We start from the raw sequence: 115,343 nt of genomic DNA on the forward strand, positions 1-115,343 counted from the left end.
CATGAACGATTTGAAACCTTGGCGACGGTAATACTAGGTACCGTTCTTATTGCCGTGGGTCTAGGGATCGCTTGGGAGGCGGTAGAGCGACTCCAGAGCGAAACCGGTCCCTCTCCCGGAGTCATGGCTATAGTGATAGCCTCCCTCTCGGTACTCTCTAAAGAGTGGCTGTTCCACTACACCATGCGCCTAGCTAATAAGATTCACTCCCCCATGTTAAAGGCCAACGCTTGGCACGCCCGCAGCGACGCTATCTCCTCCATCGTGGTCATTATTGGCGTCGCAGGAACGATGCTCGGCTATGGCGTGCTCGATGCCATCGCTGCGATTATCGTCGCCCTAATGATTGTAAAAATTGGCTTTGAGCTAGGCAAAGAGAGCATCAATGAGCTGGTTGACCGAGCGCTAGAGAAGGGGGAGGTTAAAAAGATTATCGCCACGGTTCGCGCTGTTCCCGGAGTGGTCAAAGTCCATGAGTTGCGCTCCCGCATGATGGGTGGTAAGGCGTTAATCGATCTCCATGTCCAAGTCGGCTCCCACATCAGTGTCTCCGAAGGCCACTTTATCGGCCTGCAGGTTCGCCAGCAGGTGCTGGAACAGTTCGATGAGGTTAGCGATGTGCTGGTTCATATCGATCCAGAAGATGATGACAGTATCAAAGTCAACTACGATGAGAGCCCACAACGGCCACAAATCGAACACCAACTAAGAGAAGAGCTCAATGATCCCCAGCTGTGGCAGCTACTACACCGCTTTCAGTTCCACTATATTAATGGACAGCTCGAACTAGAGTGCTGCTTTATCGAGCCCCTCACCGAGGAGCAGCTACAACGGCTCACCAAAGCGGCGCTAACACTAGAGTCGGTCTGCCACATAGAGGTAGTGGTGCTACAGCATCCTCTCCCCGCCCCTACCTCAACTAAAACCAGAGTCAAAGCCACCTGATGTCGATGCGGCAGCTACAGGCCCGCTTTCGGAGTCTGCGCGGTGAGAATTTGAGCTGGAGGCTTCTCGCGGCCGAAAACGGTCCGCTACTGCTCGCCTTTATTGCAGATCTGTTTGATGGCCAGAGCGAACTCCCCTATGCACAAGCTCGAACGGCCCTAGAGAGTGAACTGCTGCTGTGGCGTCAAGAGGGGTTATCGCTACAAGAGAGCGCCTCGGCCTATCTCAGACAGTGGATTCAGCACGGCTGGTTAAGGGAGCACAATGACCACCTAGTGTTAACCGATAGTGCTGAAGTGGCGCTCCGTTTTGTGCAGAGCCTAGAGCAGCGCCAGAGCCGTACCACCGCCTCCCGCCTTCGACTACTACAAGATAGAGTCAGCGAACTAGCCTTTGCCACCGGTGCGAGTCCCGAACAGCGGCTGCAGCGACTCCAGCAGCGGCAGCAGCAGCTACAGCACGATATTGACCGAGTTAGAGAGGGCGAAATTGAGCCGATGCCCGACGCGGAACAGTTTGAACGGCTACAGGAGATCTACCAGCTAGCACTAGAATTAAGCGGCGATTTTCGCCGCGTAGAGGAGGAGATTCGGCAACTTAACCACCAACTTCGCATCGAAATGGTCTCAGCCGGTCGGGGAGAGATTGTCGATACCCTGCTACAAAAAGAGCAGCAACTCCACCAGAGCAGCGCTGGGCGAGCCTTTAACGCCTTCTTTCAACTACTGTGCGATATACCACGCACCACCGAACTACGAGAGGAGCTACGCCAGCTACTTAATATCTCGGCCGCCGACCACCTACGCTCCGATCAGCGCCGCTTTTTAGGGCGTCTAGTACGCGAACTTAACCGCGAAAGTGAACGGGTGTTTCAAATTCGCCGTAAAACAGAGGAGGGGTTGCGCCAATTTATTGAACGCGGCAGCTATCTCGAAAACCGCCAGATTGATCGACTGCTAGGAGAACTAGAACGCAAAGCACTACAGCTACAACAGCACAAACTCTCCCCAAGCCAACTCACTACCCTCTCACTCCCCACCGGTTCGGTGGAGTGCCGCTCAGCTAACTCACTGCAACTTAAACAGCCACAGCCGCGCTTTAACAGTGAGAGCTGGGAACTCACCCCCCCGTTAGAGCAGGCCAGTGAGGCGATGCTGCGCCACCTTCACCCCATACGCATGGATCAGATTGCCCACCGCCTACAGCAGCAGCTACAGCAGCACGGCTCCCAATCGCTAGCGACACTAGCTAGCGCTCTTCCCATCGAAGCGGGGCTAGAGGAGCTGGTAATCTGGCTACGCTTAGCCCAGATGGCAGCCGCTGCCCCGCTCGAACAGCGAGAGCAGCTACAGATTCGCGATCCACAAGGAGATGAGCTACGGGCAACCATTCCCGTTTACCGCCTCTCAGCCTCCGATTTAGAGCAGCTTAAACCGCTACTTTAACCGTTGGCAAGTAGGCTCCGTTTGAAACCATTGCATTTCCGACAACAGAACTATATGCTTCCCCGCTCTACTCGGCCAACTCTCTACGCTTTAGTGATCTATATAATTCATGCCAGAACTTAGTCAACAAGAACAGCAGCTGCTCTCACTGGCCACCAAGCTGCAACTGCTCTCACCAGAGCAACAGCAGCAGATCGCGGCTGCTTATCCCCAACAGAGTGAGTTCTCCACCCTCATCCACTATCTCGAACAGCAGCAACTCCTCAATAACCACCAACTGACCCAGCTACAGAAGCGGTTTAAACTCTATCAGGTCGAACAGGAGGATCGTCACTTCGCTACCTTAGCGCTCCGCTCCGGCTTGATCTCTCGCCAGCAGCTACAGCAGCTACTACAGCAACAAAAAGAGCTACGCAGCCAAGGGCGACTACAGCGCTTAAATCACTTAATGGTCACCGAAAAACTCCTCACCGAGGCGCAGAGAAAGATACTACTACAAAAGCAGCGCAGCGGTGCCGGTGTCACAACCGCTCAGACCACGCAGAGAGACAGCAGCAACGAAAATCGCCCCGCCTTTGATGTCAAAGTCAGCAAAGATCACGCTTACGCCCTACTCGAACTCTACCGCCCCGATAATAGTGATGAGGCCCTACAGCAGCTAGAGGCACTGCTAACAAAAGAGGGGGTGGTACACGGTCTTATCAGCCAAGAGCAACTTAAAAACTACCTCAGTGGTGAGTCGGGCAGTAGCGGTAGCTGGACCATCGCCACCCAGAGCGAACCGACTCCCGGCTCAGCCGGCACCATTGAGTACCACTTCGATACCGATCCTGTCCGTGTCGGCACACTGAAAGAGGGGGGAGCTATCGATTTTCGGGATCGAGGCGATATCCCCGAAGTCAAAAAGGGCGATCTGCTCGCCCGACGCCTACCGGCCACCCCTGGCCGCCCGGGTCGAACCGTCAGAGGCGAACCTATCCCCCCCCCCAAAGCCGAAGAGGCCTACCTCATCACCGCCATGGGGGTCGAACTCAGCCGCGACAACAACGAGGCCTACGCCCAACATAGCGGCATTCCCATGATCACCAGCACCGGCTCACTCTATGTACTGGCCGAACAGAAATATAACGGTAATATCGGCTACCAGACTGGCCATGTCGATTTTTCTGGCGCCATTATTGTCGGTGGCATTATTGAGGACGACTTTCAGGTCATCGGTGGCCGACTCTCCGCCGGCGAGATTCGCAAAGCCTATGTCGAAATCACCGGAGATATTGTCATCTTAGGCGGTATCATCGGTGCCCGCATCAAGTGTGGCGGCAGTCTCCGTGCCCGCTACATTCACAACGCCACCCTCGAAGTCGATGGCAATGTGGTTATTGAGCGCGAACTATTTCGTTCGAAACTAAAGTGTGGTGGCGATCTACTAGCCAAAAAAGCGACCATTTTTGAGTCCACCATCTCCAGCTGTGGCGACACCCAACTCGGCCAGCTAGGAGGAGAAAAGGGGGCCTCCCCCTCCACCATCAATATCGGCACCTGCGAGCGGCTAACGGAGGAGCTAGAACATAAAGAGGGGGAGATAAAAAAAATAAAGCCCAAACTAACGCAGCTACACCAAGATATAACCGAAGCCCTCGCCTCTCAGCAGATAGGGAGTGAAAATTTAGGCAAACTAGCACTCAATATTGAGCTACAACGGCAAGAGATCACCGAGATTGAGCAAAAACTGTCACAGCTCCCCCAAGCCGACATGGAGGCTGAACGGTTACAACAGCGACTTAATGTCCTCAAACGACAAGATGAACGGAACGAGGGCGAGCTAAAACGGCTAAACCGCGAACAGAAAAAGCTCGACGACTGGGTCGAGACGCTACAACAGCGCATTGATAACGAGCAAAAACAGCTCGAAACGAAACAGTATGAACTCAAAGTGATTCGCCAACGGATTCATGCCGTAGGTGACGACGCCCGCCTAGTGGTCTATGGCAAACTACAGCCACAAAACAAAATTGTCGGTAACCGCACCCAGCTCATTATCAAAGAGCTACGAGAAGGGGTATCGATTCGGCAGAAGATTAGAACCGATCCCGAAACCGGCTCCCGTCGCTGGGCAATGGCTGCCGCTAAAATACGCCGCCGCTAACCACCACCACACCGCTGCGGATGGTACTGAGACTGCCCTAGCTGCTCTCCCTGTCGCAGCGCCTGCCAAGTAAAACGCTGTGCCTCATCGATTGCATCGTTTAGGCTATCACCTAGCACTAGCCGAGCCGCAATCGCTGAAGCAAAGGTACAACCAGAGCCGTGATAGACCCCCGGCAGACGACGGCAAGACCACTGCCGCTCTGCGCCATTGGCCCGAAAGAGGCGATGAACAACACTCTCACCCGTAGAGCTATCGGTTCCGGTGACCAATACCGCCGTCGCCCCCCTATCGATCAGACTCTTCGCGGCGAGGGGCACATCGGATGAACCACCTAAACGGCAACACTCACTCACATTAGGCGTTAATAGGGTGACATACGGCAGCAGCGTTAATAGCGCTTCAGCGAGCTCTTCTCCAGCTAACTCCCCCCCTCCACCGGCACGCAGCACCGGATCGAGTACCACAGGAGAACCTCGCACACGCTCCAACCAAAATCGCACCACCGCAACATTAGCGACCGAACCGAGTAGCCCTAGCTTCACTCCGGCAATCGCCATATCGTGATAGATCGCCTCAATCTGCTGCTGCAGCAGATCAGGTGCCACCGGCTCAACCCGAGCCACATTGACCGTATTCTGTACCGTCAGGGCACTAACGACCGGCAGCGGCTGCAGTCGGTAGTGGCTAATAGTTTCGATATCAGCAGCAATACCCGCCGCGCCACTTGGATCATTCCCGCCAACCACCAATAGGCTCTGTTTCATCCCTCTTACTCATCTTGTTGGATATGGGTGTAGCATACGGCTGCAAGAGTGGTGTAATATTCCCCTCGCGCTAACCTTCTGCGCATCCCAAAACTTGTTTTAATGAGGATTTAACCATGCATCACTATAGAACACAACGACACTTCGCTCTACTAGCGGCCATAGTACCCCTAACCACGCTTAATGCTCAAACAGTTATCAGCCACTGTAGCGGCAGCTACTGCCAACCGGTTCGGGTGGTTAGTAACTGCACCACGACCCCCTGTGGCTCCAGTGTCACCTATGTCGCCCCAGTAAGCTATGGTTGTAGCGGCTATAGCTGCGGCACCACGACCTACTCTACGGTGACTCCGGCCTATTATCAGGTACTCCCCACCACCACGACCTATACCTACGCCGCTCCACGCTGCGCCACGACCCTCCTCTACCGTTAATTACTCCACCTCGCAGCAGCAGACCATGTGCAGACTCTTCCCGCTTCACTGGCTCTGCTGCGCCATACTAATCGCGCCGGCGCTGTTACACGCCTCACACCCTGAATTCAGCCTGCACCGACTTCATAGCGCTAAGCCAGGCCCGACCGTACTGATTATCGGTGGCATACAGGGCGATGAGCCGGGCGGCTTTCACGCCGCCACGCTACTCGTTACCCACGCTAAATTGCAAAACGGCGAGCTATGGGTAGTCCCCAACCTCAACTTTGCCAGCATTCTCCACAGCGCTCGCGGCCTACATGGTGACTTAAATCGTAAATTTTACGCCGTCTCCCCCCACGATCCCGACTACCACGCCGTTAAACAGATTCAGGAGCTAATCACCTCACCCGCGGTCGATATTGTCATCAATATGCACGATGGTAGCGGCTTCTACCGTCCCAACTACCAAGATAGTCAGCACAACCCCCACCGCTGGGGCCAGGCGATGATTATCGATCAACAGCAGTTAGCCAATAGCCGCTGGGGAGCGTTAGAAGAGCTAGCAACGCGCACCCTCGCCCAAGTCAATCAGCAGCTACTCCACCCTAACCACCGTCTCCACCTCAAAAATACCCGCACCCGCGATGGCGATATTGAGATGGAGAAGAGCCTAACCTACTTCGCCATTCGCCACCACAAACCGGCACTAGCGCTGGAGGCGAGCAAAACACTCTCTACCGCAGAGCGGGTCTATTACCATCTACAGATGCTAAGCCACTATTTGAGAGAGATCGGAATGGATCTACACCTGCCGTTTAGTCTCACCACGACGGCTATCGAGCAGGCTCTCAACCCACCGCTGCAACTCACCCTGCCCGATCGACTACAGCTACCGTTAGAGAATATCCGCTCCCAGCTCAACTACTTCCCACTCCCGACCCACACCCTACCCACTTGGCAGAGCAACAACCCGCTACTTGCGGTAGTTAATCGCGGCGATAGCTGGCAGATTAACTACGGCAATCGGAGACTCACCCAACTGAAGCCACAATTTTTCGACTACAGCCAGCGCCCAGTCACGCTACAGCTCGAAATTGATGGCAGGCCAACCTCTGCCTTGACGGGGACTGAAGTGGTGGTCGAACAGCAGCTTAAGATCAGCGCCCCCTCCCCCTATCGCATCAACTTTATCGGCTGGCAACAGCCCGGAATCGATAACGAAGTTGAGATCCCTATCCTCTACGAGCAGATCGATCACCGCTTCTCACTCGACAGAGATGGCAAACTTTTTCGACTAGAGGTCTATCACCAAGAGGCATTCAGCGGTATGGTAACGGTACGCTTCGACCCAACATTGACGCTAAGCCAGCGAACCGAGGAGAATCCCGAATGACATTATCCCTAAAAGCCCTGCTTCTACTGTCTATCCCTACCCTGCTCATTAGCTGTGGGGGATCAGAGGAGGAGAGCCCGCCCCCTAACAATCTAGTTGATGGCGGCACGCAGACGGCAACGACTCTAACCCAGCTTTGGGATAGCTATAACCTAGCAGACTGTGCCTTTTGTCATGGCCCCCAAGGTACAGAGCTTAATGGCCCCGACTTAAGCGACAAAGATAAGTTTTATAACAGCTTAGTGGATAAAACCGCTCTCAATGACTATCCAACATGGTTAATCACCGCAAACTGCTCCGCGACTCTCCCCTTCATTAGACCGAACTCAACGACCGAATCGACTCTCCTTGCGGCTTTAAGCGAAAATGACAGTACCCTTATGACAGAGACTATCGGTTGTGCTACCGCCTACAATCTTCACTCCCAAAACAATGTCTCCCAAGCCAATAACCCGCAATTTATCTCCGATCTAACACAGTGGATTAACTCAGGCGCCCAAAACAACTAACCCCCCACACTAAGCTAGCCGTTTAAACCGATGCTTACCCTGCTCCGTTGGAGTCTGCGCCTGCTACTGCTACTGCTACTGCTGGCCTCACTCCTCATCGCCGGACTCTACTGGGGGCTACGCTCCTCCCTGCTGGAGGAGCGGCTAGTGCCCACGCTGCAACCGCTCATTAAAGAGCAGAGCGGTATTGACCTCACAGTCGAGCGACTGCGACTTAACCTCTATGGCGAACTAGAGCTAGCGGGAGTTCGCGCCATACGCCAAGATCACCCCCAAGGAGAGATTAATTTCACCTTAGAGCGACTGCTGCTTCGTTATGATCTCATACAACTACTGCAACAAAAACGGCTATTTATCGAGACTCTACAGCTCACCGGCCTCACTCTACAGGGGCGACTGCCACTGCCAACACCAGCTGAGATACCCGAGGAGGAGCCGCCCCCCTCAGAGCCACTATCGCTAGCGCAACTAGGAGTGCTACTCGCCGAACCACCGGTCGATATCACGCTACGAGAGCTTACACTGACCCCGATTGATCTCGATCTGGTGCTATTTAACCCCGAACAGGAGATGACAATTCAGGGGCGTCTCGACGCGACGGCAGCCGCCGAGTGGGTTAAAGGGCTATTCAGTGGCGAGATGGCGCTGTCGCTAACCGGCATCGCCTCACCAGAGGCGGCGTTTACGCTGACCCAGACGGGAGTGTCACTCCAGAGCCACCCCCACCTCGCCACTCAACTTAGCTGGCAACTACAACAAGATCAAAACGCCCAGTGGCAGCTACAACTTAATCCGTTCACCCTCACCGTCGGTAGTGGAGAAACCGCACTCACTCAGCAGCTTTCGGAGCGGAGAGTTAACCTCGATTTCGATAACTGGCAGCTCACCTTAGCACTGCTACTGCAATCAGAGCCCTTTTCGCCACAACAGCCGCTAACCCTCAGCCCACAACTACAGCTAACCCACCGACTGCAACAGCTTCAATTGGCACTTGAGAGCAGAGATAGCCTAACTCTAAACGCGACACTTAGCCAACAGCTCTCCCTCCAGCTCGATAGCCAGATCAAAATCGCGCTAAATGAGCACGGTGCGCTACAACCGCAGGCACCCCTACCGCTGCAACTACAGCTCCAGGCCGAGCATCAGCTCACACTCGATACCCTGCAACTGCTGCAGTCCGACAACCACCTTAAACTCACTACCGCCCTAGAGCATCAGTTAAGCAGCACCATTAGCGGTGACATTGCCGATCTACACCACCCCGCCTCTGCCTCGCTCGGGTTCGGCCTAGAGCAGCAGCTAACTCTGCCACACATAGTGTTACAGGCAGAGGAGAACCAACTGACCCTCACCGCGCCTAAGCTCGATCTCACCCTCTCCTCCCGCAGCACGGCTGCCACCACAGCGACAGCGCTCTGGCCCGATATCAACGCCCAACTAGAGGGCGAACTGACTTTAGAGCAGCTAGCGCTGCACCAAGCCGGACAGCTTCACCTAACTACCGAACCGGCACTACAACTCCAACTAGCGGCCAGCCTCCCTGCCGCAGCGACCTTTGATCACCAACAACTACAACTACAGCTATCGCAACAGCTCACTAATCGACAGCTAGAGTTCGACTACGCCGCTGCGCCACAACCGCTACAAGTAAGCATCGCCGAGCAGCAGTGGCAACTCGACGCCACCCTAACAGAGGATAACGCCACCCTCACGACCACCCTACAACTGCAACAGCTCGCCTCCCCCTACACCCCCGATCCTATCGACATCACCCACACTATCGCGCTCAAAAGCCACCCTAATCGCTACTTTAATCAACTCAATACCCACTTGCAGCTAAACCAGAACGAACTGCTCCAGCTAGATCTGAACCTAACCGATGAGCCCCAAACCAGCCGCATCGAACCGCAGCTAACACTACAGCTACCGCAATCGCTGGCCAACCTCCTTCCCCAGGCTGAGATTATTCGCACTTTAGGCACTACCGAGCTACAACTCGCTGGCATCGTGCAGCTACACCATCGGCAGCCCTCACTACAACAGGCCGATTTCGCAACTCTCTCAGAGTGGCCGTTAGAGAGCGATATCGGCTTCACTCTCACCCAGAGCGCCCCCCCCGAACGGCAAGGACTGACCCTCACCCACCCCCTGCAAGGGGCGCTTATCTTTGCCCGCTTAGAGGGGCGAGACAATATCGATCTGAGACTCAGCAGCGCAGGAGTACACCACACCCCGCTGCGACAACCGCTCCCCTTTTCGTTACAACTCAGTGGTGATCTCGACCCTGAACTGAGGCTTATTAACAGTCGCGGCCAGTTTCAGCTTAATCAGCAGCCACTACTCGACTATCAGCTACAACTCACCAACCGGCCCCAACTGGCCATCTTCACCTCAAGCTGGCAGCTACACGCCGATCCCGCCTGGCAGCGCTATCTGGCCGAACTCGCCCCCCTACAGCAGCTCGGCGGCATCAACTTAGAGACCCAACTCTCCATGGTCGCCACCCATCCGGCCGATAGCGTGGTGGCGCTAACCCCCGAACTCGATCTCTCTGAGCTAGCTGCCGAGCTCTCTTTCAAAGGCTCACTTAGCCAATGGCAACTCACCCCTAAGGCACTAGTAGCACTCCCACGGCCACTGCAATTTGAGCACAATCTTAGCTGGAGCGAACAGCAAGCGACACTGAAAGGGCGCTTGACTCTCGGTGCCCTGACACTGCCAAAACAGCTCATACTGGAGTCGCTGCAACTACCGCTGGAGCTGACGACCAATCACGGCCTGACCCCAACCGGCGCGACAATCACCTTAGGTCTCGATGGCGAGCTCATCGCCCTCTATCGACCCGATCAAGCCCCCCTCGATCTGACCCCACTCATCGCCCCACTCACCCTCTCACTCGTCGCAGAGCTAGATGACTCGCAGCAGAGCGCAACTCTCGACTCGCTACAGCTCTCCCTAGGTAATCACTGGTTCACCCAGCGGCTAGAGGGTAGCGCTAAACTCGATGGCAGTCGTGCCGTCGTCAATGGCGAGACCAGCGTACGGCTGCGCCCAGAGTTGATTAAAGATCCGCTAACACTCTCTGGTAACGGTTCATTGAGCCTGCCGTGGCAGGTGACGCTGGCCGATAACCAGCTCTCGCTAGAGGGCACACTCCACTTTAACCGCCTGTCGCTACAGAGCAGCGCGCTAGCCCTAGAGAATCTAAATGGCGCCATTGCCATTACCGAGGAGCTGCGCTTAAGTGACGATGGTGGGGTTCAGTTTGGCTATCTACTCAACCCCGATCCCTTCCAGCGGGTCGATTTTGAGCGCATAGAGCCCTACCTCGATAGCGGAGAGGCGGTGCAACTCGATACACTATCGCTCGGTGAGCTAACCCTCGGGCCGCTACAGACAACGATGACAGTAGAGCAGAATCTGCTTCGACTACAGCAGTTTAACCTCAAACTGCTCGGTGGCCATGTCGCCGGACAGCTCTATCTCGACGCCGCACCGGGGAGCTGGTCCATCGGACTCCTGAGCCGAATTACCCAAGTCGATCTACGCCAACTCTTAAAGACGGGCGAGCGCGAGGCGGCCCCGATTAGCGCCCGCACCGCACTGGAGTTTAATCTGGCTCAACGGCTACTAGAGGGTAGAGTCGATATTAGTGATATCACCCGTACTCAACTACTGCAGCTACTGGATGTGATCGATCCTAACCACGAAGATAGCCAGATAGGCCAGATTCGTAGCGCTCTTGGCCTAGCCCACCCCCAGTGGGTCGCGATTGAGATGGAGCGCGGCCTACTGAATCTCACCGTCGCTATCTCACTGCTCTCTAAACCCTTAACTGTTCGTGGCCTACCGCTATCGCCGATTATTCAGCGCTTTGGCGGCGAAGCCCTGAACCAACTCGATAAACTGCCTCTGGAGTAACTGCCATGATCTATTCGCCCCGTTCCCCGCTTCTATTTAGCTCGCTACTGCTTATCACCCTACTCTCTGGCGGCTGTAGTATCGCCCCCACAGTCGAGGTGGTTTTAGTCGATCGCCATACAGTGATGGAGTCGGAGGCGGCCGGCGAGTGGCCTCAAATTGAGCAGCGGCTGCGTCACGATCTCCACACCGGCCCCGTCCCCCTCAGCCAGATCGATACCAGTGGACGCCAGCAACGCGCCTTTCGGGTACTGAACGGCGAGTACCCAGCGACCGCCGCCTCTGATAGCCCAAGCGCAGGAGAGTAGCCGATGAGACTCTCCCCCGCGCTGCTACTCACCACGCTGCTACTACCGCTCACAGCCGCCCACACAGCCACCGACTGGCGCAATAACCGCCTCGCCCCTCCTGAAAAGGTGACGGTCGGCCCCTCCGATAACTATCAGGCGACGCTCGATAGTCAAAATGGCCAGCTATTTTTTACCCGTAACGAGAACCAAATCTCCCAAATCTATCGCCAACAGCTCAATAGCGGCCAAGCCGAACGGCTGTTAGAGGCCGATCACGACGCCAAAGACCCCGCACTATCGCCCGATGGCCGCTGGCTAGCGCTGACCAGCTTTCGCCGCGATGCCCAAGGTGATATCTGCCTCTATCCGCTCCATGAGGGCGGTCAGTTTCACTGTCTCACCGAGGTTAACAGTCGCGATGAGACCCCGTTTTGGCTCAATCACAACCACATTGGCTACCTTAGCCGGACGATGATGACCACGGGTGTCGAACTCATCGTCCAAGCGATCGATGGCAGCCAAAAAGAGGTGGTGCGCCGCGGCTCGATAGCGGCACCAACCGCTAGTAGTGATGGCCGCTATCTGGTGTACCATGTAGGAGGCGAAGCGAGCGGCCTCTACCTGCTAGATCGCCAAACCGGTACCGAAACCGGCCCGCTGTCGCTCGATCTACCCGGTTTAAGCAGCTACGCCCGCTTTAGCGCCGATAATCGCTACCTCTACTTCGGTCACTATCTAAACGACACCAGCGCGGATCAATATATTGATGGCAACGACAATAGCGTCGTCTTTCGGCTACCGCTAGCGCAGCTCGTCGCCGCTAACGACGCTAAACTCCTCCCCGAACAGCTCATCTCCGTCGGCCAGAGCTGCAACTTTCCCGCACCGACCGAGACGCGACTCTATGTCACCTGCGCCTATGAGGGCTCGCTCGATATCTATACCCTCCCCCTCAGTGGCCAAGTCCCAGCTAGCTGGAGTCGAGAGCAGCTATGGGAGTCGCACCAAAACGCCCGCAGCCACGAAGATCGACTGCTACTGCTCAACACCCTGCGCTACCGCCTAACCGATGAGCGCACCGCCACCATGCTAGAGCGGCTACTGAGCCACCACCTAGAGATTGGCGAATTTAGCGCCGCCGACTACTATGTCGCCCAACTACACCACCACTATCAGATCTCTCAACAACCGCGACTCGCCGAGTTCTACACCAACCTACAGCGACTACTACAGGCCCGAGCCGCCAAAGAGCAGCAGCCCCCTGCGGTGATTACCCCCCGCTTTCGACGCCAAATTGCCACCTGGCAGCAGCAGCTACAGGGGCCACGACTGACGCAGGAGATTTTTTCCGCCTGGTTTGCCCACCTCTTAGGCGATAACCGCATCGCCGCAGAGAATCTAGCCAACATAGCAGGAGCTGAGGCCAAACTACTGCCACTAGAGTTCTATCTGGCCACCGAACTCAATCGAGCGATCTTAGCCGATAAGCCGCAACAGCTACTCCCGATTTTGCTCAATGCTAGCTTCAACCGCCATATTGAGTTAGAGTCACGCCTCTTCTACGCCTTTCACTACCTACGGCTTCTTAGCCGCACTGAACCCGACCCGCTGCTGCGTGAGCAGCAGTTACAAGCCTCGCTCTCGCAGCTACAAGAGCCGGTACTACTGGACCTATTTTTAAACGAAATCGATCTGCTGGCAATGGTACAAGCAGAGGAGCTATCGACCCAACGACTCCTCTTTGCCGAACTCTCCAAACGGCTCAAAAAGTATAAAGCGGAGCAGTCGATTCGCCGCATCGCCCATATTCGAGCGATTCAGATCCTCGGTGAAGCGGAACAGTTTCAGCTCATGGAGCTGATGTCGCGCCACTGGCTCACCATCGCCCATGTGAGCGAAATGGCCTTTGTCGATATCGCCGAACAGTATTCGATCATTACCGTCAACAAAGGGTACGGCCTCCTATCCGAAGGCGATGCCCTCCAAGCCGCCAATACCTTCTATAGCGCGATTCGCCAAACCAACGATCTCGAAGCCCACTACCAATATATTGTGTTAGGACTCAGTGGCGAGCCGCTGCTACAACAGCGGCTACAACAGGCGTATGAGATCCTCAATCGCGAAGCCCTATTAGGGGTCAATCAGCGCTATGTTGAAGCGCTACAGCGACTACTCAACGACCCACAACAGCGCCCAGAGACGCTACAGCAGGCGCTCACGCTATTAGAGGGGCTACGCCCCGTCGGCCTCAATCCATCGCTACGAGATCTACTGCTCGGCTACCTCTATCAACGCCAGCTACAACAAAAGATGGCTGGCTATCGCTACGATAAAGAGCTCTATCAAAAGGCCCACTACCACTATATGCTGGCACTAGATCAGGCCTATGACAATGTTCGCATCGAAGCGGCCATACTCACCAACCTAGGACAACTCCACTTTAGTGTCGGTAACTACGGACTAGCTAGCGACTTCTATAGCCGCCGAGCCGCACTACCATTTAGCGATAGCACCAGCGAAGCGTGGTTACTATGGCAGCAGTCGCGAGCACTCTTCTACTACAACGCCCTGCCACAAGCGACAGCCACGGCCGATCGCGCTTGGCAACTCGCACAACAGGCCAACCTCCCCGAACTGACCGCCTTTGCCGAACGGGCCGCTTTTTACGCCCTACAGGCGGGCCACTACCCCCAAGCCGCCGAGCGCTACCAGCAACTCCTAGCACAGCATGAGCTAGAGGCGACCAATCGCACCAAAGCGCTGCTAGGCTTAGGTTACGCCCACTACCACCTTAACCAGCCCGATAGAGCGATAGCCTCACTAGAGCAGCTATTGACAGCGGCCCAACAACTACAACCGCTCGCGGCCTCTACCACTCGCCTCGTGCGTTTTGAACCACAGCGACTGCAACTCTTAGCCCTAGGACTGCTCGCCAACCTCAGTCCCGATCCCAAACAGCAGATCGACTATCAACAGCAGCGGCTAGCGCTACTACAGCAGCTAGACGGGCGTAGCAGTGACTTTGCCTGGAACGAGCAGGGGCGACTAGAGTTTATGCTCAAGTCGCAACAACAACTCGCCCTAGCCTACGAGAGCGCCAAGATGTTGCCACAAATGGCGACCACAATGGCCCATTCGCTACCACTGCTCACCCAGTGGCTAGAGGCGGGAGGGGGCTATAACAGCCCAGCAGTGATTCGCACCCTAACCAACTACCTCTCGCTCTCACTTCTCTATCCAGAGCAGTTTCAGAGCCAACCCACCGCGCCCCTTGCGGCACTATTACCACAGACGGTGACAGCGCTTACCCTTCAGCCCTACACCCCCCCAATGACCGCCATGCAGCGGCTACAGCTTCAACTTTTAGATAGCGGCTACCGCTATTTAGTGCGCAATACCCTTGACAAAAAGGGGCTAACCGCCGAAATTGAGGCGCTACAACAGCACCCTGACTGGCAGCAGCTACCGTCACAACGGCCCGAACTGGCGGCAGAGCTAATGAGTCGGCTAGGGTGGCTACTCAACCGATAGCAGAAGATTAGACCGAAACCAGCTCTACCCTATCACCTATTTACCTAACAGGAGTTTTATCACCATGCGAGCCTCCCAACTGCTTTTAGCAACCGTTAAGGAGACCCCTGCTGACGCTGAAGTTATTAGCCATCAGCTCATGCTACGAGCCGGCATGATTCGTAAACTAGCCCTCGGACTCTATAGCTGGCTACCCTTAGGGCTGCGCGTGATGCGTAATGTCGAACGGGTCGTGCGGGAAGAGATGGATCGAGCGGGCGCTCAAGAGGTGCTGATGCCGGCCGTTCAACCGGCGGAGTTGTGGCAGGAGTCGGGGCGCTGGGATCAGTTTGGTCCGGAACTACTGCGCTTTCAAGATCGCCACTTACGCGATTTTGCCTTTGGTCCGACCCATGAAGAGATTATTACCGACATAGTGCGGCGCGAGGTTCGCAGCTATAAACAGCTACCGGCCAACTTCTACCAAATTCAGACCAAATTTCGTGATGAGGTTCGCCCCCGCTTCGGTGTCATGCGTGCTCGTGAATTTATTATGAAAGATGCCTACTCGTTCCATATCGATGAGGAGTCGCTAAAAGAGGGCTACAGCGATATGTACCACGCCTATAGCGCCATCTTTGACCGCTTAGGGTTAGAGTATCGCGCCGTCCTAGCCGATACCGGTGCGATTGGCGGCAGTGGCTCGCATGAGTTTCATGTGCTCGCCGACTCAGGCGAAGATGCGATCGCCTTCTCTAGCCACAGCGACTATGCTGCCAATATCGAAAAGGCCGAAGCGCTACGACCCGAACAGTCGCCCGAACCCCCCCACACCCCAATGCATACGGTAGAGACCCCGAATGTCAAAACAGTCGCCGATATCTGCCACTTTCTCGACACTAGCGCCGATAAAATGGTCAAAACCCTCATTGTTCACGGTGCCAATGAGAGTGGCGCGGCAGAGGGGCTAGTCGCCCTAGTGCTACGGGGAGATCATGAGCTGAACGAGGTTAAAGCGACCAAACTAGCCGGGGTTTATAGCCCGCTAACGCTAGCGAGTGATGAGGAGGTCGTTAACGCCATCGGCTGCCATCTCGGCTCCATCGGCCCCGTAGCTCTCCCCCTGCCGCTCTATATCGATCACGCCGCCGCGACGATAAACCACTTCATCTGCGGCGCGAATAGCGACGGGAAGCACCACGGCAATGTCTGCTGGGAGCGCGATCTGCCACTGCCCGAAACGGTCGATCTCCGCAATGTCGTCGAAGGCGATAGAAGCCCCGATGGCATGGGAACATTAACCATTAAACACGGCATTGAAGTAGGCCACATCTTCCAGCTCGGAGAGAAGTATAGCCGCGCTATGGGGGCCACCGTCCTCGATCAACACGGCAAGGCCACCTTTATGAGCATGGGCTGCTACGGTATCGGCGTTACCCGTATTGTCGCCGCAGCGATTGAACAGAACCACGATGAGCGCGGCATCATCTGGACCGACACCCTCGCCCCCTTCAATATCGCTATTGTGCCGATGAATATGGCCAAGTCGGAGCGAGTCAAAGAGGTCGCCGAGCAGCTCTATCAACAGCTCAGCGACAGCGGCCTACAGGTACTCCTCGATGATCGCAATGAGCGAGCTGGCGTCTCGTTTGCCGATATGGAGCTTATCGGCATCCCCTATCAACTCATCATCGGTGAGCGGGGGCTCAAACATGGTCGCGTAGAGATTAAAGTGCGCCGTAGTGGTGTGACAGAAGAGGTACCGCTCAATGAAGTGGTGGCAGAGCTGCAACAGCGAATCCAGTAGCCCCCCTCCGCTGCTAACACTGCTGTGGTGGCTAGCGCTGCTGATCTCATCTGCGGCGCTGCCATCAGAGACCAATAGCCCCAGCCTCGATCCGGCCCTAAAAAGCGCCCTCTCCAGAGCACTATCACAACAGGCGGCGGGGGTCGATGAGTACGATCTACAGGTGTGGTTAACCGACTACGATCACCGCCTACGACACTATGTTAAAGATCCAAAAGAGCGCAGCGAAATTTTACGCTATGTCTGGCAAGAGGCCCACCTAGCTAAGTTGGAGCCGGAGCTAGTCTTAGCAGTCATTCATACCGAAAGTCTGTTTGATCGCTTCGCCATCTCCCGCGTCGGTGCCCGCGGGCTGATGCAGATTATGCCGTTTTGGCTGGAGGAGCTCAATCGCCCCTACGATAACCTATTTCAAATAGAAACCAACCTACGCTTCGGCTGTACCATTCTGCGCCACTATCTCGATATTGAGCAGGGCCAACTAACGCCAGCGTTAGCCCGCTACAACGGTAGCTACGGCAGCAACCGCTACCCAAATAAGGTCTATGAGCGGCTACGGCGCTACTGGTACAAGTCGTAGCACCTACCGCTCCTCCTCCCGACCGGTTATCATCGCCTTTAGATGACCTAACGGTCTCTCTCCCATCGCCAGCGCTAGATAGAGGTGGGCGATAAGAAAGGTCAAGATCAGAAACGCTCCAGCCGTATGCGCTAGCGCAATCCACTCTAAAGGGATGCCGGTGTGGGCGTAGATATCCCAGCGGCTATAGAAGAGATAGAACCAGCCACTCAACCAGATAAGCGGTGCCATAAACAGATGCAGCGAGAGATAGGCCAGTCGCTGCAGTGGATTAAATTTGTGTTGCCGCGTCTTATGGAACGGATGCCCGCCACCGACAAAAATATCGAAGGTATAGTATTTCACCATCGCTAGCACTGAGTTAGAACTAGAGGGGAGATATTGACGCCACTCCCCTGTCGTCAGATGCCAGAAGATAGCAAACACCCAGACCCCAATTAACGCCCAAGCAAAGTAGGTGTGCAGTGCCGTCGCCCGCTCAAAGCCGAACAGGCTCCAACTACCATGGATCTCAACCCATCTTTCGATTTGCTAGATCGAATAGTGCAAAAAATCAAATAGTTGAGACGAATTCAATGGGTAGTATGGCACTACATCTATGATTTTTCACGATGCAGAATGCAGAACGCGTGTTGACTGAGCCGAATTTAGATCAGCGTCATCTTTGTCGGATGGACCGAATAGTCGAGTCCCAGCGCATCCAGAACTGGACGTTGATGGGGTTCGATGCGGGTGGTTTTGCGCAGATGAATGGTGCGATTATCTTCACGCTTGACGGTGACACTCACCCGCTGACGATTGGCAAACAGCTGTCGCAGGGATGTCCAGCTCGCATGAATGTCGTGTGCTTTGAGTTGATGTCGCAGCGTATGCACGAGATGGTAACCGAGCAGGGTGATGAAGAGGTGGCCCTCGAGGCGATCGGCTGTATGGTGATAGACGGGGCGCATCCCCAGTTCGCTTTTCAGGCTGCGAAAGACCGCTTCGAGGTCGGTGAGCAGGATATAGGTCTGCCACAGCTTGGCAGCATCCCAATCGAGTAAATCGGTGCGCAGACAGTAGACGCCGGGATGGCTGGCCGCTGAGTCGGCGGCATCGTTGAGAGACCAGGTGATGGCCGTGGCTTTGCCCTCTTGTTCGCTGACGCTAATGGTATAGCGGGCGGCTGCACGGGAATACTTCTGTTTGAGCCGACCAATCCGCTCATGGATTTTCTCGCTGCTTTTGGTGCAACGGGGTTTAGATAGTCCCTCATTAAGGGCGGTTAACCCCGCTTCAAAGCGTTGCGCAATGCTATCCAGAATCGCCTGCTCTTTCAGTTCTCGCGCTTCGGAGTGGCAGTAGAGTTTGACTTCCCCCCGCTCGCCATCCTCAACCCGCTGCGCGCGTACGCAATTGCCGGGGCTCTCTTTGATCAGCGTGGCCTGGGTCTCATCAAACTCTCGATGGGGTTGACGGCTCACGACAATATAGTGGTAACCGGCACCTTTCAGCCACTGTAGATTCTTCTCACTGGCAATGCCGGCATCCATAATAACAGTACTGTGTGGCGAGGCTTCCAGCTCAGTGAGCAGACCCTCCAGGGTGGAGGGTTCGCTGACATTACCGGCAAAGTGGCGTGAACAGCGCGGAAAGCCACTGCTATCGAGTACCAGACCGAGGGTAACGAGCGGGCAGTCACTGCGCCGCTCCTTGGAGCGCCCACGCTGTGCCAGTTCGGAGTCGGGCGCTCCTTCAAAGAAGGTATTGGTCAAGTCATAGAGGGCGATAGTCTCCTTCAGATCGAAAAGCGTCTGCTCCCGCTGCCAGAGATGGGCCTCCAGTGCCGCTTTGTGTTTCCAGAGCAGGTCGCTGGCTTGATAGAGGCGATCATGCCCCATGGCGTCAAAGTCATAACCGATGAGCTCGCCCAGTCCACTCTGCTGCTGGAGCCAGTGATAGGTGGCCCACTCGCTGGCAGGAGAAGCCATGCGCCCAACGATATTGCCAATGGCTGCGGCCAGTTCATGACGGTTAAAGCCAAGCTCTTGCAGTTTATCAATCAGTTTCAGCTGTTGCAGCGCATGCAGAGCCAACTGTTCAATGCCAACCTGACGAGGCCGGCTTAGCTCCAGAGAGTCCATATCGACCGATTGCCAGGTGTGCGGCGGTAACGGTTCGCCGTAACCGGTTTGCTGTAGTTTGTTGCTCAACTGCTGGGCGGTCTGCTCCAGGGCGGTTGGCAGTGCCAGGGTGAGAAAATCGCCCTGTGCGTTCAACAGTTGCTCAATGCGGGCGGTCAGAAGCGGCCATTGCGCCGACTCTACACTAAAGTGGCGACCCAAATTGAGCAGGGTCTGTTGCTTGACCTTGCCGGCCACACGGGTGGATTCCACCAGTCGATAGGTGAAGTAGGGCTCACCGGAGCCGTGGCTTTTAATCGTAGTGCGACGAATATACATACTGACAGTGTAGCTGCAAAATGGGGGATTGCAAGCCTATCCGTCACATTATGGCACTACGATTTATTTTCAAAACTCAAGTAATTGATTTAATTAAAATCGCATATCGGGTTCCCGATATATTTTGGGGATTTTGGTCGGATTTGACGAAAGATGGGTCAAACCCCGTCACCAGTAGCGAGAGAATTAAAAACGCCTGCGTCCAGTGCCAAACGCGCTCAAAACGCTTATACATCACCACTTCAGCCATCCTATCTACCCCCTCTTCGTCTAGCCACCAGACGGCCGATACCGTGCAGCGTGACACCACCGAGCGTTCCGAAAACCATAAGCCAACCGATAAAATCGAGCGTCTCATTACGATCTCTTCCCGGCAGATAGAAGCCACCGACACTCTGTAATCGCCCATTTTGGCGATGACAACTGTCGCAACTTAACGCCTCCTCTTTCGTCGCGACCATGTGGGTCACCGGCCAGAAATATTCAGTTTCGACAAAACCATACTCACCGCTATACACCTGCCCCCGAGCCAGCAACCCCGCCTGTAACGCCCTATCCCAATCGAAATTTTTCCAATAGGCGCTCTCATCTTTACCAAACAGGTGCGGAATCGCCAAAATATTCTGCTTCGCATCGTAGGGCTGCTTACCGCGCATCACCTTAAAGGGCCAGATACGGGAGTTTGGATCACGATAGCTCCCCTGAATGCGGTTAATCGGCACCACCCCCTCAGGATCGATTGTCTCACCGAGTAGCGTATAGCGAATGTCACCATCAAACCAGTAGTATTCGGGAGTCACATTCTCCTCCCACACAAACTCCCCCTTCTTAAAATCGTAAGTGGCATACCCCTCACTATCTTTAATCATTAACGGCTTACCATCCTCGCCCTTTCTACCGGCACTAGACCAGTCCCACCACATTTTGGTCTTTTTCCCCCCTCGGGCATAGCGGGGGATATGGCAGGTTACACAGGCGACTCTATCGGTATGTTGATTGAGCTGCTCGGCACTCGCCGCCTCATGCGGCTCGCTACTATGGCACGACTCGCAGCTAGCGAGCACCTGATCCTCATCACCTGGCCTCACCTGACCGCGACTATCTGCCGCTTTAGTGACATAACGGCTACCGGCGATCTCATGGCCGCCAGTGGTGTGACAGGTTTGACACTTAAAATTTAGCCCCGCCTCATCCATGTGGATATCGGTCTGTCGATTGGGATGGTGTAGCGAAGAGTCGAGGTGGCCATGTTTCACCCCATCACCGCCACCGCCATAAAAGTGGCAACTACCGCAGTTGCTTCGGTTCGGTTGACCGACGCGCTGGGCGATCTTTGCCAGATCGGGTGGTTGTCTAATCTTGCCCGATTTAGGGGGCCACTCCATGGGAGTATAGTTAGGGTGACCGGCACCGGTGGGGAATTTCTTATACTCACCGGTAGTATCGTGGCAGACTAAACAGTCAACCCGCTGTTCTGAGCTAAGATCAAAACTCTCATCCTTCCAGCCATAGCCGATATGGCAGCTAGTACAGCGGGGCCAGTTAGTCGCTGTGGCGACACAAAAGTTGTTAATGACATTTTTCTTGCCCAGCGCCTGACCTGTCACGGGGTTATCAAAGGCCCATGTCCAGTGCGATGTCTGGTGCAGTTGCGTGGCCGCTTCAGTGTGGCACTGCAGACAGGCAGCCGTCACCTCCGGGCCGGTTTGAAAGGGGCGTTGCAGCTCCTCAAATTTGCTGTGATCGGCTGTGGTTCGCGCCAGTAGCGGCAGAGCCGCACCAAATAGTAAGGCAATGATGACTATGCGGGGTAACATCTTGTTATACCTCCTAACGCCGGCAGAGCCCCCCCTGCCGGCGGCGCGTTGAGAGCTAAATTAAAGTTGCAGCTCGGAGCTAGCAATTAGCTTCGGATCGGTCAGCTCCTTATCCAGATGAGTAAACTTCTTCACCAGCCCCGGCCAGAGCAGGCTGTAGTAGAGTTCGCCCCGTACTAACGCGACCCCCGCAGCCGGAATAGTGTAGTTGAGTTTGCGCTCCTCAAACGGCTTTAAGCGGTTATCGCTGCCCACCTTAGTCGCGACCGTAGGGCTAGCCGGCTTGCCCTCATCATCGACTAAACTGTAGAGCAGATAGGCTTTAGGATCGCTCTTTGCCGGGTGGCCTTCAGCGTTTTGCCACACCACGCTCCCCTGATCATCATAGGCAGTCAGTTTTAGGTGGATATTGCGAAACGGGGCTCCGGTTGGCAGATTGTGCGGCTGTTGGTTGGTCAGGGTCACTGTCGTGGCAATCGTATCCCCCTCACGCTTACCCTCAACGGTAAAGAGCACTGAGCGGCGCAGCATAGCGCTATCGTGACCGCCGCCCATGGAGTGATCGGCAACCCCGTTATTAATGGGCATGTGGCAGGCGATACAGTCAACTTGAGAGCCGCTAGCGATATACTCATCCCCAGTTTGGCACAGAGGGACGCCGTTAGCGTTGGGGCGCATATCGTGACACCCCATACAGGCATCATTCGATTTCAGTTGGGTCGGATTGGCCATCATCGGCAGGGCAGGCACCTGCACGCCATCCATCTCTACCGGCTCCCCTAGATGGGGATTGGGCTTGGCGCTATCGCCTAAACCGCTCCCCCCAAACGGATCGGCGGCAGCGATTAACCGCTCTAACCCCCGATTAGAGTGGACACCTGGTCCCTGTAGCTGGCTAGTAGAGATATCGTAGGCATGAATCCCTAGCTGGAGCTTGCCATCCGGTTTTTTAATACCGTTATAGCTCTGCAGCGTATGGCAGGCGATACAGTTTACCCCCTCGGCGTAGGCGGGATTGGCATCGAGACTCGCCATGTGCTCATGGCGCTTATGGTTGGTGGTGTTGCCGGCGTGATCTTTATGGTCGTTTTGCTTGAGTTTGATCACTACACTAGCAGTGTCGAATTCTGCACCACCTGTCACTCAATGGAGTTAGTTGCCGAACCCTACTACCAGTCATCGCACTACAATCCCGCCTCAGGTGTGCGAGCCGAGTGTGGCGACTGTCATGTCTCGGAGGGGGTCTTCGCCGCCACGTGGGATCACCTTGTCGGTTCTAAGGATCTCTATAAACAGCTCTTTGGTCCCGATTACGATGATCCCGTCGTTAACAAACTCCACCTACCCGATGCCGCCTTTGCCGCTCGGGAGTGGTTTCGAAAGCGCGACTCGGCCACCTGCAGCCGCTGCCATACGATAGATGCGATTGTCGGCACCCGTCCTGCCACCCAACTCATCCATCAACAGGAGACCGAAGGGAAGAGCTGCATCGACTGCCACTACAATTTAGTCCATACTCCAGTCCCGCATCGCAAGGTCTTTGATCGTGAAGCGTGGAATCGTCAAATAGAGGAGGAGTTTGGGCTAGAAGCGGGCAGTAGCGATACCATACTAGAACAGGGCAAACGGCTCTAACAGCGAACAGGAGGGTACCCCATGAAGAAACTACTACTACTCGGTTGTGAGACGATGCGGGAAGGCGTCATCGTCTCCTTTGTCTTTTTTATCTTAGGCATATTGATGGTGCTAGCAGGTGCCCACCTCGTGCCCGATTGGCTCTATATGAACTTCGTAGTCCTACTACTAGGCTTTCTGCTAGTCCTGTTTGCACCGGTGATTTTAGTCTCCACCTACCTGCTATCGGTACTACCAGGCATTCGGGAGCGGCTAAAAGAGGAGTGTGAGCACTAACAAATCGGCGATAGCAGCTCGACACTCTGACGCAATCATGAAAATGAGTATGCTGGTTGAGCGAGGAGCCGAATCGGTGGATGAACGCCACCACGCCGGTTCGCGCCTTCGGACCTGCCCCATGGCTCTGTTCGCGCAGGTGTTGCTCGGACGGCATTGAGGAAGATGCGCAGAGCGCTGTTGAGGGCTACGCGGTCGTGCTGGAGGTGGTAGCGCAGCCGCTTTGGGCAGGGAGAGCACCCATTGGCGTACCGGCAGCCGGGGCAGGACATGATCGGTGAGGTGAGCAGCGGTCTCCGCCATAGAACAACCTGAAGGGGGTGGATCTGGATCTGTCCCTGGGGAAGTTGTGATCGTGGTCACCGGGGTGAGCCACAACGATAGGACACCCACCCGTGGGCAGAAATACCCTGTTGCGCGACGCCATGGGCCACGAGACCTAGTACCAATAGGACGCCAACGGTAACCGCATTGCTGTTATTGACGCCTTGGGCCGCAAAACCGACCAAAGCGACGAAAGCGGTCGCACCACCCACTACGAAGACGATCCCAAGGGCCGCCTCGCGCCTCCACCTCAACCGCCGCATCAATGCCGATGGCGGCATTGCCTAGCTAAATGCGTGATGTCAAGACTTGACCCCATGGTGTTATTGCCCCCTACTCAGTTTTATTAGCATAACGCCAGCGCTCAGCCGCGCGAGGTAAGAGCGTCGGCTGGAGCGCTTTGTTGGGCCTCAACAGCGCTGACCGTGGGTTTGCGTGGTGGGAAAGCGACAACGCGCTCAGGGTGTAAGGCTTGCTTTGCCATCAAGTCTTTGAAAATATTATTAATGTCGTAATTGAGCTGGCGTGCGTACTCATCTCTGAGTGCTCGTGTTTCCGCGATAATTGGATCTTGCCACATAGTTAAGGCTCCATAAGTTCAAGAGGCGTGCAGATGACTGGCGGTTCATAGCCAAATGCCCTGCAGGTGTTTTCAATTTTAGGTCGAGTGTGAGCGTTTGCGATATGCGTACAGTTCCAGGTAAGCAGATACGCGACGCCGTTCACCGCTGCTATCGCTATGTGATACGCGTCCGCTTCAGCCTTCTCTGGAAGCGCATGGCTCTCAATTAGGGTCAGCGCCAGTTCCCTGACATTTTCGGAGATTTGAAGCAATGGAAGCTCAGCGATGGCAGCCAAACGACGCTGCGAAGCCTCTGGATGACCCTTGCTTGCTTCCGATATGACAAGATCAGATACGAAGACGCCGTAGTTCGGCTTCCGTGTTTCCCACCATTCGGTCGTCGTATTTTGATTTGCCATCGCGCGCAAGTCGTTGCTCGGTCGAGCTGTCAAATAGCTTATCACCGACGTTTCTACGTAAACGGTTTCCTTCACCGGGGCCCCCTATTTCTTTGATGCCCAATGTTCGAGTTAACCAGGAGGCGCGTTTTTTGCGCCGATCTGGTTTAACGATTTGTGTACGCCCAGCATGGGCATGAACTTATGAGGTGAAAGTCCTCTGTAGGAAGATCACCGTCCGTCACTGAGGAGTGATTAGACGATAACTATTAGCGAAAGGCAAGGGCCAATCCGCGAGGAGCGGTCTGAAGGAAGCCGGACGCAAAACTGCGAGCTGATGAACAAGAACATCATCTGAGGCGTAGGCTGGAGGCGAGATGGCACAAGACATCGAAGCCAAGTGATCTAACGGCCACCGTAAATGATGCAGCAGTGCAGTGATAGTGCATGCTCTTATTCTTAGGAGATCTGCTTAACGAGCGATCGGAAAATACCTGTGAGGCTCAGGTTTATCAGTCTTGGCACCTTCGACTCCATCGACGAAGGCAGAGCGAACAGATGGAAACCGATAGAGCCAAATGGGGTAACTCATGTGGTTATTAAGCAGAAGTCAGCAGAAGCCATATGCCTACATGGATGTAGGTAGTAGAGCAACGCAGGAGCAGTTGCCGAGTAGTCAAACACTCACCGTAATGGGTGAGACAAGGCGAAGGGCCGAACATTTAGATAAAGGAGGAGCCTTGTCAGACTTGAAAACACAAACGCCGACCGGCGATGATGTGAGTCAGCGTAGTGACATGAAGCCAGCCTTTAGCGACCATCTATTCGATCAGGTGTTCCAGCGCGAAAACATTCGCACAGCATGGGAGCGGGTTCGAGCCAACAAGGGGGCAGCTGGCATCGATGAGATAAGCATCGATGAATTCCCCGACTGGGTCAAAGCGGGAAACTGGAAACGGATTATAGCCGAGCTGAAAGCAGAGCAATATTACCCGTCACCGGTCAGGCGAGTCGAGATCGAAAAACCGAATGGCGGTAAACGTCCACTGGGGATTCTTGACGGCATTCCGCTGGCGATGGCACCTTCGCCGGGATTTCAACATCAGCGCGTGGCGATGAATATGGCGTTTCAGCTACGGCAACTGTTGGATAGTTGCCCACACTGTCAGGTGCTCTATGAGATCGATGTCGAGTTTAGTGAGGATACCGTGGTGCGCCCCGATCTGATTGTGATCTGCCATACGCCAGAGGGAGAGCGCATTACCCGCCCCATCACCGCCTGAGTGTGGTTGATTACTACCAGATGGCCGCAGCCGGAATCTTGCGCCGAGAGGATCGGGTCGAACTGATTGATGGAGAGATTTTTGATATGGCACCGATTGGTAGCTCTCACGCTGGCGTGGTGAATCGCTTGGCGCGCCATTTTTTTCAGTCTGTTGTGCTACAAGGTGTCGTCACGGTACAAAATCCCTTGTCTTTGGGTGCCCACTCGGAGCCGGAACCCGATCTGCTGCTGCTGCGCTATCGGGACGATTTTTATAGCCACGCCCACCCAACGGCTGCCGATGTTCTATTATTAATCGAGGTTGCCGACTCAACCCTGCGTTATGACCGCGAAGTGAAACTGCCGCTCTATGCCCAACATGGCGTGAGTGAGGTGTGGATTGTCAATCTGGAGGCGGCGCAGTTAGCGTGTTATCGTGAAGTCGATAGCGCGCTGAAAAGTTACCGGCAGATAGAACGATATGCTGCGGGTCTGATTGCGCCGGTTGCGCTGCCGGAGTCTGCTATTGAGGTTGGGGGTTTGTGGTGAGTGATAAACCAATAAGCGCACCATTTTTATCACAAGGTCTTTTCCATGTTGTTAGCCTATAGCCATACTAACCATGCCACCTATGGCGACTATTGCCAGTGGCCGGATGATCAGCGTTATGAGTTGATAGATACCGTTGTCCAGCCCGATGTAGTTGTGGTCTGTGATGCCGATAAAATCGATCAGCGAGGGGTAAGGGGGGCGCCGGATTGGGTGATTGAAGTGCTTTCAGCATCGACTGCCTTTTATGGGCAGACCCTTAAACATCCCCATCATGCGTGGTTGTTTTGGCGGTTGTACGTTTTGTTCCATCACTGAGCATGAAGGCCGCATCATCCAGAACCGTTCCAAAGATTCTATCTTGCATGAGATTGAACAGATTCGTGACAAGGTGCCTGGATTGTCGTGAGCGTTGAAGGAAAAGCTCATCCAAGAGGTGAGTCGAGGTAAGGATCGGGAAGACGAGTACAAACGAACCATCGTAAAAGTGTCGAAATGAATAGACGATATCAAAGTAAGCGGCGAGAGAACTCCCTCTATCACTCAAGTCGACTCTATGTTACGGGAATCAATCCTGCTGCGAATCCAGTGCGCAAGGTTACGCACGGCGGGGGAGGGCGGGACGCGCGAATACTGTCTATATTTACAGTATCCGCATTTCACCCTGGACTCGCCAATGGCCGCCCAAACGCTGGGATGCATCCCAGCCCTCTACCAACCCCGTCGCCCCGCCGACACACCGCTCTACCGGGTGCTGCAAAATCACCTAGAGACCTTCCTTGCCCTGTGCCATGACGACTGGGAGCAGGAGCGAGTCTCCCCTCACGCCGAACGGGAACTACGCTGATTTCTGGAGTGCGGTATCCTCGCCTATGGGTTCGCCCGCGCCCGCTGTGACGAATGCGGCCATGATTTCCTGATTGCCTTCTCCTGCAAAGGGCGGGGCGTCTGCCCTTCGTGCAACACCCGGCGGATGGCGGAGACCGCTGCTCACCTCACCGATCATGTCCTGCCCCGGCTGCCGGTACGCCAATGGGTGCTCTCCCTGCCCAAGCGGCTGCGCTACCACCTCCAGCACGACCGCAAGGCGCTCAGCAGCGCTTTGCGCATCTTCCTCGATGCCGTCGAGCAACACTTGCGCGAACAGAGCCCTGGGGCAGGTCCGAAGGCGCGAACCGGCACGGTGGCGTTCATCCACCGATTCGGCTCTTCACTCAACGAACACACGCATTTCCATGTCGTCTTCATCGACGGCATTTTCGAACCCGACCCGGAGCAGGGCGCACACTTCATCGAAGTGGAGGAACTCGATGCGGACGACGCCGAGGCGGTGCAGACCCAAATCCGCCGCCGCATCTTGCGGGCGTTCGTGCGGCGGGGATTGCTGGAAAAGGCAGATCGCCAGGAGATGGAGCAGTGGGATCACGGCGGCGGGTTCTCCCTCGACGCCAGCGTGCGGATCGATGCACACGACCGGCGAGGCCTGGAGCGACTGCTGCGCTACTGCGCCCGCCCGCCATTCGCCGCCGACCGACTGGAGGAGATCGATGCCCAGCGGTTGATCTACCACCTGCCCAAGCCCGGCCCGGACGGGCAAACCCAGATCATCCTCTCGCCGCTCGAACTGATCGGGCGCATCGCCGCCCTGGTTCCGCCGCCCAGGCAACACCGGCATCGCTACTACGGCGTGCTCGCCCCCAACTCACCACTGCGGCCGGCGGTAACCGCCCTCGCGCCCCAGCCCGTGGCGGCGGAGCCTGAAACGAAACCGGCGGTAGAGACGGCAGCGGACGACCCTCCGGTGGCTATCGGGCGATCCCCCGCCCGCTACCTCTGGGCCATGCTGCTGGCTCGCATTTACGAAGCGTTCCCTTTGACCTGCCCCCAGTGCGGGGCCGAGATGCAGATCATCGCCTTCATCACCGAGGCCGTGGAGGTGCGGGCCATCCTAGAGCACATCGGCGAACCCGCCGTCCCGCCACGAATCGCCTCCGCCAGGGGACCGCCAGAGTGGTACGAAGAGTCCGTGGCGGACGCCATCGACGCCGAGGATTACCTTCAGGGCGACCCTCTCGCCCAGCCCGAGCCGGAGTACGAATACGATCAACGAGTCTCCTGGTAGCAGCCCGCCGAGGGGCTGCCGGACCGACCGTTGCCGCTCGCGCGAAACCCGCTTCTTTCCGTCTCTCTCCCTGCCGCGACAACCGCCTCAAACACCTCCCGACAGGCCAATTTCTGTTTCATCCTCGCCTTCCGGTGGTCAGAAGGGGCTCTGACCGAATCTTGACGGCGCTCCGGATCTGGGGGATACTTTGGCGTAGGCGGTTGGATTTCCTATCCGTCAGCGTTAGCCCGCTACAACGGTAGCTACGGCAGCAACCGCTACCCAAATAAGGTCTATGAGCGGCTACGGCGCTACTGGTACAAGTCGTAGCACCTACCGCTCCTCCTCCCGACCGGTTATCATCGCCTTTAGATGACCTAACGGTCTCTCTCCCATCGCCAGCGCTAGATAGAGGTGGGCGATAAGAAAGGTCAAGATCAGAAACGCTCCAGCCGTATGCGCTAGCGCAATCCACTCTAAAGGGATGCCGGTGTGGGCGTAGATATCCCAGCGGCTATAGAAGAGATAGAACCAGCCACTCAACCAGATAAGCGGTGCCATAAACAGATGCAGCGAGAGATAGGCCAGTCGCTGCAGTGGATTAAATTTGTGTTGCCGCGTCTTATGGAACGGATGCCCGCCACCGACAAAAATATCGAAGGTATAGTATTTCACCATCGCTAGCACTGAGTTAGAACTAGAGGGGAGATATTGACGCCACTCCCCTGTCGTCAGATGCCAGAAGATAGCAAACACCCAGACCCCAATTAACGCCCAAGCAAAGTAGGTGTGCAGTGCCGTCGCCCGCTCAAAGCCGAACAGGCTCCAACTACCATGGATCTCAAACCCCGTCACCAGTAGCGAGAGAATTAAAAACGCCTGCGTCCAGTGCCAAACGCGCTCAAAACGCTTATACATCACCACTTCAGCCATCCTATCTACCCCCTCTTCGTCTAGCCACCAGACGGCCGATACCGTGCAGCGTGACACCACCGAGCGTTCCGAAAACCATAAGCCAACCGATAAAATCGAGCGTCTCATTACGATCTCTTCCCGGCAGATAGAAGCCACCGACACTCTGTAATCGCCCATTTTGGCGATGACAACTGTCGCAACTTAACGCCTCCTCTTTCGTCGCGACCATGTGGGTCACCGGCCAGAAATATTCAGTTTCGACAAAACCATACTCACCGCTATACACCTGCCCCCGAGCCAGCAACCCCGCCTGTAACGCCCTATCCCAATCGAAATTTTTCCAATAGGCGCTCTCATCTTTACCAAACAGGTGCGGAATCGCCAAAATATTCTGCTTCGCATCGTAGGGCTGCTTACCGCGCATCACCTTAAAGGGCCAGATACGGGAGTTTGGATCACGATAGCTCCCCTGAATGCGGTTAATCGGCACCACCCCCTCAGGATCGATTGTCTCACCGAGTAGCGTATAGCGAATGTCACCATCAAACCAGTAGTATTCGGGAGTCACATTCTCCTCCCACACAAACTCCCCCTTCTTAAAATCGTAAGTGGCATACCCCTCACTATCTTTAATCATTAACGGCTTACCATCCTCGCCCTTTCTACCGGCACTAGACCAGTCCCACCACATTTTGGTCTTTTTCCCCCCTCGGGCATAGCGGGGGATATGGCAGGTTACACAGGCGACTCTATCGGTATGTTGATTGAGCTGCTCGGCACTCGCCGCCTCATGCGGCTCGCTACTATGGCACGACTCGCAGCTAGCGAGCACCTGATCCTCATCACCTGGCCTCACCTGACCGCGACTATCTGCCGCTTTAGTGACATAACGGCTACCGGCGATCTCATGGCCGCCAGTGGTGTGACAGGTTTGACACTTAAAATTTAGCCCCGCCTCATCCATGTGGATATCGGTCTGTCGATTGGGATGGTGTAGCGAAGAGTCGAGGTGGCCATGTTTCACCCCATCACCGCCACCGCCATAAAAGTGGCAACTACCGCAGTTGCTTCGGTTCGGTTGACCGACGCGCTGGGCGATCTTTGCCAGATCGGGTGGTTGTCTAATCTTGCCCGATTTAGGGGGCCACTCCATGGGAGTATAGTTAGGGTGACCGGCACCGGTGGGGAATTTCTTATACTCACCGGTAGTATCGTGGCAGACTAAACAGTCAACCCGCTGTTCTGAGCTAAGATCAAAACTCTCATCCTTCCAGCCATAGCCGATATGGCAGCTAGTACAGCGGGGCCAGTTAGTCGCTGTGGCGACACAAAAGTTGTTAATGACATTTTTCTTGCCCAGCGCCTGACCTGTCACGGGGTTATCAAAGGCCCATGTCCAGTGCGATGTCTGGTGCAGTTGCGTGGCCGCTTCAGTGTGGCACTGCAGACAGGCAGCCGTCACCTCCGGGCCGGTTTGAAAGGGGCGTTGCAGCTCCTCAAATTTGCTGTGATCGGCTGTGGTTCGCGCCAGTAGCGGCAGAGCCGCACCAAATAGTAAGGCAATGATGACTATGCGGGGTAACATCTTGTTATACCTCCTAACGCCGGCAGAGCCCCCCCTGCCGGCGGCGCGTTGAGAGCTAAATTAAAGTTGCAGCTCGGAGCTAGCAATTAGCTTCGGATCGGTCAGCTCCTTATCCAGATGAGTAAACTTCTTCACCAGCCCCGGCCAGAGCAGGCTGTAGTAGAGTTCGCCCCGTACTAACGCGACCCCCGCAGCCGGAATAGTGTAGTTGAGTTTGCGCTCCTCAAACGGCTTTAAGCGGTTATCGCTGCCCACCTTAGTCGCGACCGTAGGGCTAGCCGGCTTGCCCTCATCATCGACTAAACTGTAGAGCAGATAGGCTTTAGGATCGCTCTTTGCCGGGTGGCCTTCAGCGTTTTGCCACACCACGCTCCCCTGATCATCATAGGCAGTCAGTTTTAGGTGGATATTGCGAAACGGGGCTCCGGTCGGCAGATTGTGCGGCTGTTGGTTGGTCAGGGTCACTGTCGTGGCAATCGTATCCCCCTCACGCTTACCCTCAACGGTAAAGAGCACTGAGCGGCGCAGCATAGCGCTATCGTGACCGCCGCCCATGGAGTGATCGGCAACCCCGTTATTAATGGGCATGTGGCAGGCGATACAGTCAACTTGAGAGCCGCTAGCGATATACTCATCCCCAGTTTGGCACAGAGGGACGCCGTTAGCGTTGGGGCGCATATCGTGACACCCCATACAGGCATCATTCGATTTCAGTTGGGTCGGATTGGCCATCATCGGCAGGGCAGGCACCTGCACGCCATCCATCTCTACCGGCTCCCCTAGATGGGGATTGGGCTTGGCGCTATCGCCTAAACCGCTCCCCCCAAACGGATCGGCGGCAGCGATTAACCGCTCTAACCCCCGATTAGAGTGGACACCTGGTCCCTGTAGCTGGCTAGTAGAGATATCGTAGGCATGAATCCCTAGCTGGAGCTTGCCATCCGGTTTTTTAATACCGTTATAGCTCTGCAGCGTATGGCAGGCGATACAGTTTACCCCCTCGGCGTAGGCGGGATTGGCATCGAGCTTGGTCTTTTTATCCATCGCCGCATTCGGGGCGTGGCAGTTGAGGCAGAGCGGATATTTACCCGACGCCTTCATTGTCACCCCCTCCTCGTTCGGACTGCCGGCGACAATACCGTAGAAGGTGGCGTGGATCGGATCTTTGAGCGCCGTACTTTGGGCATGCATCGACCCTTGCCACTGTTTAAATACCTCTTTATGGCAGAGCTGGCAGGTATCCGATGTAATATGGTGCAGCGGCTGTTGCGCACTCACCGCCATAGCCCACAGGCTACCTAGCACCAGTGTCAATACTCCGAATCTGTGTCTCATAAGCTATCTCCATTACAGTGTGGTTATCGGTGCCAGCATTGATCAAGATCACCTGCAATGTCAACGGTTATTGACACCATTTTTTGCTAAATCGCATCGTAAGTTATTAAATTATAATATATAAATATACAACTACTGCTTCATTTTATGGCACTAATGACTCTATACTGTCGCTAGTCACCAACAACTATCTGGCAAATTTTAGAGTAACCGGGAGGAGAGACATGTTTCACCGACTTATAGGAGTGCTCTATCTACTCTGTAGCACGACCACTCTCATGGCAGCCACTATCGATATCCCCCCCGCTGAGTGGGGTGCTAAAGAGGGGGAGGGGTGTATTAGCTGCCACACCAAAGCCTCCGGCTCTTTAGTCAAACAGTGGCAACAGAGCGCCCATGGCCGTGAGGGGGTCAACTGCTTCGACTGCCACCGCGCCGACAGTAGCGATAGTGACGCCCTAGAGCACGAAGGCGAGGTTATCGCCACCATCGTCTCGCCAGCCGACTGCGGTCGCTGCCACAGCCAACAGGTCGATGAGTTCAAAATCTCCTCCCACGCCACAGCACGACTAAAATTAGAGCAGACTCTGCCAGCAGCTAACCACCCCACCCTCGATCAGCAGGGGTGTGCTAGCTGTCACGGTAGCCGCATTACCCTCTCATCGACAGGTATCCCTGAGCGCGAACACTGGCCTAATAACGGTATCGGTCGCGTCAACCCCGATGGCTCGCTCGGCTCCTGCTCCGCCTGCCATAATCGCCACGGCTTCAGTAAAGCTCAAGCCCGCGATCCGGTCGCCTGTAGCTGGTGCCATCGCGGCAGCGACTCCCCTGATCATGAGGTCTATGCCGCCTCAATGCACGGCACCCTGTTCCAGAGTCGGCGCGAGCAGATGAACCTCGATAGCGAGAGCTGGGAGCTAGGCAGTGACTACCACAGCGCCCCCACCTGCGTTACCTGCCACATGGGGGCGGCACCGGGTATCAAAGCGAGCCATGACGCGACGATGCGTAGCGCTTGGGAGCTAGGCACACCCGTATCGCATAAACAGAGTTTGGTCATTTTTGCCGATGGTGACAGGATGGAGGTCGATGAGATAGATAGCCCTCGCCGCGGCGATATTTTAACCAAATTAGATGGCAGCAGCGGCACCGTTAAAGCGATCGCTAGCGCCGATAGACGCCGCCAAGTCATGAGCAAAGTCTGCCTAGAGTGCCACGGTAAGGAGTTCACCAACGCCTTTATGGCCAATTTCGATAACTTTATCGAACGCTATAATCGCGACTTTGGCCAACCGGCGAAGGCGATTATGGATCAGCTCTATGCCGAGGGCGCTCTCACCCCAACCCCACTCGATGAGCTGCTAGAACAGACCTATTGGCAGCTATGGCACGAGGACGGTATTACCGCCCGTCATGGTGCGGCCATGGCCAGCTCGCTCCATAGCTGGAACGAGGGGTTGCATCGGGTACAGCAGCTATTTGATGGGCCGTTTACTCAGCAATTGATCGAACTTATCGGTGCCGAGAGGGCACAAACGCTCCTGCAACGCCCCACACAGCCACCCCCTTTAATAGATCGATTGGGCAGAGTCTCCCCCTCCTCTCCTGCGGGAGAGGCTAGCGCAGAGGTTAAGTAGTATGTTTAGCTTCATCACTCGCCATGTGCTCATGGCGCTTATGGTTGGTGGCGTTGCCGGCGTGATCTTTATGGTCGTTTTGCTTGAGTTTGATCACTACACTAGCAGTGTCGAATTCTGCACCACCTGTCACTCAATGGAGTTAGTTGCCGAACCCTACTACCAGTCATCGCACTACAATCCCGCCTCAGGTGTGCGAGCCGAGTGTGGCGACTGTCATGTCTCGGAGGGGGTCTTCGCCGCCACGTGGGATCACCTTGTCGGTTCTAAGGATCTCTATAAACAGCTCTTTGGTCCCGATTACGATGATCCCGTCGTTAACAAACTCCACCTACCCGATGCCGCCTTTGCCGCTCGGGAGTGGTTTCGAAAGCGCGACTCGGCCACCTGCAGCCGCTGCCATACGATAGATGCGATTGTCGGCACCCGTCCTGCCACCCAACTCATCCATCAACAGGAGACCGAAGGGAAGAGCTGCATCGACTGCCACTACAATTTAGTCCATACTCCAGTCCCGCATCGCAAGGTCTTTGATCGTGAAGCGTGGAATCGTCAAATAGAGGAGGAGTTTGGGCTAGAAGCGGGCAGTAGCGATACCATACTAGAACAGGGCAAACGGCTCTAACAGCGAACAGGAGGGTACCCTATGAGGAAACTACTACTACTCGGTTGTGAGACGATGCGGGAAGGCGTCATCGTCTCCTTTGTCTTTTTTATCTTAGGCATATTGATGGTGCTAGCAGGTGCCCACCTCGTGCCCGATTGGCTCTATATGAACTTCGTAGTCCTACTACTAGGCTTTCTGCTAGTCCTGTTTGCACCGGTGATTTTAGTCTCCACCTACCTGCTATCGGTACTACCAGGCATTCGGGAGCGGCTAAAAGAGGAGTGTGAGCACTAACAAATCGGCGATAGCAGCTCGACACTCTCCGGCACTACATGGCGAATCTGGTTGGCGATCGCCTCAATGGCACGGCCTCTAGGAGAGCTGCGGCGGTAGATAAGTGCGACTCGACGACACGCCCCCGCCATCTCTATCGGTCGCACAGTCACATTCATCCCAGCCAGCCATATCGGTTGTACCGCAAGTGCCGGAATCAGAGTACAGCCAAATCCCTGCCCCACTAGCCGCACCACCGTCTCTAAGTTCGCCGCCCGCAGCCCGACCGGATCGCGATTAGATAACCCCCTCTTACCGCGACAGACCTCCAACACCTGATCGGCCAAACAGTGACCATCGGCTAACAGCAGCAGCTCGCTACTCTGCAGATGGCGTTGTTCGATCAGAGAGTCGTCCCTATAGGGGTGATCGGTCGCATGGGCAAACCAGAACGGCTCTTGATAGAGCGGTAACGACTCTAGTTCTGGGTGCGGCTCCTTGGTCGCAATTACCGCAGCATCGAGCTGGTGGTCGAGAAGCTGCTGTAATAGATTAGTCGTAATATCCTCAATGAGTCGCAGCTCCATTTGCGGTACACTTTGCCGTAACTCTCCTAAAAAGAGCGGCACCAGCCACGGGCTAATAGTGTGAATCGCCCCCAACCGAAACGGCCCCGAAAAGGGATCTCGTGCGGCTTGTGCCAACTCCTGTAGCTTCTCGCTCTCCTGCAACACTCGCCGCGCTTGAGCGATAATCGTCTCGCCAACACGGGTCGGCACCACCTGACGATGGTTTCGTTCAAATAGCGCCACCCCTAGCTCCTGCTCCAGCTTCTTTAATTGGCCGCTTAAGGTGGGCTGACTGACAAAACAGCTCTCTGCCGCCTTACCAAAGTGGCGCTGCTCATTGACAGCAATTAAGTAGTGGAGGTCTCGTAAATTCATGGGGAGTGGGGCATAAACTGGATCGTCAACATCCGTTGCACCTCGGGGTTACCCGTTGTGCCGCCTGCCATGCCGGTGCTTTTAATAACATAGAAGTCGCATGAAGCACTGTTACAAATGTCGTTGCCAGCATCAATAACATATTGAGTCACTTCCGTCTTAAACCAAATAGTTGCATTACCACTATCCAATGCTACCGCAGAACCAGTAGTACCATCACCACTATTTTGAGTGATATCGTACAGTGCCCAATCGATCCCACTCTCGGCAGCTAGCAGCGCCCGAGCCGATTGTAGCTCATTAATCGTCACAACATTACCGTGAATGGTCATCTGGGTCATTAATATCCCCAAAAAGGCCATCACCGTAATTAAGAAAATTGCGCTAATAAGTGAGGCTCCCTGTTGCTGTTTCATGGTGTATTCCTCACATGCATCTCCTGTACCATCGTCACCGACTCATCACCTTCGGTGAGGGTTAGAGTTACCTTTAAAATGGCGTTGCTGGTGAGTGAGGTGGGGAGATATTCAAAAGTAGCATTTAATGACTCACTTGAGACTAATATCAGATCAGTGTCTGACCAATTAGCATTACCATCACTACAATTAGTATTAAACTGATTAGTCGACGTGTCTCCAGCAAAAGTACGATGCCAATAGAGTGCATTGCTTGTGACCCCAATGTCATGACAATAATCGGCAATTTGAAAATGTTGTGAGGCGGGTTCGACACTCCATTTTTGTGAACTAAAAGTAAGCAACTGCACCTCTTTATTTCCAGTATCTTCATTATTATCATTATCATCATTGTCTCTATCCTTTGCGACAACATTAGTAATCCTACTAGAACGGTCATTCAAAACAGATTCAGAGTCATTATAAATTACCAACATATCAGTATTAATAAAGTTAGTATATTCAGCTCCCAAAACATATAAATTAGTCATATTTGCATTTTTACGAAAGCGTCTATTCGCCTGATATTTACTGTTACTAAAACCATCCTTTTGCGACATATAACGCCCACCAATCTTACTTGTCACAAACTCAACCCCCTGACCACTATTCAACTCTCGCACAGTATTCGGCACTACCTGCCGTACCTCTCGTGCTAGTCGCTCTAAAGCTAACCGCCCGCGAGCCGTTAACTCCATCCGTATTTCGGTATCGCTATAGGCATTAATGGTTTGGGTTATAATGGGAGCCAAAATCCCCGCCACAATGCCGATAATGACAATCGTCATAACCAGCTCTACCAGAGTAAAACCGCTTTTGAGTCTGTGCATTAAAAATTACTCCGATAGGCGACTAGGGAAATGGTCTCGCTCATTGGTGTGGTGACAGAGACCTCAATTTTACGGACATCGGCAGCCGGAATACTGTGCCAAGCTGAACTAGGCTCTGTTACTGATACAGTTACACTATATCCAGAAAAGTCGTTTAAATCGGTTCCGGTTTGATCTTTTGGAGGATTATCACTTAAGTTGTGGTAGTCGTCGATATCATCATAAGCAGCACGACTATCACCATCATCGCCAATAGCAACAATATCTCCGGCAGCTACCCTCCCTCCCCCATTCGGAGTAGCCTCATTCCATTTTTTACGCAAAATCTCATCCATATACATATTCGCCAGCGAAATCGCCTTCTGCCGTAGTAGCGGCTCATGGCTATGGGAGACATTAGTGGTAAAGAGAGTAACCGTGCCGGTAATTGCGATACCGACAATCACAATAAAAATGACCGACTCTATCAGACTAAAACCGTAATATTTATGTTTCACTGTCATTATCTATCCTAAGTTATGGCTTAGTGGTGCTGCTTCTGTAGCCAATTATCCAGCTCGCCCCCATTAGCAAAATCGAGCAACACGTCAAACAACTTCTCCAACTGTTCAAACGATAACCTGTCGAGCCGCTTTTGCTGATACGCTGTTAACGGTTGCGTTAGCTTACGCTCTAACCGTAATAGCGTCATCGCTTGCTGTACCGGTTCATACTCTACTGCCGACATAATCTCTCTCTCCTCTTGCCAGTGTCTGAAAAGCGTTTTAAAAACTAAATCATTTTTGGGGTCAAGTAACCCGGAAGATGGGGAAGAGGCCACTTAATTTTAGTGCTGCTGCTGTTGTAACCAACGCTCTAAATCATCACCATTAACAAAGTCAAACAGCGCTTCGGCCAGCTTCTCCAACTGTTCAAATGATAACCTTTCAAGCTGCTCTTGCTGATACGCGGTTAACGATTGCGCTAACTTACGCGCTAGCTGCCGCGCAATTATCTGCCGTTCACGCATCAATGCCTGCTCTAATGCCTGTTCTACCCCCAGCTCTACCCCCTGCTCTATCCCCTGCGCCACACCCTTTGCGGTAGCCGCAGCCAGAGCCGAGCGCTCATCCCGTAGCGCCCGCTCCCGCACAAAGGCTCGCCGGCGCGTCTTTTCATCAGCGCTTAGCTGCCGCAACAGCGTCATCGCTTGCTGTACCGGTTCATACTCTACTGCCGACATAATCTCTCTCTCCTCTTGCCAGTGTCTGAAAAGCGTTTTAAAAACTAAATCATTTTTGGGGTCAAGTAACCCGGAAGATGGGGAAGAGGCCACTTAATTTTAGTGCTGCTGCTGTTGTAACCAACGCTCTAAATCATCACCATTAACAAAGTCAAACAGCGCTTCGGCCAGCTTCTCCAACTGTTCAAATGATAACCTGTCGAGCCGCTCTTGCTGATACGCGGTTAACGATTGCGCTAACTTACGCGCTAGCTGCCGCGCAATTATCTGCCGTTCACGCATCAATGCCTGCTCTAATGCCTGTTCTACCCCCAGCTCTACCCCCTGCGCCACACCCTTTGCGGTAGCCGCAGCCAGAGCCGAGCGCTCATCCCGTAGCGCCCGCTCCCGCACAAAGGCTCGCCGGCGCGTCTTTTCATCAGCACTCAGCTGCCGTAATAGCGTCATCGCTTGCTGTACCGGTTCATACTCTACTGCCGACATAATCTCTCTCTCCTCTTGCCAGTGTCTGAAAAATTTCACCCAGCTGCGTAGCGCCTTGCCGCCGTATGCGAGCCGATCTATTTTCGGTAGCTCTATCAGGTGCAGCTGCAGTTCATCACCGAGCTGCACTGCCGGATTAGTTCGATCCCGCATCTCAAAACACCAGTGCGCCTGTTCGCTACAGTCCGCCTCGTTAAACAGGTTAAAATTGAGCAGGTGGATACCAATCACCGGCTGCAAGAGCGCATAGTCGTCACCCGGCTCTAGCTGGCTGGTGAGCGTTCTGGCCAAATAGTAGCTACTGCGACGGCTCCACGGATCGCTCTGCCTCACCTGCATCTCGATATTATAGCGCCGCTTAAACTCATCCTCGGCTAAAATATCGAGCTGAATAAATTTGCCCTGTAAATCCTCATCATAAATCTCCGGATTAAGGATAGTAATAGCGGTAATCAACGGAAACTGGTGCCGCACCGCATTAATCAGCTCACGCAGTAGCTGCGGCGCGGTGGTAAACAGCACTTTAAAAACTAGATCGTTTTTGGGGTCGAGTAACCCGGATGATGACGAAGAGGCCACTTAATTTTAGTGCCGCTGCTGCTGTAACCAACGCTCTAAATCGTCCCCATTAGCAAAGTCAAACAGCGCTTCGGCCAGCCTCTCCAACTGTTCAAACGATAACCTTTCAAGCTGCTCTTGCTGATACGCGGTTAACGGTTGCGTTAGCTTACGCGCTAGCTGCCGGGCAATTATCTGCCGTTCACGCATCAATGCCTGCTCTAATGCCTGTTCTACCCCCAGCTCTACCCCCTGCTCTATCCCCTGCGCCACACCCTTTGCGGTAGCCGCAGCCAGAGCCGAGCGCTCATCCCGTAGCGCCCGCTCCCGCACAAAGGCTCGCCGGCGCGTCTTTTCATCAGCGCTTAGCTGCCGTAATAGCGTCATCGCTTGCTGTACCGGTTCATACTCTACTGCCGACATAATCTCTCTCTCCTCTTGCCAGTGTCTGAAAAATTTCACCCAGCTGCGTAGCGCCTTGCCGCCGTATGCGAGCCGATCTATTTTCGGTAGCTCTATCAGGTGCAGCTGCAGTTCATCACCGAGCTGCACTGCCGGATTGGTTCGATCCCGCATCTCAAAACACCAGTGCGCCTGTTCGCTACAGTCCGCCTCGTTAAACAGGTTAAAATTGAGCAGGTGGATACCAATCACCGGCTGCAAGAGCGCATAGTCGTCACCCGGCTCTAGCTGACCGGTGAGCGTTCTGGCCAGATAGTAGCTGCTACGACGGCTCCACGGATCACTCTGCCTTACCTGCATCTCGATATTATAGCGCCGCTTAAACTCATCCTCGGCTAAAATATCGAGCTGAATAAATTTGCCCTGCAAGTCCTCATCGTAAATCTCCGGATTAAGGATAGTGATAGCGGTAATCAACGGAAACTGGTGCCGCACTGCATTAATCAGCTCACGCAGTAGCTGCGGCGCGGTGGTAAACAGCGTTTTAAAAACTAAATCATTTTTGGGGTCAAGTAACCCGGAAGATGGGGAAGAGGCCACTTAATTTTAGTGCCGCTGCTGTTGTAACCAACGCTCTAAATCATCACCATTAGCAAAGTCAAACAGCGCTTCGGCCAGCCTCTCCAACTGTTCAAACGATAACCTTTCAAGCTGCTCTTGCTGATACGCGGTTAACGGTTGCGCTAACTTACGCGCTAGCTGCCGCGCAATTATCTGCCGTTCACGAATCAATCTCTGCTCTAATCCCTGCGCCACACCCTTTGCGGTAGCCGCAGCCAGAGCCGAGCGCTCATCCCGTAGCGCCCGCTCCCGCACAAAGGCTCGCCGGCGCGTCTTTTCATCAGCACTTAGCTGCCGTAATAGCGTCATCGCTTGCTGTACCGGTTCATACTCTACTGCCGACATAATCTCTCTCTCCTCTTGCCAGTGTCTGAAAAATTTCACCCAACTGCGTAGCGCCTTGCCGCCGTATGCGAGCCGATCTATTTTCGGTAGCTCTATCAGGTGCAGCTGCAGCTCATCACCGAGCTGCACTGCCGGATTGGTTCGATCCCGCATCTCAAAACACCAGTGCGCCTGTTCGCTACAGTCCGCCTCGTTAAACAGGTTAAAATTGAGCAGGTGGATACCAATTACCGGCTGCAAGAGCGCATAGTCGTCACCCGGCTCTAGCTGACCGGTGAGCGTTCTGGCCAGATAGTAGCTGCTGCGACGGCTCCACGGATCACTCTGCCTTACCTGCATCTCGATATTATAGCGCCGCTTAAACTCATCCTCGGCTAAAATATCGAGCTGAATAAATTTGCCCTGCAAGTCCTCATCGTAAATCTCCGGATTAAGGATAGTGATAGCGGTAATCAACGGAAACTGATGCCGCACTGCATTAATCAGCTCACGCAGTAGCTGCGGCGCGGTGGTAAACAGCACTTTAAAAACTAAATCATTTTTGGGGTCAAGTAACCCGAAAGATGGAGAAGAGGCCACTTAATTTTAGTGCCGCTGCTGTTGTAACCAACGCTCTAAATCGTCACCATTAGCAAAGTCAAACAGCGCTTCGGCCAGCTCCTCCAACTGTTCAAACGATAACCTTTCAAGCTGCTCTTGCTGATACGCGGTTAACGGTTGCGCTAACTTACGTTCTAGTAACCGGGCAATCATCTGCCGTTCACGAATCAATCTCTGCTCTAATCCCTGCGCCACACCCTTTGCTGTGGCCGCAGCCAGAGCCGAGCGCTCATCCCGTAACGCCCGCTCCCGCACAAAGGCTCGCCGGCGCGTCTTTTCATCAGCACTTAGATGCCGTAATAGCGTCATCGCTTGCTGTACCGGTTCATACTCTACTGCCGACATAATCTCTCTCTCCTCTTGCCAGTGTCTGAAAAATTTCACCCAACTGCGTAGCGCCTTGCCGCCGTATGCGAGCCGATCTATTTTCGGTAGCTCTATCAGGTGCAGCTGTAGCTCATCACCGAGCTGCACTGCCGGATTGGTTCGATCCCGCATCTCAAAACACCAGTGCGCCTGTTCGCTACAGTCCGCCTCGTTAAACAGGTTAAAATTGAGTAGGTGGATACCTATCACCGGCTGCAAGAGCGCATAGTCGTCACCCGGCTCTAGCTGGCTGGTGAGCGTTCTGGCCAGATAGTAGCTGCTACGACGGCTCCACGGATCGCTCTGCCTCACCTGCATCTCGATATTATAGCGCCGCTTAAACTCATCCTCGGCTAAAATATCGAGCTGAATAAATTTGCCCTGTAAATCCTCATCGTAAATCTCCGGATTAAGGATAGTAATAGCGGTAATCAACGGAAACTGGTGCCGCACCGCATTAATCAGCTCACACAGTAGCTGCGGTGCAGTGGTAAACAGCACTTTAAAAACTAGATCGTTTTTGGGGTCGAGTAGCGGCTGTTGGGTGAACGGCATAACGGCAAGTTCAATGCGCGACAAAACCGGTTAGTTGATACAGTGTTAACGCTTTAGAAACAGAACCAATTGTAATAGTAATGGTGACATCATTATCTATTTCATCCACTGCACCGCTACCGCTATTTGGTTTTAGCGGCATACCACGGCTATTAAAAAAAATCGTGCTCTCTGACGAGCTCAAACTAACACCGCTACTCCAGCTTTGGACATAGAGACCACTTCCGGTTAAGTTTTTGACACTATTATCAGAAGCAATATTACCGTCACTAGTCATTGTGGCAACCTGATAGCCATTACCACTAAATTTAATCCCGTAATAGTTCTCAAACCCACTATGCTGCATCGCCTGTGCCTGAGCATAGCGAATCGCCTCCACAACTTCCCGCGCTTTTTCGACGACTTTAAACTCATTTTGGTTAAATTTAGGTGCCGCATAGGCAGCCAAAATGCCGATTAATACAATGACCATGACTAACTCGACCAGAGTAAAGCCGAATTGGCTATTTTTAACCATATTTAACTCTCTTTTTTGCACCAAAACTGACCCTTAATACTTATAGCCACTACAAACCGAATATCCGTAACAACACTTAGTCACTGCTCGTTCTTAATCGCTTAACCTCTACAACGGTTAATCCAGTCGCAGCCGCAATCTGTTCGTCATTTGCCATAAGCGGAATAAGCTGCTTTGCGATATTAAATCTCTCTTCAATTTTCCCTTTTTTAACTCCATCATCATGTGCAGTATCGATAACATTTTTTATGTCACGGTAGTATTTCAGGCTACTTTCATACGCCTCTCGTTCTTCAGGTTCAAAACGGGCAATTTTTGCCTGTTCAAACAAGCGCTCAAACACCTTTTCCCGTAATCGTGGCGGAATCTCGTCAAGTTCATGCAGATGCCGAAACAGATAGAACCATTTATCTTGCAGTGTCTCTAGTTCATCTGCTGTTTTTTTGAAGTTCGGTAGCGTTAAATAGATGAAGGTCAATTTATCATAAAAAACCTTATTACGCTGATCTTTGAGTTTAACTTGGTGTATAACCCGGTTCTTCTCTTTTTTATCGGCTTTATCTTCACTAAAAAGGAAATCGAGAATCCCAATGGTGTAAACCGCTGTTAATTTAAAGTCCCAATTGCCTCTCTGTGCCTGCTGCTGAATCGGAAAGGTCGCGTAAAACAGGCTGCGATCTTTAAAGTAGTTCTGCTTCGCTTTTTGCAGTTCAACGATGAAGTGATCTCCTCTGTCACTAATGCAGTTAAGATCAAATATCGCTTTGCGATCTAATACACTTCCTCCCGCCTGCTCATTTTTGCTAAATGTTAGGTCGGCGATATGGTGCTTCTTCGGTAGTAGGGTATTTAAAAAGCTGATTAAATTCGGTTTGCTCGCCTCCTCACCAAAGATCTTTTTAAACCCAAAGTCGGTAAACAGATTAATGTAGCGCTCTTTCATCTTTTTAGTACAATAATGGTAATATTTCGGTGGCTAGGAGGTCGTGGTTGGTTTTGGTGCTGTTTCTCTATTCGAACCAATTGGCATTAATGTACTACTCCCAATCAATCGAACCAAGAGGATAACCTATCTGCGCTATAGCGATTGCTGTCCGAGCCAATCATTCAGCTCATTGATATCGCTAAAGTCAAGTAGCGCTTCGGTAAGCGTCTCCAATTGTGCAGCCGTTAACGCCTCAATCGCCTGCCGCTGAGCCTGATTCAACTCACCAAAACGTCGCTGCAACTGTCGGAAGATAGCCGCCTGCAATCCCTGATTGTGCCCTTTTACCTCTCCCTGAGAAATCCCTTGAGAAAATCCTTGAGAGATTCCTTTAGACAGACCTTCGTCATAAACTTCCTTAAAAAAGCGGGTATGGCGTAGATCGGTAGTGGGGATCTGTAACATGGCTCTTATCTCCTCTCGGCTAAGATCTGGTAGTTTGTAGACAAGCAGCGTTTCGATAAAGTCGATAGCATCAATTCGGTTAATTTTGGGGGTTGGGATAAAGTGTTGCAACAGGTTTTGTGCTTGCTGTCCTAGTTGTAGTTGTTCAGCGGCGTCAATACGAAGTAACGACAGTAGTCGCAAGATAAACAGTGTATCGGCACTGCGATTGGCCTCTGTTTGGCTCTCCGCTTGGATTAAGATCTCTTCTAAGTAGAGCCGATGCAGCACACCAGCCTGTTCAAAGAGTTGATCCTCCGTATCCAGTCCGGCATCAAAACGGCTATCAGGATAGATGACGACCGCCTGCCACAGGGTGCCGCTGCGCTTTTGTTTAAAACGCAGCATAATGGAGGCAAACCAGCGGGCATAAAAGTCGCTGTCAAGGTAGAGCTGATTCTCCAAAAAGAGTAGCGGTGCTTCGGAATTATCGGGGATGAGAATGCCATCAAGCCGCAAGTTAGTCTGTTTCACCTCTTCGGCATGGAGTCGATAGTCACACTGTGGGGCGCGTTGTCCTGTCAGTTCAAACAGTGCCTCCGGGCAGTGGCTAAAGAGGCGATAGAGGTAGTGATCGGTTTTCATTGCCGACGGTTATCGCTCTTCGCGCCATAGCAGTAGAGGTCGGAAGCTATCATAGGGCTGTTTGATCTGTCTTCTCAGCCGCTTCGACCCTTACTGTCGTTTCACCGCTAACCACTCGTTCAGCTCATCCAAGCTATTAAAATCGAGTAGTGATTGGGTGAGCTCTTTTAGCTGCTCGTAGCTTAGTGAGCTAATCTTCTGCTGCTGGTGCCCATCAAGGTCACCAAAACGGTGTTGAAGTAACAGGATAGAGGTATCGATTAACGCTTCAGTGCGGCCTTGGGAAAGCCCATCAGAACTCCCTTCATCATAAACCTCTTTATAGAAGCGGGTATGGCGTAGATCGGTTGTCGGTATCTGTAACATGGCTCGAATCTCCTCTCGGTCAAAGTCGGGTAATTTATAGATAAGCAGCGTTTCGACAAAGTCGATAGCGTCAATGCGGCTGATTTTAGGGGTTGGTTTAAAGTTTTGCAGTACTCCCTGAGATTGAACGGCTAATCGCTGCTGATCGGTCGTATCGACACTAAGCAGTGACAGCAGTTGCAAGATAAACAGCGTCTCGGCGCTGCGGTGCGTCGTCGATTCGGTCGTCGCCGGCGCTAAAATCTCCTCCAGGTAGAGCCGATGCAGCACGCCAGCCGTTTCAAAGGGTTGATAGACGCTATCCAGACCGGCATCAAAACGGCTGTCGGGGTAGATAACCACCGCCTGCCAGTGACCTTGGTATCGCTGCTGTTTGAAGCATAGCATAATCGAGGCAAACCAACGGGCGTAGAAGTCGCTATCGCGATAGAACTGGTTCTCCAAAAAGAGGAGCGGCGCATCGAGGCTATCGGGCGTGAGGATACCATCGAGTCGCATACTGGTCTGTTTGATCTCTTCGGCGTGGAGATGGTAGTGGCAGTCGGGCGCAGTTTGCCCGGTGAGCTCAAACAGTGCCTCTGGGCAGTGGCTAAAGAGGCGATAGAGGTAGTGATCGGTTTTCATTGCCGACGGTTATCACTCTTCGCGCCATAGCAGTAGAGGTCGGAAGCTATCATAGGGCTGTTTGATCTGTCTTCTCAGCCGCTTCGACCCTTACTGTCGTTTCACCGCTAACCACTCGTTCAGCTCATCCAAGCTATTAAAATCGAGTAGTGATTGGGTGAGCTCTCTTAGCTGCTCGTAGCTTAGTGAGCTAATCTTCTGCTGCTGGTGCCCATCAAGGTCACCAAAACGGTGTTGAAGTAACAGGATAGAGGTATCGATTAACGCTTCAGTGCGGCCATCAGAACTCCCTTCATCATAAACCTCTTTATAGAAGCGGGTATGGCGTAGATCGGTTGTCGGTATCTGTAACATGGCTCGAATCTCCTCTCGGTCAAAGTCGGGTAATTTATAGATAAGCAGCGTTTCGACAAAGTCGATAGCGTCAATGCGGCTGATTTTAGGGGTTGGTTTAAAGTTTTGCAGTACTCCCTGAGATTGAACGGCTAATCGCTGCTGATCGGTCGTATCGACACTAAGCAGTGACAGCAGTTGCAAGATAAACAGCGTCTCGGCGCTGCGGTGCGTCGTCGATTCGGTCGCCGCCGGCGCTAAAATCTCCTCCAGGTAGAGCCGATGCAGCACGCCAGCCGTTTCAAAGGGTTGATAGACGCTATCCAGACCGGCATCAAAACGGCTGTCGGGGTAGATAACCACCGCCTGCCAGTGACCTTGGTATCGCTGCTGTTTGAAGCATAGCATAATCGAGGCGAACCAACGGGCGTAGAAGTCGCTATCGCGATAGAACTGGTTCTCCAAAAAGAGGAGCGGCGCATCGAGGCTATCGGGCGTGAGGATACCATCGAGTCGCATACTGGTCTGTTTGACCTCTTCGGCGTGGAGATGGTAGTGGCAGTCGGGCGTAGTTTGCCCGGTGAGCTCAAACAGTGCCTCTGGGTAGTGGCTGAAGAGGCGATAGAGGTAATGGTCGGTTTTCACGCTGTTTTATAGCCGGATAACCGCCCTATCGCTCTTCTCTCCAGTAGTAGAAGCGATCGTCACCGCGGTAGATGCCGAAGGTGGCTGTGGCGGAGTCATAAATCAAATTGCCGTCATTATCCCAATCAAAACGGAGGTAATCTGGTCCAGTCAACGATAGGGTAGCTTCGCCAACAATACCTGCATCCTTTGGATCTAAGGTAATCACCTCTTGTGGGGTTACCCCTGCTTCAGCCGGAATTGACTCTTCAGGATCGAGAATTTTTAGATCTGACACAGCTCCATCAACAGAACAGGTAAAATCTGGTGTTGAATCACTATCTTTATCGGCGACAGAACAGCTTATACCGCCATTCACCGTAATAGTTGTTGTTGTATCGTCCTCATTAACTATCCAATTACCATCATTATCAAAATACTCTACATTAAAGAGCATCGATTGAGTCTCTGTTTCATTACCATAAGTATCACTTAATGTCGCACGGCCATAGCGTAGATTATTCCCGATAAGGTTGTCAAAGGTTAATGTTTGTGTTGCAGTAATAGTAGAGTAGCTCTTATCGGTTACGGTGAATGACCATGCTGGATCGATGTTAGCGACAAAGGGAACCACAGGCGATACAAGCGGCGTATACTCTACCTCTGCCGAAAGAAGCGTTGCTGTCGATATTCCAGCACTAAAAGGACCCGGTTGATACTCAGCACTCTCAAGCGTCCATGTATGACCATTATCCGTTCCCGTTAAAACAGCTAAGGCGATGGGAGCTGAGCCGCCGATCTTATCATCCCAGCTACCAGCGTAGTTAGTTGTTGTTGTCTCACCGAGAGCCGTAGCGGTTATGGTGAATTGTGGCAAACTCTCGAAACCGAAAGTTTCACCGACATAGGTAAACGGAGAGGATGAGGTTGTATGGGTATTTTCCAAAGCACCATGCCCTAAAATCGCTAGCTTAAAGGCGTAGGGAATAAACTGTAGAGAGCTTTCCACAACCAGCTCACCCGTGCCAAGGTAGTCGGGAACCGTCGCCATTAAATCAAATAGGCCAGACTCATTCCAATTAACATTTGCCGTCAAAGCACCCTCAGTATAGCTGCCACTGCCCATATTGAAAGTAGCTATCTGACTCTCATCAATTGGATTGGCGGTAGTGCTACTTACTGTAATTGTAAGCTCACCATCTTCTAACTCATTCGTCTCATAACCGAAGCGTAACTGGGGTGAACTCTCCTTACCAAATTGTGTGGCGGCAGTTCCATCTGCTAATAATGCGGTCAGCGTAACACCCCCCCCCTCACCTGCTTTATACGGGGTGGTGCCACTGCCGCTAAGGCTAAGTGAGTGTGGCTTGACAACAAATGCGTTCGATTCGCTGCCATTAATTGTTGTACCAAGATAGTCATAGTTTTTTACAAATAGCTTTATCTTACCAACATTATCATAACGAAAACTAAAGGGCGCATAACCCTCCGAATCGAAGTCAAAGGCGATATTATTATTAACATAAGCAGTAGAACCACTGTTATTAGCGTGAATAGTTTCACTATTACCACTATCAAAGGGAGCTGTTGGCGTTAACTCTAGCTCGCCTTGATTAGCGCTAAGCGTATCGGGGCAGGTCGCCGGTTCGATGCACTGATACCCCAGATCGATTTGATGCGTCCCCGACTCTAAACCACTCACACAGACGGCACTCCCAGAGGAGGCGTCACTTCTCACTACTCGTAGATAGAGATTATCTGTCGTCGCTAGCCCTCCAACTTGAGTGGCAATAGTGGTATTAGGCGGACTATTTTTGTCGGTAACAAACTGAATCAGTGTGTCACTAAATATTAACGCAGGATCCTTGGTAGAATCCTCCTGAGCATGACCATCGGTTACATCTAAATCTAGGGTGGCCTCCTGCCGTTGTTCAACTGCCACAGTAACGGTTGCGCTCCCCGCCAACATGGTGACACTAGCTGGCAGATTATCATCCAAAGTGCCATCGGTCGCTGTTGCGCTAATGGTAATGGGGGTATCTGTAGTGACAGGATAGAGTTCGAGTTCGCCACTGGCATCATAATCATAAGCGGTAATCATTACTGTAGCCGCTTCACAAGTCACACCGTTACCAGCATGGGATATTCCATAATGGTGCGGCCCTTGAGCACTAATCTCAAGATAACAGTCAAATGCACCTGCTGTTGTATCGTAACACTGAGTAGTGGGCAAGGTTTGAGCTTGTCCACCAATACCAATAGTTAGGGAATCGACTCTTAAATCAATCACCATACCCTCTGAGGCTGTCATAGCCCGACTCCCAGAGCCATCAATCAGGTTAAAAATGGCGCCCCCCCCATCATCCCAAGTCACCGTACCCGTAGAAGGGGTAGCAGATAGAGTCACGGAGAGGCTGTTTTGATAAGTAAGTAGATTGTCAGGACTACAGCTATCATCACCACAGAGCTTGACTGTAATCGTTTCAGGGTCATTAGGTGTCCCACTGCCATCGTGTTCGATACGGATATGATTGACTACAGGACATCCAAGTGCATCCAGAAGTTCCGCCTGCATGGATGCCGAATAAGTAAAATCGACCTCATCACCAATATCACTGCGTCCCTCTGAGAGTATAGCACCATGAAAATCAGTGCCAGCCCCTAAACTGACATTCGTATTATCATAAGGAGAATAGATAGCGCCAACAAAATCAGCACTACTATGCGATACAGTTTGTGCACCAAAACTAAAGGAAGCATTGCTATAGAGATAGATAGTCATATCCGAAAGGAGGCCAGAAGCATTCATTTTAGTATCGGAACCTATTTGGAAAAACCAGTTCACATAAATAGAAGTAGTATCACTACCAGACTTAGTGATAGAACTTGAAGCTCCGATGCTACCATCATTGATAAAGTGATTACCCGAAGTTAGGTTAATATTACTATTACTCCCAGCAGTTAATGTAGCGATAACAATATCACCACCTGTTGCATCAAAAGTCACTAACTCGGTTGTATTAATCGTAATAGTTCTGTAACTACCTGAGGTGACAGTAGCAGCACTGTTAATCGTTAAATCTGTGGTTCCGGTTGCAGGAAATTCCAAAGGAGAAAACGATGGAAAAATTTTATCAACAGTTGTAACACTACCGCTTGGTGTAGGGGTATTACCCGGTATTAGTGCAATATTATTTCCATTGATGGTGGCAACTCTAGGTTCAGAAGACCAATTTATAAATCCAGCTTCGGTAATAACACCATATTCAGATAATTGATAGTACTCTTCACAGCTCCCCGGCACATCAATAACATTAACTGTTAACTCATCTGAGCTACTGTCAGTAGCACTATTGCCGGCAGCGTCGGTTGCTGTTGCTACAACTTGGTATGTCCCATTGGCCAAATCGGTTTGCCCATTAAGATTGAGCGTCCAGTTACCACTACCATCGACAGTTAGCTCAGGACTAGACAGCGTAAATGGGCCTAAAATTGTACCGCTACTATCGGTAATGCTAATAGAGAGTTCGGTCACATCGTTATGGTCATAAGTGCCGGTTAGGCTAGGGGTTCGATTCGATGTTGTAAGAGGTTGAGGCGTAATCACAGGCGCGGCGACAATGGTATCAATTTTAATCGTTGTATTAACTGGGGTAGAGTTATTATTCGCCAGATCCGTTGCCACAAATTCAATAGTTCGCGTACCATCAGTGATAGTAGCTCCACTATGTTGATAGTTGATAGCTTGAATAATCGTCTGAATTTGTGTGGCTGTGAGCGTTATGGGAGCACCATTGCTATCTCTGCCACGAATCTCAAATTGTCCGGCACTGTTATTAGTGATAATCACATCAATACCACCAATCGTTGCATTGATAACTCCACTGCTTCCGTTTGCAGTTAAAGTTTGATTATCAAAAATCAAGTTTTCACCACTATCGAGAATACCACTGGTTATAATAGTCAGAACAGTAATCCCATTTACCTCAATAACAGTTGCTGCATCACCACTATCATCTAAACTAATAATATTATTCGGTTGATTCGTTAGTACGGAGTGGTCAGATGAGTCGGTCGAAGGGTCGAGATCAATCACGGGAGGGGTAGTATCGATGGTCAGCTCGTTAGTCGTGGTATCTGTTGCAAGGTTACCTGTAGCATCGGTTACAACGGCATCTACTTCATAGCTCACACCACTGGTTAATGCTGGCGCAGGAGTATCCTCACCATCGGGGTTAGTTGTTGCTAAGTTGAGTGACCAACTACCATCAGCATTAGGTACTACCGTATAGGTTTTGCTGTTGATAGTCACTTTCATTGTTTCACCGTCATTCAAACCACTCCCTGTCCCGGTGGTTCCGGTAATAGTGGGTGTGAGATTATTGGTATATAATTTATCAACTGTTGGAGCCGTAGGTGGCGTGGTATCGATGGTAATGGTTGACAAAGCAGGACCCGATTCATTACTAGCTGAGTCTATTACACGAAACTCAAAGGTGCGCTCTCCTTGCGTGGGTGTTACTGTATCATTTTGATAGCTGATAGCACTGATAACGGACTGTGCCTCTGCTACAGTGAAGCTACCACCACCATTCTTAGTAATAGTCATAGTATTACTATCATCATCAGCGATATCTATCGCTACAGTTACGGAGTCAATTGTAATGGAGAGATTACTTACATCACCTGATAACATATTAGCATTGAGCACTCCAGCAGCATCAGAGCCGAATAATACCTTTTCGTTAGTATTATCCGTAATTTTAGTTTGATCAATGGTTAGTGATATTGATGAGATTTGATCACTACTTTCGGTGATTATGGCTTGATCGTTCGGATTGTCGAGGCTGGTTGCTGTTGCTGGGGTGTTGGTTAATGTGGAGTAGTTAAGAGTATTGTTATCAGAATATGATAAATCAATAATTGCCGAAGTGACATCAACACTGAACATGGTAGTGTTGGTGGGTGCCGGATTTCCCGCTGCATCACTCACATTGGTCACGATGTCGTAGTTGCTGCCATCGGTGAGAGCTTGTAAATCGGTTGCCGATACTGTGAGAGTTGCACTGTTATCTGTGACAATAGCTATGTAGGTTTTACCATTGAGGGTTACAGTCACGGTTTGGTCATCCTCAACACCGTTTGTATTGATAGTGATAGTACCATTGTTGTCATCTTCGCTAGCGCTGAGACTATTACCCCAGCTAGAGATAACGCTGGTAATAGAAGGATTAGCCGTATCGACTATCAGCGAAAGGCTGTCACCGATCGCATTGGTATTCTCGGCAGCATCACTAAAGGTATTAGTTGCCACACTAATCTCACCATTAGCCGTGCTGTTCGCAGTGGGGGTAAATATGGCGGTATAGGTCGTACCGCTACCATTGAATCCAGACAATGTCCCGCCGGTAACGGTAATATCGTCTGCGGTAAAGTCAGTACTCGCTTCGCTTAGAGTGAAAGTGATGGTTGGTGTATCGCCATCCTGTAAGCTGCTGTCGGAGCTGGTGATGGCGATCGTTGGTCTTGCGGTGTCAACTGTCAGCGAAAGGCTGTCACCGATCGTATTGGTATTCTCGGCAGCATCACTAAAGGTATTAGTTGCCACACTAATCTCACCATTAGCCGTGCTGTTCGCAGTGGGGGTAAATGTGGCGGTATAGGTCGTACCGCTACCATTGAATCCAGACAATGTCCCGCCGGTAACGGTAATATCGTCTGCGGTAAAGTCAGTACTCGCTTCGCTTAGAGTGAAAGTGATGGTTGGTGTATCGCCATCCTGTAAGCTGCTGTCGGAGCTGGTGATGGCGATCGTTGGTCTTGCGGTGTCAACTGTCAGCGAAAGGCTGTCACCGATCGTATTGGTATTCTCGGCAGCATCACTAAAGGTATTAGTTGCCACACTAATCTCACCATTAGCCGTGCTGTTCGCAGTGGGGGTAAAGGTTGCGGTATAGATTGTACCACTACCACTGAAATTAGAGAGCGTACCGCCGGCGACGCTGATATCGCCTGTGGCAAAATTGGTACTAGCTTCGCTGAGGGTGAAGGTAAGGGTAGCGGTTTCACCGGCCATGAGAGAGGGTTTATCGCTGATTATTGATATTGTTGGTGGAGTAGTATCAATGGTAATGCTCAATGTTGCAGAATCAGGGCTGATGTTACCTGCCTGATCCGTAACAGTAGATTTGAAGGTATGTGTTCCATTGCTAAGGGGTGAGCTGGTTATATCAACATAACCATTCGTAATATTTGTAGCGGTTAATATTGCTGTACCAACAAGCGTAGTACCGTCATAAAGTTTAACAATATCACCAACAACAGGTGCACTACTTCCAGTCCCCTGAAGTCTGATCCGAATGGTTGGCGTATTGTCGCTGGTTAAATTATCGGTAGAGCTGGTACCTGTGTCGCTGCTCGCCAATAGATCAATAGTGGGTGCTGCTGGAGGGATTAAATCGGCAAAAGTCGCACTATCACTAAAATCGTGAATAATCGCCGGAGCGGTCGTAGAACTGGGAACACCAATTAACAGAATATTAAAAATTTCGCCAATGGATGCTGTAGTGCTGGTAGGAATCGTGATGGTCGTGCTGTTTGCGCCACTGGCTATAGAAGCGTAGCTGTCGATGTTTCCAGTGACTCCAGTATAGTCACTTCCTGCTGTTGCGGTACCATCCAAAGTCATATAGTTAATTTGTATCGCACTGCCAGCTTCATTGGTCGTTCTGCTCAAATTGACGGTTTCATTAGCCAAACTATAGTAACCGATGATTTTCAGGGTAAAAGTAGCAGAGGAACCTGGTGTAACGGTCAAATCATCGACATCTGTATAAGAGGAGAGAGATGAGTTAATCATACTATCGTTACCAATGACAACCAATGGAACATCGGTCGTACCAGATGGTAATATATCATTCGTAGTATTAGTAGTTTCGGTACCCGAGTTTCCGGAGGGCGGTTTAGTGGGTGTACCTATACAAGTCGAACTGCTCCAGTTTCCATCCGGCCAACAGCCGGTTCCATCAGGCACCTTTTGTACATTAAAGCTATTGGCACCATTAAATTCTGTGTCATAGGCAAAGGTACAACCACCATTACCCACATAACCCTTACTAGATATGCCATTAAAATCATCCATATCATCGGTTAAATGATAATCGACAATATCGCCCTGTTTGTCGTACAAAACAAGTTCCATTCCGTGAGATGTATTACCTTGATCCGCATTCACATCCAGATAGCACTTGGGGATTTGACCGCTATCTCCATAGAGCACAATCCATGCGTTGCCGGAGTTTTCTGCATTACTATACTTTAAAGCTGGTTCATAGATGATCTCAGGATTAGTTCCTGTCGCACCATTGCTGCCAGTGCCATAACCGACTACCGGATTACCGGAATAACATCTTGGTTTGTCACTGTCATCTTCTACTTGCGGATATACCGCACAGACCGTCATTGTGTAATCCTGAAACTTTTGACTAGATACTATCGACATATCTAGTGCACGAAGCTCCACAAAGACATCATGTGTATAGCTATAATCGCAGGATTGATTGTGGTGATTAATTTCATTAATTACTATTTTACCAATATCGGATGAACAGCCAGCAACAGCCTCTGTCGGCATCATTAAAAATATCGACACGAAAGCGGCTAACCCAAAGAGAAAGGAACTGAAAGTATATTGGTTTGATGAACTCATTGGTTTCATTATCTGGTACCTTGGTGGATTAATAGCATTATTTTCGTGATGACAGGCTAACGCCATAGTAAACACCTTGTGAAAGAGAGTAATGTATAATTAGGGTCAGAGTAACATTAAACACATCAGACAGTTTCATAATTTCATAACCCCCCCACACAACCTATTTCTATCTTTTACTATCACAACAACCTAACCGCCGCCACGACTACCCCACCCGCAAACGCAATAAAACTGCTCAACCACATAAACTGGCGATCATGACGACAACTTAGCTCTCTCATTTCGTTTTTAAAGCCATTACACTGCTCTTCAAACCGTTTATCCACCTGCTCAAAACGCCTCTCCATTTGAGCAAAACCCTGCTGCATCAACTCCCGCTGATGCTTTAGCTCCTCTTCAACCCGTATCGTACGCTCTCTCAGCTCCAATTCATAGCGCAAATTAGCACTGGCACTTAGATCACTATTTGGCTGCGCCAGCGCCTGCTGAATCATCTGCCCTATCTCTGCTCTATCTTCTGCCACCAGTGCCATCACTATTCTCCCGAAACAGACCGGTTATCGCTACAATAACTGTTGCTTAAGCCAATAAATAACTGGAAGCAGAATAATGGAGCTAGTTAACCACATACTCTTTAATGCTCACCAGAATGGTTGTCAGGTGAAGTCAATAGTACAGCCAAAGTCTGCTGTAATTTTTGTAACTCCTCTTTTGAGAGTCCTTTAATCCGCTCCTCCGCCGCCAAACCTTGTAACCGCTCCTCTGCGCTGAGTGAGGCCAAAATTTTCGGGATCTCTTCCCGGTTAAAATCTTCCAGCGTAAAGCTCATGCTCGGGTTCTCCTGAATATAGTAGTGCAGTAGTTGATAGACGATAGTACTGATTTTGCTGTCACTCAATCTACACTGCCTGTAACCGTAACGCACCCTCTCCGCACGATTACTAAAAAGGTGCCAAAAAGCGTTGTGTGGCTGTTCGGCAATCTCTGTGGTCACAATAATACGAATAGGATTGCTACTCCAATACAGATTATAGACCCCTGGTTGCGCTGTTGCCGATATTTGTCCGCCAAGTTGTTTTGTCAATTGCTGTGGATAGCGGGTATTCACTGCATAGAGTTGAAAATCGCTCTCCGGTAACAATGTATTGCCACTCATCTGTTTGCGATAGCTGACATAGTGCCCAATCAGCTCCTACAGCGTCCAGAGGGTTAGCGGTTCCCGGTGCGATTTGTAGCTGAGTAGTGAATAGCTATGGTTAAGGCTCAAACCATCTGGCAGTTTGCTCTCGTGAGGGGATAGTGGCGAGCGGTGGATGATTAACACATCCAAAAATTGTTGCTGCAGCGACATATCAGGCTCAAGCTGCACTTCACAATCCAGCCGCAGCTGGCGCTGCAACAGATCACTTAACAACAAGCCAAAAATCCGATGCCAGGGCTGCATGGTCTTTACCGCTCTAAAACAACTATTCTAGCTCTATAGCAACTGTTGCTTCATCGATTGCTAGGTTATTGCTCATTTGCCACAACGCAACCGGTGCAATGGAGCGTGGTGTAAGGATAGCCAGATCCCAATCACTGTCGCTACGCGCACTGCCATCAGCACGACTACCAAACAGATAAATTGCCTGTCATTGTGGGACTATAGATTGCAGCCGACTAGAAATCTGTTGTAGTTGAGCCATTGTGACTTCGCAGATCATTTTTTATTTACCACGATTGAATTAGGTGCGTCACTCACCACAAACCCCGCAACCTCAATAGCAGACTCCGGCAGCGCAACCGGCGCAATCTGACCCGCAGCATATCGTTCTATCTGTCGGTAACTTTTCAGCGCGCTATCGACTTCACGGTAACACTCTAACTGCGCCGCCTCCAGATTGACAATCCACACCTCACTCACCCCATGTTGGGCATAGAGCGGCAGTTTCACTTCGCGGTCATAGCGCAGGGTTGAGTCGGCGACCTCGATTAATAATAGAACATCGGCAGCCGTGGGGTGAGCATGGCTATAAAAATCGTCGCGATAGCGCAGCAGCATTAGATCGGGTTCCGGTTCCGAGTGGGCGCCCAGAGACAAGGGATTTTGTACCGTGACGACACCTTGCAGCACAACAGACTGAAAAAAATGGCGCGCCAAGCGATTCACCACGCCAGCATGAGAGCTACCAATCGGTGCCATATCAAAAATCTCTCCCTCAATCAGTTCAACCCGATCCTCACGGCGCAAGATTCCGGCTGCGGCCATCTGGTAGTAATCCACCACACTCAGGCGGTGATGGGTCGGTTGTTGCTGGATCATATTCATCGCACTACTGCCAAACGCTACTAAAATCGAATGTAAACGCACACTTTGAGAGTTCAATCGGCTGGCTCTCCGCGTAAAAATCGCCAATCTTACGATACTCGCCGTCAATTAAGCGGTAGAGCTTGGTTCGTTTTGCTTCTGGAGCAACAATCGCGTAATAGCTTACCCCTTCGCGTTCATAGAGCTGCAATTTGGTTGACTCATCACGGTTAGCGGTTGTTTTAGAGAGAATTTCGACAATTAACTCCGGTGCGCGGGTAATGCGCTCTCCCTCTGGCGTATGGCAGATCACAATCAGGTCGGGGCGCACCACGGTATCCTCGCTAAATTCGACATCGATCTCATAGAGCACCTGACAGTGTGGGCAACTATCCAACAGTCGCCGTAGCTGAAACGCGATATTCATCGCCACGCGCTGATGCCGGAATCCCGGCGAAGGTGCCATCGCCAGCGGAATGCCGTCAATTAGCTCCCAATCGCCCTGCCAGTGGCGATAATCTTCCAACCGGTAGCGCTCCACAATCAGCTCTAGTGCTAATCCTCTCATTTCGATCCCGCTGGTTTCCCATCATTTATGCCACTTGTTCCGTTTGTCCACAGATTCATAATAGGACTCCGCGCAATTTTCTTTGTGCTAGATGCGTTTGCCATGCCAAATTATCTCAAATTGCAATATAGTTGATGCTTGATTAAGGTGAATCAGGTCAACATCACCGTCCAAATCGATTGCTAGGTTATTGCTCATTTACCACAACGCAACCGGTGCAATGGAGCGTGGTGTAAGGATAGCCAGATCCCAATCACTGTCGCTACGCGCACTGCCATCAGCACGACTACCAAACAGATAAATTGCCTGTAATTGTGGGACTATAGATTGCAGCCGACTAGAAATCTGTTGTAGTTGAGCCATTGTGACTTCGCAGATCATTTTTTATTTACCACGATTGAACTAGGTGCGTCACTCACCACAACCCCGCAACCTCAATAGCAGACTCCGGCAGCGCAACCGGCGCAATCTGACCCGCAGCATATCGTTCTATCTGTCGGTAACTTTTCAGCGTGCTATCGACTTCACGGTAACACTCTAACTGCGCCGCCTCCAGATTGATAATCCACACCTCACTTACCCCATGTTGGGCATAGAGCGGCAGCTTCACTTCGCGCTCATAGCGCAGGGTTGAGTCGGCGACCTCGATTAATAACAGCACATCGGCAGCCGTGGGGTGAGCGTGGCTATAAAAATCGTCGCGATAGCGCAGTAGCATTAGATCGGGTTCCGGTTCCGAGTGGGCGTCCAGACGCAGCGGGTCTTGCACGGTCACGATATACCGGTTAGCCGCCACTCCTGAAAATAGGTAGTTCAACCGCTTCACCATGCCTGCATGAGAGCTACCAATCGGTGCCATCTCGAAAATCTCCCCCTCAAGCAACTCAACTCTCTCATTAGGTTGCAAGATACCATTTATCGCCATTTGATAGTAGTCACCCACACTCAATAGATGCCGAGTAGGGCTTATGACAGCTCTCTCCATCTTCTCGCTCCTTTACAATTTAACTGTAACTGTCGGTTAATTTTCGGGTTTTTTCGATAGACTCATGTACCATCTGGTTACGCAGTTGTCGCACCGTTAGCCACTCATCAGCCAATTGCAGCAAACCTAACACCGCCATAAGCTTGCGAAAAGCGGCTACCGAATCACCGCCCGAGCACTCTCCTTCAACTCGACACTGCGCTGAATCGCCCCAATCGGATCGAGATAGAGGGTTGAGTGCTGCTCACTGCCATTAAGCTCTAGGGTGAAGGTGCGGGCGATATAGTCGGGGTGGAGCCCCTTGACCAAAAAACTCTTCTCCCCCGGTAATAGAGCCATTCTAAGAGGTGGCGTAAAGGCAACATCACTACTAACTACCTGATTTTGAATTGATCCAATTAAGCTATCTACCTGAATTTGTAATGATTGTCGAATACGCACATCCTGAAAACCGAGCATAAATATCTCCTGTAGCTGCTCATTACTTAATAGATAGGGCTCAACCCCTTTAAATAGCAGCTCCGGACTCTCTAAAGGGTACTCACTTAAACTGTTACGCACCTCAAAGGTAAGCAGTTGATAGTTCGGGTTAAACTCTGCCACCTTATTTGGCAACTCACTCCAATCGGCAAAGAAAGTGACCATACTCTCCCCCTCTTCGACGGCTGGATTGTGGTTAGCGAGCAGATTGTCGATAAACTGCTGCGTGTGTTGCCCCACTAGCGCCGCCGTGCGTAGATAGCTCCCTTGATCGAGTGGCAGGTTATCGGTTACCCGACAGAAATCGTTGGCCATCGCCGGTGGGGGTTCCACATTAATCGCCGCCACAGCGCCGGGGTAGCGGGGAGTGACCGTCACCGGATAGATCTTGATGACAGCGAGATAGCGATTACCCTGATCGCGTGGAAAGGCCTGCTGGACAGTGGGCTTTTTGACCATGGAGGCGGGGGTCGGTGGCGTTAAGATCGCCTCATAGGGATCGACCTTATAGAGCCCCGAAATATGCTGTCCTAGTGCAGAGCCGCCGGCATGGCGGGGGTTATGATCAATGACTGCCGGATCAAACGGCTCTTCGCGCTCGTAATAGTTAATGCCGCGCACCTCAAACTCCCCCAGCGAATTACACTGCCAGTAGTGTTCGTTTAACTGCGGATTAAAGACCCAAGTGCGGCCAATATGGCGCGTAACCACCGCCTGAATGCCGCTTTCGCGCATCACCGCCCCAAAGCTGATACCGTCACGATTGTCGACAAATGCCTGTTCGACAACAGCCTCGGTACGACGCCCCTGTGGTAGATGGACTTGCCACTGCTGACTTAGCCTATTTTGCTCAATCGCTGTCACCGGAGCTGCCCCCCCTTGTGCAACCGCTAGCTGAGGCCCTAGCTGCGGCTGCGGTGTGCCGGTCTGGGTGATCGCCACCACAGGAGCCGACGCGGGCGGCGGCACGACCGCTGCCTGCTCCCCCATCCCTGGGGCGGGGGAGTGAGTCATCATCGTCAAACAGCCGCTATTTAGTAGCACTATAGAGAGCATACCCATTAATTTACAGGAGGTTGCGTTAGGGTGGTTCATCGTTCTGACCTCAAATTGACACAGTTAGCAGCAGCCACTTTTCCACTGATATTGGCCGGTTGCTGGACGACAGTGACTCTGTGGCCCGCAGCCATCGGCAGCCGGACTAGTCACCGCTGGCGTTGGCATTGGCGTGGTTGTCACTCTCGGTGCACAGGGCGGCGCACTACAGTTAACCCCCTGCACGGCGGTGACGGGGGCGCAGGCGGTCACTGAGCGATAGCTAGGGATAGTGCTAACGCTGTTATAACAGCCGTGGGTCGAGTAGCTACCACTGCCGCTTTGGCAGCGATTATTCGCCGGTCCCTTGTAGCTAACTAGCGGCTGCGAGGGCTGCCCTGGTAGGCCACACCCCGTCGCCTGACGCAATTGCCCTACCGGAGTCACTAGTGAGCTAACCGGTACTGAGGCTGTGGCCGCCGGCACCGCCAGCGTCGGGGTGGCAATTGTCGCAATCGTACCATCGGGAAACGGCTGCTTCTGTGGGACCAGACAGCCGCTGACGCTAAGCGCGGCGACAACGACTGTTAGCGGTAGTGCGGCACTAAAAGGGGGATAACTAGACATCATTTAACTCCGATAACTTAACGGCTAACGCCGTAACGGCGGTTAGGAGTGAGGTTATTCTCCACCATAAACGCTTCGACATCGTTAATATACATCGACGAATCGTTCAAATAGAACTGAAACGGTCTGGAGGAGGACATCAAAATCCGCCGCCCCTTCACCAAGCGGGTGGTAATGACCACCTCTGTCACTTCCGGTGGGGTACAGCAGCCATTTTTATGCACCACAATTTGGGAGGCGTAGGCAATTTTAATCGTCGCCACCGAGCGGCTATTCGAGGCCACAATCCCCCCCTGATCGACTAAATGGGCAATTAAAAAATCTTGGTAGGCGTGTAAAAAAGGGGGCGATGCACCATCGACCGGCTCTAGATAGACCGGATCGACCTCCGGATCGATCGCTGCTAAAATATCACTAGCCGCCCGCTTAGCGATGGCACTCCACTGTCGAGTAGAGGTAATTAACATCTGCTCACTATCGATCATCTGCTCGGCGATGAGCGACTCTTCTACCACGCCCCCCATAACATCGTTGATTGTCGGCAGAGGCGTCTGTGGTTGTAGCGGTTGCAGCTCCGGCGTCTGATTCAGCGGCACCGGAGTGAGGGTAATTTCGCTCGAATTTTGTGGCACGGGTGCCGGATAGATCACACTCTCTTCCGGTGTGACCGTCGTCGGCATCAGGGTACCGCTCTGCAGCGGTAGCGCTGTGGTGCTGAGCATCAGCACAGCAGCAGTGGTGGTGTATCTCTGTCTCATCGGTTCTACCCTGTTAAGATTTATCATTAAATTAAGTCACTAATCACTCACTCGTATAGTCAAACTTTTGACAGGCCTACCCTGTAAAAGCAACAAGCGTGCCACTTAAAACCATCTCAGGTTACCCTCTTCCAAAAAAATTGATCCACTTAAATTTGCCACTACCGGCTACTCAGCGTACCATTGCCTGTTTTCTTGACGGATTAAGCCAATGGATTCGATTCGCATTGAGGGTGCCCGCACCCACAACCTGAAAAACATCACCCTCGAACTGCCGCGCAATCAACTGATTGTGATAACTGGCCTCTCCGGCTCCGGCAAGTCGTCGTTAGCGTTTGATACCCTCTATGCCGAAGGACAGCGACGCTATGTCGAGTCGCTCTCCGCCTACGCGCGACAATTTCTATCGATAATGGAGAAACCCGATGTTGACCATATTGCAGGGCTCTCGCCAGCGATTTCGATTGAGCAGAAATCGACCTCTCACAACCCCCGCTCCACTGTCGGCACTGTCACTGAAATCTACGACTATCTGCGGCTACTATTTGCACGCACCGGTGAGCCACGCTGCCCAGAGCACCAGCAGCCGCTAAGGGCTCAAACCGTCAGTGAGATGGTCGATGAGATTTTAGCCCTGCCCGACGGGAGTCGGGTCGCGCTATTAGCGCCGGTGGTCAAAGAGCGCAAGGGGGAGCATGCGCAGCTATTAGAGCAGCTACGGGCACGCGGCTTTGTACGGGCACGAATGAATGGCGAGCTGTGTGAGCTAGACGATCCCCCTAAACTGGCGCTGCGAAAGAAGCATACCATTGAGGTGGTGGTCGATCGGTTCAAAATTCGCCCCGATATTCAGACTCGGCTCGCCGACTCATTAGAGACGGCATTAGAGTTAGCCGATGGCGTCGTCCTGCTAGCCCCGCTCGATCATAGCGCCGATCACGCCATTGAAGAGCGACTCTTCTCCGCCCGCTACGCCTGTCCCCACTGTCACTACTCTCTGACCGAATTAGAGCCACGACTCTTTTCGTTTAATAACCCTGCCGGTGCCTGCCCTACCTGTGATGGTTTGGGCCATGAGCAGTTCTTTGATCCGGCTAAAATCGTCGTTAACCCCGATCTAAGCCTCGCCGCTGGCGCAATTCGTGGCTGGGATCGCCGTAACGGCTACTACTACCAACTCCTCAAATCACTCGCTAACCACTATCAATTCGATATGGAGAGCCCCTTTAATGAACTCCCCGATGCAGTACAGCAGGCGGTCTTGTTTGGCAGCGGCAAGGAGAAGTTGGAGTTAGTCTATCAGAGCGCTCGTCTAGGGGAGCAGCGTAAAATCGCCCCCTTTGAGGGGGTCATTCCCAATATCCGCCGCCGTTACCGCGACACCGACTCTCTCGCGGTACGGGAGGAGCTGGCCAAGTTTTTAAGCCACCGCCTCTGCCCTGACTGTGGTGGTAGTCGCCTCCATCAAGGGGCGAGAAATGTCTTTGTTGGCCAACACACCCTGCCGCAAATGAGTGAGATGGCGGTCAGTGATGCGTTAGTGGCGATGGAGCGGCTCCACCTCGATGGCTGGCGCGGCGAGATCGCCACTAAAATCGTCAAGGAGATTGGCGCTAGACTACAGTTTTTGGTGAATGTCGGCCTCGACTACCTGACCCTGTCGCGCAGTGCCGACACTCTCTCTGGCGGCGAGTCGCAGCGTATTCGGCTCGCTAGCCAAATTGGAGCCGGTCTGGTCGGGGTGATGTATGTCCTAGATGAGCCCTCTATCGGCCTCCATCAGCGCGATAACGAGCGGCTATTGCAGACCCTGTTCCATCTGCGCGATATAGGTAACAGCGTCATTGTGGTCGAACACGATGAGGAGGCGATTCGCTCCGCCGACTATGTGGTCGATATCGGCCCCGGTGCTGGCGTTCATGGCGGTGAAGTGGTCGCCTGTGGCACCTTGACGGAGATTATGGCGAGTGACCACTCCCTCACCGCCGACTACCTCTGTGGACGCAGAGCGATAGCGGTGCCTACTGAGCGCACAGCGGCGACTCAGGGCTACTTGGTGCTTAAAGGGGCAACGGGCAACAATCTAAAGCGGGTAACCCTAGAGCTGCCGATTGGCTTGATGAGCTGCATTACCGGCGTCTCTGGTTCGGGTAAATCGACCCTCATTAACGACACCCTCTACCGCTATGCGGCTAGGGCGATTAATCGCAGCGGCGAAGAGCCGGCCCCAGTCGAATCGGTCAGCGGAATGGATCAGTTTGATAAGGTGGTCGATATCGATCAGAGTCCGATAGGGCGAACCCCCCGCTCCAATCCGGCGACCTATACCGGCATCTTTACCCCGATTCGTGAACTCTTTGTCGCCACCCCCGAGGCGAGAGCTAGGGGCTATACCCCGGGACGATTTAGCTTTAATGTCAAAGGGGGGCGCTGCGAGGCGTGCCAAGGCGATGGCATGATCAAAGTGGAGATGCACTTTCTGCCCGATGTCTATGTCCCCTGCGATATCTGCCACGGCAAACGCTATAACCGCGAAACGCTAGAGGTGCTCTATAAAGGGCGGACGATTCATCAGGTATTGGAGATGACGGTAGAGGAGGCGCGAGATTTTTTTGATCCTATTCCAGTGGTCGCCCGCAAACTACAGACGCTAATTGATGTCGGTCTGACCTATATTAAACTCGGACAGAGTGCCACTACCCTCTCGGGGGGGGAGGCGCAGCGGGTGAAGCTCTCCCGCGAGCTCTCTAAACGGGATACCGGCCGCACCCTCTATATTCTTGATGAGCCGACCACCGGGCTCCATTTTCACGATATTCAGCTACTGCTGCAAGTGCTCCACCGTCTGCGCGACCACGGCAATACGATCGTCGTTATTGAGCATAATCTCGATGTGATTAAAACGGCCGACTGGATTATCGATCTCGGCCCTGAGGGGGGATACCGCGGGGGGGAGATTATCGCCACCGGCACGCCAGAACAGATCGCGGCGATGGCACACTCCCATACCGGCCACTTTTTAAGCAAAATCATCTAGCCGCTCTAGTCTGGCCATCGACGCCATCAGCCACTTTACCTCACCACTCTCAAACGCCACTTGCAGCCGCAGTTTAGCGCCGCTCCCCTCAGCTTGAACCACGACCCCCACACCAAATTTGGCGTGCCGCAGTCGCTCTCCCATCTGCCACGCCTCCTCTTCTCCCGCTTGAGAAAAGAGCCGTGGCCGGCTCACCTCACCACGAAGCCGGATCTCCTGTAGTCGCTCGGCCGGAATCTCATAGACAAAGCGGGAGAGCCGATTGAGTCGCAGTTCACCGAAGAGCCGCCGCTGTTCAGCCCAGGTGAGCAGTAGCTGCTGCCGCGCTCGGGTCATGCCGACATAGCAGAGTCGCCGCTCCTCCTCGACTCTCCCCAGCTCTTTGAGCGCCATTTGGTGTGGAAAGAGCCCCTCCTCCATACCGGCTAGCACCACACAGGGAAACTCTAACCCTTTAGCCGAGTGGAGCGTCATTAACTGAACTGAACTCTGCCACTCATCGGCCTGCCCCTCGCCCGCCTCTAGGGCGGCGTGGGCTAGAAACTGCTGTAAGGGGGTAAACTCATCACCCGCCTCTTCGGGGAGAAACTGCTGCGCCGCGACCGCTAGCTCATCCAGATTCTCTAGCCGGCTGCGCCCCCTCTCCCCCTTCTCACGGCTAAAGTAGTCGATTAACCCGCTCTGTTCGACCACTGCCCTTACCCGCTGCCCTAAATGGTCAAAGGGCAGCTCTTGTCGTGGCAGTGCCTGAATGAGTGCCATAAAACTGCGCAGGGCGTTAGCCGCTCGGGCGGGGAGGCTCTCTTGTGCTAGTAGCCTCTCTGTCGCCCGCCATAGGCTGATCTGTTCGCTACGCGCCCGCGCTCGTAGCTGCTCGATCGTTTTAGCTCCAATGCCACGAGGCGGCTGGTTGACCACCCGCTCAAAGGCGCTATCGTCATGGGGGTTGCTCCCTAAACGGAGGTAGGCTAGGGCATCCTTAATCTCCGCCCGCTCAAAAAAGCGCATTCCGCCGTAGATACGGTAGGGGATGGCGGCCATCAGTAGCGCCTCCTCCAGTACCCGCGACTGCGCGTTAGAGCGATAGAGAATCGCAATCTCATCGCGTGCAATCCCCTGTTGCAGCCACTGCTCAATTCGTTCGGTAATATATCGCGCCTCCTCCTGCTCATTAAAGGCGCTGTAGAGCTGTAGCGGCTCCCCCTCGCTATCGGCTGTCCAGAGATTTTTCCCCAGCCGCTCGCTATTATGGGCAATCAGATGGTTAGCCGCAGCGAGAATATGGCCACTAGAGCGGTAGTTCTGCTCTAGCCGCACCAGTTCACACGGCGCAAATTCGTGCTGAAAACGGTGGATATTTTCGATTTTAGCCCCGCGCCAGCCGTAGATCGACTGGTCATCATCCCCCACCGCGAAGATGCCAAGCGACTCCCCAGCCAGTCGCTGTAGCCAGCGGTACTGAATCGTATTGGTATCCTGAAACTCATCGACCAATAGGTGGGTAAAGCGGCGCTGGTAGTGGGCCAAGGTCTCTGGATTCTGCCGCCACAGCTCGTCGGCTCGTAGCAGCAGTTCGGCAAAATCGACCACCTGCTGCTGTTCACACAGCCGCTGGTAGTGGCGATAGATCTCGACTCCCTGCTGTAAAAAGGGGTCACCCCCCGCCTCAATCGACTCGGGATAGCGGCCCTCATCCTTCTGGCTGTTAATAAACCACTGCATCTGTTTCGGCGGGGTCTGCGCCTCATCTATAGTAAGCTCGCGCAGAGTTCGTTTAATGAGCCGTAGCTGATCGTCACTATCGAGGATCTGAAACTCCCGACTTAACTTCGCCTCCTGCCAGTGGGCACGCAGCAGGCGATGAGCGATGCCGTGAAAGGTGCCGATCCAGAGGGAGCTGGTCGGCATCTCTAACAGCCCCTCTAGCCGCTGGCGCATCTCCCTCGCCGCTTTATTGGTAAAGGTGACCGCCAAGATAGAGTGGGCTGAGGCCTCAGCAGTGCGAATCAACCAACCGATGCGGTGGGTTAAGACTCGCGTCTTACCACTACCGGCTCCGGCTAGTACTAGCAGCGCTCTCGACTCGCTGCAGACCGCTTCGCGCTGGGCGCTATTTAGCGGCTCAATTAAATCACTAATATCCATACCGTTATCGTACCAGAGTTTGCCTAGTTCGGCTCTGATTGTAGCCAGCGAGGGAGTCTATCACCACTGTGTCGATAGTCCTCAGCCAGCGCCTGTCGCAGCCGTTTCGGCGCAATAGCAACCTGTTCGCCATAACGCCACAATAGCTCGAATTGGCGTAGGAGGGTTATTTTATGGGTCTGCCTTGTGGTCTCATAGAGCCAATCGCTGAGCGCCAGAAACTGTGCAAAGGGGTTATCCTGTAAAAAAAGCGCCAAGGTGTGCCGAAAATGGCCACGGTTGCCCAGCATCTCCCAGTAGCGTCCGAAGCGGCTTAACCGCTGTAGGGTAGCAAAGTTAAGTTCACTGGTGGAGATCACCGTATAGGGCGGGTAGGGGAGATAACGCATCTGCCACGGCTCATCTTGGGCCACGATGGGGGCTCCGCGCAGCCGCTTCAGTACCCCTACCTGAATTTCGGCTACCTGCAACGACCAGAGGGTATTGAAGCCGGCGGCAATCGATTCGAGTGACTCCCCCGGCAGGCCGATAATCAGATCGGTATGGAGGTGGATCTGCTGCTGCTGTAGCCAGGCTAAATTGGCCACGGTGCGCTCATGGCTCTGTTTGCGTTCAAGCCGCTGCAGCACCTGTGAGTTGAGGCTCTGAATGCCAATTTCAAACTGTAATACCCCGCTCGGAAAACGGCTAATGGTCTGTTTAAGCCTCTCTGGTAGGTGATCTGGAATGAGCTCAAAGTGGAGCCTTAGCCCCGCAGTTGCCCACGGCAGAAAGTGCTCTAAAATCGCTACCGTGGTGGCAGGTTTTAGGTTAAAAGTTCGGTCAACAAATTTGAATTGACGCACTCCGCGCTGCCATAAGCGGCTCATGGCGGCCAAAAAAGGTGCTAAGGGAAACGATACCGCCGTTCTATCGAGCGCTGAGAGGCAGAATTGGCACTTAAATGGACAGCCTCTGGAGGCTTCGACATAGATTAGCCGATGGGCAATATCTGCTCTGTGATACCCCTCATAGGGGAGCTGTAACTGAGTGAGCTTCGGCGCGGGCGCGGCAATCACTCGCTGCGGCGGCGGTTTGTCGGCAAGAAGCTGCTCACACAGCGCGGCAAAAGCGAGATCGGCCTGACCGGTAATAAGATAGTCGGCAGCGGCGACAAGCGGCTGCTGTTGCCACTCGTAGCTGACTTCAGGCCCTCCCAACACAACCACCACCTCAGGGGCTACGCACTTGACTAGCTGTACGATCTCGGTCGCTAACGCCACATTCCAGATATAGACGCCGATACCGATAATCAGCGGCTGTTGAGCTAATAGCTGTTCAACAATATCGACCGCTCGCTGATGGATAGTGAACTCCCGCAGCTGTGTACGGGAGCGTAGCCGCCCCATCTGCGCCCACAGATAGCGCAATCCCAATGAGCTATGAGAGTAACGCGCATTGAGGGTAGTTAGTAGAATCGGGGCATTAGCAGACAAAACTTAGTCGAGATACTTCTCGTAGATCACATCCAGCACTTTTTTAGTCGGCTCATTATAACAGCCGCTAGAGAGAATGGTGCCTAGCTCCTCAAACCACTCCTGACTAACGGTTGTATCGTCCTTTTCAGCGCTAATATAGCCATCGAGCCAGAACAGAACCATCGCAGCAGTCTCTTCACTATCGATATCTCCACAGGTAAACTCGGCCATATCATACTCCCAAGCGTGGGCGGTAAACGGTAGCGCCAGCGCCAGAGCTAGACCACATAACTGCTTTTTCATTGCAAGACCCCTTAATTACAGAGAAAATGTTGTGTATTAACCTCAAAACCCGCTCGGCTAGCGCCGAGCACCGGTATCATACCCCAACATTTTGGCTAGGCGCTAAAGATATTTTCCACTCACTATGCAAGATGACTATCAACAACGCTTCGGTGGCATTACCCGTCTCTACGGTCAGTTAGGCGCTGAGGCTCTACAGCAGGCCCATGTGGCGCTTATTGGGGTCGGCGGCGTCGGCTCTTGGTGTTGTGAGGCTCTGGTGCGTAGCGGTATCGGCGCACTCACGCTTATCGATCCGGACGATATCGCCCGCTCCAATACCAACCGTCAACTCCATACCCTAGAGACGACCCTAGGGCGGAGCAAAGTAGCCGTTATGGCCGAGCGCATGGCTCTGATTCACCCCCACTGCGATATTAACGCGATTGATGATCGCCTCAGTATAACCAACATCGGGCGGCTGCTTCCGGCCGGTGTGACGGTGGTAATCGACTGTATCGATAGGGTTAGCATTAAGGCGGCTCTCATTGGCCACTGCAAAGTGCATAGACTCCCTATCGTGACGACTGGCGGGGCGGGGGGGCAGATCGAGCCCGCTAAAATTGGTGTGGTCGATTTAAGCCGTACTAGCTGTGATCCCCTCGCGGCCAAAGTGCGTGCGCTACTGCGCCGCCACTACCACTTCCCCCGCAACCCGAAACGCAAATTTCAAGTCGCCTGTGTCAGTTCGACCGAGCAGCCACGCTACCCTACCATCGATGGCGCGACCACTTTTCGTAAACCTAGCAGCGCCGCGACCACGCTCGATTGTCAAACGGGCTATGGAGCGGTTACCATGGTCACCGCCAGCTTCGGACTCCATGCCGCAGCTGAGGCGGTGCGTCTAATCATCCAACAGCCAGCATTAGCCAGCCACGCAATTGATGCAAATTGAGGATAATTGAGGAGTAAGTGATGACACAAACTATCGATACCCGCCGCGGTGCCTTCCCTTGGGTCAGAATGCGCCGTATGCGCCGTGATGACTTTTCTCGCCGCCTGATGCGTGAAAACCGCCTTAGTTGCGACGATCTAATCTACCCTATGTTCGTCGTTGAGGGGAGTCGTGAACGCCAGCCGGTAGCCTCCATGCCGGGCATTGAGCGGCTCTCGATCGATCAGCTACGAGCAGAGGCCGAACGACTGCTCCAGCTCGGCATACCGATGATCGCGCTGTTTCCGGTCGTCCCCACAGAGAAGAAGAGTCTTGATGCCGCCGAAGCGTTCAACTCCGAAGGGTTAGTTCAGCGTGCCGTGCGGGCACTCAAACAGGAGTACCCTGAGCTTGGTATTATGACCGATGTCGCCCTCGATCCCTTCACGACCCACGGCCAAGATGGTATTACCGATGAGAGCGGCTATGTGGTTAACGATTTAACTAGCGAAATTTTGGTACGGCAGGCGGTCTCCCACGCCGAGGCGGGTGCCGATGTGGTCGGCCCCTCCGATATGATGGATGGTAGAATTGGGGAGATTCGTGAAGGGTTAGAGCGCTGCGGTCATATCCATACTCGTATCCTCTCCTATGCGGCCAAATACGCCTCCGCCTTCTACGGCCCGTTTCGTGAGGCGGTCGGCTCGGCCACCCGTTTAGGCAGCGCTGATAAGCGCAGTTATCAGATGGATCCGGCCAATCTCAACGAAGCGATGCATGAGGTCGCGCTCGATCTCGATGAGGGGGCTGATATGGTGATGATAAAACCCGGCCTCCCCTACCTCGATGTGATTCGGGCGATAAAAGATCAGTTTGCCGTACCGACACTGGCCTACCATGTCAGCGGTGAGTATGCGATGCTCAAAGCGGCGGCTCAACATGGCTGGCTCGATGAACGAGCGACAGCGATGGAGCTGCTGCTCTCATTTAAACGCGCCGGCTGTGATGCCATCTTGACCTACTACGCCAAAGAGGCCGCCGAATGGCTGGCTGAAAGCGCACCACATTAAACTTAAGGATAGTTCAACCGTGTCACTACTCGACTTCGATGCTCCTCCGGCGCGTTATGCCGTCATGGGTAATCCGATTAGCCACAGCCGCTCGCCCCAAATTCATCAGCTCTTTGCGCAGCAGTGTGGCGAACGGATCGACTATAGCGCTATTTTAGTCGATTTAGGCGGCTTTGCGCAGGCAGTCGGCAACTTTCACGCCAGTGGTGGTCGGGGGCTCAATGTCACTGTCCCCTTTAAAGAGGAGGCATTCGCGCTAGCCGATACGCTCACCCCACGCGCCCGACTTGCTGGGGCGGTCAATACGCTGCTGCTACACGATAATCACGCCATTGAGGGCGATAATAGCGACGGTGTCGGCCTAGTCACCGATCTCCAGCAAAATCAACAGCAGACTCTAGCGGGTAAGCGGATACTGATTTTAGGTGCCGGAGGGGCGGTGCGCGGTGTGCTCGGGCCAATATTGGAGCAGCAGCCCCTCCATATCACCCTTGCTAACCGCACCCCCTCTCGTGCCGAAGCGCTAGCTGAGCAGTTTCAGCCGCACGGAAGTATCAATGGGGGGGGCTATGAGGCGCTCAATCGTGTCGCGCCGTTTGAGATTATTATTAACGGCACCTCGGCCAGTTTAGCAGGCGAACTACCGCCACTACCCGACAGTCTGCTGACAGGGCAGAGCTTCTGCTACGATATGATGTATAGTGCCGAACCGACCCCTTTTATGCGTTGGGCAGCGGAGCGAGGGGTTCAGAGCAGCGACGGGCTCGGTATGCTGGTCGAGCAGGCGGCCGAATCGTTCTGGCGCTGGCGCCAAAAACGGCCACAGACTAAAGCGGTCATTGAGCAGATTCATTCGATGTGAGCTACTTTGAAGAGAAAGCAACATCGCCTAAAACAGACATCTGAAATAGCTCTTTAAATCGGATAGCTTCAACTCTGATTGACTAAAATAACAGACAAAACTAAACTAAGCCACCGTTATGACTCATATTTTAGACAAAAAAGAGGGGGGGTAGATGGATTACGCCGAAATTGGTCAAACAGTGGTTGTTACGACTGGCCTTGTTCATCTCTTCGTCAGCTCCCCTCCACCCCCTTCCCGCTGGGAGAGGCGGAGAGGAAAGGCGAGGGAATCATGCCTCATGAGGGTGACGAGACGATGAACAAAACCCGGGTTTCGTAGGGGCTACCGGGGCGGCTACCCGGAGTGGACCTGCCGGATATGGGCGATCTACTGGAGGTGAAAACGGTGTTAGCTGAAAGAGTGATTGAGTGGACTGAAGAGTGGAAGTTGCAGGGGATGGAGCTGGGTCAATTAAAGGGCGAAGCTGCCGTACTGGAACGACAGCTGCGCAAGCGATTTGGCGAGTTACCCGATGAGCTGCGGAACCGTCTCCATAGCGCAACACTTGCAGAGCTTGAGTGCTGGACAGATAGAGTATTGGATGCCCCAACACTAGAGCAGGTACTTGTGAGCGTGGACTCCGCGTAGGTTGGGCAAAGCGCAGCGTGCCCAACAAGGGTAGAACGCTACACAATTGTTGGTTAAACGATAAACAAGCAACGGGGAAGATGGGGCAACACGATAACAGCTATAAGCTGCTTTTCTCGCATCCGCAAATGGTGCGGGATCTACTGACCGGTTTCATGGATGAAGAGTGGGTGCGCCAACTCGATTTAAGCACCCTAGAGAAGATGAGTGGCAGCTATGTCGCAGATGATCTACGCGACAGAGAGGATGATATCATCTGGCGGGTTCGGTTTAAGGGGCGCTGGCTCTACCTCTATCTGCTGTTAGAGTTTCAATCGAGTATCGATAAATGGATGTCGGTGCGGGTGATGACCTACCTGGGTCTGCTCTATCAGGATTTGATTCATCAGGGCCGGTTAAAGAAGAAGAAAAAGTTACCACCGGTGTTACCGATAGTGCTCTACAATGGTCGGGATCGGTGGTCGGCAGCGACCGATATTGCCGATTTAATCGAGCCGGCTCCGCTGAAACTGCAAGCGTTTACCCCAAAGCTACGCTATCTGTTAATTGATGAAATGGCGATAGACGAAAGTGGCCCTTGGTCGGTGCAGAACTTAGTCGCCGCGCTGATTCGATTAGAAAAGAGCCCGACGCCACAACAGTTACAGCAGGTGATCGGCGCATTAGTTGAGTGGCTACATGAGCCGGAACAGAGTTCGCTCAGGCGAGCTTTTGTGGTCTGGATTAAACGGGTGTTACTACCGGGACGGCTACCCGGAGTGGACCTGCCGGATATGGGCGATCTACTGGAGGTGAAAACGGTGTTAGCTGAAAGAGTGATTGAGTGGACTGAAGAGTGGAAGTTGCAGGGGATGGAGCTGGGTCAATTAAAGGGCGAAGCTGCCGTACTGGAACGACTACTGCGCAAGCGATTTGGTGAGTTACCCGATGAGCTGCGAAGCCGTCTCTATAGTGCAACGCTTGCAGAGCTTGAGTGCTGGACAGATAGAGTATTGGATGCCCCAACACTAGAGCAGGTACTTGTGAGCGTGGACTCCGCGTAGGTTGGGCAAAGCGCAGCGTGCCCAACAAGGGTAGAACGCTACACAATTGTTGGTTAAACGATAAACAAGCAACGGGGAAGATGGGGCAACACGATAACAGCTATAAGCTGCTTTTCTCGCATCCGCAAATGGTGCGGGATCTACTGACCGGTTTCATGGATGAAGAGTGGGTGTGCCAACTCGATTTAAGCACCCTAGAGAAGATGAGTGGCAGCTATGTCGCAGATGATCTACGCGACAGAGAGGACGATATCATCTGGCGGGCTGGATGAGTAGGCCGTGGGAGCCTCCCCCACAGCCTCTTTAGTGGGTGTTATGGGGTAGATCTATGCTTCTCGTAGCACCTTCCAACTCTGTCACACCCGGCAAATCCCGGCCACCCGCGTTGATCCCCTGAGGCTGTTTTAGAGATAATTGAAAAGCGTATTGATCATCAAAGTGCCTATACTGAAACTGAGTATCTGATGAAATCCAGCAATAACCAAAAGAGACTAGACAAAGCAATCAAAGATATTCGTAATGGCTTGTTTGAGACAAAAGAGTTAATTGATGATTAGCTGGCACTTAAAGGCATAGAAAAACTCGCTTCAACCGGTTCAGGTGGCATTATAGGGTAGTGCTTATTTTTCATAAGCTTCAATTAGAGTAACCAAAATCTCCATCTCATCCGCCTCTGGTGTTCCACTTTTTGCTTGAAATACCTGTTCTAATTGATAAAACGCCTCTTTTAGATCATCATCCGTTCTAATTAGTTTAATAGTCATTAACAATCTGTTTTTTGCTCCACATTAATTTAGTCATATTATATATGTGTACGCACCACATAACTAACCCCTAACCCCTAACCCCTAACCCCTATTTGACTAAAATAGCAGACAAAACTAAACTAGGCCACCGTTATGACTCATATTTTAGACAAAAACAGAGGGGGTGGTAGATGGATTACGCTGAAATTGGTCAAACAATAGCGCAGTTACGCAAAGCGAAACGGATATCGCAGCAGCAGTTGTGCCGCGATATCCATATTGCCCGCGCAACCCTGAGTAATTTTGAGCGGGGTGTGAGCCCCGATATCGGCCTAAGAAAGGTGCTGCAAATTCTCGACTACCTTGGACATGAGCTGGTGACTCGTGAGCGCTCTCCCTTTCCGGTCTTTGAGGAGCTGCTGCGTGAAAAGCACTCTGGCCGTTAAAATTAATCACCAGTTAGCCGGTACGCTGCTGTGTGAGTCGGGTAGCTATCTCTATCGCTACCATACTACGCAGCCGGATCAGTTTATTTCGTTAACCATGCCGGTAAGAGTGGCGGACTATCAATACCATCGGCTCCACCCGCTGTTTGAGATGCATCTGCCGGAGGGGTATCTGCTGGCGGTTATCAAAAAGCACTTGAGTAAAGTCGGGTTTAAGGACGATTTTGGGCTGCTACAGCTAATCGCCCCCTCGATCCGTGGCCGGATCGCTTTTGGGGAGAGTCGATATCCAGCCGAACAGTTAACCTTAGATGATCTGCTACACCCTCATCGTGGCGATCTGTTTCAGGAGTTGGTTGAGCGCTTTGCGCTACACTCGGCGGTTAGTGGTGTGCAGCCGAAGGTGGTCACTTTAGTTAAAAATCGGGCTACTTTGAAGATGGAGCACTATATTGTTAAATCGTGGGGTAGTGACTATCCGCAGCTAGCCTTAAATGAGTATTTTTGTATGTCGGTGGTTAAGCGGGCCGGTGTCGCGGTACCCGATTTCAGAGTATTCAGCTTCAGCGTCGTTTCAAATTGAGTCAACGCTTGGCGGGCATCAGCGTCGCAGGCGAAGTTTTACTTGCATAGCTTGGTAAATGCCCTCAACTCAGCCAGACTTTGTTTGCCACACTGTTTATTGATAGTTTTCTGCGCACGCTGGTATATTTCAGGGTTTTGGGCTGGACAGAAGATGCGGGGTTGATATACTTGTTTGGGTAGATAGCCAGAGCTTTGTGAATGATCAGCGATTTCTGGTGATCCGGCTAATTCCGGAGTTAACCCGTTAGCTAATCGCGGTTTTGGCTGTCAGGAAGAGGAAATAGACGGGCCTGAAACCGAGTTATACGGATCGGATTAATAATTTGTTACCACCAACAGAGATAAACTAGGCATAAAGAGATCAAAATGGCAAAATTAGGCTCAAAGAAAAGACCGATTATTGTTCGCGTGCATACTGACGAAAAAGCAAGATACGTTGCCGAAACATGTGCTGAGCATGGATGGCACTACATCATTGAATTTGAACTAGACAAGCCAGAATATATTTCGGACTTAGATAAATTGTTGAATCCGGCTCAACCGGCGGCATCAATAAAAATTGGTGGAAATGAACCTTGTCCATGTGGTAGTGGCAAGAAATACAAGAAATGCTGCGGTTCTTCGGGTTTATTGATCGCGTGAATAAAGTACTAACTAAAAGCTAAAGCGGACGCGCTAAGGGCGCGCACCGCTGAGCTTAAGTATTATATATAAAACACATAGAATAACCAACCATGAAATTTGAATGGGATATAGGAAAAGAGGCGATAAACATACAAAAACACGGGGTTTCTTTTGAGGAGGCTTCCTATGTTTTTGCAGACCCTTTTGCATTAAATAGCTATGACGATGAACACTCTAACGACGAAGACCGATGGATACTGTTGGGTAAATCGTTAAACGAGATTATTCTGATTGTTGTTCATACATTTAAAACAGACGATGCTACCGAATTTGTAAGAATTATTAGTGCCAGAAAAGCGACAACGAGAGAAAAGCAGATGTATTACGAGAGGTGTCCCAAATGAAAGATGAATATGATTTTACCAACGCAGAGCAGGGAAAATTTTACAGACCCTTGGAAGAGTTAGATGTTCCGATCTATTTGGATAAAGAAGTTAAGGCTTTTTTTGTTCAAAAATTGCGAACAAAAGGACAGCACTTTTCTTTAAATGAGATCATTAACGCCCTGCTAAAAAAAGATATAGAGATTTCTGCCAAACTGACGAGTTAGGCATAACAACAGGAGCCCACCCCCATGCCCCCCCATCGCGGCGATGCTGGGGTAGGCAATCCAGTTCCAGCGCCAAGGCTTGATTAATATTTCAGATGAACTTCAACAAAAGATCACTAACTTTGCGACCTTTACCGGACAAACACCAGAGCAGGCTGTTTTAGAGATAATTGAAGAGCGTATTGATCATCAAAGTACCTATACTGAAACTGAGTATCCCCTAACCCCTATTTGACTAAAATAACAGACAAAACTAAACTAAGCCACCGTTATGACTCATATTTTAGACAAAAACAAAAGGGGTGGTAGATGGATTACACTGAAATTGGTCAAACAATAGCGCAGTTACGCAAAGCGAAACGGATATCGCAGCAGCAGTTGTGCCGCGATATCCATATTGCCCGCGCAACCCTGAGTAATTTTGAGCGGGGTGTGAGCCCCGATATCGGCCTAAGAAAGGTGCTGCAAATTCTCGACTACCTTGGACATGAGCTGGTGACTCGTGAGCGCTCTCCCTTTCCGGTCTTTGAGGAGCTGCTGCGTGAAAAGCACTCTGGCAGTTAAGATTAATCACCAGTTAGCCGGTACGCTGCTGTGTGAGTCGGGTAGCTATCTCTATCGCTACCATACTACGCAGCCGGATCAGTTTATTTCGTTAACCATGCCGGTAAGAGTGGCGGACTATCAATACCATCGGCTCCACCCGCTGTTTGAGATGCATCTGCCGGAGGGGTATCTGCTGGCGGTTATCAAAAAGCACTTGAGTAAAGTCGGGTTTAAGGACGATTTTGGGCTGCTACAGCTAATCGCCCCCTCGGTCCGTGGCCGGATCACTTTTGGGGAGAGTCGATATCCAGCCGAACAGTTAACCTTAGATGATCTGCTACACCCTCATCGTGGCGATCTGTTTCAGGAGTTGGTTGAGCGCTTTGCGCTACACTCGGCGGTTAGTGGTGTGCAGCCGAAGGTGGTCATTTTGGTTAAAAATCGCGCTACTTTGAAGATGGAGCACTATATTGTTAAGTCGTGGGGTAGTGACTATCCGCAGCTAGCCTTAAATGAGTATTTTTGTATGTCGGTGGTTAAGCGGGCCGGTGTCGCGGTACCCGATTTCTATCTTTCAGACGATCAACGGCTGTTTATTATGCGCCGGTTTGATCTGCTCGATGATGGCACGGTGTTGGGGTTTGAAGATATGTGTGCGCTACAGGCCAAACATCGGGATGAGAAGTATGACGGCAGCTATGAGCAGGTTGCTAAAACGATTCGTGCCTTTGTGTCGCCACAGTATAAAAAAGAGTCGCTGATTCAGTTTTTTAAAATGGTGGTTATTAATAATCTGTTACAAAACGGCGATGCTCATTTGAAAAATTTTGGCCTGATTTATAGTGGTGCAGATGCGGTTAAACTCGCGCCGGCTTATGATGTGGTCTGCACTACGGTCTATATTCGTAACGATTCGGCGGCATTAACGCTGTTAGGGAGTCGTAAGTGGTGGGGGAAGAAGCATCTGCTCCGGTTTGGGGTGGAGAGTTGTCAGTTGAGTTTGAGAGAGGCTAATGGTGGTTATGAGGAGTGTGTTGCGGCTTTGAAGGAGACGGTTGATGGGGTGGGTTTTGTTGGGGATGGTGATTTATTGTGGAGGGTTGTTGAGGGGGCTCTGTTCATTGTTTCGTCACCCTCATAAAAGGCATGACTCCCCCGTCTTTCCCCTCTACAATCCTCTCCCCCGCTATGCTCCGGAAGCTGTCAAGTAATTTGAGACCAGTTGTTAAAAAAATAAAGCTCTAAATCTAGCCGGTGATTGCCACTGCCCTCACCGGCAAATTTCGCCTATGTTGAGTCATGACGCAACAAGGAGCGAACATGACCCTCATGGCCCTTTGCCGCAAGAGCCAAGCCCTTCAGCAAGGGGGAGCTGCAAGGCGAACTGCAACCCCTAATCTAGGAACCTCCCTCCTGCACCGCGTTACCCACAGCCCGCCCCCCTACGATAATAAGGGGGTCTCCGGGGGGCGGGCTATGGATAACGCTCTGTCATTCAGCCACCACAACCGGCTAAAGCCATCGACGATAGACCCACTAGCGGCACCGTCACTCATCTCTCCTTCGCTCTATTCAGGGTTGGATAGTTGACCTCCAGCGACCCCACCCCCTCCTCCGGTAGAGCGGGGTTAATCCATACCTCAGTAGGGGGTTGCTTAACCTTGGGCTCACCATGAATAAAGCGTTTCGGATGCTGCTGATAGGCCTGCTTCAGCGCCTGTTCACGCTGCTCGCTAACCTCCTTGTAACGACCGGTAAATACCTGCTCTGGAGTGAACCACGCAATCCCTCGATGGTGGTGGTGGAAACAGTACCAGTCAACATAGTCACTAAACCATATTCTGGCATGGTCAACTCCTGTAAATCGTTGAGGATAATCGGGTTGTTGCTTGAGTGTTTTAAATTGACTCTCGCTAAACGGATTGTCGTTACTGACTCGTGGACGGCTGTGGGAGCAGGTGATCCCCAGTTCGGCCATCAAGTCGAGATAGCCTCTGGCGGTCATCGGCACACCTCTATCCTGATGCAGTGTTAAGCCACTGAGCGCGACCCGATAGCGAGCCGCTGCGTCACTGATTAACAGCTTGGAGAGCTCACTATTCTCCTTCCTTGAGACCATCCAAGCCACAATAAAACGGCTGTAGAGATCCATCACCACATAGAGATTCAAGAAGTTACCCTGCTCTGTGGTGGGAAGCTTAGTGATATCCCATGTCCAAACCTCATTCGGGCGGGTCGCCCGTAATCGGGGGATAGCGTGTGATTTGGCCGGTTTTTGAGCTCGCCGCTCTCCCGTCTGTTGATTAGCACGAAGGATCCGATACATCGTACTGATTGAACAGTAATATTTCCCTTCATCCAGCAGGCTAGCATAGATCTCTGCCGGAGGTTGGTCATAGAATCGTTCGCTGTTCAAAAGCCCCAGAACGGCTTGCCTCTCTGCCTCACTCAGCGCATTGGCTGCGACGGGTCTTGGAAGGCTCGCTCGGGGGGAGACAACCGGAGCCTGTCGGCGGTAGTAGCCTGCACGCGAGAGCGCTAGGCTATCGCAAGCGGCTCTTATGCTCACCGAACTGGGGCACTCTTTTTCAACTAATCTCATAAGCTTATCTCTGTGTTCATCTGCTCCAATAAGCTGAAGGCTTTTTTTTGGAGCGCAATCACCCCTTCGGTCTGCTGTAACCGTTGGCTAAGACGCTGAATTTCCTTCTTTAAACGCTCTATCTCCTTATCTCGCTTGTCTAGGCTCGGTTTGCGACCACTCTGTTTCCCTTTCAGGCCAGCCTGCCCCTGTGCTTGCAGTTGTCGGCGCCATTTGGTCAGATGGGAGCTGTAGATCTGCTCTTTGCGCAGCAGCTCGCCTAGCTGACCCGGCTCCTTGCACTGCTCTGCTTCTGCTAGGATCCGAAGCTTCTCTTCCTCACTAAATTTGCGGTAGGAGCGCTTCTCTTCATCGGGGTCGGTAACCTCGTTGGAGGGTAAAACGGTAGTATCTTTGGGCATCGTGTATCTCCTCTGTTGCCCCCCTGATTCTACATTCATTTCTCATCAGGGGTGGTCTCAGGGTATCTTGACACTCAGGGGCTCGGTATGCTGGTCGAGCAGGTGACCGAATCGTTCTGGCGCTGGTGCCAAAGGCGGCCACAGATCGGCGTAGTTTTAAGTTAGCCTTTAGAATCGCGGTGAGCACGCCACCGGAACAGAGGCTTTGTGCAGACGCCGCATTACTGGCCTGATGTTGTGATTGGGGATGGCGTTAACTGTTGGGCGACTCTGTTTAGTAGGCTTGAATAATCTTCATTAGCAAGGGTTGAAGCATGAAATCCCAACTGGTAATACTCTCTGGCTTGTTCTATCTGCTGGCTATCAATCAACCAAAGCGATGCCATAAGTGGTGCCATTGCTGCATCTGGATATTTTTCGAGTATCTTTCTAACTGTTGCGAGGGATTCGCTTTGCAAGAGATTTATCCATTGAAATCGAGCCTGTTGCAGCATCAATACAGCATCATAAGTCCCCCAAATCATGGGAAGTTTTGTGGCTTGATTAAGTAGCTCTATTATCGATTTATTTGGTACTTGACAGCGTTGGGTTAAACCCTCAGTTGCCAATGCCTCCAAATAGGTTAAAGCATAACCATCAAGTTTTGACGGGAGCGTAGAAATCAACTCATTTATCATATTATCGTTTATTTTTTTATCTCTTACACATAATACAACAAGTTGGTGAACTTTAGCACCATAACGATCACTGTTTCTCAATAACTCAAGTGCCATTTCATATTTTTGTTTATGAATAAAATTCTGAACTTTAACCTCCTTCATTCTCGGCGAAGATGGATTATATTGAAGTATATGTCCATAGAGTAATTGTTGAGAACTCCATACCATAGACAGGTAAAATGTCATCATTCCAAACAGAAAAATAGTAATAAAAAATATAATAGCTTTTACCTTATTGGTTAAGCTTAAAACGGACAAAAATAGAACCATGCAAGCTAATAATATTCCAAAACTTGGCAAATAGTTACGATGCTCAAACATAACTTCCAATGGAAAGATAGTTGATTCAAGGATATGTCCAGCAAAGAAAAAAAATAGCCCAAATGAAATTAGCGGCTGATATCTGAAGAGTAATAATGCAGAAACCGCAACCCCAACTATAAATATTAATGAGTATAATGTTGTCGGTGGGAATAGTAGAGAACTGGAGATAATAGTGTCATCATGCAAAAATGTGAACTTGGACAATGTAGGCATCAGAATCATGCTAATGTAACTACTGATCACTCTAAATTCGGTTAACAATCTCTCATTTAGCGTAAACTCCCTAAGTGCGTACCCTGAAATATAATTATTGAAGTTAAACAAAAGAAATAGACCACCAATCAAAAGTATTGATAATGCAAGATAAGTTTGCATCTTTTTGAGTTTTATATAATGCTGATGATATGGTATGGTGATATTTATAATGAGTATAAAAAGAGGTAGCAGTACTCCACTTTCCTTACTTAATAGAGCTGCAGGGAAACAGAGTAACCAAATTAAAATCAGATAGGGTGTTGTTTGTTTATGGTTTAGCTTCTGTTGCTGCAAGCAGTAGAGAATATGGGCGTAGAGAGTTAAAGCGAGAAACACCCATAAGGCAGAGAGTTGGGTCATACGCTGGACAGTATAGAGCACAGTGCTAACGTGGATTGGGTGTAGCAACCATAGCGTAGCCACCATTAACGCAACAATTTTTAGTTGATTCGTGGATATTGTCCACCCATTTGGTTGACTGGCTTTAAGCTGGAATAATTGTAATAGCCGCAAAGTGAACAGATATATGATAACGCCAATAAGAGAGTGGAGTAAAAGATTGGTCAGTTTCCAACCAAATATTTGATCGCCAAATAACCAAGCCGAGAAAGAGAAGCTTAGCATAGATAAAGGCCTGCCTAATTGACCACTATCACTCCATAGGGTACTAGCCAATACGCTACCACTCTGACTGAAAAATCGCTGTAACTCTTTTTGATCATCTAAAAGTAAAGGGCCAAATAGACCATTAAAATAAATAAGCCCGACTAAGATAGTGACGGAGGCGAGCACTACCCAATGAAAATTAGCAACGATAACTGGCTTAATTAATTTGATCATATAACTCTGGAATATCTTTAAATAGTTGACGATATAGTTGTCGTTTGATACCAAAATAGTCATCCTGCAAAATATTGTCTAATTGTGTGATTGCCGCCGTTTTTTGGTTGAGTTGATAAAGCATACTAATTAGCAATGCGGTGTTTTCTGGTTTTTGCTGTACGCTTACCGATTCGAAGGCTAATTGGAGTGCGTTTTGGTAATTTTGGAGCGAGTAATAAAAATATCGGCTTAACTCGAATAGAATAATCGATTTAACTTTTGCTGAAATTTTTTGGCTACTAAGTACCGGTTCAAAAATAGTTTGCACCTGCCCTGCTGTAAATTGACAGAGCTGTTCTATTTGACATTTTAACATCTCTATAAGAGTTGTTGCATCGGTTGCACGAATAGGGTTAAATGTAAAAAAGCGTCTAACATCTGCAATAATTTGTTCGTCAATTTTTTGATCCTCAAACTGGGACTGTAACTTCAAAATTCGTAGTAATGGAGTAATACTGGAATTATTTATTGCATATAGTATTGTATTCTCATTTATTGCTTGTTGATACAGTTTATCGCTATCCTCTTCAACGATAGCTTGATTATAATATATCGAAGCCAACTTATATTGTGTAGCGTAAGTATTAGGGTAAGTTTGATTGAGGTAATTTAAATAGATATCATAGTCACTCCAAACAGAAACCATACTAAGTAATGTGAAACCATTTAATCCAATATACATCCCAACGATAACAACACAAATTTTTTTAGATAAAAACTGTTTGATTTTTATCAATCCAAGCAATACCAAAAATAGAATACCAAGAGAGGGCAGATAGTTGCGGTGTTCATAAACAAGCTCCAATGGAAAAATAGTTGACTCAAGCAGATGACCAAACAAGAAAAACAGCACCCCAACTGCAATATAACGGTTCAATAGTCCCGAAACTAATAGGGCTAATAATCCTAATATAGCAGCAGCCGTTGTCCAAGGATTAGTCAAAGATTGAGAAAGAGGGAAATCAACATAGATAAAACGAAACAGCTCAGTAGAGGGAAGAATAATTTGTTGCAAGTATAGAAATAGCACTCTAGTTTCGGTAAGAAGACGCTCCTCCAAGCTAAACAGAGAACTACCGTAAGCGAGATTTAGGTAATCCCCACTAAAAACAAGATATAGCGCAGTAATACCAGGGATAACAACAAAGAGAGTAAAAAATATCGTTAATTTACTATTAACCCTACTTTCATCTCCTTTGTAGAGTAGAATCTCTAATGCAAGACAGTAGAGGGGAAGTAGCGCAGCATTCTCTTTTGAAAAGAGCCCCAACACAAGAGAGGTAATAAACCCAAATAGATATAAGGCAGCAGATTTTAAGGTTGTACTGGTACGAAATTTAAGATAACAGAACAACCCTGTTAAAGTAAAAAGAGCTGAAAAAAGAACCATTCTCTGTACTGAGTAGAGCACAGTGGAGTGGTGAATAGGATGGAGAACCCATAATGCAAAAATTATCAGCACAAACCAATGATATTGTTGTGGCTGATGTGCTCTATTTTTGGTTTCAAGCTGGTAAATAATTTGATTTAATAACAGCCACAATAGCAAACTATTGCATAAATGAATGGCAATATTAACTAACTTAAAGTGCCATGGTTCTATTGTTTTAAATATAAAATAATTTAATGCAAATGATAGGGCGCTAATAGGTCTTTTAAGCAGGCCGCTATCATTAGAGAGCGCTGCCGCAGCCAACTCACCTATCTCATTAGCTTGAATCTGTGTTTTATTTACAATATTAGGAAAATCATCGTGAATAAAAAACCCAGGAAAACTGGCAGAATAGATTGATATTGATATAGTTAAAATAACAAAAAACGAAATATATCTCATCTCTTAAAATTAAAGAGGTTCTTTTACGAACCTCTTTAAATCGATTTAACTATCTAATTAGCATAGACCGGTAGTGGCACAAGTTCCACTCATCGTCCAAACAATAGTATTATTTTGAACAGACGCTGTCATAATATAAGTCGCACTATCTAATGTTCCTACCGCTGTGGCTGTAATTGCGCCACCTGTATAAGAGACAGAAGTAACATTTGGACCAGCTGCTGCGTTAGCTAGGTTCACACCAACTTCGGTTGAAGTATCGCAATCAGCTAAAGCACCAGTGTTAATGGCAGCCTTTGTTTGATAGCAGAGCTCAACTGCCTGCTTGATAGACGAAGCGGCTAGAACAACTTCCGAAAATTTAGCCCGCTTAGTATAAGTCTGATAAGCCGGCAAAGCCACAGAAGCCAAAATACCAATAATCGCAACCACGATCATCAATTCGATAAGGGTAAAACCCTGAGTTTTCTTGATAGTCATCATAATAATCACCTTTTGATTCAAAAAATTTAGCTAAATTGAGAACTTTGACATCCTGTCAGATTATTCCATGTGCCAACTTAAAGCAGGTTCTGTGCCAACATAACAGCCACCGATTCTGTGACCGATTTAACGCTATTGAGCGCAACTGACAAAAAATGGCAGCCCACGACTGACAATTTTTGTCAGTTTGAGCCGTAATTAGGAGAGATGTCACGGTAATAGGGGTAATCTAAAAGAGCTACCCCGAAATCAAAACAGACGGCTAAAACGAGTCACTCGATAACAGAGCTCAATCGGCAGATGGGTAAAAGACCCACCTGTTTCGATGGGGTTGTATTACAGGCGGATCAGAATGCTGCGCAAAATGTGCTAACTAGGTTATCTGACCCTGATATTGATCGGTAAAACCGCCATAAGCAACTTTGCTATAGAGGCCCAATTAACAGACCATTAACTGTTAACTGCTCCCTGTTCAGGCTGCTGTACGAAGCTCAGCCATAGCTGACGAGATGACTCGAATCGAAGAGCGCAATAGCAGCCATGCAAGAGCTAGCGCCACCACAACATCAGGCCAGCCCGATCCGGTGTACCAGACCGCTCCAGCCGCAATAAAAACCGATAGATTTGAAGCGATATCGTTTCGTGAACACTCCCACACCGAACTCATATTGACATCTTCGTGCCGATGCCGCCAAAGCAGATAGAGACAGAGAGAGTTTGCGACGAGCCCGAGAAGACTAAACACCCCCATGACCTCAAAGATAGGCACGCTCGGAACGAAAAACCGGTAGATGACTTGGGCAACCACGAAACAAGCCGCTAAGAAAATTAACCCCCCCTTAAATAGCGCAACCTTAGCCTTTACGGTACCACTTCGAGAGACAGCGTACAGACTAAGAGCGTATGTCAAAGCATCCCCAAGATTATCAAGACTGTCGGCGAGCAGCGCCGTTGACTCTCCATACAGCGCAGCTACCACAATAACCACAAACATAACGCCATTAATGCCGAGCACAGCCCGCAGAGTTCCCCGCTGTCTTACGCGAAGGGCATCCACTGCGCAATGGTTATCACAGCAACCACTCACGCTACAAACTCTCTTGGCCAATCCAACACAATCAAGCCAACATACTCAGTTTTTTTACTTGTATGACCCTGAGCAACGACTGCTCTACTCTCCGTTTCCAATGTCATCATTAATTACCTTTATCTTTATCTTTATCTTTGCTCTGTTAATTACTCCATGGAGACTAACTCAATTTTAAGCCGTTAAAAGTGGCGGTTCTTTTTTAAACCGATCCGCTCCCGTACCGAGCGGCTGAACTGGATCAGCTTGGCAGTCTCCAGCACCCGACTACGGATCATCGGCGGTACTTCGACCTGCAGATAGTCCCACTGCTCCTTAGCCGTCGCATGTTCGAGCAAAATCACAGCATGCTCCTCCGCCGAGAGACTTTTCTTTTTGACAACAGCATGACCCACCTTTTATCTGCTCCTTCAAATGGTTAAGCCAATAGATATCGAATAGCGGTTATAAGCTAAAATAGCCTCACCGGCGGTGATTATCGCCGTTTTGGCGTGATTTAACCAGCCAATTATATAGTCCAATCAACAGTGAGTATAGACGCCTTGATCATTATCACCCCGAAAGTAGAAGTGGTGCCATGGAGTAGCAGTCACTTGGCCTAACTGCTCCATTAGCTGAGGAGAGGGGATCGCTTCACTTTCGAAGACCCCCCAAATTTTAACAAAGCTGTGGCCAAAGGCGGCCGACTTTCGCCATGGAGTGGTGAGCAGGTCGTGTGGCTGGTGGCACTGTTCACAATACCACCGACTATCGAGAGGAGAGTGCTGCCACTGCTCTATAAAAGGCCGCCAAGCAGCAGTGGCGTGTTGACACTCCCGACAGCGTAACGGTTTCACATTCTGCCCGCCGATGAAAGCGAGCTGAGCAGAGGATTGCAGCTCAATATGGCAAAACTCCTCGCCGGTAGCACCTAATTCACCGAGAGCGACCACCGGCGAGCAGCCGAGAAAGGTGAGATGGTCAAATAGCTTCTCCCCCGGACGATAGTGGCTCTGCCCCCGAAACAGCAACGGCGTGCTAATGAGCTGTAGCTGTTGCAGTAGCGGCTCTATCTGCTGTGATAGGTTGAGTCGCTGCTGCGGATCTCTAGGAGTGAGATAGAGAATATTATCGGTTGACACATATTAGCCCTATGGTAGAGAGAGAGGGGGGCGTAACCACTGCTGTCGCTGCTGCTGCTGCGAAGCGGTAGGCTTATCGAGTAATTCGACACGCCAGACTTGATCGGGTGCTCGGCGCAGCGTTAGCGGCAGTTGCAGCAACAGATCATCGCGAAACAGAGTAAGCATAGCCTCACTCTCAGCGGGGAGTCGGTTTAGCCGCTGCTCCCAGTTATCGGCAGTCAGCTCTAGCCCGTTCAGTGCTAGGAGGCGATCACCGACTGAGACTCCGGCGAACTGGGCCGGACTCTGATCTAGCACCTGCGTTACCGTGAGCTGCGGCCTATTTTTTACCCGAATCCCGATCCAATTGATAGCCCGTGTTGGTGCACTCTCCCCACCACTATCGCTATGGCTAGCTAGCGGTTGCGCCTGTAGCGCCACGCCAAAGGGGAGCAGTAGCGAAGCGAGCGGTAGATCATCATAACCGTGCACCCAACTAGATAGCTGCGCCTCGATCTCGATGCCGGTCGCCGTTTGAATCGCGCGATAGAGATCAGCTTCGCTAACCCCCACGCCAGTTTGACCGTCATGGTGCCACAGGTAGCGCAGCACACTATCTAGACTCCGTTGGTGGTCACTAGCGAGTCGTAGCGATAGATCGAGCGCCAGAGCGATCAGGCTCCCCTTGCTATAGTAGCTCACAATCGCGTTAGGGGCGTTCTCGTTCTGCTGATAAAATTTACTCCAAGCATCGAAACTCGACTCGGCGACGCTCTGCTTCAACCGACCACTCCCCTGAGCCACCTGAGTTATCGTCTTACCTAGCAGCTCTAGGTAGGCCTCGATCGTAATCGTCTCACTGCGACAGAGAAACAGATCATCGTAGTAGGAGGTGACCCCCTCAAACCACCATAGTAGCGTGGTGTAGCTCTCCTGAGCGAGCTGATAGGGGATAAACGACTGCGGTTTAATCTGTTTCACATTCCAGCTATGAAAATATTCGTGTGCACATAGACCGAGTAGCTGGCTATAACCCGAGGGCAGTGTCGGCTCGTCACCCATCCCCGGCCACGGGAGATCGGTTCGGTTAGCGATGAGACTGGTCGAGCTACGATGCTCTAGCCCGCCATAACCCTGGCCGACTAGCGTTAGCTGAAATAGGTAGTGTTTAAAGGGGGCTGAGCCAAATAGAGCTATTTCGGCGGCGCAGATAGCGCGTAGATCGGCTAGCAGGCGCTCACAGTCGCAGTCGTGACGACCGGTGATGACTAGATGGTGTTCGATATCGGCCACAGTAAAAGAGTGTCGTGTAAAGGTACCCATCTCCACCGGATGATCGATTAACTCCTCATACCCTGCCGCTTCAAACTTACCAAACTGCCACGGTTCCCCCTCAATACGAGGAAGGGTGGTGGCGACCCGCCACTGAGCACCATACTCTCGCGGCGGCGGTAAGAGGGTGATCTGGTGCGGCGAATGCGCCTGATCTGCGACCGATAGGCAGAGCGAGGTGGCGTTAAAGTAGCCGTGACTCGCATCAAGATGGGCCGAACGCACCGATAGGTCGAAGGCGTAGATCTGGTAGCGAAGCCGAATCGGCCCCTCTGCTGGGTCACACTGCCAACTCTGTTTGTCGATTTTGGTGCATCGAAGCGGCTGCCGAGCGCTATCCTCCCCTGTGAGGGTGACGATATGGCGAGCAAAATCGCGAATCATATAGCTGCCGGGGATCCAAGCTGGCAGGTAGAGACGCTCTCCAGCCCGATTCGGGCGCTCAACCGTTAGCACAACCTCAAATAGGTGAGCTTCGGGGTTAATCGGGGTGATACGGTAGTGGAGCACAAGCTTAGAGTCCGAGTGCGCGAAGATTTAATCCGCCATCAACAAGTGGTGGGCACCAGAAGAAGTTACCGCTAATCGGGCGGCTAAAGCTAAACAGGGCATCAACAATCCCATCATTTTGGCCGCTCATCTGCCGTAACAGGCTCTGGTAGGCGTCGAGAGAGTGGCCGAAGGCGACAAACACCAGTCCGGCACGATGCTGAGTGGACCAAGGCATGGAGCGGCGCAGGATAAACGCTTCCGGAGCAAACGACTCTTGGGCAGTGCGTTTTACATGGGCCGATGCGGGTGCCTCCTCTATCTCCTCATTATCGCTAATACGCCGGCCGATCGTCTCATCCTGCTGCTGCGGCGACATCGCCTCAAAGATATCGAGACGGTGTAACCACTGCTGCACGGCGACAAAGCTAGAGCCGTGCAGCGCCGGATCGCTACTATCGATCAGCGCAACCTCTCTAGCCCTATCACCGCTTGGATTTTCAGTCCCATCAAGATAGCCGGTCAAATCACGCCCTTCGCGGTAGGTGTAGGCATCGACACTCAGATCTGGCTCAAACAGTGGCCGTAAGAGGCTATCTAGCGCTCGGCGGTGGTGCAGCAGTGTCCCCGGCTCCTCGCTGCGTAGCCAGACCCACAGCGCCGCAGGCGTAGAGGGGATCACCACCTTCGGGCCGCTATAGACAGGAAGCTCGCTAAGTCCGGGGAGGCTTTTATCGAGGGTAGCGAAGAGGGTGTGGCCCAAACCGACCACGATATGCTCGCCATCGGCAAACTCGGCTAAACGGTTGAGTGTCGCCCGAATCGCAGCGTGATCATAGCCACAGAGCTGGTAGTTGATAAATTGAGCCACAGCGGGCACCGGTTGCAAAATAGCGTTCTGAACTCTCTCCATTAGGCGACTCCTTCTAAAAAATGAAACTAACTGCTAACGACCCTACGCTGGCATCTTACCCCCGCCACCATGACAGTCGCAACCCCTATTTAGCGTTAGGAAGCGAGCGCCAAAAAAGTGCCGCTTAGCGGCTTTTGTGGCAAAACTTTAGCCTTTTATTCAACTTAAGTTACTGATATGTATGGCGCTAAGTTATCTATCGGTATGGCCGTTGCATCTATGTTAACAGGATAGATACTTAACATTTTAGAAGAGAGGGGAGATAGTCAAATGAGCGTACTAAAATATACCCTTGCCGGTCTGCCTCGTGCTGAGCAGCGCCGAACCCTATGGCAGACTCTACCCCTGTTAGAGCGGGGATCGGCGTGGATTGTCGGTAATGTACTCTTTGTACTAACCCACGATAATCAAACGCTGAACCGAGTGCGGCAGCAGATGCAGCGCTGGGAGATATCGCAGTTTATGGTTTGACACCACTTCATCCTCGATTCGAAGCGTGAGATACTGACACGAGATACTGATATAGCGTAACCCCTCCCCTTCGAACCGTTTTTTAAGGAGTCAACCCTTCGTGGCCACCGAACAGTCAATACCTGCTAATTTAACCCCGCTACAGCGAGCGGCCCTAGTCATCAAAGAGCTACGCGCCAAACTTAACAGCGCCGAGCAACAGCGCCCCGAGCCGATTGCGATTGTAGGAATGGAGTGCCGTTTTCCGCAGGCACCTAATTTGGAGGCGTTTTGGGAGCTACTCTACCATCGGCAAGATGCCGTGACCGAGGTGCCCCCAGAGCGCTGGGACTTAACGCAGTGGTTTGATCCTAACCCCAATGCCGCCGGTAAGATTAATACCCGCTATGGCGGCTTTATCGACGGCGTTGATCAGTTCGATGCCGCCCTCTTCGGCATTCCGCCCCGTGAGGCAGCGCAGATGGATCCGGGCCAGCGCATTTTGCTGCAACTACTCTGGAGTGCGCTAGAGCGGGCCAACATTCCACCGACATCGCTGCGTGGCTCGCTGACCGGTCTGTTTGTCGGCATGACCCAAAATGACTACGGCTCGTTACAGATAAACGGCAATCCCGACGACATTAGCGCCTACAGCGGTACCGGTAACGGCGGCTGTTTTGCCTCCGGCAGGCTAGCTTACCAGTTCGGCTTTAACGGCCCAGTGGCCACCTGTGATACCGCCTGCTCCTCCTCCCTCGTCGCACTGCATCAGGCAGTGACCGCACTACAGCAACGAGAGTGTCATCTGGCGGTGGCCGCTGGCGTGCAGCTCAACTTAACCCCGCCGATGCAGATCTTCTTCTCGCGCACCCAATCGTTCTCCCCCGATGGGCACTGCTTCAGTTTTGATGCGAAAGCGAACGGTTTTGTCCTAGGAGAGGGGGCCGGCGTCGTGATACTGCAACGGTTAAGCGATGCCGAACGGGAGGGGCGACCTATTTTAGCCCTCATTCGTGGCAGTGCGATTAATCATGACGGCGCCTCTGGGGGGCTAACGGTACCGAATGAGGCGGCCCAAGAGGCGCTCATTCGTCAAGCGCTAGCGCGAGCCGGTGTCGAGGCGGATACGATCGACTATATCGAAACCCACGGTACCGGCACCCAGCTCGGTGATCCGATTGAGGTCGGAGCGCTCAAGGCGGTCTTTGGGGGACGAAGTGAGGCGCACCCCCTGATCATCGGCGCCGTTAAGAGTAATATCGGCCACCTCAACGCCGCAGCGGCGATGGCCGGTCTCATTAAGACAGTCCTCATGCTGCAACGAAAACAGATTATCCCTAACCTCAACTTTGTGACCCCTAGCCCTAAAATTCCGTGGCAGGGCTTTGCCGTTAAGGTACCGACCGCCGTCGAAACTTGGTCGCTGCGAGCGGAGGGTCAGCCACGACGCGCCGGTGTTAGCTCCTTCGGGCTTAGCGGTACGAATGGCCATCTGGTGCTAGAGGAGGCCGCGACGCGGCAGATAAGCGAGAGGGCCGGTCACGCAGAGCGGCCGCAACACCTGTTAACGCTGTCGGCTCACCATCGGCAGGCGCTACGGCAGTTAGCGACTCGCTACGCTAAGGCGCTAGAGCAGACCCCCTCTGTGGCCGACTTCTGCTACAGCGCTAACTGTGGCCGCAGCCACCTTAGTGAGCGGGCGGTCGTGGTGGGAGAGGATCGTACCGCACTGATACAACAGTTAACCGCGCTAGCGGCAACGAGCGATGAGAGCTGGTGCGGCACCCGAGTTGAACGCGGGGTTCAGGTGCGGGTAGGGGCGATTATCGCTGGCGGTTTAACGCCGATAGAGCCGCTACTGCATACCCTGCCGTTTATGGCTCGCCGACTGGAGCACTATAGTCAGCTAGCCGGGGTCGATTTGACACCGATGGTACAACAGTCGCCTCCCCATCCAGCAGCCGAGCTAGCGCTAGCGCTGATGTGGGCCGATCTATGGCAACACTGGGGGGTCTCACTCAGTTGGGTACAAGGGGGGGGGCATAGCGGTCGGCTAGCCAGTGCCGTGGTGGCCGGAGCGCTATCGGCCGAAGCTGCCTTTGCGATGTTAAAAGGGGGAGCCGCCGCGCCACTGCAACGGGCGACTCTATCGATGTTCGATGCCGCTGGCGAGCGGTTAAACCGTTTCAGTGGCGCGGAGCCATCGCAGTGGGCCGAGCTGGAAGCCGACCATCTACTGCTCTGCTCGCCGATGCCACGCCTAAGCGCTGCAGCCGCAGCACGGCTACTCTATCGCTTCGATAGTGGCCAACTTAATAGCAACGAGCTGTGGTCTTCGCTGCTAAACGCGCTCGCAACACTCTATCGGGCGGGTGCAGAGATTCGTTGGCAGGCCTTTGACAGTGACTATTCGCGACAGTGGCTCACCCTGCCCACCTATCCATTTCAGACGCGGCGCTACTGGCTAGAATCAGCAACAGCGCCAGCACAACCACAACCACAACCACAGCCACAGCCACAGCCACAGCCACAACCACAGCCACAACCCACCTCACCAGCCGTAGAGCACACAGAGCATACGGTGAACGAGAGTGCCCTAAGCCGCATGATGGCGCAACAGCTACAGTTAGCCGCCGAAACGGTTGATACCCTAGTTGCACAGCAGCTCCAGACCCTACAGCAGCTACAGGCTCGCTCAGTTAAACCTCACCACAGCGAGATGACAGATAAGACGGCCGACAAGATAGCCGTATGCCGCAGTGGCCCATGGCACCTACTCGCGGTTAGCGCCGCCGACAAACCGGCGCTCGCGGCGACCCAAACCGAGCTCATTGAGCAGTTACAGCACTCGCCAGAGCCACTGCAACAACAGAGCTGTCGGCAGTTAGGCCGACCGGCCACTCGCGAGCAGCGGCTAGTGGTCAGCTACCGTCAACCGCAAGAGGCGGTGGAGCGACTACAACAACAAGATGGCAAACGCCTGCTAGAGGCCGAGTGCGCGGGAGAGAGCCCCGCTGTCGTCATGATGTTCCCCGGTGTAGGAGATCACTATCTACACATGGGCAAAGGGCTCTATCAGAGTGAACCGGTCTTTAAACACGCCATCGATGAGTGCTGCGATCTGGTAGAGCCGCTGCTCGGGGTCGATCTGCGCCAAGTGCTCTATCCGCCACAAAAAGAGAGGCCGAGTGCAGCAGAGGCAACACCGACATTTGACCTTAAAGCGATGCTAGGGCGGGGCGGGGCGGTGGATGCCGAGACCGAACGGCTCAACCAGACACTGCATAGCCAGCCACTGGTATTTATCATCGAGTACGCTTTAGGCCAGTTATGGCTACAGCGCGGCGTTAAACCGGTAGCGATGATAGGCTACAGCATCGGAGAGTATAGCGCCGCCGTCCTCTCTGGGGTAATGACAGTGGCCGATGCGCTGCGTCTCATTACCCGCCGGGCACAGTTAATTGAGACGATCGAACCGGGGGCGATGCTGGCAGTCCCGTTAACAGAGGAGAGGCTAGCACCGCTGCTCGGTGATGAGTTATCGCTAGCGATCCTCAGCACACCAACCCAAGCCGTTGCGGCGGGGCCTGTCGCGGCAATCGAGGCACTACAGCAGCAGTTACAGCAGCAGGAGATTATCAGCCGCAAACTGCCAAGTAGCCATGCGTTTCACTCGACCATGCTACAGCCGCTACAGCAGCCGCTAGTGGAGCTAGTGAGCGAGTTTACCCTACAGCCACCGACTCTCCCCTACCTCTCTAATCTCAGCGGCGACTGGATTAGCGCAGCAGAGGCGACCTCCCCCGACTACTGGGCAAGACACACCTGGCAGACGGTACGATTTGCCGAGGGGATGGGACGGCTATTAGCGCCAGATGCCCTCCAAGGGGCACGGCGGCGCCTCTTTCTGGAGGTTGGCCCGGGGGTCAGTCTAGGCAGCTTTATGCTACAACATCCGGCGGCCAAACAGCTCGCCCACAAGGTCAATCTACCCTCGCTACGAACCCGATATGAAAGTAGTGATGATGAGCAGTTCCTGCTCCATACGATAGGAAAACTCTGGCTAGCCGGGGTAGCCATGGGGCAATTTTAGGGGATGGGGACTATCCAAACGGCGATGCCATGCGTATAATCGCCGGTTCGCTTAATCTGGCATTAGTTTTAATTTTACGAGGCAACGATGGTTACAATTCGTCTTTCACGCGGTGGCGCTAAAAAGCGCCCTTTCTACAACATTATTGTTACCGATAGTCGTAATCGGCGCGATGGCCGTTTTATCGAACGGCTCGGCTTTTTTAACCCTCGGGCGACCGGTGGTGAGGAGGAGCTGCGCATCGATCGTAACCGAGTGGATTACTGGGTTGGCAATGGCGCTAAGATGACCGACCGTGTCGCTAGCATCATGAAGCAGAGCAGCAGCGCCGAAATCGCGGCAGCGGACGCCGAAGCCGACGCAGAAACCGTAGCTGTGGCAGCCTAATCGAGTAGGTGCGACTTGGTCGCGACACTCGTTTTGGGGCGAATTAACGGCCTCTATGGGGTTCGCGGCTGGGTTAAGATCTACTCCTATACCCACCCTCGGCAGAATATACTCAACTACGCTGAGTGGATTTTGCAAGATAGCCGCGGCGAGCAGCAGTACCGACGCCTGTTACAGGGGCAGCAACACGGTAAAGGGGTGATCGCCCGACTTGAAGGGTGTGACGATCGCGATAGCGCCGCTAAGCTGATACAGTGCGATATTCGGGTAGCGGCAGCGGCACTACCTCCGATAGCTGAAGGGGAGTACTACTGGCACCAATTGATCGGCCTTGAGGTAGTAACCGTTAAGGGCGAGGCGTTAGGTCGAGTGGACTACCTGCTTGAGACCGGTGCGAATGATGTACTGGTTATCAAAGATGGGCGTGGCGGCGAGCTATTGATCCCCTACCTTCCTGAACAGGTGATTACCGCTATCGATCTTGAGCTAAATCGTCTTGAGGTCGATTGGGAGCTAGACGCTGACTGACGCTCGCCCCCTCTCGCTTAGGCTGCTTTAGGTTTAGTGCGCTTCGATATCGTTACCCTGTTTCCGCAGATGTTTGCGGCGGTGACCGAGTCGGGTATTACGGCTCGGGCGTTACAGCGCCAGCTATGCGAGTGTCACCTCTGGAACCCGCGAGATTTTACCACTGATCGCCACCGCACAGTGGATGATCGCCCCTACGGTGGCGGGCCGGGGATGGTGATGCGCATTGAGCCGCTACAGCGGGCGATTCAGGCCGCTAGAGCGGCTGTGGTGACTGAACAGACGCTAGTGGTGGCTCTCTCACCCCAAGGGGAGCGGCTGACTCAGCAGCGGGTGGCGCAGTTGTGCCGCTATCCACAGCTCATTCTGGTCGCGGGGCGCTATGAGGGGATCGATGAGCGGCTACTACAGCTAGAGATCGATTGCGAGCTGTCGCTAGGGGACTATGTTCTCAGCGGGGGGGAGCTAGCGGTCATGGTGGTGATGGATGCAATCATTCGGCTGCTGCCAGGAGCGCTAGGGCATGAGGAGTCGGCAGCGCAGGACTCATTCAGCGAGGGGCTGCTCGACTACCCCCACTATACCCGACCCGACTCCTATCAGGGGCTAACGGTGCCGCCGGTGTTACGAGGCGGTAACCATCAGGAGATCGCTCGTTGGAGATTGCAGCAGTCGCTGCTGCGAACCTCAGTGAGACGGCCCGATCTGCTACAGCAGCGATCACTAAGCTTAGAGGAGCAGCAGTTACTGCAACAGACAGATAAAAAAGGATGATTTTATGCGGCAGATGTGTATAATGCCGCCAATTTTTCACTCTGGGTAGCGGCCGAAGGGTTCGTGTCGCACTCTCTCAACCGTTTGACGACAATGGAACAGCACACATGAGTACAATTATTCAACAACTTGAAGCCGAGCAACTGAAAGCAGAGCTCCCTGAGTTTACCCCCGGTGATACCATATCAGTACAGGTACGGGTGCGTGAGGGCAGCCGTGAACGGCTACAAGCCTTTGAGGGGGTGGTGATTGCCATTCGCAATCGTGGCCTTAACTCCGCCTTTACCGTTAGGAAGATCTCCCATGGTGAGGGGGTTGAGCGGGTATTTCAGACCCACAGCCCACTCATTGCCTCCATTGAGGTGAAGCGTCGTGGTGATGTTAACCGCGCTAAACTCTACTATCTGCGTAACCGCTCCGGCAAGTCGGCGCGGATTAAAGAGAAGCTGCGCCGCTAAATAGTATGGCCGTGTTGTGGCGGCCACTCTCTTGCGCGAGCGGCATTCTCATCCAAGGGTGCCGCTTACTGCCTTTTTTGCTCTTATATAGCGCCGCTTTTAACGGCTATGCCCTCTCATTACAGCGGATTGAGGCGCTACAACAGCAGCAGCTACCTCAGCTAGCACTCGCTCTGCTAGAGCAACATCAGCCCTCACTTAACGATGAGAGCTCGCCAGAGCAGTGGTGGTTGTGGGAGCAGCAGCGGCTAGCCCTCTACCAGCAGCTACAGTTGTGGCCGCAGCTCATTGAGCGACATCGGCTCTACCCGAGCGCGATTCAGCAGCGGCGCACCGTAGCGCAGCGGTTCGATTTGGCCTTCGCCTTACTGCAACAGCAGCAGCCGCAGCAGGCCTATCGGCTGGTGACAGCGGAGATCTGGCAATCACAGCCTCAACCGACCACAACAGAGCTACAGCGCTGGCGACGGTTACTAATCGATATCTATCTACAGCAGGGGCACACCCTCTCCGCACTAGCAGCACTACGCCGTTATCAACTCGACTACGGTTTAAGCGATGCCGAATTGACACTGCAACTGGAGGTACTGCTCACGAATAACCATCTAGAGCTAGCTGAGCAGCTATGGCAACTACAAGCGACTCGGCGTGATCTGAGTGAAGAGCTCCGCTTTTGGGGTGAGATCATTACCCTACAACAGCGCCACCAGCTACCACAACGGCTAGCGAGCCTCACCTCCCGCCTCAAACAACCGCGTGAGCCGCGCCTGCAGCGCCGTGATCTGCTGCTATTAGCGATGACGGCCACTCTCACCGATAGCTATCGAATAGCGATTGAGGCACAGGAGCAGCTCCTTACCCTCGGCTGGCCGGATGAGAGGGAGCGGCGCTGGGTCGGCATGAGTAACGATAGCCTATGGCAGAGCTACCTTACCTACGCCGAAATAGTCGCCAACGAACAGCAGCTATTAGTGGGCGATGATCGAGCATGGTTACGACTAGCTAAAGCGCAGCAAGGTATCACCTCCCGTGCTCTCTATCTCTGGCTACTGCTAAACTCGACCGATGAGAGGCTACGCCAGCGTGCCGGTTTTGAGCTATTGCAGCAGTTACAACACTCTCCCTTCGGAGATCCGCTACTTATCTATCTCTACCAACACCAGAGGCAGCCGTGGTTAACCTCCGCACTACAGCGACAACTCATCGATGCGGCACTTTCACAGCAGCAGCTACCGCTCGCCGACCAACTATTGACAGAACTTGCCCCCGAGTCGGGGGCGTCGATCAAGCTAACCACCCTGCTCTACCGTATTCGACTAGCCGTACAACTACAACGGCCAGAAGAGGCCAAACAGCTACTACTTAAACTGCTACCCTCACTCCCTAAGGGTGATAACGAGAGTTATGATCGGCTGATGCAGCTACTCTTTGAGCTACAGGAGCAGGCACCCGAGGCGACATTGACACTGCTCTATCAGCTAAAAGAGCAGATCCCCGATCCTAAACGACAACGCGAATACCACTTCTGGTTGGGCGATGCTCACGCTGCCCTCAATGAGCCGCTGCTCGCCGCAGCCGCCTATCTACACTCTGCGGCTTTTAACGGTATGAGTGAGAGGGACGATATGTGGGGACAGACGGCTCGCTATCGTGCGGCACAGATGCTACGCCAAGCGCAGCTACTAGAGGATGCCGAGCAGCTACTACAGCAGCTACTAACACTAGCTGACACTGAGCCACAGCGGCAGATTGTGCAGCAAGAGCTCAAACAGCTACAGCAGCAACGGCTCAAACTTAACCTCGAAAAGGGCCAATAGTCGAATGAGATATGAGATCTGTCACACCCCCTTTACCCCATGGCAACTGAGCCTACAGTGGTCAAATGACGAAATAGAGCAAATAGAGTGGTGTCGTCAACAGCTAGCGAATAGCGCTCCTCCCCCTTGGTTAGCGGCCTACTTTAAGGGCGAACACCAAGCACTGTTAGAGGCCCCTTACCGATTACAAGGCACGCCGTTTCAGCGGCGACTCTGGCAGCATCTACAACAGATTCCGGCAGGAGAGCCCTGTCACTATGGCGCAATCGCTGCCAAATTAGGCACCTCGGCCAGAGCGGTCGCCGCTGCCTGTCGCGCCAATCGACTAGCGCTAGTCATCCCTTGCCACCGAGTCGTCGCCTCGTGTGGGCTCGGTGGCTATATGGGGGCGTTAGCGGGAGATGAGGTGGCATTAAAGCAACAGCTACTTCAGTGGGAGTCGCATCGTGGCTAACACAACCACCGATGATCCGCTGCTGCGACAATTTTTAACGGTACTGAAACTAGAACAGGGGTTAAGCGATAACTCCATCGCCGCCTATGGCAGCGATCTGCGCCTATTTAACCGTTGGCTAACGACAAAAGAGTTGACCCTAGGCGCAGCAACAGCGACCGAAGTGAGAGAGTATCTAGCCTCTCGAATAGAGAGCGGCGTTAAAGCAAGAACCAGCTCTCGCCTAACTAGCAGCCTAAAACGCTTCTACCACTATCTGCTGCGTGAACAGCTAATAGAGAGCGATCCAACTCTACTGCTAGAGCAGCCTAAACTTGGCAAGCCCCTACCAAAAACCCTCTCTGAACAGGAGGTCGAGGCACTCATTGAGGCTCCCGACACGACAACGCCACACGGACTCAGAGATCGAGCGATGCTAGAGCTACTCTATGCAACCGGCCTACGGGTAACCGAGCTCGTATCGATGCGGCTGCCGATGCTAAGCCTCAACCAAGGCGTCGTCCAAGTGGTAGGCAAAGGGAATAAAGAGCGTATTGTCCCCCTAGGAGAGGAGGCGCTAGAGTGGCTAGAGCGCTATCTGCGCCAAGGACGACCGGCACTATTACGGCACCACACCCCGAACCATACCCTATTTCCAAGTTCACGCGGCACCGCCATTACCCGACAAGCTTTTTGGCAACATATCAAACACTATGCGGTAGTAGCTGGCATAGCTAAATCGCTCTCTCCCCACACGATGCGCCACGCCTTTGCAACCCATCTGCTAAATCATGGGGCCGATCTAAGGGTAGTACAGTTACTACTAGGCCACAGCAGTTTGACGACGACCCAAATCTATACCCATGTGGCTAACCATCGTCTGCAGCAGCTGCACAAAGAGCACCACCCGCGAGGATAGGCGAGGGCGCATGGCGATAAAACTCTATTCGTTGCAGCGGGCAGAGCCTGAGGAGGGCGAACAGCTACGCCGCCAGCTCGATGAAGCGGGAATCGACTACTATGAGACTCACAGTGGCCATTGGGGGATCTCTCTAGCCGCCATCTGGCTACGCGATAACAGAGACTATCCCGAGGCACTTAAGATAGTGGAGGCGTTCGAAAAGCGCTACCGCGAAGAGGTGCGCCAGCAATACCGAAATCGAGAAGATGAGAGCTGGCTGACCCGTTTTCGGGCAGCGCCAGTCCCCTTTATTGCTATCTGGTTAGCTATCGGGTTAATCCTCTACCTGACACTTGCACCGTTTATGCTAGGATGAGGTGGGCAATTTAATAAACTCGGTCAGTTGCTGAGTCGTCTGTTCACCTCACGCATATTGAACCATAGAGAAAAGCAGCGCCTACCTTGTGGCGCGAGTGAACCCCGGTGCTAATGTGGTGCAAATCCAACAAAGGGGCTAAAATAACGACCAGAGACTCCCCGAAACACACAGAAGGCGCAACTATGCAGGCACAACCACAATTTATCGTTAACGCAGCAGGCGAAAGAGTGTCGGTTATTCTCTCCATTGAGGATTACGAAGAACTGCTGGAGGATTTGGAAGATTTGGCTGCAATAGCTGACCAAAAAGGGGAACCCACTATTCCCCATGAAGAAGTGATTGCAGAGTTAAAAGCCAATGGCCTTTTATAATCTTTGCTGGCACAACCGGGCCAAAAAGGAGTTAAAGAGACTCCCGAAAGCCGATATAGCCAAAATTATCACTACAATAAATGCACTACAAACCAACCCGCTCCCTAACGGTCACAAGAAACTGACGGGCAGAGATAATAATTACCGAGTCAGGCAAGGCGATTACCGGATTATCTATACCATCGAAAACCAGCAACTAATTATTGAGATTATCCGAGTTGCACACCGCAGAGAGGTTTACCGCAACTTGTAACCATAGAGGTGCGTGATTCAAACCGTGCTTTTTAGACGACCCTTTTTTCCGGTAATCCACGGCGTGTAGGGGCGGGTTTCAAACCCGCCCCTACGAAACCCAGGCTTTGTTCATCGTCTCGTCACCCTCATGAGGCATGACTCCCTCGCCTCCCCTTTTCGCCTCCCCCAGCGGGGAGGGGTGGAGAGGAGCTGACGAAGAGATGAACAAGGCCCCCGGCAGCTAGCGCGTAAGTTAGCGACCTTAACCGGTGACGATCCTGAAGCGCCGTTTCAGTTTATCTGGGGTACCGGAGGCTGTTGCGCCGAAAACTCCCTCAAACTCCCCCAAATTCCCCGGCAATCTTGACCCGGCATTGACCCGGAAAAACCCGCCTAAAACGACAAAAGGCTCACCATACGGTAAGCCTTTGTTTTAACTGGTGCCCAGGGCCGGAATCGAACCGGCACGGTTGCAATAACCGAGGGATTTTAAGTCCCTTGCGTCTACCTATTTCGCCACCTGGGCCATGCCCCTTAAGGGGTTGAGCTTGATTGAGGGCGCGATTATAACGGCTCTTGCAAGGTTAGTACAGCAGAGAGTGACCCTCATTGCCACCATTCTCTTACCACCGAGCAAAAAATTGATGGCATAATAGCCCGTTCCATTACCAACAGGATACCCATGCGCATTATTGACGAAGCGACTACTAAGAAGATAGTCATCGACCCAGGGGAGTACTATGTCTGCCGTGAGCCTTCAATCATCTCGACCCTGCTCGGCTCTTGTGTCGCCGTCTGCCTGTTTGATCAGGTAGAGCGAGTGATCGGCATGAACCACTTTCTACTCGCTTTTAACCGCACCTGCACCAACCCCCACGATCTTCTTCAAGATGAGATGGGACGCTACGGCATTCAGGCGATGGAGCTATTAATCAACCGCATGATGCGCATGGGGGCACGAAAACAGAACCTACAAGCCAAAGCCTTTGGCGGAGGGCAGGTCATTCAGGCCAACCACTTCAATATTGGTGAGGCCAATATCGATTTTGCAGTCGAATTTCTCCGTTTCGAGCGAATCCCCCTAATCGCCTCCAGTCTAGGGGGGAATTATGGCCGCATGATCTACTTCCACTGGAGCGATTTTTCGGTCTATATGCGCCGCATTGAACCGCAGATGCAGCAGCAGGTGGCGTCCGAAGAGCAGCGCTATCTGGAACAGGCCCAACAGCAGAAGCGGCAACAACCTAGCTCCATCCACTACTGGTAACCCCCCCTGCCACTGCCGCAGCCTAAGAGCAATTAACAAGGCGAGCTCCTCAGACCGATGAGCCCCCTTGCGCCTGCTGCTGCATCAACAGCAGCTCCTCCTCTACCCCGGCCGCATGGGTCAGTTCGGCCACATTATCTTTGGTGAAAAAGCCGTCAAAGTCGCCGTAGCGCTGCACATACTCAATAATCAGCGAAGAGTGCTCTGAGGCTCCAGAGAAGATCTGCTTAATCCCCTCCTCACGAGAGCCTATCACATCGAGTAGAAATGTCTTTCCTTGAGCCGCAATCGCCTGCACGACATAGTCGATATTCTCCACCCCATTTTGTTCGCCATCATTGACTCCGATGGCGATATGGTGTAGCCGTGGGCCGTAGTTACGGACAAAGGTCTCGGTAGGGGAGGGGAGCTGTTCGAGGTGGTTAACAAAATAGGGGGTATTGTTGGCGGTAAAGACCTTGGCGGGACTTCTCGCCTCATCACTAAAGTGGACACTTTTAGTCACATTGGTCGATGAGTTTTGGTCTTTAATATCGTAAGAGCCCCAGTAGTAGTAGCTAGAGAGCGATAGCCACTCTAAAATCGCGTTCTCTCGATTCTGGCTATAAATTCGAGTCGCTAGATGATCAATCGGCGTTAAGAGCCCCTCAATCCCTAACTGCTGCTGTAGCGCCTTCGCCTGTTCATACGCCTGTTGTACATCGTCGCGAATATTGGATATCCCGAGCGAATAGATGCGAAGCTGATCCTGCGGCCGCTCCATATAGGCGATAATATTGTGGGTGTAGGGGGAGGGCTTGCTAATCGCCATATTTCCGGGCAGCTCTAGGTGGCGAATATCGTTTTGGGAGAAGAAGCGAAACTGCCGCTCCTGCTGTCGCTTCACCACATCGCTCTGATGCTCTACCCGTAAAATCTCTCCCATATAGCGGCTATTCGGTCTATTCGCGCCAATCGGATAGACCTCATTTAGGCTACGAAATATCCCCCGTGTGTTCGGATCTTTGACCTCTCGCACCAAAATATCGGGCGAATCCATGTCGATACGCAAAATATGAGTCCAGTGCGATTCGCTCTCTAAAGTCACCAGATAGTGGTAAGGGGTCATGAAGCAGAGCTCGCCAACATAGCGGATAGAGTGATCTGGATCGACGGTAATCATCAGCGCCTCAATTTGGCCAATCATGGCGGTCAGTTCGGTTCGATCACGCTCCTCTAGTAGTCGTTGCAGATACTCTTCGAAAAAGTCGGAGTTCTCTTTATCTCCGTGGCGCTCAAAATTGATAGAATTCATCAGGTTGCTCTCTAAAATTTAGCTCTACACAGTTAACGACGCAAATCCAAAGTCCACGGAAAATCGGGGTTAGGCGGCTCATCGACCACCTCCACCTTACCACCGCTAAAGCCGTGGCGGGTAAAGCGAGCTAAGCGTCTCGCTTCAGCCTCGTTCGCATTCACTGGAAAAGCATCGTGGCTGCGACCGCCCGGGTGAGCAACATGGTAGGTGCAGCCACCGATAGAGCGTAGGTTCCAGCCATCGATAATGTCAAAGACCAGTGGCGTGTGGGGGGCGATAGTCGGGTGGAGACCCGAAGGGGGCTGCCACGCTTTATAGCGTACACCGGCCACAAACTCCCCCCGAGTGCCGGTATTTCGTAGCGGTAGTCGGCGGCCGTTACAGGTGACAATGTGTCTCGATTCGGTCAAACCGGTCACCTTAACCTGTAACCGCTCTACCGAGGAGTCCACATAACGAGAAGTCCCTAGTGCGCTCATCTCCTCCCCCAGCACATGCCAAGGCTCGATCGCAAATCGTAGCTCCAGCTCAATATCATCGACATTCAAGGTGCCGTAACGGGGAAATCTAAATTCGATAAATGGCGCTAACCACCCCTTATCAAACCGATAGCCGGCCCGATTTAGATCCTCCATCACATCCTCCATGTCGCGCTCAATATAGTGCGGCAGCATAAAGCGATCGTGCAGTTCGGTGCCCCAACGAACCGGTCTATGGGGCCATGGTACCTGCCAGAAACGATCAATCAGCGCCCGTAACAGCAACATCTGCACCACACTCATACGGTAGTGGGGCGGCATCTCAAAACCGCGAAACTCGACCAGCCCTAACCGCCCCTGCACCCCCTCCGGTGAGTAGAGCTTATCGATACAGAACTCGGCGCGGTGGGTATTACCCGTTAGATCGGTCAGAAGGTGGCGCAGGCTACGATCAACGACCCACGGCATCGGCGGCTCGGCCCGCTCTAGCTCGTTAAAGGCGATATTGAGCTCATAGAGAGCATCATCTCGCGCCTCATCGACCCTCGGTGCCTGTGAGGTCGGGCCGATAAAGAGTCCCGAAAAGAGGTAGGAGAGGGCCGGATGGCTCTGCCAGTAACCGATGAGGCTCTTGAGTAGCTGTGGCCGTCGCAGCACTGGGCTATCGGCGGCACTCCGGCCACCAAGGGTGACATGGTTACCGCCGCCGGTACCGCTGTGGCGACCATCGAGCATAAACTTCTCAGTCCCTAACCGTGCCTGTCGCGCCTCTTCGTAGAGCGTTTCGGTATTGGCCACTAACTGCTGCCAGTTGTCCGCTGGATGGATATTGACCTCAATCACGCCAGGGTCTGGGGTCACCTTAAAGCGCAGCAGTCGATCATCGTGTGGCGGCTCATACCCCTCCAGAATCAGCACTACCCCACACTCTAACGCTGCCGCTTCGATAGCGTTGAGCAGATCGATATAGTGGCAGAGCTCGACTAGAGGGGGGAGAAAGAGATAGAGATGCCCCTGGCGTGGTTCGATGCAGAGGGCGGTTCGTAGCGGTTTTTGCTCCAACGCCGGCCTCTTAGGCGCTGACTCTGACTCTGACTCTGGCAGTGACTGCGGCATCTGTCGCATCACGGCCTGCCCTCGAACTATCTCGACCCGACGCTGTCCCCTCTGTAGCGGGGCTGGTTCATCGAACGGATCGCGTGCCACGATTTGATGACGCTCCGATGACGGTTGCCACAGCAGCGAGTCGAGCGGCAGGCGATACCCTAGCGGCGAATCGCCGGGAATTAAAAATAGTTTGTCACGCCGTAGCTGCCAAGGTGAGCTGTGCCAGCTACCACGCCGCTCATCCCAGGCCAGCGGCAGCACATAGCCGACCGTTTTATTTAAGCCTTGGCTAAAGATGCGCCGTAGCCGCCGCCGCTCCAGCGGATCGTCCAGACGGTTATCTAAAATATCGACATTATCGGGCAAGGTTCCCTCCTTCCAGAGGTAGTAGAGACTATCTTCGTAGGCAGGATTAACACTCTCGTTAGAGAGCCCTAGCTGGCGACAGATGGCGGCCATTAGCCGCTCCGCCTCGGGGGTATCGTATTGGCGCGAACTGTCGGGGTGATCTAGCAGCTCTGGCCGATGCCACAGCGGCTCGCCCCCCTTTAACCAGGCACAGGTTAGCGCCCAGCGCGGTAACGGCTCCCCCGGATACCATTTACCTTGACCGTAGTGGAGTACCGCATGGTCACCAAAGGCCGCTTTTAGCCGCCGCAACAGCACTCCCGCCCGCTCTAGCTTATGGTCGCCTAGCGCCTCACTATTCCACTCTGGGCTCTCCATATCGTCAATTGAGACAAAGGTCGGCTCACCGCCCATCGTTAGCCGCACATCATGCTGCTGTAGTGACTGCTCGATCTGCTCGCCCAGCGCTAAAATCGCCTGCCACTGCGACTCGGTATAGGGTTTGGTGACTCTTGGATCTTCTAATATCCGCTCGACGCTGTTCACAAACCGAAACTCGACTTCGCTCTTTGAGACCGCGCCGGTAATCGGTGCCGCACTCATCGGATCGGGGGTGCAGGCGAGTGGAATATGGCCCTCACCGGCAAAGAGTCCTGAGGTGGGATCGAGACCGACCCAGCCGGCACCGGGGAGATAGACTTCAGCCCAGGCGTGAAGATCGGTAAAATCGGCCGTAGGGCCAGAGGGGCCATCAAGCGCCTGCTGATCGGCCATTAACTGCACCAGATAGCCAGAGACAAAACGCGCCGCCAACCCTAAATGGCGCAATATTTGCACCAGCAACCAACCGCTATCGCGACAGGAGCCGAGTCGCCGCTGTAGCGTCTCCTCGCAGCGCTGCACCCCCGGCTCCATGCGAATAGTATAGTCAATATGTTGTTGTAAAAACTGGTTGAGTTCGACCAGAAAGTGAACCACATGCGGCCCCTGATAGTCAGCGACCGCCTCGCCATGAGCGGCTGCATGGTGCGCCATCTCGGCACGAGTGGTCGCTTCACCGAAGTTAGCCTGCTCAATCTGTCGTAGTAGCTGTTTTAACAGCGGCCCCGACTCTTTCAGCTCAAAGTAGGGGGTCAGCTCCTTAGTGAGCTGCGTCTCATACTTAAAGGGGAGGTAGGTCGCACTCTCCTCTACGAAAAAGTCAAAGGGGTTAATGGTCACCATATCGACCACTAAATTGACATCGACCACCAGTTTTCGGCTCGGCTCAGGAAAGACCAGCCGAGCAAGATAGTTGCCAAAGGCATCCTGCTGCCAGTTAATGAAGTGATCCTGCGGCTCAATTTGCAGCGAAAACTGGTGCACCGGAGTACGGGTGTGGGGGGCAGGTCGCAGGCGAACTAGGTGGGGCGAGAGGGCTACCTGCCGATCATAGTGATATTCGGTACGGTGATGAATGGCAACACGAATTGACACGGGATAACTCTCCTTCAAAATAGATCAAAAATAGTGCAACAAAGAGACTCGCACCAAAATAGTGCATACGCCCCAGGCTCTGACCACTGCCTCCCATCGCTAAGACGAGGCGGCCAAAAATGGCATTGTGCCGCATAAACGCGCCCTAATAAAGCGATAAAGCAAATACTATTCCATAGAGCGCACGCCCGCAAAGTAGGCCGCTATCGTTTGAGTTAACCGCCACTCTGATTTAGCATACCCGCTGCATAAATGGCTAACAGTGGCCAAACTTAAAGACGAATAATGAAGCTGCACGCGAGGAGATGTGAATGAGTCAGGAGTTTACCCCCGGCCAACGCTGGATTTGTGATACCGAACTGCAACTCGGGCTAGGCACGGTGGTGGAGTGTGAGCCGCGCCGGGTCACCCTTCGCTTTGATAGTTGTGATGAGACTCGTAGCTACGCTCGGGATAACTCCCCCCTGACCCGCATTATTTTTAGTCCGGGCGATAGTATTAAAACCACAACCGGAGAGCAGCTACAGGTCGATGAGGTGATGCAGCTTCACGGCCTAGTGATCTACAGCGCCATGAGCCTCGATGGTACGGGGGTGAATGTGCTGGAGAGCGACCTTGATCACCGCCTACAGCTCAATCGCCCCGCCGATCGGCTCTTTAGCGGTCAACTCGATAATCAGAAGTGGGTCTCGCTGCGCTATCAGAGCTGGCAGCAGCTACAGCAGCTACGCCGCTCACCCCTCTGGGGGCTATCTGGTGTCCGCACCGCCCTCATTCCGCATCAGCTCTATATCGCCTATGAGGTCGGCAGACGCTATCAGCCACGAGTGCTACTTGCCGATGAGGTCGGTCTAGGCAAAACCATTGAAGCCGGCCTGATTATCCACCAAAAATATCTGTCGGGTCAGGCCTCACGGATCCTAATTGTCGTCCCAGAGCCGTTACTGCACCAATGGCTGGTGGAGATGGTGCGCCGCTTTAACCTCAACTTGACTCTGCTCGATGAGGAGCGCTGCCAACAGCTCGATAGCGAGGGCGACAACCCGTTTTTGAGTCAGCAGTTAGTTCTCAGCGGCCAATCCTTTTTAAGCCACTCTGTTGAGCGGCGCCAGCAGGCGCTTCAGGCGCAGTGGGATCTCCTCGTGGTCGATGAGGCGCACCATCTACAGTGGAGTGAAGATGAGGTAAGTGATGACTACCTAGCGATTGAAGAGCTAGCTCGAACGATCCCTGCGGTACTGCTGCTAACGGCAACCCCAGAGCAGTTCGGTCGGGAGAGCCACTTCTCTCGCCTGCGGCTACTCGATCCCGACCGCTTCTGTAGCTTTAGTGACTTTATCGAACAGGAGCAGAGCTATGCCCCAATTGCCGATGCCGTTGAACAGCTACTCACTCAAGCGCCGCTAACGGCTGAATTAGAGCAGCTTATTCGCAACACCGGTATTGAGGGAGATAACCTCACCGCCCTACAACAGCTCCAGAGCGAAGAGAGTTCAGTACAGCAGCAGGCGCGAACAGAGCTTATCGACCATCTACTCGATCGCCACGGCACCGGACGCATTCTGTTTCGAAACAGCCGTGAACGCATTAGCGGCTTTCCAGAGCGACAGCTAGTCGCCCACCCGCTGCCGCTGCCGGAGCAGTACCGTCAACCGCTAGATGACTATCTCTGCGCCCTTATCCCCGATGAGCTAACCCCCGACAGCGCGCAGTTCCACCCACTGCTCTATCCAGAGCAGCTATGGCAACACGATAGCGAACAGAGCGATGGCTGGACTCGCTTCGATCCCCGCATTAGCTGGCTCATCGAACAGCTACAGCAACAGCGGCAAGAGAAGATTGTAGCGATAACCGCCACCGCCCAGAGCGCAATCGACATCGCCCACGCCCTGCGCCACAGAGCCAACCTCACCACCGCGCTATTCCATGAGCAGATGACGCTGTTAGAGCGCGACCGTGCTGCCGCTTGGTTTGCTGATCGGGAGCAGGGGTGCCAGCTACTCATCTGCTCCGAGATCGGCAGTGAGGGGCGCAACTTTCAGTTTGCCCACCAGTTGGTACTGTTTGATCTGCCACTCAATCCCGATCTACTAGAGCAGCGTATCGGCCGGCTCGATAGAATCGGCCAGACCCGTCCGGTGACTATCCACCTCCCCTATCTGGAGGGGAGCCTGCAACAGCTACTCTACCACTGGTACCATCAGGGGCTAAACGCCTTTGAACAGACCGCCACTACCGCGCAGAGCTTACAGCAGCGCTTCTGGCCGCAGCTACGACAGAGCATCATCACCCTACACCTCGATGAGAGCCTACTGCAACAGCTACAACAGGCCGATGCAACACTGAGACAGCAGCTAAGGCAGGGGCGTAACCGACTGTTAGAGTTTAACTCCTGCCGCCCCCACATCGCCAATCGACTGGTCGCCGACGCAGAGCAGCTCCAGCAGGATAGACCGTTAACTCACTGGCTAGATCAGCTATTTCACCTAATCGGCGTCGATGCCGAACCCCACAGCGCCTTTAGCACTATTCTTCGCCCGACCGAGCAGTTTCTGGGCGATTTTATGCCCGATCTAACTAGCGATGGCCTCACCATGACCACCCACCGTGCGACGGCGCTAGCTAACGAGTCGCTCCACTTCTTTAGCTGGGAGCACCCGATGGTACAAGAGGCACTAGAGAGCCTATTAAGCAGTGAACGAGGCAACGCCTCACTCGCCACCTTCAAAGAGCCCCGTTTTGAACCGGGCACCCTGCTGCTAGAGTGCTGGTACCGCCTAGAACCGGCCGGCCACCACGCCGGAGAGCTGAGTCGCTACCTCCCGCCACAACTACTGCGTCAAGTGATTGACGATAACCTTCAAGAGTGGAGCAGTTCACTCCCATTCGAGGAGCTACAACCGCTACTACAACCGGTAAAACGAGATATCGCCCGTCAGGTAATAGAGCGCTCCCGCCCAGTACTACAACAGCTCTTAAAGCAGAGCGGAGAGCTAGCTGAGGCGCAACGACCACAACGACTCGCCACCGCACAACAGCTAGCCGAAACAGCGCTACAGCAGGAGATAGATCGGCTACAAGCTCTGGCGCAAATCAATGGCCAAGTTCGTTTAGAGGAGCTAACCCACCTACAGCAGCAGCGCCAGCGCTTAGAGCAGCTACTCACCCTCGCCACCTTGCAACTCGATAGCGTTCGCGTGCTCGTGGTGGTTGATTAAGAGCTACGCTGAAATCGCGCCATATCGACCATAATCGGCAAAGGACGGTTATCGAGCAGCCACTGTGCCATCAATTGGCTGTAGTGGGGGATCTGTAGCGAACCTTTCGCACCAAAACCGTTAAATATCGCCATCTGTGGCCAGTGCCGATGGCCTCCTAATAGCGGTTGACGATCCACCACTGATGCTCTCACCCCAGCGAGGTGGTGAGCAAGACGATAGGAGAGCGGCTCAACCGCGCCCTGTAACTGCCGCTGTAACTGTGCGGCGACGGTAGGCGTCGGCTGCTGATCGAGCTGCCGCCACTCAAAATTGGCCCCCAAACGCCAACTCTGATCGTGCCGAGGCAGGAGCCATAACCCGCAATTAAGCCAAAACGACCAGCTTAACCCGACCTCTGTTAGGGTCAAAATCTCCCCCTTAGCACTCTGCCACGGCAGTGTCGCAAACAGCTCATTCGCTGCCGCCTGATAGCCCTGACACCAGATAACGCTCTCAAACCGCTCCCCCTGCCACACTAGCGGATACTGAGGTTGGAACTGCTGCGGCTCCACCGTCGCCTCACACCAACGAATGTGAGGTAACTGCTGACGCGCCTGTTGCAGATAGCTCAAGGTATCCAGATAGCCGCTACAGCCAATCTCAAGCGCCAACTCCCCCTTTAAGCGCTGCAAGCCTAGCTGCTCGCCCGCAAGCTGCCGTTTAACCAGGCCCCCATAGTCGTTATGGCGCCACTTAGTCGCCCAGAGCCGCTGTTGATCACCATCGAGCAGCCGCCACTGCGGCAAGGGATACCAAAATTGAGTGTGCCACTGCTGCTCTAGTTGCCGATAAAAGTGCAGCGCCTGCCGGTAGAGCGGCTCGAATTGAGCGATCACCCCCAGCCGCCTCCCCATCATCGGATTAATGAGACCGGCCGCTACCGCAGAGGTGCTCTGCAAGCGGCCACAATCGGCCACCGTGACCGCGGCCCCTCGACGCGACAGCTCTAGCGCCAGGGTTGTTCCGGCCAAACCCGCACCCACAATCAGATAGCGATTAGATGACATAGCGGTCGAGTCGTTGTACCATAAATTTTTAACCCCAGCCGGAGCTTAACTAGCATGTCACCAGAAGAGATCGAAGAGAGACTCAACAAGCTGCGTGAAAAATACCAGTTTGTCAAAGAGACTTGGGCCAGAGCCGGTAACCGCCAAATGCTCAACTTTATCGTAGAGATCGGCCCAAGGCTATTTCAGTGCGAACGGGTCAGTATTTTTATCCACGATCCGGCGGCCAATAACGCTTGGCTGCTCTGCGGTACCGATCTGCGGGAGCGGCAGATTATCGTCAGCAAATCGAACTCCTTTGTGGGTCAAGTGATCCATAACCGCCGCTTAATGAGCAAGTTTAATATGATTCACCAAAAAGGGGCTCATCAAGATATCGACCTTGAAACCGGATTTATGACCCGCAATGCGATGTGTGCTCCGATGATGGATAGCACCGGCGATCGGGTCATCGGTGCCATAGAGCTACTCAATAAGAGAGAGGCACAGGCTTTTAATGACGAAGACCAACGCTACCTAGAGAAGGTTATCGGCCATATCGACAACCAAGTCGAGATTATCTATCAACGACAGGAGTTGGTCAAAATTGCCCAAGAGATCCAGATAAAGATCAATAAGCTTAAATTAAAACTAACCCCACGAGAGGGGGAACATTGAGAGCCCTAACCAAGACGCGCCCTGATTTGGGCGCTCACCTTGCCCATCTCGGCCCGCCCTTGTAGCTGCGGCTTTAGGAGGCCCATCACCTTGCCCATCTCCTTCATTGAACTCGCACCGCTCTGCTCAATCGCCTCAGTAATGAGCCTATCAATCTCTTCTAATGTCAGCGGCTGCGGCATATAGGTTTGAATCACCTCAATTTCAGCCTGCTCTTTAGCGGCTAAATCCTCTCTTGCTGCCTTCTGGTACTGCTCAATAGAGTCGCGGCGCTGCTTAACCATCTTTTCTAGTATCGCCACCACCTGAGTCTCATCAAGCTCGATACGCTCATCGACCTCGCGCTGCTTCAGCGCAGCTAAAATCAGACGAATCGTGCCAAGGCGCTCCTTCTCCTTGTTTCGCATGGCAACTTTCATATCCTCTTGAATCGCTGCCTTTAAGTCGCAAGACATATATGCAATCTCTCTCAGCTTAGGTCGTTCGGGGGCTAGTGTTAGTAGAGGCGGCGGGTACGCAGCTGTTCACGAATCGTCTTCTTAAACTGGCGCTTGCAGGCGGCGGCAAATTTGCGCTTGCGAACCGAGGTCGGCTTCTCATACGCCTGACGGCGGCGCACTTCAGACAAAACACCCGCTTTTTCACAGCTACGCTTGAAACGGCGCAGAGCAATATCGAACGGCTCGTTCTCTTTTACACGAACAGATGGCATTAAATTTTCACCTCTAACAGAATGGGGTTGCAGATTAAGTCCACTGCAGGGCAAACCCTACAGATAAAGAGCGCGGATTTTACTCGCATCGGCTTGAAAAAGCAAAGTCGATTTAACGCAAAGCAGCTAAATCAGCGTAGATTTTTATCATCCGACTCATATTGATCCAGCATCTGCTCCATCGCCTCATCCTCTTTGAGATTAATGATCTGCTGAAAGTAGCGCGAAAACCAGAGCCCGAACTCAAACAGCAACCACATCGGCAGCGCTAGTAGCGTTTGGGAGATCACATCAGGGGGGGTTAGAAACATACCGATCACAAACACCCCGACAATAATGTAGGGCCGTTTAGCTTGGAGTGAAGTGACTGTGGAGGCACCGGTAATAATTAACAGCACCACCACAACCGGTACCTCAAAGGCGATGCCAAAGGCGAAGAAGAGTTTTAGGACAAAGTCGAGATATTTGGCAATATCGGTCATTACCGCCACCCCCTCGGGAGCCACCGAGGTAAAGAAGCCAAACACCAGCGGAAAGACCACATAGTAAGCAAAGACCATGCCAGCATAGAAGAGCAGTGTGCTAGAGACCAGCAGCGGCACAATTAACCGCTTCTCATGCTGATAGATCCCCGGTGCCACAAAGGCCCATAACTGATAGAGCAGGTAGGGGATGGCGATAAAAATAGCCAATACCAGCGTCAATTTGAAGGGGGTTAAAAAAGGCGAGGTAACCTCGGTAGCGATCATGCTCCCCCCCTCTGGCAGATGGGCTAGCAGCGGCTCAGCTAAAAAGGTGTAGAGATCGTTGGCAAAGGGGAAGAGCGCTAAAAAGATCAGCAAAATCACCAGTAGCATTCTTAGTACTCTATCGCGCAGTTCGATCAGATGAGCGATAAAGGGCTGTTCGGCATCGTTAGCGTTGGAGTTGGTTTGATCGTTCATGCAGTGGAGTTACCGGCGGCAGGTGCAGTGGATGAGGCAGTTGCACCTGTTGAGTCAGCTAAATTAGGCGCGGCGGTAGCATCAGTCGTGGATGGTATCGATGGTGTCGATGGTGTCGATGGCTCCGACTCTTTAGGGGGAGTTGTACGCTTCATTGAGGCTTCATCGGCCACATCATCCCACACCTCTAGCTCCCGTTTAAGGGCGCTCCCCTCCTCCATGATTTCGTGCAGGGGATTGCTCTGCGCCTGCTCACGGATAATCCGCTGTAGCTCTTCCGCCTTGAACTCTCTATCGATATCCTGTTTGACGCTATTGACAAAGCGACGCATCTTGCCAAACCAGTAGCCCGCTTTGCGAGCCACCCCAGGCAGTCGCTCCGGTCCGATGACCAGTAGCGCCACAATGGCAACAACGATCATCTCCCAAAAGCTGATATCAAACATGGCAACTGCCTCGGGGGGTAGGTTGGGTTAACTACGCTGCTTATCACCTTCGCGGGTCGCTTGGGCGTCGATAATCCGCCCCTCGCGCTGCTCTAGCACTCTGTTATCGCCATCCTCGCTACTCTCATCGCTACCCTTTTTATCTTTGTCGCCCTCTTTGACGGCCGATTTAAACCCCTTGACCGCACCACCGAGATCAGCACCGATATTGCGTAATTTTTTGGTGCCAAACAGCAAGATAACGATGCCAAGAATGATTAACAGTTGCCAAATACTAATGCCCATGTCTGCTCCTTTCGGGGTGAGTTGGTTGGTGGGGTAGGGATAGAGGTGTTGTTAGCTAAAAACCGGGCAGGCGTCCGCCACCTAAGAGGTGGTAGTGGATGTGAAACACCTCCTGTCCGCCACCACGACCGGTATTGATGATGGTGCGAAAACCGTCTTCGAGCCCCTGCTCTGCCGCTAGTTTGGGCAAAAGTAGGGTGAGATAGCCCATTAACTCGCTATCTTCGGCCGTCAGTTCATTTAGGCTGGCGATATGTTTTTTCGGAATCACCAACAGGTGCGTCGCCGCCTTAGGGGCGATATCGCGAAACACTTTAACGTTATCATCTTCATAGAGTGTATCCGAGGGGATATCACCGGCGATAATTTTACAAAACAGACAGTCACTCATGGGTTAGTTTTACTCCGGGCAGCTTTTTCATCTAGGCCTGAGAGGCCGAAACGGCGCTCAAGCTCCTGCAAAATTTGATTGGGATGGAGATTCAAGTGGCTTAACATCACTAGGGTATGAAACCACAGATCGGCAGTTTCGTAAATAACCGCTTCCCGACTCTCCCCTTTAGCGGCAATAATCGTCTCGGTCGCCTCTTCGCCCACCTTTTGTAGGATCGAGTCGATCCCTTTGTGGTGGAGGGAGGCGACATAGGAGCTATCGGGAGCGGCCTGCTTGCGTTGCTCTAGCACTTCGGCTAGACGGGTTAGGGTATCACTCATCTCGCTTCACCGTAAATCTGGTTTGGGTCTTTGAGCACCGGCTCAACCGCCTGCCAGCTCTCTTGCTCAAGCTGATGGTAGAAGCAGCTATGGCGGCCTGTGTGGCAGGCGATACCGCCCACCTGCTCAATGGTCAATAGAATCACATCTTTATCGCAGTCGGTACGAATAGCCACAATTCTCTGTGTATGGCCCGACTCCTCGCCCTTGTGCCAAAGGCGTTGGCGTGAGCGCGACCAGTAGATCGCCTCACCTAACTGCTGGCTCTTTAATAGCGCCTCTCGGTTCATCCAGGCGAACATCACCACCTTACCATCCGCCTCTTGCGCGATCGCTGGCATGAGCCCCTCGCGATCCCACTTTAACTCATCGAGCCAGCTCATAGCCGCACCTCAATCCCCGCCTCGGCCAGATGCTGCTTGGCCGCTCTAATCGAGTAGGTGCCAAAGTGGAAGATGCTGGCAGCTAATACCGCTTCGGCGTGTCCCTCGGTGATACCCGCAACTAGGTGATCTAGCTCGCCAACCCCACCTGAGGCGATCACCGGCACCGCTACCGCATCGCTAATCGCCCGAGTTAGGGCGAGATCAAAGCCTATTTTAGTCCCGTCACGATCCATACTGGTGAGCAAAATTTCACCCGCACCGTAGTTGACCATCCGTGTTGCCCACTCAACGGCGTCAATGCCGGTTCGCTGGCGGCCGCCGTGGGTAAAAATCTCCCACCGCAGCGGGGCCTCCGCTTCTGAGACCTGTTTAGCATCAATAGCAACGACAATACATTGAGAGCCGAACTTGTCAGCCGCCTGTTTGACAAACTCGGGCCGTTTAACGGCGGCAGAGTTGATACCGACCTTATCGGCACCGGCATTGAGCATACGGCGAATATCGGCCACTTCACGAATCCCCCCCCCGACGGTGAGCGGAATAAAGACCTCACCGGCGACCTGCTCGACCACATGCACCATCGTGGCGCGATTATCAGAGGTGGCGGTAATATCGAGAAAGGTGATCTCATCCGCCCCCTGCTGATCATAGCGCTTGGCCACCTCGACCGGATCGCCTGCATCACGAATATCGACAAACTGCACCCCTTTAACCACACGGCCATTATCGACATCAAGACAGGGGATAATTCGCTTCGCCAGTGCCATTAGAGCGCTCCGGCTAGCTCATCGGCTAGCTGCTGCCCCTCGCTAAAGTCGAGACTCCCTTCGTAGATCGCCCGACCGGTAATCGCTCCGATAATGCCGCTAGCGGCGACTTGAGCTAAGCGGCGAATATCGTCCAAATGGGTAATGCCACCGCTTGCAAT

At 52.5% G+C, this 115,343-nt stretch carries 110 protein-coding genes, 1 tRNA gene and 6 pseudogenes (2 of these 117 cut by a window edge); 51 read left to right on the forward strand and 66 right to left on the reverse strand.

Features of this window, described 5'->3' with window-relative positions; genetic code table 11:
• The 3 genes from D5085_06770 to D5085_06780 form a co-directional block, all read left to right on the forward strand.
• Nucleotides 1-945: the 3' portion of a cation transporter gene (locus D5085_06770; GenBank protein QEP42853.1), read on the forward strand. It extends 261 nt beyond the left edge of the window; 945 of the gene's 1,206 nt are visible here — the last part of the coding sequence; the start codon falls outside the window, past its left edge; its stop codon occupies nucleotides 943-945.
• Nucleotides 945-2,390 carry a DUF3375 domain-containing protein gene (locus D5085_06775; GenBank protein ID QEP42854.1) on the forward strand — a complete coding sequence of 482 codons (1,446 nt, stop codon included), beginning with the start codon at nucleotides 945-947 and terminating at the stop codon, nucleotides 2,388-2,390. The genes D5085_06770 and D5085_06775 overlap by 1 nt, the downstream gene beginning before the upstream one ends.
• 109 nt (nucleotides 2,391-2,499) lie before the next feature.
• On the forward strand, nucleotides 2,500-4,536 hold the full coding sequence (locus tag D5085_06780; protein ID QEP42855.1) for a DUF342 domain-containing protein: 2,037 nt from the start codon (nucleotides 2,500-2,502) through the stop codon (nucleotides 4,534-4,536).
• Here D5085_06780 and D5085_06785 read toward each other — a convergent pair.
• Nucleotides 4,533-5,303, reverse strand: a complete 771-nt coding sequence (locus tag D5085_06785) for a hydroxymethylpyrimidine/phosphomethylpyrimidine kinase (GenBank protein QEP42856.1) — start codon at nucleotides 5,301-5,303, stop codon at nucleotides 4,533-4,535. The two genes, D5085_06780 and D5085_06785, sit on opposite strands and share 4 nt — an antisense overlap.
• 116 nt (nucleotides 5,304-5,419) lie before the next feature.
• Here D5085_06785 and D5085_06790 point away from each other — a divergent pair, with 116 nt between their 5' ends.
• The 8 genes from D5085_06790 to D5085_06825 all read left to right on the forward strand — a co-directional run bounded on the left by D5085_06790 (nucleotide 5,420) and on the right by D5085_06825 (nucleotide 17,729).
• On the forward strand, nucleotides 5,420-5,737 hold the full coding sequence (locus D5085_06790) for a hypothetical protein (protein QEP42857.1): 318 nt from the start codon (nucleotides 5,420-5,422) through the stop codon (nucleotides 5,735-5,737).
• 25 nt (nucleotides 5,738-5,762) lie between these two features.
• Entirely contained in the window at nucleotides 5,763-7,112 is a 1,350-nt protein-coding gene (locus D5085_06795; GenBank protein QEP42858.1) for a deacylase, read from the forward strand.
• Complete coding sequence (locus D5085_06800; protein ID QEP42859.1) at nucleotides 7,109-7,621, forward strand: hypothetical protein; 513 nt, start codon at nucleotides 7,109-7,111, stop codon at nucleotides 7,619-7,621. Before D5085_06795 ends, D5085_06800 begins: the two co-directional genes overlap by 4 nt.
• 30 nt (nucleotides 7,622-7,651) lie before the next feature.
• Nucleotides 7,652-11,542, forward strand: coding sequence for a hypothetical protein (locus D5085_06805; GenBank protein QEP42860.1), 3,891 nt, complete (start codon nucleotides 7,652-7,654; stop codon nucleotides 11,540-11,542).
• A 5-nt stretch (nucleotides 11,543-11,547) separates the two neighbouring features.
• Nucleotides 11,548-11,850, forward strand: coding sequence for a hypothetical protein (locus D5085_06810; GenBank protein QEP42861.1), 303 nt, complete (start codon nucleotides 11,548-11,550; stop codon nucleotides 11,848-11,850).
• Nucleotides 11,851-11,853: 3 nt separating this feature from the next.
• Nucleotides 11,854-15,363, forward strand: a complete 3,510-nt coding sequence (locus D5085_06815) for a hypothetical protein (GenBank protein ID QEP42862.1) — start codon at nucleotides 11,854-11,856, stop codon at nucleotides 15,361-15,363.
• Between the two features lie 64 nt (nucleotides 15,364-15,427).
• A complete protein-coding gene (locus D5085_06820; protein QEP42863.1) occupies nucleotides 15,428-17,149 on the forward strand; it encodes a proline--tRNA ligase in 1,722 nt (573 codons plus the stop codon).
• Nucleotides 17,112-17,729: a lytic transglycosylase domain-containing protein gene (locus D5085_06825; protein QEP42864.1), complete on the forward strand. Its 618-nt coding sequence runs from the start codon at nucleotides 17,112-17,114 to the stop codon at nucleotides 17,727-17,729. Before D5085_06820 ends, D5085_06825 begins: the two co-directional genes overlap by 38 nt.
• Nucleotides 17,730-17,732: 3 nt before the next feature.
• On the opposite strand, the gene D5085_06830 is transcribed toward D5085_06825, so the two are convergent.
• The 5 genes and pseudogenes from D5085_06830 to D5085_06850 form a co-directional block, all read right to left on the reverse strand.
• Entirely contained in the window at nucleotides 17,733-18,257 is a 525-nt protein-coding gene (locus D5085_06830; protein ID QEP42865.1) for a cytochrome B, read from the reverse strand.
• Between the two features lie 119 nt (nucleotides 18,258-18,376).
• A complete protein-coding gene (locus tag D5085_06835) occupies nucleotides 18,377-20,170 on the reverse strand; it encodes an IS1634 family transposase (GenBank protein QEP42866.1) in 1,794 nt (597 codons plus the stop codon).
• Nucleotides 20,171-20,330: 160 nt separating this feature from the next.
• Nucleotides 20,331-20,420, reverse strand: a pseudogene (locus tag D5085_06840) (cytochrome B).
• A gap of 1 nt (nucleotide 20,421) precedes the next feature.
• Complete coding sequence (locus tag D5085_06845; GenBank protein QEP42867.1) at nucleotides 20,422-21,987, reverse strand: tetrathionate reductase family octaheme c-type cytochrome; 1,566 nt, start codon at nucleotides 21,985-21,987, stop codon at nucleotides 20,422-20,424.
• A gap of 60 nt (nucleotides 21,988-22,047) precedes the next feature.
• A complete protein-coding gene (locus D5085_06850; protein QEP42868.1) occupies nucleotides 22,048-23,022 on the reverse strand; it encodes a cytochrome c family protein in 975 nt (324 codons plus the stop codon).
• Between D5085_06850 and D5085_06855 the strand changes: the two genes are divergently transcribed.
• Nucleotides 22,963-23,622: a cytochrome C gene (locus D5085_06855; protein ID QEP42869.1), complete on the forward strand. Its 660-nt coding sequence runs from the start codon at nucleotides 22,963-22,965 to the stop codon at nucleotides 23,620-23,622. The two genes, D5085_06850 and D5085_06855, sit on opposite strands and share 60 nt — an antisense overlap.
• A gap of 21 nt (nucleotides 23,623-23,643) precedes the next feature.
• Nucleotides 23,644-23,898 (forward strand): hypothetical protein, encoded by a 255-nt coding sequence (locus tag D5085_06860; protein QEP42870.1) that lies wholly within the window; start codon nucleotides 23,644-23,646, stop codon nucleotides 23,896-23,898.
• Nucleotides 23,899-23,926: 28 nt separating this feature from the next.
• Here the strand turns inward: D5085_06860 and D5085_06865 are convergent.
• From D5085_06865 to D5085_06875, 3 genes and pseudogenes are all read right to left on the reverse strand, one after another.
• Nucleotides 23,927-24,055 (reverse strand): annotated as a pseudogene (locus D5085_06865) (hypothetical protein).
• A 531-nt stretch (nucleotides 24,056-24,586) separates the two neighbouring features.
• The gene (locus D5085_06870; GenBank protein ID QEP42871.1) at nucleotides 24,587-24,802 is read right to left on the reverse strand and encodes a hypothetical protein; all 216 of its coding nucleotides are present in this window, start codon (nucleotides 24,800-24,802) and stop codon (nucleotides 24,587-24,589) included.
• Between the two features lie 2 nt (nucleotides 24,803-24,804).
• Complete coding sequence (locus tag D5085_06875) at nucleotides 24,805-25,278, reverse strand: PIN domain-containing protein (protein ID QEP42872.1); 474 nt, start codon at nucleotides 25,276-25,278, stop codon at nucleotides 24,805-24,807.
• Nucleotides 25,279-25,979: 701 nt separating this feature from the next.
• On the opposite strand from D5085_06875, the gene D5085_06880 reads away from it, so the two are divergent.
• The 5 genes and pseudogenes from D5085_06880 (at nucleotide 25,980) to D5085_06900 (ending at nucleotide 29,117) form a co-directional block, all read left to right on the forward strand.
• Nucleotides 25,980-26,465 (forward strand): hypothetical protein, encoded by a 486-nt coding sequence (locus D5085_06880; protein QEP45079.1) that lies wholly within the window; start codon nucleotides 25,980-25,982, stop codon nucleotides 26,463-26,465.
• A 20-nt stretch (nucleotides 26,466-26,485) separates the two neighbouring features.
• Nucleotides 26,486-26,995: a Uma2 family endonuclease gene (locus D5085_06885; protein ID QEP45080.1), complete on the forward strand. Its 510-nt coding sequence runs from the start codon at nucleotides 26,486-26,488 to the stop codon at nucleotides 26,993-26,995.
• Between the two features lie 45 nt (nucleotides 26,996-27,040).
• The gene (locus D5085_06890; GenBank protein QEP42873.1) at nucleotides 27,041-27,313 is read left to right on the forward strand and encodes a hypothetical protein; all 273 of its coding nucleotides are present in this window, start codon (nucleotides 27,041-27,043) and stop codon (nucleotides 27,311-27,313) included.
• Nucleotides 27,258-27,401, forward strand: a pseudogene (locus tag D5085_06895) (radical SAM protein). The gene D5085_06890 and the pseudogene D5085_06895 overlap by 56 nt, the downstream one beginning before the upstream one ends.
• Nucleotides 27,402-27,671: 270 nt before the next feature.
• Nucleotides 27,672-29,117: pseudogene (locus D5085_06900) on the forward strand (IS91 family transposase).
• 315 nt (nucleotides 29,118-29,432) lie between these two features.
• On the opposite strand, the gene D5085_06905 reads toward D5085_06900, so the two are convergent.
• The 3 genes from D5085_06905 to D5085_06915 are packed head-to-tail and all read right to left on the reverse strand — an operon-like array spanning nucleotide 29,433 to nucleotide 32,934.
• Entirely contained in the window at nucleotides 29,433-30,032 is a 600-nt protein-coding gene (locus D5085_06905; GenBank protein ID QEP42874.1) for a cytochrome B, read from the reverse strand.
• A 1-nt stretch (nucleotide 30,033) separates the two neighbouring features.
• Complete coding sequence (locus tag D5085_06910) at nucleotides 30,034-31,599, reverse strand: tetrathionate reductase family octaheme c-type cytochrome (GenBank protein ID QEP42875.1); 1,566 nt, start codon at nucleotides 31,597-31,599, stop codon at nucleotides 30,034-30,036.
• Nucleotides 31,600-31,659: 60 nt separating this feature from the next.
• Nucleotides 31,660-32,934, reverse strand: a complete 1,275-nt coding sequence (locus tag D5085_06915; protein ID QEP42876.1) for a cytochrome c family protein — start codon at nucleotides 32,932-32,934, stop codon at nucleotides 31,660-31,662.
• Nucleotides 32,935-33,158: 224 nt separating this feature from the next.
• On the opposite strand from D5085_06915, the gene D5085_06920 reads away from it, so the two are divergent.
• From D5085_06920 to D5085_06930, 3 genes are read left to right on the forward strand one after another with little or no spacing between them, the layout of a single operon-like run.
• Nucleotides 33,159-34,574 carry a hypothetical protein gene (locus D5085_06920; GenBank protein QEP42877.1) on the forward strand — a complete coding sequence of 472 codons (1,416 nt, stop codon included), beginning with the start codon at nucleotides 33,159-33,161 and terminating at the stop codon, nucleotides 34,572-34,574.
• Nucleotide 34,575: 1 nt separating this feature from the next.
• A complete protein-coding gene (locus D5085_06925; protein QEP42878.1) occupies nucleotides 34,576-35,199 on the forward strand; it encodes a cytochrome C in 624 nt (207 codons plus the stop codon).
• Nucleotides 35,200-35,220: 21 nt separating this feature from the next.
• Nucleotides 35,221-35,475: a hypothetical protein gene (locus tag D5085_06930; GenBank protein QEP42879.1), complete on the forward strand. Its 255-nt coding sequence runs from the start codon at nucleotides 35,221-35,223 to the stop codon at nucleotides 35,473-35,475.
• On the opposite strand, the gene D5085_06935 is transcribed toward D5085_06930, so the two are convergent.
• The 27 genes from D5085_06935 to D5085_07065 form a co-directional block, all read right to left on the reverse strand.
• Nucleotides 35,472-36,398 carry a LysR family transcriptional regulator gene (locus D5085_06935; GenBank protein QEP42880.1) on the reverse strand — a complete coding sequence of 309 codons (927 nt, stop codon included), beginning with the start codon at nucleotides 36,396-36,398 and terminating at the stop codon, nucleotides 35,472-35,474. The two genes, D5085_06930 and D5085_06935, sit on opposite strands and share 4 nt — an antisense overlap.
• Nucleotides 36,395-36,814, reverse strand: coding sequence for a hypothetical protein (locus D5085_06940; protein ID QEP42881.1), 420 nt, complete (start codon nucleotides 36,812-36,814; stop codon nucleotides 36,395-36,397). Before D5085_06940 ends, D5085_06935 begins: the two co-directional genes overlap by 4 nt.
• Nucleotides 36,811-37,683 carry a prepilin-type N-terminal cleavage/methylation domain-containing protein gene (locus D5085_06945; GenBank protein ID QEP42882.1) on the reverse strand — a complete coding sequence of 291 codons (873 nt, stop codon included), beginning with the start codon at nucleotides 37,681-37,683 and terminating at the stop codon, nucleotides 36,811-36,813. The genes D5085_06940 and D5085_06945 overlap by 4 nt, the downstream gene beginning before the upstream one ends.
• On the reverse strand, nucleotides 37,683-38,186 hold the full coding sequence (locus D5085_06950) for a type II secretion system protein (GenBank protein QEP42883.1): 504 nt from the start codon (nucleotides 38,184-38,186) through the stop codon (nucleotides 37,683-37,685). Before D5085_06950 ends, D5085_06945 begins: the two co-directional genes overlap by 1 nt.
• 20 nt (nucleotides 38,187-38,206) lie before the next feature.
• Nucleotides 38,207-38,410: a DUF4351 domain-containing protein gene (locus D5085_06955; protein ID QEP42884.1), complete on the reverse strand. Its 204-nt coding sequence runs from the start codon at nucleotides 38,408-38,410 to the stop codon at nucleotides 38,207-38,209.
• 99 nt (nucleotides 38,411-38,509) lie between these two features.
• Nucleotides 38,510-38,905: a DUF4351 domain-containing protein gene (locus D5085_06960; protein ID QEP42885.1), complete on the reverse strand. Its 396-nt coding sequence runs from the start codon at nucleotides 38,903-38,905 to the stop codon at nucleotides 38,510-38,512.
• Between the two features lie 99 nt (nucleotides 38,906-39,004).
• Nucleotides 39,005-39,967 (reverse strand): Rpn family recombination-promoting nuclease/putative transposase, encoded by a 963-nt coding sequence (locus tag D5085_06965; protein QEP42886.1) that lies wholly within the window; start codon nucleotides 39,965-39,967, stop codon nucleotides 39,005-39,007.
• 6 nt (nucleotides 39,968-39,973) lie between these two features.
• The gene (locus D5085_06970) at nucleotides 39,974-40,948 is read right to left on the reverse strand and encodes an Rpn family recombination-promoting nuclease/putative transposase (GenBank protein QEP42887.1); all 975 of its coding nucleotides are present in this window, start codon (nucleotides 40,946-40,948) and stop codon (nucleotides 39,974-39,976) included.
• A 6-nt stretch (nucleotides 40,949-40,954) separates the two neighbouring features.
• Entirely contained in the window at nucleotides 40,955-41,893 is a 939-nt protein-coding gene (locus tag D5085_06975) for an Rpn family recombination-promoting nuclease/putative transposase (GenBank protein QEP42888.1), read from the reverse strand.
• Between the two features lie 6 nt (nucleotides 41,894-41,899).
• The gene (locus tag D5085_06980) at nucleotides 41,900-42,835 is read right to left on the reverse strand and encodes an Rpn family recombination-promoting nuclease/putative transposase (GenBank protein ID QEP45081.1); all 936 of its coding nucleotides are present in this window, start codon (nucleotides 42,833-42,835) and stop codon (nucleotides 41,900-41,902) included.
• 10 nt (nucleotides 42,836-42,845) lie between these two features.
• Nucleotides 42,846-43,352 (reverse strand): type II secretion system protein, encoded by a 507-nt coding sequence (locus tag D5085_06985; protein QEP42889.1) that lies wholly within the window; start codon nucleotides 43,350-43,352, stop codon nucleotides 42,846-42,848.
• A 76-nt stretch (nucleotides 43,353-43,428) separates the two neighbouring features.
• Nucleotides 43,429-44,295, reverse strand: coding sequence for an Rpn family recombination-promoting nuclease/putative transposase (locus D5085_06990; GenBank protein ID QEP42890.1), 867 nt, complete (start codon nucleotides 44,293-44,295; stop codon nucleotides 43,429-43,431).
• 135 nt (nucleotides 44,296-44,430) lie between these two features.
• Nucleotides 44,431-45,366 carry a DUF2887 domain-containing protein gene (locus tag D5085_06995; GenBank protein QEP42891.1) on the reverse strand — a complete coding sequence of 312 codons (936 nt, stop codon included), beginning with the start codon at nucleotides 45,364-45,366 and terminating at the stop codon, nucleotides 44,431-44,433.
• A gap of 90 nt (nucleotides 45,367-45,456) precedes the next feature.
• Nucleotides 45,457-46,356, reverse strand: coding sequence for a DUF2887 domain-containing protein (locus D5085_07000; GenBank protein QEP42892.1), 900 nt, complete (start codon nucleotides 46,354-46,356; stop codon nucleotides 45,457-45,459).
• 90 nt (nucleotides 46,357-46,446) lie between these two features.
• Entirely contained in the window at nucleotides 46,447-47,334 is an 888-nt protein-coding gene (locus D5085_07005; protein QEP42893.1) for a DUF2887 domain-containing protein, read from the reverse strand.
• Nucleotides 47,335-47,359: 25 nt separating this feature from the next.
• Nucleotides 47,360-55,087: a hypothetical protein gene (locus tag D5085_07010; GenBank protein QEP42894.1), complete on the reverse strand. Its 7,728-nt coding sequence runs from the start codon at nucleotides 55,085-55,087 to the stop codon at nucleotides 47,360-47,362.
• A gap of 116 nt (nucleotides 55,088-55,203) precedes the next feature.
• Nucleotides 55,204-55,557 (reverse strand): hypothetical protein, encoded by a 354-nt coding sequence (locus D5085_07015; protein QEP42895.1) that lies wholly within the window; start codon nucleotides 55,555-55,557, stop codon nucleotides 55,204-55,206.
• Between the two features lie 101 nt (nucleotides 55,558-55,658).
• Nucleotides 55,659-56,180 (reverse strand): hypothetical protein, encoded by a 522-nt coding sequence (locus tag D5085_07020; GenBank protein ID QEP42896.1) that lies wholly within the window; start codon nucleotides 56,178-56,180, stop codon nucleotides 55,659-55,661.
• A 36-nt stretch (nucleotides 56,181-56,216) separates the two neighbouring features.
• On the reverse strand, nucleotides 56,217-56,468 hold the full coding sequence (locus D5085_07025) for a hypothetical protein (GenBank protein QEP42897.1): 252 nt from the start codon (nucleotides 56,466-56,468) through the stop codon (nucleotides 56,217-56,219).
• Between the two features lie 22 nt (nucleotides 56,469-56,490).
• Nucleotides 56,491-56,649 carry a nucleotidyltransferase domain-containing protein gene (locus D5085_07030; protein ID QEP45082.1) on the reverse strand — a complete coding sequence of 53 codons (159 nt, stop codon included), beginning with the start codon at nucleotides 56,647-56,649 and terminating at the stop codon, nucleotides 56,491-56,493.
• Between the two features lie 74 nt (nucleotides 56,650-56,723).
• Entirely contained in the window at nucleotides 56,724-57,332 is a 609-nt protein-coding gene (locus tag D5085_07035) for a Uma2 family endonuclease (GenBank protein QEP42898.1), read from the reverse strand.
• 4 nt (nucleotides 57,333-57,336) lie between these two features.
• Nucleotides 57,337-57,879, reverse strand: coding sequence for a Uma2 family endonuclease (locus tag D5085_07040; protein ID QEP42899.1), 543 nt, complete (start codon nucleotides 57,877-57,879; stop codon nucleotides 57,337-57,339).
• Between the two features lie 198 nt (nucleotides 57,880-58,077).
• A complete protein-coding gene (locus D5085_07045) occupies nucleotides 58,078-58,260 on the reverse strand; it encodes a nucleotidyltransferase domain-containing protein (GenBank protein ID QEP42900.1) in 183 nt (60 codons plus the stop codon).
• Nucleotides 58,261-58,294: 34 nt separating this feature from the next.
• On the reverse strand, nucleotides 58,295-58,864 hold the full coding sequence (locus D5085_07050) for a Uma2 family endonuclease (protein QEP42901.1): 570 nt from the start codon (nucleotides 58,862-58,864) through the stop codon (nucleotides 58,295-58,297).
• Between the two features lie 156 nt (nucleotides 58,865-59,020).
• On the reverse strand, nucleotides 59,021-60,439 hold the full coding sequence (locus D5085_07055) for a hypothetical protein (protein QEP42902.1): 1,419 nt from the start codon (nucleotides 60,437-60,439) through the stop codon (nucleotides 59,021-59,023).
• Nucleotides 60,440-60,463: 24 nt separating this feature from the next.
• Complete coding sequence (locus D5085_07060; protein QEP42903.1) at nucleotides 60,464-61,006, reverse strand: hypothetical protein; 543 nt, start codon at nucleotides 61,004-61,006, stop codon at nucleotides 60,464-60,466.
• A 17-nt stretch (nucleotides 61,007-61,023) separates the two neighbouring features.
• On the reverse strand, nucleotides 61,024-61,764 hold the full coding sequence (locus tag D5085_07065) for a hypothetical protein (GenBank protein QEP42904.1): 741 nt from the start codon (nucleotides 61,762-61,764) through the stop codon (nucleotides 61,024-61,026).
• A gap of 211 nt (nucleotides 61,765-61,975) precedes the next feature.
• Between D5085_07065 and uvrA the strand changes: the two genes are divergently transcribed.
• Entirely contained in the window at nucleotides 61,976-64,801 is a 2,826-nt protein-coding gene (uvrA, locus tag D5085_07070; GenBank protein QEP42905.1) for an excinuclease ABC subunit UvrA, read from the forward strand.
• On the opposite strand, the gene D5085_07075 is transcribed toward uvrA, so the two are convergent.
• Genes D5085_07075 through D5085_07085 form a run of 3 tightly spaced genes read right to left on the reverse strand, consistent with a single transcriptional unit; the run spans nucleotide 64,784 to nucleotide 68,706 of the window.
• Nucleotides 64,784-66,946, reverse strand: coding sequence for a DNA helicase II (locus D5085_07075; GenBank protein QEP42906.1), 2,163 nt, complete (start codon nucleotides 66,944-66,946; stop codon nucleotides 64,784-64,786). The genes uvrA and D5085_07075 overlap by 18 nt on opposite strands.
• 23 nt (nucleotides 66,947-66,969) lie before the next feature.
• Nucleotides 66,970-68,403, reverse strand: coding sequence for a DUF4080 domain-containing protein (locus D5085_07080; protein ID QEP45083.1), 1,434 nt, complete (start codon nucleotides 68,401-68,403; stop codon nucleotides 66,970-66,972).
• A gap of 21 nt (nucleotides 68,404-68,424) precedes the next feature.
• Nucleotides 68,425-68,706, reverse strand: a complete 282-nt coding sequence (locus D5085_07085; protein QEP42907.1) for a hypothetical protein — start codon at nucleotides 68,704-68,706, stop codon at nucleotides 68,425-68,427.
• Between the two features lie 124 nt (nucleotides 68,707-68,830).
• Between D5085_07085 and D5085_07090 the strand changes: the two genes are divergently transcribed.
• The 13 genes and pseudogenes from D5085_07090 (at nucleotide 68,831) to D5085_07150 (ending at nucleotide 77,922) form a co-directional block, all read left to right on the forward strand.
• Nucleotides 68,831-69,640: a tRNA threonylcarbamoyladenosine dehydratase gene (locus D5085_07090; GenBank protein ID QEP42908.1), complete on the forward strand. Its 810-nt coding sequence runs from the start codon at nucleotides 68,831-68,833 to the stop codon at nucleotides 69,638-69,640.
• Nucleotides 69,641-69,660: 20 nt separating this feature from the next.
• Nucleotides 69,661-70,689, forward strand: a complete 1,029-nt coding sequence (gene hemB, locus D5085_07095; GenBank protein ID QEP42909.1) for a porphobilinogen synthase — start codon at nucleotides 69,661-69,663, stop codon at nucleotides 70,687-70,689.
• A gap of 64 nt (nucleotides 70,690-70,753) precedes the next feature.
• Complete coding sequence (locus D5085_07100) at nucleotides 70,754-71,551, forward strand: shikimate dehydrogenase (GenBank protein ID QEP45084.1); 798 nt, start codon at nucleotides 70,754-70,756, stop codon at nucleotides 71,549-71,551.
• Nucleotides 71,552-71,911: 360 nt separating this feature from the next.
• Entirely contained in the window at nucleotides 71,912-72,181 is a 270-nt protein-coding gene (locus D5085_07105) for a DUF4351 domain-containing protein (GenBank protein ID QEP42910.1), read from the forward strand.
• 80 nt (nucleotides 72,182-72,261) lie between these two features.
• Nucleotides 72,262-73,224, forward strand: coding sequence for a DUF4351 domain-containing protein (locus D5085_07110; GenBank protein ID QEP42911.1), 963 nt, complete (start codon nucleotides 72,262-72,264; stop codon nucleotides 73,222-73,224).
• An 80-nt stretch (nucleotides 73,225-73,304) separates the two neighbouring features.
• A pseudogene (locus D5085_07115) lies at nucleotides 73,305-73,487 on the forward strand (transposase).
• A gap of 674 nt (nucleotides 73,488-74,161) precedes the next feature.
• Complete coding sequence (locus D5085_07120) at nucleotides 74,162-74,416, forward strand: XRE family transcriptional regulator (GenBank protein ID QEP42912.1); 255 nt, start codon at nucleotides 74,162-74,164, stop codon at nucleotides 74,414-74,416.
• On the forward strand, nucleotides 74,355-74,999 hold the full coding sequence (locus tag D5085_07125; GenBank protein ID QEP42913.1) for a hypothetical protein: 645 nt from the start codon (nucleotides 74,355-74,357) through the stop codon (nucleotides 74,997-74,999). The genes D5085_07120 and D5085_07125 overlap by 62 nt, the downstream gene beginning before the upstream one ends.
• Nucleotides 75,000-75,367: 368 nt before the next feature.
• Nucleotides 75,368-75,643, forward strand: a complete 276-nt coding sequence (locus D5085_07130) for a hypothetical protein (protein QEP42914.1) — start codon at nucleotides 75,368-75,370, stop codon at nucleotides 75,641-75,643.
• Nucleotides 75,644-75,735: 92 nt separating this feature from the next.
• Nucleotides 75,736-76,029, forward strand: a complete 294-nt coding sequence (locus tag D5085_07135; GenBank protein QEP42915.1) for a BrnT family toxin — start codon at nucleotides 75,736-75,738, stop codon at nucleotides 76,027-76,029.
• A complete protein-coding gene (locus D5085_07140; GenBank protein ID QEP42916.1) occupies nucleotides 76,026-76,235 on the forward strand; it encodes a hypothetical protein in 210 nt (69 codons plus the stop codon). The genes D5085_07135 and D5085_07140 overlap by 4 nt, the downstream gene beginning before the upstream one ends.
• A 309-nt stretch (nucleotides 76,236-76,544) precedes the next feature.
• Nucleotides 76,545-76,799: an XRE family transcriptional regulator gene (locus D5085_07145; protein ID QEP42917.1), complete on the forward strand. Its 255-nt coding sequence runs from the start codon at nucleotides 76,545-76,547 to the stop codon at nucleotides 76,797-76,799.
• Nucleotides 76,777-77,922, forward strand: a complete 1,146-nt coding sequence (locus D5085_07150) for a type II toxin-antitoxin system HipA family toxin (protein QEP42918.1) — start codon at nucleotides 76,777-76,779, stop codon at nucleotides 77,920-77,922. The genes D5085_07145 and D5085_07150 overlap by 23 nt, the downstream gene beginning before the upstream one ends.
• 411 nt (nucleotides 77,923-78,333) lie before the next feature.
• Here the strand turns inward: D5085_07150 and D5085_07155 are convergent, their stop codons facing one another.
• The 5 genes from D5085_07155 to D5085_07175 form a co-directional block, all read right to left on the reverse strand.
• A complete protein-coding gene (locus tag D5085_07155; protein ID QEP42919.1) occupies nucleotides 78,334-79,383 on the reverse strand; it encodes an IS3 family transposase in 1,050 nt (349 codons plus the stop codon).
• Nucleotides 79,380-79,823, reverse strand: coding sequence for a hypothetical protein (locus D5085_07160; GenBank protein ID QEP42920.1), 444 nt, complete (start codon nucleotides 79,821-79,823; stop codon nucleotides 79,380-79,382). The genes D5085_07155 and D5085_07160 overlap by 4 nt, the downstream gene beginning before the upstream one ends.
• A gap of 182 nt (nucleotides 79,824-80,005) precedes the next feature.
• The gene (locus D5085_07165; protein ID QEP42921.1) at nucleotides 80,006-81,922 is read right to left on the reverse strand and encodes a hypothetical protein; all 1,917 of its coding nucleotides are present in this window, start codon (nucleotides 81,920-81,922) and stop codon (nucleotides 80,006-80,008) included.
• Complete coding sequence (locus D5085_07170; GenBank protein QEP42922.1) at nucleotides 81,906-83,798, reverse strand: hypothetical protein; 1,893 nt, start codon at nucleotides 83,796-83,798, stop codon at nucleotides 81,906-81,908. Before D5085_07170 ends, D5085_07165 begins: the two co-directional genes overlap by 17 nt.
• Nucleotides 83,799-83,855: 57 nt before the next feature.
• Nucleotides 83,856-84,272, reverse strand: a complete 417-nt coding sequence (locus tag D5085_07175) for a prepilin-type N-terminal cleavage/methylation domain-containing protein (protein ID QEP45085.1) — start codon at nucleotides 84,270-84,272, stop codon at nucleotides 83,856-83,858.
• Nucleotides 84,273-84,599: 327 nt separating this feature from the next.
• On the opposite strand from D5085_07175, the pseudogene D5085_07180 reads away from it, so the two are divergent.
• Nucleotides 84,600-84,683, forward strand: a pseudogene (locus D5085_07180) (transposase).
• A gap of 70 nt (nucleotides 84,684-84,753) precedes the next feature.
• Here D5085_07180 and D5085_07185 read toward each other — a convergent pair.
• The 5 genes from D5085_07185 to D5085_07205 all read right to left on the reverse strand — a co-directional run bounded on the left by D5085_07185 (nucleotide 84,754) and on the right by D5085_07205 (nucleotide 89,205).
• On the reverse strand, nucleotides 84,754-85,368 hold the full coding sequence (locus D5085_07185) for a cation transporter (protein QEP42923.1): 615 nt from the start codon (nucleotides 85,366-85,368) through the stop codon (nucleotides 84,754-84,756).
• A gap of 182 nt (nucleotides 85,369-85,550) precedes the next feature.
• Entirely contained in the window at nucleotides 85,551-85,763 is a 213-nt protein-coding gene (locus D5085_07190) for a hypothetical protein (GenBank protein ID QEP42924.1), read from the reverse strand.
• A 126-nt stretch (nucleotides 85,764-85,889) separates the two neighbouring features.
• Entirely contained in the window at nucleotides 85,890-86,489 is a 600-nt protein-coding gene (locus D5085_07195) for a hypothetical protein (protein QEP42925.1), read from the reverse strand.
• 9 nt (nucleotides 86,490-86,498) lie between these two features.
• Nucleotides 86,499-88,313: a M61 family peptidase gene (locus D5085_07200; GenBank protein QEP42926.1), complete on the reverse strand. Its 1,815-nt coding sequence runs from the start codon at nucleotides 88,311-88,313 to the stop codon at nucleotides 86,499-86,501.
• 4 nt (nucleotides 88,314-88,317) lie between these two features.
• Nucleotides 88,318-89,205 carry a Dyp-type peroxidase gene (locus tag D5085_07205; protein ID QEP42927.1) on the reverse strand — a complete coding sequence of 296 codons (888 nt, stop codon included), beginning with the start codon at nucleotides 89,203-89,205 and terminating at the stop codon, nucleotides 88,318-88,320.
• Between the two features lie 270 nt (nucleotides 89,206-89,475).
• Between D5085_07205 and D5085_07210 the strand changes: the two genes are divergently transcribed.
• The 12 genes from D5085_07210 (at nucleotide 89,476) to D5085_07265 (ending at nucleotide 100,049) form a co-directional block, all read left to right on the forward strand.
• Complete coding sequence (locus tag D5085_07210; GenBank protein QEP42928.1) at nucleotides 89,476-89,676, forward strand: hypothetical protein; 201 nt, start codon at nucleotides 89,476-89,478, stop codon at nucleotides 89,674-89,676.
• A gap of 100 nt (nucleotides 89,677-89,776) precedes the next feature.
• Nucleotides 89,777-93,748, forward strand: coding sequence for an acyltransferase domain-containing protein (locus D5085_07215; GenBank protein QEP42929.1), 3,972 nt, complete (start codon nucleotides 89,777-89,779; stop codon nucleotides 93,746-93,748).
• An 87-nt stretch (nucleotides 93,749-93,835) separates the two neighbouring features.
• A complete protein-coding gene (locus D5085_07220) occupies nucleotides 93,836-94,135 on the forward strand; it encodes a 30S ribosomal protein S16 (protein ID QEP42930.1) in 300 nt (99 codons plus the stop codon).
• A gap of 15 nt (nucleotides 94,136-94,150) precedes the next feature.
• Nucleotides 94,151-94,663: a ribosome maturation factor RimM gene (gene rimM / locus D5085_07225; protein ID QEP42931.1), complete on the forward strand. Its 513-nt coding sequence runs from the start codon at nucleotides 94,151-94,153 to the stop codon at nucleotides 94,661-94,663.
• Nucleotides 94,664-94,699: 36 nt separating this feature from the next.
• On the forward strand, nucleotides 94,700-95,437 hold the full coding sequence (trmD, locus tag D5085_07230; GenBank protein ID QEP42932.1) for a tRNA (guanosine(37)-N1)-methyltransferase TrmD: 738 nt from the start codon (nucleotides 94,700-94,702) through the stop codon (nucleotides 95,435-95,437).
• 107 nt (nucleotides 95,438-95,544) lie between these two features.
• Nucleotides 95,545-95,895 carry a 50S ribosomal protein L19 gene (locus D5085_07235; GenBank protein QEP42933.1) on the forward strand — a complete coding sequence of 117 codons (351 nt, stop codon included), beginning with the start codon at nucleotides 95,545-95,547 and terminating at the stop codon, nucleotides 95,893-95,895.
• Nucleotides 95,896-95,900: 5 nt separating this feature from the next.
• Entirely contained in the window at nucleotides 95,901-97,712 is a 1,812-nt protein-coding gene (locus tag D5085_07240) for a hypothetical protein (GenBank protein QEP42934.1), read from the forward strand.
• A gap of 4 nt (nucleotides 97,713-97,716) precedes the next feature.
• Nucleotides 97,717-98,166: a methylated-DNA--[protein]-cysteine S-methyltransferase gene (locus D5085_07245; GenBank protein ID QEP42935.1), complete on the forward strand. Its 450-nt coding sequence runs from the start codon at nucleotides 97,717-97,719 to the stop codon at nucleotides 98,164-98,166.
• Entirely contained in the window at nucleotides 98,159-99,064 is a 906-nt protein-coding gene (gene xerD / locus D5085_07250) for a site-specific tyrosine recombinase XerD (protein QEP42936.1), read from the forward strand. The genes D5085_07245 and xerD overlap by 8 nt, the downstream gene beginning before the upstream one ends.
• Nucleotides 99,065-99,074: 10 nt before the next feature.
• Complete coding sequence (locus D5085_07255) at nucleotides 99,075-99,422, forward strand: hypothetical protein (GenBank protein ID QEP42937.1); 348 nt, start codon at nucleotides 99,075-99,077, stop codon at nucleotides 99,420-99,422.
• Nucleotides 99,423-99,607: 185 nt separating this feature from the next.
• Nucleotides 99,608-99,796, forward strand: a complete 189-nt coding sequence (locus tag D5085_07260; protein QEP45086.1) for a hypothetical protein — start codon at nucleotides 99,608-99,610, stop codon at nucleotides 99,794-99,796.
• Complete coding sequence (locus D5085_07265; GenBank protein ID QEP42938.1) at nucleotides 99,783-100,049, forward strand: type II toxin-antitoxin system RelE/ParE family toxin; 267 nt, start codon at nucleotides 99,783-99,785, stop codon at nucleotides 100,047-100,049. The genes D5085_07260 and D5085_07265 overlap by 14 nt, the downstream gene beginning before the upstream one ends.
• Before the next feature lie 419 nt (nucleotides 100,050-100,468).
• Here D5085_07265 and D5085_07270 read toward each other — a convergent pair.
• Nucleotides 100,469-100,556: transfer RNA gene (locus tag D5085_07270), tRNA-Leu, on the reverse strand.
• A 156-nt stretch (nucleotides 100,557-100,712) separates the two neighbouring features.
• On the opposite strand from D5085_07270, the gene D5085_07275 reads away from it, so the two are divergent.
• The gene (locus D5085_07275) at nucleotides 100,713-101,297 is read left to right on the forward strand and encodes a chemotaxis protein CheD (GenBank protein ID QEP42939.1); all 585 of its coding nucleotides are present in this window, start codon (nucleotides 100,713-100,715) and stop codon (nucleotides 101,295-101,297) included.
• A gap of 49 nt (nucleotides 101,298-101,346) precedes the next feature.
• On the opposite strand, the gene D5085_07280 is transcribed toward D5085_07275, so the two are convergent.
• Together D5085_07280 and D5085_07285 are read right to left on the reverse strand one after the other, a co-directional pair.
• Nucleotides 101,347-102,591 (reverse strand): hypothetical protein, encoded by a 1,245-nt coding sequence (locus D5085_07280; GenBank protein ID QEP42940.1) that lies wholly within the window; start codon nucleotides 102,589-102,591, stop codon nucleotides 101,347-101,349.
• 32 nt (nucleotides 102,592-102,623) lie between these two features.
• Entirely contained in the window at nucleotides 102,624-106,004 is a 3,381-nt protein-coding gene (locus tag D5085_07285) for a transglutaminase family protein (GenBank protein QEP42941.1), read from the reverse strand.
• Between the two features lie 311 nt (nucleotides 106,005-106,315).
• Between D5085_07285 and rapA the strand changes: the two genes are divergently transcribed.
• Complete coding sequence (gene rapA, locus D5085_07290; protein QEP42942.1) at nucleotides 106,316-109,222, forward strand: RNA polymerase-associated protein RapA; 2,907 nt, start codon at nucleotides 106,316-106,318, stop codon at nucleotides 109,220-109,222.
• On the opposite strand, the gene D5085_07295 is transcribed toward rapA, so the two are convergent.
• Nucleotides 109,219-110,271 (reverse strand): FAD-binding oxidoreductase, encoded by a 1,053-nt coding sequence (locus D5085_07295; protein ID QEP42943.1) that lies wholly within the window; start codon nucleotides 110,269-110,271, stop codon nucleotides 109,219-109,221. The two genes, rapA and D5085_07295, sit on opposite strands and share 4 nt — an antisense overlap.
• 54 nt (nucleotides 110,272-110,325) lie before the next feature.
• On the opposite strand from D5085_07295, the gene D5085_07300 reads away from it, so the two are divergent.
• Nucleotides 110,326-110,928: a GAF domain-containing protein gene (locus D5085_07300; GenBank protein QEP42944.1), complete on the forward strand. Its 603-nt coding sequence runs from the start codon at nucleotides 110,326-110,328 to the stop codon at nucleotides 110,926-110,928.
• A gap of 5 nt (nucleotides 110,929-110,933) precedes the next feature.
• Here D5085_07300 and D5085_07305 read toward each other — a convergent pair whose 3' ends face one another.
• The 10 genes from D5085_07305 to hisA all read right to left on the reverse strand — a co-directional run.
• Nucleotides 110,934-111,383: a GatB/YqeY domain-containing protein gene (locus D5085_07305; GenBank protein ID QEP42945.1), complete on the reverse strand. Its 450-nt coding sequence runs from the start codon at nucleotides 111,381-111,383 to the stop codon at nucleotides 110,934-110,936.
• Nucleotides 111,384-111,424: 41 nt separating this feature from the next.
• Nucleotides 111,425-111,640, reverse strand: coding sequence for a 30S ribosomal protein S21 (locus D5085_07310; protein ID QEP42946.1), 216 nt, complete (start codon nucleotides 111,638-111,640; stop codon nucleotides 111,425-111,427).
• A 131-nt stretch (nucleotides 111,641-111,771) separates the two neighbouring features.
• On the reverse strand, nucleotides 111,772-112,584 hold the full coding sequence (gene tatC / locus D5085_07315) for a twin-arginine translocase subunit TatC (protein QEP42947.1): 813 nt from the start codon (nucleotides 112,582-112,584) through the stop codon (nucleotides 111,772-111,774).
• Nucleotides 112,581-113,030: a twin-arginine translocase subunit TatB gene (tatB, locus tag D5085_07320; protein QEP42948.1), complete on the reverse strand. Its 450-nt coding sequence runs from the start codon at nucleotides 113,028-113,030 to the stop codon at nucleotides 112,581-112,583. Before tatB ends, tatC begins: the two co-directional genes overlap by 4 nt.
• Before the next feature lie 27 nt (nucleotides 113,031-113,057).
• Nucleotides 113,058-113,315, reverse strand: a complete 258-nt coding sequence (gene tatA / locus D5085_07325) for a Sec-independent protein translocase subunit TatA (GenBank protein QEP42949.1) — start codon at nucleotides 113,313-113,315, stop codon at nucleotides 113,058-113,060.
• Nucleotides 113,316-113,370: 55 nt separating this feature from the next.
• Complete coding sequence (locus D5085_07330; protein ID QEP42950.1) at nucleotides 113,371-113,706, reverse strand: histidine triad nucleotide-binding protein; 336 nt, start codon at nucleotides 113,704-113,706, stop codon at nucleotides 113,371-113,373.
• The gene (locus tag D5085_07335) at nucleotides 113,703-114,029 is read right to left on the reverse strand and encodes a phosphoribosyl-ATP diphosphatase (GenBank protein ID QEP42951.1); all 327 of its coding nucleotides are present in this window, start codon (nucleotides 114,027-114,029) and stop codon (nucleotides 113,703-113,705) included. Before D5085_07335 ends, D5085_07330 begins: the two co-directional genes overlap by 4 nt.
• Nucleotides 114,026-114,412, reverse strand: coding sequence for a phosphoribosyl-AMP cyclohydrolase (gene hisI, locus D5085_07340; protein QEP42952.1), 387 nt, complete (start codon nucleotides 114,410-114,412; stop codon nucleotides 114,026-114,028). Before hisI ends, D5085_07335 begins: the two co-directional genes overlap by 4 nt.
• Nucleotides 114,409-115,182, reverse strand: coding sequence for an imidazole glycerol phosphate synthase subunit HisF (gene hisF, locus D5085_07345; GenBank protein ID QEP42953.1), 774 nt, complete (start codon nucleotides 115,180-115,182; stop codon nucleotides 114,409-114,411). The genes hisI and hisF overlap by 4 nt, the downstream gene beginning before the upstream one ends.
• Nucleotides 115,182-115,343, reverse strand: partial view of a 1-(5-phosphoribosyl)-5-[(5-phosphoribosylamino)methylideneamino]imidazole-4-carboxamide isomerase gene (gene hisA, locus D5085_07350; GenBank protein ID QEP42954.1) — the 3' end only. 582 nt of this gene lie beyond the right edge of the window; the window shows 162 of its 744 coding nt (coding positions 583-744); the start codon falls outside the window, past its right edge — the gene reads right to left on this strand; it ends in the stop codon at nucleotides 115,182-115,184. Before hisA ends, hisF begins: the two co-directional genes overlap by 1 nt.

This window comes from Ectothiorhodospiraceae bacterium BW-2, assembly GCA_008375315.1.
Lineage (GTDB): Bacteria > Pseudomonadota > Gammaproteobacteria > Thiohalomonadales > Thiohalomonadaceae > BW-2.

Excerpts from the sequence above, each read along its gene's own strand:
- D5085_06775 (QEP42854.1), top strand. The coding sequence starts at position 945 with ATGTCGATGCGGCAGCTACAGGCCCGCTTTCGGAGTCTGCGCGGTGAG.
- D5085_06780 (QEP42855.1), top strand. The coding sequence starts at position 2,500 with ATGCCAGAACTTAGTCAACAAGAACAGCAGCTGCTCTCACTGGCCACC.
- D5085_06785 (QEP42856.1), bottom strand. The coding sequence starts at position 5,303 with ATGAAACAGAGCCTATTGGTGGTTGGCGGGAATGATCCAAGTGGCGCG.
- D5085_06790 (QEP42857.1), top strand. The coding sequence starts at position 5,420 with ATGCATCACTATAGAACACAACGACACTTCGCTCTACTAGCGGCCATA.
- D5085_06795 (QEP42858.1), top strand. The coding sequence starts at position 5,763 with ATGTGCAGACTCTTCCCGCTTCACTGGCTCTGCTGCGCCATACTAATC.
- D5085_06800 (QEP42859.1), top strand. The coding sequence starts at position 7,109 with ATGACATTATCCCTAAAAGCCCTGCTTCTACTGTCTATCCCTACCCTG.
- D5085_06805 (QEP42860.1), top strand. The coding sequence starts at position 7,652 with ATGCTTACCCTGCTCCGTTGGAGTCTGCGCCTGCTACTGCTACTGCTA.
- D5085_06810 (QEP42861.1), top strand. The coding sequence starts at position 11,548 with ATGATCTATTCGCCCCGTTCCCCGCTTCTATTTAGCTCGCTACTGCTT.
- D5085_06815 (QEP42862.1), top strand. The coding sequence starts at position 11,854 with ATGAGACTCTCCCCCGCGCTGCTACTCACCACGCTGCTACTACCGCTC.
- D5085_06820 (QEP42863.1), top strand. The coding sequence starts at position 15,428 with ATGCGAGCCTCCCAACTGCTTTTAGCAACCGTTAAGGAGACCCCTGCT.
- D5085_06825 (QEP42864.1), top strand. The coding sequence starts at position 17,112 with ATGAAGTGGTGGCAGAGCTGCAACAGCGAATCCAGTAGCCCCCCTCCG.
- D5085_06835 (QEP42866.1), bottom strand. The coding sequence starts at position 20,170 with ATGTATATTCGTCGCACTACGATTAAAAGCCACGGCTCCGGTGAGCCC.
- D5085_06845 (QEP42867.1), bottom strand. The coding sequence starts at position 21,987 with ATGTTACCCCGCATAGTCATCATTGCCTTACTATTTGGTGCGGCTCTG.
- D5085_06855 (QEP42869.1), top strand. The coding sequence starts at position 22,963 with ATGGCAGGCGATACAGTTTACCCCCTCGGCGTAGGCGGGATTGGCATC.
- D5085_06850 (QEP42868.1), bottom strand. The coding sequence starts at position 23,022 with ATGGCGAGTCTCGATGCCAATCCCGCCTACGCCGAGGGGGTAAACTGT.
- D5085_06860 (QEP42870.1), top strand. The coding sequence starts at position 23,644 with ATGAAGAAACTACTACTACTCGGTTGTGAGACGATGCGGGAAGGCGTC.
- D5085_06870 (QEP42871.1), bottom strand. The coding sequence starts at position 24,802 with ATGTGGCAAGATCCAATTATCGCGGAAACACGAGCACTCAGAGATGAG.
- D5085_06880 (QEP45079.1), top strand. The coding sequence starts at position 25,980 with ATGAAGCCAGCCTTTAGCGACCATCTATTCGATCAGGTGTTCCAGCGC.
- D5085_06885 (QEP45080.1), top strand. The coding sequence starts at position 26,486 with ATGGCCGCAGCCGGAATCTTGCGCCGAGAGGATCGGGTCGAACTGATT.
- D5085_06890 (QEP42873.1), top strand. The coding sequence starts at position 27,041 with ATGTTGTTAGCCTATAGCCATACTAACCATGCCACCTATGGCGACTAT.
- D5085_06905 (QEP42874.1), bottom strand. The coding sequence starts at position 30,032 with ATGGCTGAAGTGGTGATGTATAAGCGTTTTGAGCGCGTTTGGCACTGG.
- D5085_06910 (QEP42875.1), bottom strand. The coding sequence starts at position 31,599 with ATGTTACCCCGCATAGTCATCATTGCCTTACTATTTGGTGCGGCTCTG.
- D5085_06915 (QEP42876.1), bottom strand. The coding sequence starts at position 32,934 with ATGAGACACAGATTCGGAGTATTGACACTGGTGCTAGGTAGCCTGTGG.
- D5085_06920 (QEP42877.1), top strand. The coding sequence starts at position 33,159 with ATGTTTCACCGACTTATAGGAGTGCTCTATCTACTCTGTAGCACGACC.
- D5085_06925 (QEP42878.1), top strand. The coding sequence starts at position 34,576 with ATGTTTAGCTTCATCACTCGCCATGTGCTCATGGCGCTTATGGTTGGT.
- D5085_06930 (QEP42879.1), top strand. The coding sequence starts at position 35,221 with ATGAGGAAACTACTACTACTCGGTTGTGAGACGATGCGGGAAGGCGTC.
- D5085_06935 (QEP42880.1), bottom strand. The coding sequence starts at position 36,398 with ATGAATTTACGAGACCTCCACTACTTAATTGCTGTCAATGAGCAGCGC.
- D5085_06940 (QEP42881.1), bottom strand. The coding sequence starts at position 36,814 with ATGAAACAGCAACAGGGAGCCTCACTTATTAGCGCAATTTTCTTAATT.
- D5085_06945 (QEP42882.1), bottom strand. The coding sequence starts at position 37,683 with ATGCACAGACTCAAAAGCGGTTTTACTCTGGTAGAGCTGGTTATGACG.
- D5085_06950 (QEP42883.1), bottom strand. The coding sequence starts at position 38,186 with ATGACAGTGAAACATAAATATTACGGTTTTAGTCTGATAGAGTCGGTC.
- D5085_06955 (QEP42884.1), bottom strand. The coding sequence starts at position 38,410 with ATGTCGGCAGTAGAGTATGAACCGGTACAGCAAGCGATGACGCTATTA.
- D5085_06960 (QEP42885.1), bottom strand. The coding sequence starts at position 38,905 with ATGTCGGCAGTAGAGTATGAACCGGTACAGCAAGCGATGACGCTGTTG.
- D5085_06980 (QEP45081.1), bottom strand. The coding sequence starts at position 42,835 with ATGCCGTTCACCCAACAGCCGCTACTCGACCCCAAAAACGATCTAGTT.
- D5085_06985 (QEP42889.1), bottom strand. The coding sequence starts at position 43,352 with ATGGTTAAAAATAGCCAATTCGGCTTTACTCTGGTCGAGTTAGTCATG.
- D5085_06990 (QEP42890.1), bottom strand. The coding sequence starts at position 44,295 with ATGAAAGAGCGCTACATTAATCTGTTTACCGACTTTGGGTTTAAAAAG.
- D5085_06995 (QEP42891.1), bottom strand. The coding sequence starts at position 45,366 with ATGAAAACCGATCACTACCTCTATCGCCTCTTTAGCCACTGCCCGGAG.
- D5085_07000 (QEP42892.1), bottom strand. The coding sequence starts at position 46,356 with ATGAAAACCGATCACTACCTCTATCGCCTCTTTAGCCACTGCCCAGAG.
- D5085_07010 (QEP42894.1), bottom strand. The coding sequence starts at position 55,087 with ATGGCGTTAGCCTGTCATCACGAAAATAATGCTATTAATCCACCAAGG.
- D5085_07015 (QEP42895.1), bottom strand. The coding sequence starts at position 55,557 with ATGGCACTGGTGGCAGAAGATAGAGCAGAGATAGGGCAGATGATTCAG.
- D5085_07020 (QEP42896.1), bottom strand. The coding sequence starts at position 56,180 with ATGAGTGGCAATACATTGTTACCGGAGAGCGATTTTCAACTCTATGCA.
- D5085_07025 (QEP42897.1), bottom strand. The coding sequence starts at position 56,468 with ATGCAGCCCTGGCATCGGATTTTTGGCTTGTTGTTAAGTGATCTGTTG.
- D5085_07035 (QEP42898.1), bottom strand. The coding sequence starts at position 57,332 with ATGAATATGATCCAGCAACAACCGACCCATCACCGCCTGAGTGTGGTG.
- D5085_07040 (QEP42899.1), bottom strand. The coding sequence starts at position 57,879 with ATGAGAGGATTAGCACTAGAGCTGATTGTGGAGCGCTACCGGTTGGAA.
- D5085_07045 (QEP42900.1), bottom strand. The coding sequence starts at position 58,260 with ATGATCTGCGAAGTCACAATGGCTCAACTACAACAGATTTCTAGTCGG.
- D5085_07050 (QEP42901.1), bottom strand. The coding sequence starts at position 58,864 with ATGGAGAGAGCTGTCATAAGCCCTACTCGGCATCTATTGAGTGTGGGT.
- D5085_07055 (QEP42902.1), bottom strand. The coding sequence starts at position 60,439 with ATGAACCACCCTAACGCAACCTCCTGTAAATTAATGGGTATGCTCTCT.
- D5085_07060 (QEP42903.1), bottom strand. The coding sequence starts at position 61,006 with ATGTCTAGTTATCCCCCTTTTAGTGCCGCACTACCGCTAACAGTCGTT.
- D5085_07065 (QEP42904.1), bottom strand. The coding sequence starts at position 61,764 with ATGAGACAGAGATACACCACCACTGCTGCTGTGCTGATGCTCAGCACC.
- uvrA (QEP42905.1), top strand. The coding sequence starts at position 61,976 with ATGGATTCGATTCGCATTGAGGGTGCCCGCACCCACAACCTGAAAAAC.
- D5085_07075 (QEP42906.1), bottom strand. The coding sequence starts at position 66,946 with ATGGATATTAGTGATTTAATTGAGCCGCTAAATAGCGCCCAGCGCGAA.
- D5085_07085 (QEP42907.1), bottom strand. The coding sequence starts at position 68,706 with ATGAAAAAGCAGTTATGTGGTCTAGCTCTGGCGCTGGCGCTACCGTTT.
- D5085_07090 (QEP42908.1), top strand. The coding sequence starts at position 68,831 with ATGCAAGATGACTATCAACAACGCTTCGGTGGCATTACCCGTCTCTAC.
- hemB (QEP42909.1), top strand. The coding sequence starts at position 69,661 with ATGACACAAACTATCGATACCCGCCGCGGTGCCTTCCCTTGGGTCAGA.
- D5085_07100 (QEP45084.1), top strand. The coding sequence starts at position 70,754 with ATGGGTAATCCGATTAGCCACAGCCGCTCGCCCCAAATTCATCAGCTC.
- D5085_07105 (QEP42910.1), top strand. The coding sequence starts at position 71,912 with ATGGGCGATCTACTGGAGGTGAAAACGGTGTTAGCTGAAAGAGTGATT.
- D5085_07110 (QEP42911.1), top strand. The coding sequence starts at position 72,262 with ATGGGGCAACACGATAACAGCTATAAGCTGCTTTTCTCGCATCCGCAA.
- D5085_07120 (QEP42912.1), top strand. The coding sequence starts at position 74,162 with ATGGATTACGCTGAAATTGGTCAAACAATAGCGCAGTTACGCAAAGCG.
- D5085_07130 (QEP42914.1), top strand. The coding sequence starts at position 75,368 with ATGGCAAAATTAGGCTCAAAGAAAAGACCGATTATTGTTCGCGTGCAT.
- D5085_07135 (QEP42915.1), top strand. The coding sequence starts at position 75,736 with ATGAAATTTGAATGGGATATAGGAAAAGAGGCGATAAACATACAAAAA.
- D5085_07140 (QEP42916.1), top strand. The coding sequence starts at position 76,026 with ATGAAAGATGAATATGATTTTACCAACGCAGAGCAGGGAAAATTTTAC.
- D5085_07145 (QEP42917.1), top strand. The coding sequence starts at position 76,545 with ATGGATTACACTGAAATTGGTCAAACAATAGCGCAGTTACGCAAAGCG.
- D5085_07155 (QEP42919.1), bottom strand. The coding sequence starts at position 79,383 with ATGAGATTAGTTGAAAAAGAGTGCCCCAGTTCGGTGAGCATAAGAGCC.
- D5085_07160 (QEP42920.1), bottom strand. The coding sequence starts at position 79,823 with ATGAATGTAGAATCAGGGGGGCAACAGAGGAGATACACGATGCCCAAA.
- D5085_07165 (QEP42921.1), bottom strand. The coding sequence starts at position 81,922 with ATGATCAAATTAATTAAGCCAGTTATCGTTGCTAATTTTCATTGGGTA.
- D5085_07170 (QEP42922.1), bottom strand. The coding sequence starts at position 83,798 with ATGAGATATATTTCGTTTTTTGTTATTTTAACTATATCAATATCAATC.
- D5085_07205 (QEP42927.1), bottom strand. The coding sequence starts at position 89,205 with ATGGAGAGAGTTCAGAACGCTATTTTGCAACCGGTGCCCGCTGTGGCT.
- D5085_07210 (QEP42928.1), top strand. The coding sequence starts at position 89,476 with ATGAGCGTACTAAAATATACCCTTGCCGGTCTGCCTCGTGCTGAGCAG.
- D5085_07220 (QEP42930.1), top strand. The coding sequence starts at position 93,836 with ATGGTTACAATTCGTCTTTCACGCGGTGGCGCTAAAAAGCGCCCTTTC.
- D5085_07235 (QEP42933.1), top strand. The coding sequence starts at position 95,545 with ATGAGTACAATTATTCAACAACTTGAAGCCGAGCAACTGAAAGCAGAG.
- D5085_07240 (QEP42934.1), top strand. The coding sequence starts at position 95,901 with ATGGCCGTGTTGTGGCGGCCACTCTCTTGCGCGAGCGGCATTCTCATC.
- D5085_07245 (QEP42935.1), top strand. The coding sequence starts at position 97,717 with ATGAGATATGAGATCTGTCACACCCCCTTTACCCCATGGCAACTGAGC.
- D5085_07255 (QEP42937.1), top strand. The coding sequence starts at position 99,075 with ATGGCGATAAAACTCTATTCGTTGCAGCGGGCAGAGCCTGAGGAGGGC.
- D5085_07260 (QEP45086.1), top strand. The coding sequence starts at position 99,608 with ATGCAGGCACAACCACAATTTATCGTTAACGCAGCAGGCGAAAGAGTG.
- D5085_07265 (QEP42938.1), top strand. The coding sequence starts at position 99,783 with ATGGCCTTTTATAATCTTTGCTGGCACAACCGGGCCAAAAAGGAGTTA.
- D5085_07275 (QEP42939.1), top strand. The coding sequence starts at position 100,713 with ATGCGCATTATTGACGAAGCGACTACTAAGAAGATAGTCATCGACCCA.
- D5085_07280 (QEP42940.1), bottom strand. The coding sequence starts at position 102,591 with ATGAATTCTATCAATTTTGAGCGCCACGGAGATAAAGAGAACTCCGAC.
- rapA (QEP42942.1), top strand. The coding sequence starts at position 106,316 with ATGAGTCAGGAGTTTACCCCCGGCCAACGCTGGATTTGTGATACCGAA.
- D5085_07295 (QEP42943.1), bottom strand. The coding sequence starts at position 110,271 with ATGTCATCTAATCGCTATCTGATTGTGGGTGCGGGTTTGGCCGGAACA.
- D5085_07300 (QEP42944.1), top strand. The coding sequence starts at position 110,326 with ATGTCACCAGAAGAGATCGAAGAGAGACTCAACAAGCTGCGTGAAAAA.
- D5085_07305 (QEP42945.1), bottom strand. The coding sequence starts at position 111,383 with ATGTCTTGCGACTTAAAGGCAGCGATTCAAGAGGATATGAAAGTTGCC.
- D5085_07310 (QEP42946.1), bottom strand. The coding sequence starts at position 111,640 with ATGCCATCTGTTCGTGTAAAAGAGAACGAGCCGTTCGATATTGCTCTG.
- tatC (QEP42947.1), bottom strand. The coding sequence starts at position 112,584 with ATGAACGATCAAACCAACTCCAACGCTAACGATGCCGAACAGCCCTTT.
- tatB (QEP42948.1), bottom strand. The coding sequence starts at position 113,030 with ATGTTTGATATCAGCTTTTGGGAGATGATCGTTGTTGCCATTGTGGCG.
- tatA (QEP42949.1), bottom strand. The coding sequence starts at position 113,315 with ATGGGCATTAGTATTTGGCAACTGTTAATCATTCTTGGCATCGTTATC.
- D5085_07330 (QEP42950.1), bottom strand. The coding sequence starts at position 113,706 with ATGAGTGACTGTCTGTTTTGTAAAATTATCGCCGGTGATATCCCCTCG.
- D5085_07335 (QEP42951.1), bottom strand. The coding sequence starts at position 114,029 with ATGAGTGATACCCTAACCCGTCTAGCCGAAGTGCTAGAGCAACGCAAG.
- hisI (QEP42952.1), bottom strand. The coding sequence starts at position 114,412 with ATGAGCTGGCTCGATGAGTTAAAGTGGGATCGCGAGGGGCTCATGCCA.
- hisF (QEP42953.1), bottom strand. The coding sequence starts at position 115,182 with ATGGCACTGGCGAAGCGAATTATCCCCTGTCTTGATGTCGATAATGGC.